General features: G+C 58.7%; 76 protein-coding genes and 28 pseudogenes (1 of these 104 running past the window's edge). 49 read left to right on the forward strand and 55 right to left on the reverse strand.

Going from position 1 to position 115343, the window contains the following annotated elements; all coding sequences use genetic code 11:
• Positions 1-43: 43 nt before the first annotated feature.
• Together EN824_RS18750 and EN824_RS18760 are read right to left on the reverse strand one after the other, a co-directional pair.
• Positions 44-295 (reverse strand): annotated as a pseudogene (locus EN824_RS18750) (IS66 family insertion sequence element accessory protein TnpB); the annotation flags it as partial.
• 234 nt (positions 296-529) lie between these two features.
• A pseudogene (locus tag EN824_RS18760) lies at positions 530-792 on the reverse strand (IS3 family transposase); the annotation flags it as partial.
• Between the two features lie 5 nt (positions 793-797).
• Here EN824_RS18760 and EN824_RS18765 point away from each other — a divergent pair.
• Positions 798-1072: pseudogene (locus EN824_RS18765) on the forward strand (IS630 family transposase); the annotation flags it as partial.
• Between the two features lie 459 nt (positions 1073-1531).
• Entirely contained in the window at positions 1532-3649 is a 2118-nt protein-coding gene (locus EN824_RS18770; RefSeq protein ID WP_189342123.1) for a S9 family peptidase, read from the forward strand.
• A gap of 718 nt (positions 3650-4367) precedes the next feature.
• Here the strand turns inward: EN824_RS18770 and EN824_RS18775 are convergent.
• Positions 4368-4602, reverse strand: a pseudogene (locus EN824_RS18775) (ATP-binding protein); the annotation flags it as partial.
• A 777-nt stretch (positions 4603-5379) separates the two neighbouring features.
• On the opposite strand from EN824_RS18775, the pseudogene EN824_RS36005 reads away from it, so the two are divergent.
• Positions 5380-5784: pseudogene (locus EN824_RS36005) on the forward strand (tyrosine-type recombinase/integrase); the annotation flags it as partial.
• A 398-nt stretch (positions 5785-6182) separates the two neighbouring features.
• On the opposite strand, the gene EN824_RS18785 reads toward EN824_RS36005, so the two are convergent.
• On the reverse strand, positions 6183-6359 hold the full coding sequence (locus tag EN824_RS18785) for a hypothetical protein (protein ID WP_245512013.1): 177 nt from the start codon (positions 6357-6359) through the stop codon (positions 6183-6185).
• A gap of 1447 nt (positions 6360-7806) precedes the next feature.
• On the opposite strand from EN824_RS18785, the gene EN824_RS18790 reads away from it, so the two are divergent.
• Complete coding sequence (locus tag EN824_RS18790) at positions 7807-8577, forward strand: hypothetical protein (RefSeq protein ID WP_128314537.1); 771 nt, start codon at positions 7807-7809, stop codon at positions 8575-8577.
• Positions 8578-9044: 467 nt separating this feature from the next.
• Positions 9045-9164: pseudogene (locus EN824_RS18795) on the forward strand (transposase domain-containing protein); the annotation flags it as partial.
• 738 nt (positions 9165-9902) lie between these two features.
• Here the strand turns inward: EN824_RS18795 and EN824_RS36670 are convergent.
• Together EN824_RS36670 and EN824_RS18810 are read right to left on the reverse strand one after the other, a co-directional pair.
• A complete protein-coding gene (locus tag EN824_RS36670; protein ID WP_189341898.1) occupies positions 9903-10151 on the reverse strand; it encodes a hypothetical protein in 249 nt (82 codons plus the stop codon).
• A 1315-nt stretch (positions 10152-11466) separates the two neighbouring features.
• Positions 11467-11658 carry a hypothetical protein gene (locus EN824_RS18810; protein WP_245501457.1) on the reverse strand — a complete coding sequence of 64 codons (192 nt, stop codon included), beginning with the start codon at positions 11656-11658 and terminating at the stop codon, positions 11467-11469.
• Between the two features lie 269 nt (positions 11659-11927).
• Here EN824_RS18810 and EN824_RS18815 point away from each other — a divergent pair, with 269 nt between their 5' ends.
• From EN824_RS18815 to EN824_RS18830, 4 genes are all read left to right on the forward strand, one after another.
• Positions 11928-13034, forward strand: a complete 1107-nt coding sequence (locus tag EN824_RS18815) for an ABC transporter substrate-binding protein (RefSeq protein WP_128314536.1) — start codon at positions 11928-11930, stop codon at positions 13032-13034.
• Between the two features lie 328 nt (positions 13035-13362).
• Entirely contained in the window at positions 13363-14361 is a 999-nt protein-coding gene (locus EN824_RS18820; RefSeq protein ID WP_128314548.1) for an ABC transporter ATP-binding protein, read from the forward strand.
• 16 nt (positions 14362-14377) lie between these two features.
• Complete coding sequence (locus EN824_RS18825; protein ID WP_128314535.1) at positions 14378-16159, forward strand: ABC transporter permease subunit; 1782 nt, start codon at positions 14378-14380, stop codon at positions 16157-16159.
• Positions 16160-16519: 360 nt separating this feature from the next.
• Complete coding sequence (locus tag EN824_RS18830; RefSeq protein ID WP_128314534.1) at positions 16520-17686, forward strand: Xaa-Pro peptidase family protein; 1167 nt, start codon at positions 16520-16522, stop codon at positions 17684-17686.
• A gap of 95 nt (positions 17687-17781) precedes the next feature.
• Here the strand turns inward: EN824_RS18830 and EN824_RS18835 are convergent.
• Positions 17782-17930, reverse strand: a pseudogene (locus tag EN824_RS18835) (IS630 family transposase); the annotation flags it as partial.
• A gap of 770 nt (positions 17931-18700) precedes the next feature.
• Here EN824_RS18835 and EN824_RS18840 point away from each other — a divergent pair.
• The 6 genes from EN824_RS18840 (at position 18701) to EN824_RS36015 (ending at position 24515) form a co-directional block, all read left to right on the forward strand.
• Positions 18701-20359 (forward strand): ABC transporter substrate-binding protein, encoded by a 1659-nt coding sequence (locus tag EN824_RS18840; protein WP_245512012.1) that lies wholly within the window; start codon positions 18701-18703, stop codon positions 20357-20359.
• Between the two features lie 64 nt (positions 20360-20423).
• Positions 20424-21359 (forward strand): ABC transporter permease, encoded by a 936-nt coding sequence (locus EN824_RS18845; RefSeq protein WP_135932613.1) that lies wholly within the window; start codon positions 20424-20426, stop codon positions 21357-21359.
• Positions 21356-22288, forward strand: a complete 933-nt coding sequence (locus tag EN824_RS18850) for an ABC transporter permease (protein ID WP_135932614.1) — start codon at positions 21356-21358, stop codon at positions 22286-22288. Before EN824_RS18845 ends, EN824_RS18850 begins: the two co-directional genes overlap by 4 nt.
• Entirely contained in the window at positions 22285-23292 is a 1008-nt protein-coding gene (locus EN824_RS18855; RefSeq protein WP_128314744.1) for an ABC transporter ATP-binding protein, read from the forward strand. Before EN824_RS18850 ends, EN824_RS18855 begins: the two co-directional genes overlap by 4 nt.
• On the forward strand, positions 23285-24289 hold the full coding sequence (locus EN824_RS18860) for an ABC transporter ATP-binding protein (RefSeq protein ID WP_128314743.1): 1005 nt from the start codon (positions 23285-23287) through the stop codon (positions 24287-24289). The genes EN824_RS18855 and EN824_RS18860 overlap by 8 nt, the downstream gene beginning before the upstream one ends.
• The gene (locus EN824_RS36015) at positions 24279-24515 is read left to right on the forward strand and encodes a hypothetical protein (protein ID WP_245501483.1); all 237 of its coding nucleotides are present in this window, start codon (positions 24279-24281) and stop codon (positions 24513-24515) included. Before EN824_RS18860 ends, EN824_RS36015 begins: the two co-directional genes overlap by 11 nt.
• A gap of 315 nt (positions 24516-24830) precedes the next feature.
• Here the strand turns inward: EN824_RS36015 and EN824_RS18870 are convergent.
• Together EN824_RS18870 and EN824_RS36560 are read right to left on the reverse strand one after the other, a co-directional pair.
• A pseudogene (locus EN824_RS18870) lies at positions 24831-26027 on the reverse strand (IS91 family transposase).
• 10 nt (positions 26028-26037) lie between these two features.
• Positions 26038-26918: pseudogene (locus tag EN824_RS36560) on the reverse strand (tyrosine-type recombinase/integrase).
• 169 nt (positions 26919-27087) lie between these two features.
• Here EN824_RS36560 and EN824_RS18880 point away from each other — a divergent pair.
• A pseudogene (locus EN824_RS18880) lies at positions 27088-27839 on the forward strand (IS66 family transposase); the annotation flags it as partial.
• A gap of 140 nt (positions 27840-27979) precedes the next feature.
• Here the strand turns inward: EN824_RS18880 and EN824_RS18885 are convergent.
• The 4 genes and pseudogenes from EN824_RS18885 to EN824_RS18895 all read right to left on the reverse strand — a co-directional run bounded on the left by EN824_RS18885 (position 27980) and on the right by EN824_RS18895 (position 31138).
• Positions 27980-28981, reverse strand: a pseudogene (locus EN824_RS18885) (tyrosine-type recombinase/integrase).
• Positions 28978-29899 (reverse strand): annotated as a pseudogene (locus tag EN824_RS18890) (tyrosine-type recombinase/integrase). The pseudogenes EN824_RS18885 and EN824_RS18890 overlap by 4 nt, the downstream one beginning before the upstream one ends.
• Positions 29896-30378 (reverse strand): tyrosine-type recombinase/integrase, encoded by a 483-nt coding sequence (locus EN824_RS36030; protein ID WP_245501510.1) that lies wholly within the window; start codon positions 30376-30378, stop codon positions 29896-29898. Before EN824_RS36030 ends, EN824_RS18890 begins: the two are co-directional and overlap by 4 nt.
• Positions 30323-31138, reverse strand: a complete 816-nt coding sequence (locus EN824_RS18895) for a hypothetical protein (RefSeq protein ID WP_245501511.1) — start codon at positions 31136-31138, stop codon at positions 30323-30325. Before EN824_RS18895 ends, EN824_RS36030 begins: the two co-directional genes overlap by 56 nt.
• A 124-nt stretch (positions 31139-31262) precedes the next feature.
• On the opposite strand from EN824_RS18895, the pseudogene EN824_RS18900 reads away from it, so the two are divergent.
• Positions 31263-31396: pseudogene (locus EN824_RS18900) on the forward strand (transposase domain-containing protein); the annotation flags it as partial.
• Between the two features lie 42 nt (positions 31397-31438).
• Here the strand turns inward: EN824_RS18900 and EN824_RS18905 are convergent.
• Positions 31439-32437 carry a succinylglutamate desuccinylase/aspartoacylase family protein gene (locus tag EN824_RS18905; protein WP_128314879.1) on the reverse strand — a complete coding sequence of 333 codons (999 nt, stop codon included), beginning with the start codon at positions 32435-32437 and terminating at the stop codon, positions 31439-31441.
• 631 nt (positions 32438-33068) lie between these two features.
• Here EN824_RS18905 and EN824_RS36035 point away from each other — a divergent pair.
• From EN824_RS36035 to alr, 4 genes and pseudogenes are all read left to right on the forward strand, one after another.
• Positions 33069-33456, forward strand: a pseudogene (locus EN824_RS36035) (IS110 family transposase); the annotation flags it as partial.
• 477 nt (positions 33457-33933) lie between these two features.
• Positions 33934-35215 (forward strand): annotated as a pseudogene (gene istA / locus EN824_RS18920) (IS21 family transposase).
• Positions 35215-36014, forward strand: a pseudogene (gene istB, locus EN824_RS18925) (IS21-like element helper ATPase IstB). Before istA ends, istB begins: the two co-directional pseudogenes overlap by 1 nt.
• A gap of 899 nt (positions 36015-36913) precedes the next feature.
• On the forward strand, positions 36914-38053 hold the full coding sequence (gene alr, locus EN824_RS18930; RefSeq protein ID WP_128314881.1) for an alanine racemase: 1140 nt from the start codon (positions 36914-36916) through the stop codon (positions 38051-38053).
• Positions 38054-38414: 361 nt separating this feature from the next.
• On the opposite strand, the pseudogene EN824_RS18940 reads toward alr, so the two are convergent.
• Together EN824_RS18940 and EN824_RS18945 are read right to left on the reverse strand one after the other, a co-directional pair.
• Positions 38415-39893: pseudogene (locus EN824_RS18940) on the reverse strand (recombinase family protein); the annotation flags it as partial.
• A complete protein-coding gene (locus EN824_RS18945; RefSeq protein ID WP_128314882.1) occupies positions 39883-40080 on the reverse strand; it encodes a hypothetical protein in 198 nt (65 codons plus the stop codon). The gene EN824_RS18945 and the pseudogene EN824_RS18940, both read right to left, overlap by 11 nt.
• 344 nt (positions 40081-40424) lie before the next feature.
• Here EN824_RS18945 and EN824_RS36040 point away from each other — a divergent pair.
• The 12 genes and pseudogenes from EN824_RS36040 to EN824_RS19000 all read left to right on the forward strand — a co-directional run.
• Positions 40425-40549: pseudogene (locus tag EN824_RS36040) on the forward strand (IS3 family transposase); the annotation flags it as partial.
• Positions 40550-41066: 517 nt separating this feature from the next.
• Positions 41067-41633 (forward strand): hypothetical protein, encoded by a 567-nt coding sequence (locus EN824_RS35280; protein ID WP_189343588.1) that lies wholly within the window; start codon positions 41067-41069, stop codon positions 41631-41633.
• A 476-nt stretch (positions 41634-42109) separates the two neighbouring features.
• Positions 42110-43120, forward strand: a complete 1011-nt coding sequence (locus EN824_RS18955; RefSeq protein ID WP_128314960.1) for a hypothetical protein — start codon at positions 42110-42112, stop codon at positions 43118-43120.
• 732 nt (positions 43121-43852) lie between these two features.
• Positions 43853-45100 carry a methylaspartate ammonia-lyase gene (locus EN824_RS18960; protein ID WP_128314958.1) on the forward strand — a complete coding sequence of 416 codons (1248 nt, stop codon included), beginning with the start codon at positions 43853-43855 and terminating at the stop codon, positions 45098-45100.
• A gap of 20 nt (positions 45101-45120) precedes the next feature.
• On the forward strand, positions 45121-46272 hold the full coding sequence (locus EN824_RS18965; protein WP_128314957.1) for a CaiB/BaiF CoA-transferase family protein: 1152 nt from the start codon (positions 45121-45123) through the stop codon (positions 46270-46272).
• A gap of 133 nt (positions 46273-46405) precedes the next feature.
• A complete protein-coding gene (locus EN824_RS18970; RefSeq protein WP_245501519.1) occupies positions 46406-47350 on the forward strand; it encodes a CoA ester lyase in 945 nt (314 codons plus the stop codon).
• A gap of 85 nt (positions 47351-47435) precedes the next feature.
• Positions 47436-48362: a LysR family transcriptional regulator gene (locus tag EN824_RS18975; protein WP_128314956.1), complete on the forward strand. Its 927-nt coding sequence runs from the start codon at positions 47436-47438 to the stop codon at positions 48360-48362.
• 195 nt (positions 48363-48557) lie between these two features.
• Entirely contained in the window at positions 48558-49991 is a 1434-nt protein-coding gene (locus EN824_RS18980) for an NAD-dependent succinate-semialdehyde dehydrogenase (RefSeq protein WP_126097356.1), read from the forward strand.
• A 27-nt stretch (positions 49992-50018) separates the two neighbouring features.
• Positions 50019-51542 (forward strand): fumarate hydratase, encoded by a 1524-nt coding sequence (locus EN824_RS18985; protein WP_135863273.1) that lies wholly within the window; start codon positions 50019-50021, stop codon positions 51540-51542.
• 489 nt (positions 51543-52031) lie between these two features.
• Complete coding sequence (locus EN824_RS18990) at positions 52032-52529, forward strand: Lrp/AsnC family transcriptional regulator (protein WP_095488146.1); 498 nt, start codon at positions 52032-52034, stop codon at positions 52527-52529.
• 1413 nt (positions 52530-53942) lie between these two features.
• On the forward strand, positions 53943-54803 hold the full coding sequence (locus tag EN824_RS18995; RefSeq protein WP_095488148.1) for a DUF4231 domain-containing protein: 861 nt from the start codon (positions 53943-53945) through the stop codon (positions 54801-54803).
• 9 nt (positions 54804-54812) lie between these two features.
• Positions 54813-55319 (forward strand): TIR domain-containing protein, encoded by a 507-nt coding sequence (locus tag EN824_RS19000; protein WP_126097358.1) that lies wholly within the window; start codon positions 54813-54815, stop codon positions 55317-55319.
• A 513-nt stretch (positions 55320-55832) separates the two neighbouring features.
• Here the strand turns inward: EN824_RS19000 and EN824_RS19005 are convergent.
• Positions 55833-56267: pseudogene (locus EN824_RS19005) on the reverse strand (transposase); the annotation flags it as partial.
• 352 nt (positions 56268-56619) lie between these two features.
• Between EN824_RS19005 and EN824_RS19010 the strand changes: the two are divergent.
• Both EN824_RS19010 and EN824_RS19015 read left to right on the forward strand, forming a co-directional pair.
• Complete coding sequence (locus EN824_RS19010; RefSeq protein WP_063169303.1) at positions 56620-58026, forward strand: aminotransferase; 1407 nt, start codon at positions 56620-56622, stop codon at positions 58024-58026.
• Positions 58027-58961: 935 nt separating this feature from the next.
• Positions 58962-59699: a LuxR family transcriptional regulator gene (locus EN824_RS19015; protein WP_126102498.1), complete on the forward strand. Its 738-nt coding sequence runs from the start codon at positions 58962-58964 to the stop codon at positions 59697-59699.
• A gap of 530 nt (positions 59700-60229) precedes the next feature.
• Here the strand turns inward: EN824_RS19015 and EN824_RS19020 are convergent.
• Positions 60230-60511, reverse strand: a complete 282-nt coding sequence (locus EN824_RS19020) for a DUF2285 domain-containing protein (protein ID WP_126097359.1) — start codon at positions 60509-60511, stop codon at positions 60230-60232.
• A gap of 116 nt (positions 60512-60627) precedes the next feature.
• On the opposite strand from EN824_RS19020, the gene EN824_RS19025 reads away from it, so the two are divergent.
• The gene (locus EN824_RS19025) at positions 60628-60861 is read left to right on the forward strand and encodes a helix-turn-helix transcriptional regulator (protein ID WP_126097360.1); all 234 of its coding nucleotides are present in this window, start codon (positions 60628-60630) and stop codon (positions 60859-60861) included.
• Between the two features lie 479 nt (positions 60862-61340).
• Here the strand turns inward: EN824_RS19025 and EN824_RS19030 are convergent, their stop codons facing one another.
• Positions 61341-61607 carry a DUF2285 domain-containing protein gene (locus tag EN824_RS19030; RefSeq protein ID WP_126097361.1) on the reverse strand — a complete coding sequence of 89 codons (267 nt, stop codon included), beginning with the start codon at positions 61605-61607 and terminating at the stop codon, positions 61341-61343.
• Positions 61608-61716: 109 nt separating this feature from the next.
• Between EN824_RS19030 and EN824_RS19035 the strand changes: the two genes are divergently transcribed.
• The gene (locus EN824_RS19035; protein ID WP_029354714.1) at positions 61717-61935 is read left to right on the forward strand and encodes a helix-turn-helix transcriptional regulator; all 219 of its coding nucleotides are present in this window, start codon (positions 61717-61719) and stop codon (positions 61933-61935) included.
• Between the two features lie 739 nt (positions 61936-62674).
• Here EN824_RS19035 and EN824_RS19040 read toward each other — a convergent pair.
• From EN824_RS19040 to EN824_RS19070, 7 genes are all read right to left on the reverse strand, one after another.
• Positions 62675-63373 carry an OmpW family protein gene (locus EN824_RS19040; protein ID WP_126097362.1) on the reverse strand — a complete coding sequence of 233 codons (699 nt, stop codon included), beginning with the start codon at positions 63371-63373 and terminating at the stop codon, positions 62675-62677.
• A 38-nt stretch (positions 63374-63411) separates the two neighbouring features.
• Entirely contained in the window at positions 63412-65574 is a 2163-nt protein-coding gene (locus EN824_RS19045; RefSeq protein WP_126097363.1) for a prolyl oligopeptidase family serine peptidase, read from the reverse strand.
• Positions 65575-65787: 213 nt separating this feature from the next.
• A complete protein-coding gene (locus EN824_RS19050; RefSeq protein WP_126097364.1) occupies positions 65788-66702 on the reverse strand; it encodes a hypothetical protein in 915 nt (304 codons plus the stop codon).
• Between the two features lie 365 nt (positions 66703-67067).
• Positions 67068-67742, reverse strand: a complete 675-nt coding sequence (locus EN824_RS19055) for a hypothetical protein (protein ID WP_127275150.1) — start codon at positions 67740-67742, stop codon at positions 67068-67070.
• A gap of 108 nt (positions 67743-67850) precedes the next feature.
• Positions 67851-68273 (reverse strand): hypothetical protein, encoded by a 423-nt coding sequence (locus EN824_RS19060; protein WP_126097366.1) that lies wholly within the window; start codon positions 68271-68273, stop codon positions 67851-67853.
• A gap of 334 nt (positions 68274-68607) precedes the next feature.
• The gene (locus EN824_RS19065; protein ID WP_126097367.1) at positions 68608-68925 is read right to left on the reverse strand and encodes a hypothetical protein; all 318 of its coding nucleotides are present in this window, start codon (positions 68923-68925) and stop codon (positions 68608-68610) included.
• 29 nt (positions 68926-68954) lie between these two features.
• Positions 68955-70064, reverse strand: coding sequence for an XRE family transcriptional regulator (locus tag EN824_RS19070; RefSeq protein WP_126097368.1), 1110 nt, complete (start codon positions 70062-70064; stop codon positions 68955-68957).
• Positions 70065-70204: 140 nt separating this feature from the next.
• On the opposite strand from EN824_RS19070, the gene EN824_RS19075 reads away from it, so the two are divergent.
• Together EN824_RS19075 and EN824_RS36045 are read left to right on the forward strand one after the other, a co-directional pair.
• Complete coding sequence (locus EN824_RS19075; protein ID WP_126097369.1) at positions 70205-70879, forward strand: hypothetical protein; 675 nt, start codon at positions 70205-70207, stop codon at positions 70877-70879.
• A gap of 453 nt (positions 70880-71332) precedes the next feature.
• Positions 71333-71650 carry a hypothetical protein gene (locus EN824_RS36045; RefSeq protein ID WP_245458613.1) on the forward strand — a complete coding sequence of 106 codons (318 nt, stop codon included), beginning with the start codon at positions 71333-71335 and terminating at the stop codon, positions 71648-71650.
• 719 nt (positions 71651-72369) lie between these two features.
• Here the strand turns inward: EN824_RS36045 and EN824_RS19085 are convergent.
• Together EN824_RS19085 and EN824_RS19090 are read right to left on the reverse strand one after the other, a co-directional pair.
• On the reverse strand, positions 72370-73563 hold the full coding sequence (locus tag EN824_RS19085; protein WP_245458614.1) for a TlpA disulfide reductase family protein: 1194 nt from the start codon (positions 73561-73563) through the stop codon (positions 72370-72372).
• A 110-nt stretch (positions 73564-73673) separates the two neighbouring features.
• On the reverse strand, positions 73674-73949 hold the full coding sequence (locus EN824_RS19090; RefSeq protein WP_126097371.1) for a hypothetical protein: 276 nt from the start codon (positions 73947-73949) through the stop codon (positions 73674-73676).
• Between the two features lie 331 nt (positions 73950-74280).
• Here EN824_RS19090 and EN824_RS19100 point away from each other — a divergent pair.
• Positions 74281-74602: pseudogene (locus EN824_RS19100) on the forward strand (hypothetical protein); the annotation flags it as partial.
• On the opposite strand, the pseudogene EN824_RS19105 reads toward EN824_RS19100, so the two are convergent.
• From EN824_RS19105 to EN824_RS36680, 4 genes and pseudogenes are all read right to left on the reverse strand, one after another.
• A pseudogene (locus EN824_RS19105) lies at positions 74599-75498 on the reverse strand (aldehyde dehydrogenase family protein); the annotation flags it as partial. The pseudogenes EN824_RS19100 and EN824_RS19105 sit on opposite strands and share 4 nt — an antisense overlap.
• Positions 75489-76114 (reverse strand): annotated as a pseudogene (locus EN824_RS19110) (type II toxin-antitoxin system HipA family toxin); the annotation flags it as partial. The pseudogenes EN824_RS19110 and EN824_RS19105, both read right to left, overlap by 10 nt.
• A 269-nt stretch (positions 76115-76383) precedes the next feature.
• Entirely contained in the window at positions 76384-76935 is a 552-nt protein-coding gene (locus EN824_RS36675; protein WP_335930839.1) for an insulinase family protein, read from the reverse strand.
• Between the two features lie 49 nt (positions 76936-76984).
• Positions 76985-77320 (reverse strand): annotated as a pseudogene (locus EN824_RS36680) (hypothetical protein); the annotation flags it as partial.
• 325 nt (positions 77321-77645) lie between these two features.
• Between EN824_RS36680 and EN824_RS19120 the strand changes: the two are divergent.
• From EN824_RS19120 to EN824_RS19140, 5 genes and pseudogenes are all read left to right on the forward strand, one after another.
• Positions 77646-77984 (forward strand): helix-turn-helix transcriptional regulator, encoded by a 339-nt coding sequence (locus EN824_RS19120; RefSeq protein WP_167498459.1) that lies wholly within the window; start codon positions 77646-77648, stop codon positions 77982-77984.
• Positions 77974-79290: a HipA domain-containing protein gene (locus EN824_RS19125; protein WP_126063913.1), complete on the forward strand. Its 1317-nt coding sequence runs from the start codon at positions 77974-77976 to the stop codon at positions 79288-79290. The genes EN824_RS19120 and EN824_RS19125 overlap by 11 nt, the downstream gene beginning before the upstream one ends.
• A 1442-nt stretch (positions 79291-80732) precedes the next feature.
• Positions 80733-81265 (forward strand): annotated as a pseudogene (locus EN824_RS36050) (IS21 family transposase); the annotation flags it as partial.
• 10 nt (positions 81266-81275) lie between these two features.
• Positions 81276-81589 (forward strand): annotated as a pseudogene (locus EN824_RS36055) (ATP-binding protein); the annotation flags it as partial.
• Between the two features lie 192 nt (positions 81590-81781).
• Entirely contained in the window at positions 81782-82411 is a 630-nt protein-coding gene (locus EN824_RS19140; protein WP_126080679.1) for a hypothetical protein, read from the forward strand.
• On the opposite strand, the gene EN824_RS19145 is transcribed toward EN824_RS19140, so the two are convergent.
• Both EN824_RS19145 and EN824_RS19150 read right to left on the reverse strand, forming a co-directional pair.
• On the reverse strand, positions 82377-82622 hold the full coding sequence (locus tag EN824_RS19145) for a tyrosine-type recombinase/integrase (protein WP_126080680.1): 246 nt from the start codon (positions 82620-82622) through the stop codon (positions 82377-82379). The genes EN824_RS19140 and EN824_RS19145 overlap by 35 nt on opposite strands.
• 763 nt (positions 82623-83385) lie before the next feature.
• Entirely contained in the window at positions 83386-83841 is a 456-nt protein-coding gene (locus EN824_RS19150; protein ID WP_256748481.1) for a transposase, read from the reverse strand.
• Between the two features lie 793 nt (positions 83842-84634).
• On the opposite strand from EN824_RS19150, the gene EN824_RS19155 reads away from it, so the two are divergent.
• A complete protein-coding gene (locus EN824_RS19155; RefSeq protein WP_224570032.1) occupies positions 84635-85150 on the forward strand; it encodes a DUF2285 domain-containing protein in 516 nt (171 codons plus the stop codon).
• Positions 85151-85936: 786 nt separating this feature from the next.
• Here the strand turns inward: EN824_RS19155 and EN824_RS19160 are convergent.
• The 7 genes and pseudogenes from EN824_RS19160 to EN824_RS19190 form a co-directional block, all read right to left on the reverse strand.
• On the reverse strand, positions 85937-87412 hold the full coding sequence (locus EN824_RS19160) for an NAD-dependent succinate-semialdehyde dehydrogenase (protein ID WP_135863523.1): 1476 nt from the start codon (positions 87410-87412) through the stop codon (positions 85937-85939).
• Between the two features lie 405 nt (positions 87413-87817).
• On the reverse strand, positions 87818-89083 hold the full coding sequence (locus tag EN824_RS19165; protein ID WP_335930842.1) for a pitrilysin family protein: 1266 nt from the start codon (positions 89081-89083) through the stop codon (positions 87818-87820).
• Between the two features lie 9 nt (positions 89084-89092).
• A pseudogene (locus EN824_RS19170) lies at positions 89093-90397 on the reverse strand (pitrilysin family protein); the annotation flags it as partial.
• Positions 90398-92347: 1950 nt separating this feature from the next.
• On the reverse strand, positions 92348-93676 hold the full coding sequence (locus EN824_RS19175) for a HAMP domain-containing sensor histidine kinase (protein ID WP_024505390.1): 1329 nt from the start codon (positions 93674-93676) through the stop codon (positions 92348-92350).
• On the reverse strand, positions 93673-94332 hold the full coding sequence (locus tag EN824_RS19180; protein ID WP_126097376.1) for a response regulator transcription factor: 660 nt from the start codon (positions 94330-94332) through the stop codon (positions 93673-93675). Before EN824_RS19180 ends, EN824_RS19175 begins: the two co-directional genes overlap by 4 nt.
• A 619-nt stretch (positions 94333-94951) precedes the next feature.
• Positions 94952-95384: pseudogene (locus tag EN824_RS19185) on the reverse strand (helix-turn-helix domain-containing protein); the annotation flags it as partial.
• A gap of 244 nt (positions 95385-95628) precedes the next feature.
• Complete coding sequence (locus tag EN824_RS19190) at positions 95629-96087, reverse strand: response regulator transcription factor (RefSeq protein ID WP_224570033.1); 459 nt, start codon at positions 96085-96087, stop codon at positions 95629-95631.
• A 754-nt stretch (positions 96088-96841) separates the two neighbouring features.
• On the opposite strand from EN824_RS19190, the gene EN824_RS19195 reads away from it, so the two are divergent.
• Entirely contained in the window at positions 96842-97963 is a 1122-nt protein-coding gene (locus EN824_RS19195) for a DUF418 domain-containing protein (RefSeq protein WP_024505387.1), read from the forward strand.
• Positions 97964-98756: 793 nt separating this feature from the next.
• Here the strand turns inward: EN824_RS19195 and EN824_RS36060 are convergent.
• Positions 98757-98973 (reverse strand): annotated as a pseudogene (locus tag EN824_RS36060) (transposase); the annotation flags it as partial.
• A 524-nt stretch (positions 98974-99497) separates the two neighbouring features.
• On the opposite strand from EN824_RS36060, the gene EN824_RS19200 reads away from it, so the two are divergent.
• Positions 99498-99710, forward strand: coding sequence for a cold-shock protein (locus tag EN824_RS19200; RefSeq protein ID WP_008874821.1), 213 nt, complete (start codon positions 99498-99500; stop codon positions 99708-99710).
• A 228-nt stretch (positions 99711-99938) separates the two neighbouring features.
• Here the strand turns inward: EN824_RS19200 and EN824_RS19205 are convergent, their stop codons facing one another.
• From EN824_RS19205 to EN824_RS19230, 6 genes are all read right to left on the reverse strand, one after another.
• Positions 99939-100409, reverse strand: coding sequence for a MucR family transcriptional regulator (locus EN824_RS19205; RefSeq protein ID WP_024505385.1), 471 nt, complete (start codon positions 100407-100409; stop codon positions 99939-99941).
• 894 nt (positions 100410-101303) lie between these two features.
• On the reverse strand, positions 101304-101846 hold the full coding sequence (locus EN824_RS19210) for a tetratricopeptide repeat protein (protein ID WP_081714429.1): 543 nt from the start codon (positions 101844-101846) through the stop codon (positions 101304-101306).
• Positions 101847-101899: 53 nt separating this feature from the next.
• Entirely contained in the window at positions 101900-103963 is a 2064-nt protein-coding gene (sctV, locus tag EN824_RS19215; RefSeq protein WP_024505383.1) for a type III secretion system export apparatus subunit SctV, read from the reverse strand.
• 232 nt (positions 103964-104195) lie between these two features.
• Positions 104196-105086, reverse strand: a complete 891-nt coding sequence (locus tag EN824_RS19220) for a hypothetical protein (RefSeq protein WP_024505382.1) — start codon at positions 105084-105086, stop codon at positions 104196-104198.
• Positions 105087-105203: 117 nt separating this feature from the next.
• Positions 105204-105446 (reverse strand): nodulation protein NopA, encoded by a 243-nt coding sequence (locus EN824_RS36065; RefSeq protein WP_224570034.1) that lies wholly within the window; start codon positions 105444-105446, stop codon positions 105204-105206.
• Positions 105447-105517: 71 nt separating this feature from the next.
• A complete protein-coding gene (locus tag EN824_RS19230) occupies positions 105518-105847 on the reverse strand; it encodes a hypothetical protein (RefSeq protein ID WP_081714433.1) in 330 nt (109 codons plus the stop codon).
• Between the two features lie 1348 nt (positions 105848-107195).
• Between EN824_RS19230 and EN824_RS19235 the strand changes: the two genes are divergently transcribed.
• Positions 107196-109310: a hypothetical protein gene (locus tag EN824_RS19235; RefSeq protein WP_245454733.1), complete on the forward strand. Its 2115-nt coding sequence runs from the start codon at positions 107196-107198 to the stop codon at positions 109308-109310.
• Positions 109311-109835: 525 nt separating this feature from the next.
• Here the strand turns inward: EN824_RS19235 and EN824_RS19240 are convergent.
• The 7 genes from EN824_RS19240 to EN824_RS19270 all read right to left on the reverse strand — a co-directional run.
• Complete coding sequence (locus tag EN824_RS19240) at positions 109836-110639, reverse strand: hypothetical protein (RefSeq protein WP_024505378.1); 804 nt, start codon at positions 110637-110639, stop codon at positions 109836-109838.
• A gap of 356 nt (positions 110640-110995) precedes the next feature.
• Entirely contained in the window at positions 110996-112033 is a 1038-nt protein-coding gene (locus tag EN824_RS19245; protein ID WP_029354843.1) for an EscU/YscU/HrcU family type III secretion system export apparatus switch protein, read from the reverse strand.
• Positions 112030-112848: a type III secretion system export apparatus subunit SctT gene (gene sctT / locus EN824_RS19250; RefSeq protein WP_126105038.1), complete on the reverse strand. Its 819-nt coding sequence runs from the start codon at positions 112846-112848 to the stop codon at positions 112030-112032. The genes EN824_RS19245 and sctT overlap by 4 nt, the downstream gene beginning before the upstream one ends.
• 8 nt (positions 112849-112856) lie before the next feature.
• A complete protein-coding gene (locus EN824_RS19255; protein ID WP_024505375.1) occupies positions 112857-113132 on the reverse strand; it encodes an EscS/YscS/HrcS family type III secretion system export apparatus protein in 276 nt (91 codons plus the stop codon).
• A 2-nt stretch (positions 113133-113134) separates the two neighbouring features.
• Positions 113135-113800 (reverse strand): type III secretion system export apparatus subunit SctR, encoded by a 666-nt coding sequence (sctR, locus tag EN824_RS19260; protein WP_095486053.1) that lies wholly within the window; start codon positions 113798-113800, stop codon positions 113135-113137.
• A complete protein-coding gene (sctQ, locus tag EN824_RS19265; RefSeq protein ID WP_095769044.1) occupies positions 113793-114821 on the reverse strand; it encodes a type III secretion system cytoplasmic ring protein SctQ in 1029 nt (342 codons plus the stop codon). The genes sctR and sctQ overlap by 8 nt, the downstream gene beginning before the upstream one ends.
• A gap of 89 nt (positions 114822-114910) precedes the next feature.
• Positions 114911-115343: the 3' portion of a hypothetical protein gene (locus tag EN824_RS19270; RefSeq protein WP_095486055.1), read on the reverse strand. The gene runs 80 nt beyond the window's last position; 433 of the gene's 513 nt are visible here — the last part of the coding sequence; its start codon lies off the right edge, out of view; its stop codon occupies positions 114911-114913.

Below are 115343 nucleotides of genomic sequence, written 5' to 3' on the forward strand. Positions count from 1 at the left end.
TCGACGGGATGACTGGCGACCAACACCTTCACGCCAGCCGGGATCATGCCTTGCGAACCGCCCGGATGATCCGCACCAGCTGCTCCTCATTGATATCGGCACCGGCGCGAATGACCACGCCACCCAGCTCGATCTCCACCGACGCAGACGCTGTCGGGGTGACCTCGACAAAGCCGAGCCGAGCCGTATCCCGCTGCGGCCTGACCGCACCGCTCTTGATCGCATTCCGCCGCCAGCCAAACAGCTGCGAACTCGCCAGTCCAGCCTGGCGCGCGATCGCCGACACGTTCGCACCGGCCTCAGAGACTCTTCAACCAGCCGTGCCGGCGCGCCACCGCCGACACCACCGCACCCGGCGTGAACGTCTCCTCCAGGATCCGCGCCCGCTGGCTCAAGTCTATGGTCAAGTCTGGAGACAAACGATCCTCCAAATCGGATCGTCAAGGGTGCCTCGTCACGCCGGCGCAAAGAAGGTGCGGTCAGGGCCCCGCTTAATGTAGTGCCACTCGACGCGATGGTCCTTCGATCAGGCCAGGATTGCGTTCGAGGTGAACTCCGTCCCGTGGTCAGACACGATCATGCCCGGCTGCGCGTCACGTCACCGACGATGTTCAGCACGCGGAAGCGCCGCCCGCAGGCGAACTGGTCATGGACGAAATCCAGCGACCAGCGTGCATTCGGCCGAGCCTCGACCAGGGTCGGGGCTCGTGTGCCGACCGCCCGGCGCGCACGACGCTTGCGCACGTTCAGCCCTTCCTTACGGTAGAGCCGATAGATACGGTTGATCCCCGACGGCTCTGGTATTCGACAATGCCTCACGCTACAAGACGCTGGTGCATGACTGGTTAACGAAGCGGCCGCGCTGGGATCTGCACTTCACCCCGACAAGCGCTTCTTGGCTAAACCTGGTGGAATGCTGGTTCTTGATCCGGACGCGGCGCTGTCTCCAACGGGGCACCTTTGCCAGCACCAACAGCCTGAAAGCTGCAATGCCTGGATCAAATCCGCCGACGAGATCCTCGTCAGCATTAAACGCCTCTGCCAACGCACTTTGACCTCGCACCACAGTTAGTCTTCCAGATATGTGCACCGGCCTGCCTTGCCACCGAGGTGAGCATTGATCATCTGGATTCTCGATAGCTGGGATCTTCATTCTATGCTTGTCAATTCAGAGATGACCTTGCAAGTCTAACCAGTGGCAAGGCAAGGGAGCTGCTGCGAGCTCCTAGGTATATGAGGCCATAGCCTGTGTTGCGGGCTAACCGGCGGTGAAATTGAGAGAGAATTGAAGAATAACTGAGAACCGTATGAATGCTTGCCATGCGCTTTGTCTCCGTCTGACAGCAGGCAATGTTGCGCGCCGCACGCGACACCGCCGAAAATCGGAAAGAGAAAGATGCTGGCGATCTCGCGCATGGATCGCTGAGCGGTTTGCCGCTAATTGTCTGGGAGGAAAGTTAATGCACAAACTAAGTTGTTCGCGGACTGCCGCAGGAAGCCTTGCTCTTGTTTTTCACGTGAGAGCCGTCTGATGGGAGATAAGCGCCTTCAGCCACCGCTTCTCCGTGCCGAGCCGCGGATCCGGGTCCTTCATGACGACGTCACGATTGACCGGTACAGATGGCTTTGCGACCGGGACAATCCCGATGTCCTCGCGTATCTGGCAGCCGAGAACAGCTACGCGGAGCAAGCGACAGCTCACCTGACAGGGCTCAAGGCGGAGCTCATCGCTGAGATCGAAGGGCGTCAGCTTTGCGAGGGCACGCCGCCACCATTCCAAGTTGGGCCTTTCGAGTACTTCCAAAGACACGAGCAGGACCTGTCTCACCCGGCGTGGTGGCGCCGGCCGGCGACCGGCGGCTCGGCCGAGCTTGTCTTCGACCCCAACGCGATTCCCGGGGCCGAGATCTTCTATTCGCTCGGTGTGTTCGAGCCGAGCGACGACGGGCGTTACGTAGCGTTTAGCTTCGATCTCATCGGTAACGAGCACTACGAGTTGAGAGTGCGGGACATGACCGACGGCCGCGAGGTCTGGCGCGGCTCGGGTCGCGCCAGGCAGGTTGTCTGGGCCGCCGATAATCACACGCTGCTTTTTACACGGGTGCGGGCTGACCGGCGGCAGTGCGATCAGATTGTCCGCTTGGACGTCGAGGCCTGCAGGTCTGAGGTGGTGTTCGAGGAGGCCAACGAGCGACTGGATTTGATGGTGCGGCGTTCTGATAGCGGCGCCTGGTTGTTCCTCGACTTACATGCTACCTTGGACGAGTCCTGTTGCGTTCAACGCGGCGCTGCAGAGGTGTGGTGTCTTCCCGCTGACGAGCCGGGAGGCAAGTGGCGCCGGATCGTGGGGCGTAAACTCGGGCACGAGGTCTTTGCCGAGCATTGGGGCGAGAGTTTTCTGTTTCGTGTGGACGACGCTGGACCGTACTGGCGGCTTGTCCGTGCGCCGATAGATGACCCGTCACCGGCGTGCTGGGAGGAGGTCATTCCACATCGAGCGGGCGTGATGCTCGATGAGATCCACGTGCTCGAAAACCACCTGGTTGTCCTGGAGCGAGAGGGCCTTCGTCCTCGCTTGGTCTCGCGGAACGGAAGCGGGCGGGTCGAAGCCACGATCGCTCCCGACGAGCCGAGTTGCAGCCTTACGGTCGGGCTATCGCCAGATGGTCACTATTCGGTCGCACGGCATCCGTTCCGAAGTTCGAAGTTGATCTACTCGGTTAGCTCATTCGGGACGCCCGATACCGTCGTCGAGCATGATCTCGCCAATGACCGATCGGCAGTCTTGTACCAGGCCCGTGTCGCGGGATATGACCCTACTCAATATATCGCGACAGTCGTCATGGCGGAGGCGGAAGACGGCGTTCAGGTCCCGATTTCGTTGGTCGCGCGGCGTGATCGAACGAGCCCGGGGCCGGTATTATTGAATGTATACGGCTGTTACGGAAAACCGAGATGGCCCTCGTTTTTCCCTTGGCCCTCATCCATGACCCAGCGTTTGAGCCTGCTCGATCGCGGAGTTGCTTTCGGCATCGCGCACGTACGAGGGGGCGGCGAGCTCGGACGTCCATGGCACGAGGCAGCTACCCGCGATCGAAAACGTATCACCCACACAGATCTGATTGCCGCTGCCGAGGGGCTCGTTGAGCAGGGGTTCGCCACCCGCGACGGTATTGTCATTGAGGGAAAGAGCGCTGGTGGGGGTACCGTGCTTGGCGCGGCCCTCTTACGTCCCGACTTGTTCCGCGCAGTGCTCGCTGAGGTTCCGCTTTCCGACATCATTGATACCGAAATGGATTTTACGATGCCGTGCGCACTAGTGGAAACGGTGGAGTACGGAGATCCCCACGTTGCCCACGAATATGAGTTCATGCGGAGCTACGACCCATACTACAACCTCAGCGCCGATCGCCCCTGCCCGCCGACGTATGTCGACGCCGCGCTCTACGACGGCGCGGTGCTCTATCACCAGCCCGCTCGCTATGTAGCGCAGCGTCGGTTTTGTGCAGCCGATCGCGACCCTGAGCTTGTCTTCCGCGTGCGGACTGTGGGCGGCCACAGCGGTGCCTCACATGGGGCTGGCATAGCCGACCAAGCGGCATTTCGCATGGCCTGGGCGCTCGACCAACTCCGACGGCCGAGCGGCTGAGCGGAGTAAGCAAGCGTCTGCCCCGGCTGATCAGATCGTCAGCTGCGCCGGCCAAGCCAAGCCCGGCGGCCGCACAATCCGCGTGTGATAACAAGGGTTCTCGCGGTCATTTCGCTGCACCCGGCGCGCGTTGCGGCGAGCGAAAGGCCGATCCTTATCCGAAGCCCAGCGCCGAGCTGCGCGTCAGCCGTCGGCGGAGGTCACGGCATCGGCCCGGCATGACGTTTGCCGCGGTCGGGCGATCAGATCGTAGCCTCCTGCCGCATACGGCGGCTTTTATCTCGCGCATGGGCGGACGCGGCAGGGGAGTGCCCGTCAGACGGTTTTTGGCCGGCAAATCGACCGACGCCCGCCAGTTCCGTCTCCTCCCATGCGCGCGATCGTTATTGCGAGCGGTTCGATGGACCGGACGATCTTCCGCGCGCCTAATCTTGACAGCGGACATCGAGCGCTGTTCTGCTCGTGGCTGCGGGCATGCAGACCACGCTTAACCATCAGCTCGAAGCGCAGCACCTTCAACCTATCCGCCATGCATTGTCGCCCGACGATAAGGCTCAAGCCGAATACCCCATCTCGGGCGGGTCGAGCCGATCCTCGTCACAGGAGCACGCTGATTCTGCCAATGACCGTGGAATCGGACCCCATGTTTTCGCGCAAAAGGGGGACCTCGGTGGGTGGTGAAGGGCACGGCGGTGAGCGCCCGATCAGGCGAAGCTGGTCAGGGTTGCACAGCCTGATCGGACGCGGGTGATTGGCTTTTCGGTTTTAGCTTTGAGAGCGGCTTTTTGAAGCGCCAGAATTCGTTTCCGGTCTCGATGATCTCGCAATGATGCGTAAGGCGATCGAGCAGCGCGGTGGTCATCTTCGCGTCGCCGGCGAAGACGCTCGGCCACTCGCCGAATGCCAGGTTAGTGGTGATGGTAATCGAGGTGCGTTCGTAGAGCGTCCTTCGCGGGACGATGAATGAGGTGAGTTCGCGAGGATTGCAGTACCGGTCGCATCACAACGATCAGGACCCATCCGATGTTGTTCCGCCTCATTCTTCTGATCCCATCAAGGCGACGGGCGACCGCCGATCCCGCAGAGAAGCAAGACCCTGCGAACGACCTCAGATGCCGGCGAAGCGGAAAGCTCGAAAAGCGCTTGGCTTCAACACGCCGAATAGAGAAGTAACCTTCGGACGGGCAGTGTAGGGCGAGCCACCTCACGAAAGAGGCGGACATACGGTCTTTACGCCTGACGGCCCATCCACGTTCAAGGCTCCTTTCGCGAAACTCCATCGCGGTAACCGGTATGGACTTCCCCGCAGCAATTGTTCACCTGGCGTCGGGCTGCTCGCCGGCCGATGGGGGAGGCAGCGATATCGGTATCCATGTTCGTGCCGGCGGTGGTGACGGCAGCGCCTCCGAAGCCTGCGGCGAAGCATCGGCCACAGCCAAGAAAGCGGGACCCGGCTCGAGACGCTGGTGTGATCGAGCTCGAGATCGACGGCGTCGTGATGCAATGGCCCGGTGCCCATGCCAAGACGGTCGAAGCAGTGATACGCGCTCTGAGGGCAATGTCGTGTCGGGGCCGACTGGTGCGGTCAAGGTCATGGTGGCGACACGGCGCTGGTGCGCAAGACGATCGAGGCCGATCCGTTCTTATGCCTCGGTGTGGCCCAACGCGCGCTGTCGATTCCCATTAAACGGTCGCACATCGGGGTAACGCACCACCTCACCAAGGCCGAAGTGGACACCCTCATCGCGGCGCCCGATCCGAAGACGCCCCGTGGTCGGCGCGACCGAGCCTTTCTGCTCTTCCTGGCACGGACCGGCGCCCGGGTCCCAGAAGCCAAAGGCGTCAACGCAAACGACCTTCAGTTGGAGGGCTCTCACCCGCAAGTGCTGCTGCGCGGCAAGGGGCGCAGAGACCGCGTCGTCCCCATTCCTAAGGACCTGGCGCGCGCGCTGACAACCTTGTTGAGTGAGCGCGGGATCGCCCATCACGAGCCGCGACCGATATTCGTCGGCGCCCGCAACGAGCGCCTGACTCGGTTCGGAGCCACCCATATCGTGCGACGTGCGGCCGCCGAGGCCGTGGCTATCAGGCCTGCCTTGGCCGACAAGCCCATATCGCCGCACATCTTCCGGCACTCCCTCGCCAGGAGGCTTCTCCAGTCCGGCGTGGACCTTTTAACGATCCAAGCCTGGCTGGCACGCACAGGTCGCCACAACCCACCGCTATGCCGCCGCGGATGTCGAGATGATGCGCAAAGGACTCGAGAAGGCGGGGGTCACCGACGATCCCGGCGTGCGTTTCCGACCGAACGACGCCGTTCTGCAACTGCTGAACTTCATTTGAATATTATGTGGCGGAGGCAAGCTGGGTTTGGCCGGCCGCGAAAGCGGTCAGGGCGGCTCCGCCACATAATCTCGCCCGACCCATAAGAACGGATCCGAGCCGGGATCGCGCTCCAGGGCCAGAAGGCCGTCGGGACCTTTTCTAAAATCGACGGGATGACTGGCGACCAACACCTTCACGCCAGCCGGGATCATGCCTTGCGAACCGCCCGGATGATCCGCACCAGCTGCTCCTCATTGATATCGGCACCGGCGCGAATGACCACGCCACCCAGCTCGATCTCCACCGACGCAGATGCTGTCGGGGTGACCTCGACAAAGCCGAGCCGTATCCCGCTGCGGCCTGACCGCACCGCTCTTGATCGCATTGCGCCGCCAGCCAAACAGCTGCGAACTCGCCAGTCCAGCCTGGCGCGCAATCGCCGACACGTTCGCACCCGGCTTCAGAGACTCCTCAACCAGCCGTGCCGGCGCGCCACCGCCGACCAGCGCCGCCGCGGACGCTGCGGGCTTGCGTCCAGCCGGTTCGCAACCGCCTCAAGGACATGAAAAGTTCTATCATTAGGCATAGGCGCAGACATAGAAATTGACACTGCAAGCTCCTCGGCTTCTTCAGTGTCATCATTTCTCGCCCATCATCTCATGTCGCGCCAGATGGGGTCCGCTTCACGCTTACGTATTAGGTGCCAGCCCAGGACTATAATCTGGTTGCAGATTCGATGCGCTTGTATTCATCACCGCCATGCGGGCCATCTCAGGTGAGGCGTCGAGCTTTCCAGTGGAGCGCGACGAATTAGGCGATCCACCCGACGGAAGGCTCAAGCTATCATCAATTAGGGGCGCTCATCTGAGTGATCCGCTAGGATATAGTTAGGCAAACTCGCATGCCTGGTATCAAATATGCTCAAGAGGCAGCAGGTACGCTCATACCTGCACCGCGCGCAGTTCCGGATTAACAATACATGGCGAGGTCCCTAACGGTCTGTCGCAGAAACGCGACCACGCTGATTGCGCGCATATACAACTCGCAAGCAAGCCTTGCATAGCGTACGCCTCCAGCGAAAACCGCCTTGCAGGAGCATGGCACGGAGCCAGGCTGCGCTCTTAAGGTCGCCCTTACGAGCCAATAGTTAGCAGCACAGCATGAGCCATGTGACGAGTCGGATTTGCCGATACTGAACTCAAGCCGCGCTGGATCTGCAATCGAGATGGCATCAATACAAAAACTGAATTTGACACAGATCGCTACGCGACCATTAGTAAATAGCGATGAATTCCCGTGGAATTCATTAGCTGCAGGCGGAGGAATTCGTTCGGACTGAAACCGCGATTGAGAACAATGGTAAGATCATCGATGATCATAGCATTCCCTGCACTGAGTTGCACGCAGAAATAGCTCCGCAATTCAGAATAGAAGCCGAGCGATGGGCCAAGTACCACGCTATATATCCTAATGCACTCATAAGGGAACGAACATTTCGTGCCCCAAAAGCCGCCGATCGTGAAGCTGTTTCGCTCCCACGCCACTGACTAAACGCCATTTAATCCGAGCGCATGCCGCTGTAAAAAGAAGGAATGGTGCCCTTTGGGCGACGCGTAAATCGCTAAAGATACGTGCGCCGTCACCGCGTTAGCGCGTGAACGCGCATGGTTTGCCAGGCGCCTTGGCGGATATGAGCAGCGAACGAAATCCAAGTAGCGGCCTAGAGGTTTTTCGGGTCTTAAGTGTCGAGTGCAGTATCATGGCTTGTGAGGGAAAAAAATAGATGGGACTCATCCCTATCCGCTGCAGCAAACTTTAAAAAGGCAAGTGAAATGCAAAAACAGAATCCCACTAGAAAGATCGGCGCTATTGTTCCTTCTGATGGTACGATCCCCTATGAAATAATTGACGACAGATTTATGAACAAATGGCTCGCTGACCGCAACTTCGAGAACACGGAGTACATTTCTGTTCGCTCACTTGGTGGTAAGGATATATCTGCTGCCACGGAATTTGAATCCTGCGAGCGCGCTACTGCGGAAGATGTGCTGTCGCCGGCTGCACGCAAGTTAGGGAACATGGGATGCGGTTCGGTCATCTGGGCCTGCACAAGCGCCAGTTTCTTTAAAGGACTGCAGCATGCAAAGCGCCAGATTCAGTTCCTTTCTGAAAGTGCCCAAGCGCCCGCTTCAAGCACGGCGATGGCTTTTTTGGCTGCACTGGCGGCCCTTGGTGCGAAGCGTGTGGATATTCTATCGTTGTATGATTCTCAAACCACGAAGCTGTTGGTCACGTTTCTCTCTGAGGCAGGTGTAAGCGTTGGAAAAATCCGGAATATGTATACGCAGAGTGGACAAGGCAATGATGTCGACTGTGGAGCAGAACTGGCAGAGTTCGCCTCCTTAATGCCGATTTCCGATGACCCGATTCTCATTCCGTGTACCGGAATCAACTCCTTGGAACATTTGGAATCTTTTGAGAAAATTTCGGGTCGGCTAGTTATGACAGCCAATCAAGTCACATTATGGCATGCGCTTGTACTTGCCGGGCTTATATCCAGCACCGCAGATCCGCGCTCAACGTTAAGGCTATACGCTCAATGAATGGCGGCGGCGCACTGGGCCGACCGCGACTGGCTCGTGAGCCGACTTGCGCCTTGTTGCGCTGCTTGCATTTGAACGGGGACACCGTTGCTGCGTCGCCGGCAGGGCTGAGCAGGATGACGCCGACTGCCAAAGCCTTGACGAGCTTTGGGAGGCCGAGCACTGCTGTGCGACAACGTCGCCAACAACTCGTCGCACTTCTCGCCGGGGAATGAGCTTGTTCTCAGGCCACGGCGTTGAGCTCGGGAGCCGGGATGTACGCCAAGGCAGCAGGCCCTCGGTCAGGGTGGCCGTTGACGATCCTGGCGAGGAATGGAGCGGTTCGACACCGTTGAGTTTGAAGGTTTATGCCGACCGGCGAACTATGCCGAGCGCCTCGTCCGATCATGGCGGTATGATGCGCTTTGCCCGCCGTTTCGACCAAGAACCCATGGTTGACACTCGGCATAGTTCGCCGGTCGGCATGAACCGCCAAGATGAACCAGGTCGATCCGCACGCCTGGCTCACCGAGTCCCTCGAGCGCATCGCCCATGGCTGGCCAAACAGCGGCATCGATGCCCTCATGCCCTGGAACTACCAGCGCTGAACGGCCTCAGCTTCGCGCTTACCCTAATACCCTGACGCCTAGTACTGATCGCCAGGAAAGCCGGGTCCGCGCCTTCCATGACAGCGCCATGTGTTGGTGACATCGCTGCGTGTTCGACGCCCCCGCTTTGACTGCTTTGACTACGGCCCACGTAGTCCATAAGCGGTGTTCCGGTGGCGCCATCCGGTCCATCTCGCATTTAGATGATGGCTATACACATGCTGTATTTGCCGCTTGGCGTGGAGGAGGCTAACCGTGCCTTAAGGCACAGATCGGCGGCAGATTCGACCTTAGGTCAGCCCCTCACGATTGGCGACCGAAATTCCGGATGCGGGATGTCGGTACGCATACTCAGTTGATCGACGAGATCTTCGGAAGTTGAGTTTGAACAGAGCTTTAGGAGCATCATCTATGGCCTCGCAAAGCGCACGATCTATTGGATTAATCAGTCTAGAAGAGGGGCTACCGCAAGGTGCTATTCCGCCGGCGCCTCCGCGCGGGTCGATACTCGACCCGGCTATATACAATTTTCCGATTATCACGGAGATAGTAGCTGGTGGTTGGGCTGACGTTGTTATTCGCGGCGATGCGTCACTTGAGCCAGCCTGCGTAGCAGCTGCCAGGCGCTTAGTGGAACGAGGCGCGATCGCAATAAGCGCAGACTGCGGCTTCTTTATCCGGCACCAGGCAGCGGTGGCCGCGGCGGTAAATGTCCCCGTGGCGATGTCGAGCCTCCTCTTACTTCCGACGTTGCTCCGGCAGTTGCCGTATACTGCCAAGCTCGCCGTCATAACCGCCGACTCGAGGCATTGCGGCGAAGATCTGCTCGGGATTGCGGATCCGGTCGATCGGGCGAGGGTGATTATCGGCGGCATCGAAGGCGGCAAGCATCTGCAAAACGCGTTGATGCGTCCACCAATCCCGACGGACGTTGCCGACACTGAGAAAGAGGTCAGTGCCTGCATCGCGCAACTCCGCGCTGTCCACCCAGCAATCGCGGGAGTGTTGTTCGAATGTACCGGGTTCCCGGTGGTTACACCCGCGATCCGCCGTAGCATAGGACTGCCCATCTACGATATCACGGACCTATGTAGGCTGACGCTCGCGTCCGTCGTCTGAATATGTTCCATGTTGCGTTTTTTGGGGCGAAGTAACAGCGGCTATCGCGGCGCGCGGGGCGCCAATAGCAATGGCGTTCGGTGGATAAGCGGAACGTTGCAATTCACTTTTCGGACCGTTCCGAACCGGCATTGTTTACTTGTGAGATCGGTGTCGCAAAGACGGGGAAGAAGTCCAAGTTTGTCGGGGCGCAGAAGCGTCGTTGCGCGGCTGGCGGAGGAAGGCCATCCGTGGCGGAAAGGTGTCATCTCGGACGCGAAGTTTCCACAGCTGGAAGGATCCGGTTGCGCGTCATCTCATGAGCAAGCTCGCATGGCTCGATCATGAGCTTCCGAATTTAGGTTTGCGGACGAGCGTTTGAGCAAGCGGCTGCAACTGATGAAATGCAGGAGCGCGCCATGGCAGCCAGCATTCGCCTGATGTACGAGGCTGGCGCGCTGATCGTTTTGGAGAGTCAGGAATCCGAAAGGAAATCAGGGTGGTCAAACGCTCTTTTCCAACGCGACGACGCTAAAGCCTATGTTCATTTTCCTTCCCGCCTCACCGTTTTCCGGCCAGGCCGGGGAGGGCGGAGGCGCGTAAGTGTCACATCTCAGCTTTGCTTCTACCCTTGCAGAGCTCGGCGGTCCTAGTTCCGTCCGGCAGGCTCGCCTTGCTGAAGCCGTTTTTGCCGAGCGATGCCACCATCTCCTCGGAGCCGAGACAGTCCTTCAGCGCGACGTTGAAGGCGTTGACCGAAGCCTGCTCGTTTGGGGATGAGGATGGCGGCGTAGTCGGACTTGGAAGGTGGCGCGTATGAATCGGCCGGCTCGATACTGTCATCCTTATCGGCAAGCGTTTTTATTATATAGAAGTAGTTGCCGCTGATAGTGTCGGCGTGTCCGACCGTCATGGCCTGGAGATCTCCGCCTGCCGGCCACCTGGATGATCTTGTCGTTAGGGATGCCGATTTTTTCGCCTTCGCCATCACAATCAGCCGGCGCCAGGTGACGAAGGTGAGACCTTTGCCCCCCCACATCTTCGCAGGAATGCAGTCCTTCCGGACTGCCATTCCGCACGATCAGCACTGCCGCGACCTTGGCTAGCGGATTACAGCCCGTTGCGGCAGCGTTCGGGCACGATGAACATGCCGCCGGTGATAGATTCCAAGCGACCGGCCTCCAGGCTAGCACGATGGAGCCAGTCACATGGTGCCTATCTTCTTTAGAATGTCCAGCATCGCATTGACCAAGCCAAGCGGCTCGTTGTTCTCACCCGGATAGGCCCAAGGAACCTCGTTGGAGAAGCCGATCCGGATCGTCTCTCCGTTTTGACCTTGCTGAGCGATGAGGCCCGAGCTCAGTGAACGGTCAAATCTGGAGCCCGCTTCCCGCATTAATAGGCCGCGCGAGACCAGCGCGTCAGGGGTAGCGCAGTGTGCCGATGGCGCGCTGCCTGTGCGGAACCATCTCGCTGCTAGATGGTATCATAATAACACTGTATTTGACCCCGAGCCGGCCCGCAGTTGATCATCCAACACAGCCTTTTCTTGGACAGGTTGCGCTGTATGCTGACTTCGGCGCCGCGCCGTCAATAGCTGCCTGCGGTCCAGGATTGGTTTGAAACTGCGCCTACTACTATGCAAGAAAAAGAAGGGGAACAACAATGAACTACTGGATCAACCGCAGACGTTTCCTGCAGGCGACGTCATCCGCTCTCACGGTCGGCGCACTGTCTTCCGTGGCTAGCCAGGCGTCGGCTCAATCATCGGGCGAGTTAACGGTGATGGTAGGCGGCGGCGACTACGGCAAGGCCAATATAAAGGCATATGTGGAACCGTTCGAGGCCGAAACCGGGATTCGAGTAAACCCGATCACCGACGATATGTCTCTCGCGCAACTTGAGCTGATGGTGACCACGAATAACGTTTCAGTCGATGTGGTTACCATGGGCAACGGCACGGCGTCTCCTGCACACAAAAAAGGTCTCTTAGAGCAGATCGATTATTCGATATACAAAAAAGAGGAACTCGATGGTATCGTGGACTTTGGAAAGGAACCGTTCGGCGTTGCCTTCGTGATGTACTCAGTCAATATGGTATATAATACGGATAAGTTTCCTTCAGGCAAACCGCGCCCCAACACCTGGGCTGAGTTCTGGGATGTGAACCGGTTTCCGGGTGTTCGCGCGCTACAGTCGGGCATATACGGGAATGAAGGCCCCTGGGAAGAAGCCCTGCTTGCAGATGGAGTTTCTGCAGATGCGCTCTATCCGATGGATATCGACCGCATTTTTGTCAGTTTGGACAAGATAAAGCCGCATGTCCGCAAGTGGTGGACGAGTGGCTCCGAGATTCAGCAGATGATGCATGATAAGGCTGCCGACCTTCTGCAATCGTATGATGGACGAGCAGTCCTATTGGTAGATCAGGGTGCGCCCATCGAGATCAGTCGCAGTCAGCCCAAGGTAACTTGGGACTATCGAGTAATTCCCAAGGGTGCTCCGAATGCACAAAACGCGCAAAAGTTCATTGAATTTTCCACCCGCGCGGACCGCCAAGCGACGTTTGTGCAAATCTTTCCCATCGGCCCGACAAATCTAAATGCCCATAATCTAATTCCCGAGGAGGTTGGACGCAAGCTTGCCAGTCATCCTGACTACTTGAGAAATAGTATTCGGGTCAACGGGAATTGGTACTCCGATGTTGGAGCGGATGGCTTGTCGAATGCAGAGCGGCTCACTCAGCGCTGGAACGAGTGGATTCTGCTCTAGCCAGCTTTAGAATCGGCAAGGCGGCTACGATCCAGTCGTCAGCTTGCCGACCTGAATGTCTTGATGAGCCACGAGTGTCGGACTCCTTCATTTCGTGAAGCTGGTTGCCCCTTGCTAGCGATTTAGTCATTTTGCAACTTCGCTGCAGCCGACACCGCTATTTTGCGACGCTGATGCGCCCCCAATCAGTCGATGGTGTACGCAGTTGGGTCTTTCTGGAGTATCAACAGTGACTGTGTATATCAGAAATCCGGTCTCACTTACTGAGGTTAACGCATTGGAGCAAAGCGCGGTCCCCGCACAGATTGAATTTCGCAAGGTTACCAAGATGTACGGGCGGGTCGCCGCGGTCAAAGACCTGTCACTGACTGTCCGTCGCGGCGAGTTCCTGACAATTCTCGGCCCGAGCGGTTCGGGCAAGACCACAGCGTTGATGCTGCTTGCCGGGTTCGTAGCGCCCAATGAGGGCGACATCTTGATCGCTGGAAACTCCGTCGCTGCAGTGCCGTCCTACCGGCGCGACCAGGGCATTGTCTTTCAAAGCTATGCTCTTTTTCCCCACCTTACGGTGCGTCGGAACCTTGAATTTCCCCTCGAAATGCGCGGCATGAAGGCTGCCGAGAGGGCAGCTCGGGTCGACCGCATGCTTGAGCGCGTGCATCTTGAGGACTTTGGAGGCCGCATGCCGTCGCAATTGAGCGGGGGCCAGCAGCAGCGCGTGGCGCTTGCCCGAGCGCTGATTGCCGATCCGCCGTTTCTCTTGCTCGACGAGCCGCTCGGCGCACTCGACCGCAACCTTCGCGAGCAGATGCAGGTCGAGATGAAGAGCCTGCACAAAGAGTTTGGCATCACCACCATCTGTGTCACGCACGACCAGGAGGAGGCGCTCACCCTGTCGGACCGCATCGTCGTCATGCGCGCCGGTCGGATCGAGCAGACCGACGCGCCCGAGGCCCTCTACGACCGGCCAGCGACGTGCTTCGTGGCAAAGTTTCTGGGCGAGGCAAACATCCTCGAAAATCCTGGTTTCACTGTCGAATCCGATGCCGCGCAGCCGTTCGGTACCGTGGCTATGATCCGGCCGGAGCGTATTTGTATTAGCCTCCCCAATGCACCAAAGCGGGCCAATGCGGATCAGTGGCAGTCCGTCAGCGGCATCGTCGATGAAATGATCTATTGTGGCCCGTTGCGCAAATACCATGTGCGCGTCGGGAGCACTGTCCTGATCGTGCGCGAGCATGTCGCCTCGGAACAGCAAACGTTCCGGCTGGGCTCGGAGGTGCGCATCCACTGGCTGCGGTGCGACGTTCGTTTCGTCTCATTATAGGCGCTAGGAAATCCGGATGAAGATGTTTCAGACAGTGGGCCGTATGCCCATCGGCCTTACCGTTCCGGCCTTCACGATCCTTTTCGTCGTCTTCGGCATACCAATCATTCTGCTCTTTTTTACAAGCGTCAATGCACCAGCTTTTTCGCTAGCCAACTATCAGGCGTTTTTCAGTCACCCAGCGAATGTTCGCGTGCTCTTGCAGACGATCGAGATAAGCATCGTCGCCACGGGCATCTGCGTCATCATCGGCTATCCCACGGCCTATCTCATCGTCGCCGCCCCGAAGCACCTGCGCGTGGCGCTCGTCGTGCTCGTCATCATCCCCTACCTGACCAGCGCCTTGGCGCGCACTTATGCATGGATCGTCATTCTAGGCGACCGCGGCTTGATCAACCATATGTTGCTCGACCTCGGGTTAATCTCCAGTCCGCTCCCGCTCATCTACAACCGAACGGCAGTCTATATTGGCATGGTGCACATTATGCTGCCAATGATGATCCTGCCACTTGTCAGCGTCATGATGGGCATCGATAAGTCACTGATGGCGGCGGCACGCAGCATGGGCGCGCGGCCACTCACCGCTTTCTGGCGGGTATTTTTCCAGCTCAGCATGCCGGGCGTGCGCAGCGGCGCGGTGCTGGTCTTTGTGCTCTGCCTCGGCTTCTACATCACTCCGGCGGCTCTCGGGGGGCTGCCGGATGCCATGCTGTCGACCTTCATTGCGTCGCAGGTTTCGACCTCCTTCAATATAGCGCGCATCGCCGCATCGGCCTTCGTCCTCTTGGCGGTGGCGGTGATCATGCTATCCATGTTCGGGCTTGATCTCTCCCATAGGCAGGGCAGCGCGGGGCAGCCGGCGCGTAAGCCTTGGCTGAGCCGACGGTCGCCTTTCGGTGCGCTGAAGCGCTGGGTCAATGAGCTTCTCACTCCCATTAGGGCGAAGCGCTGGATAGATCAGCTCTACCGGGCCGGCGGCGACAGCCACTGGCCGAAGATCGTCGGCACGGTATTCGTCCTACTCGTCATGTTCTACCTGCTGTTTCCCGGGCTCGTGGTCGTCATTATGTCATTTAGCGCCGGGACGTTTCTGGAATTTCCTCCCTCGGGCCTTTCCCTGCAGTGGTACCGCTCCTTCTTCGGCGATCCATCCTGGAGAGACGCTGCCTGGACCAGCATCCAGATCGCCGTTGCCGTGGCCATCCTGTCGACCATTGTGGGCACGCTTGCGGCCTATGGGCTCACCCGCACGACCTTTCCGCGGCTGCGCGGCTTCCTGACCATGCTGATCCTGACGCCGATAACTTTTCCGGTCATCGTCGTCGGTATCGCAACCTATCTCGGGCTGGTCAAACTCGGACTGCTAGGCTCGAACACCGGAATCGTCCTGGGTCATAGCATCGGCGCGATCGGCTATGTCGTCGTGATCGTCTCCGCCACCCTGGCGAATTTTGACAGACGGCTTGAGGACGCGGCCAAGAGCATGCGTGCGGGGCCTTTCCAGACGTTTAGGCGGGTGACGCTGCCGCTGGTTCGGCCGGGCATCATCGGCGGCGCCGTGTTCGCGTTCCTCCACTCCTTCGACGAGGTCGTCATCACGTCCCTCATCGGGGGCCTCTCGATTCGTACCCTGCCGCTGAAGATGTGGGAGAACATACGCCACCAGATCGACCCGACGATTGCCGCAGTGGCAACGCTGCTGATGCTATTGCCTGTGCTCTGGCTAATGGTCCTCTATGTCACGTGGTGGCGATCGAAGCTAAGAGAGCAGCCCGCACTTCTGAACTCCGCGATTTAAACGGTCTCCCCACGGTCGGCGGAGACTCGGCCAGATGGAAGCGCGCAAGCCTGTGGCCTTAATATGCCCGAACAGGCTGACAAGGAGGCTGGCACTAACGCGCGCATGATCGAATGTCATCCGGCCACAGTTGTTGCCGGCGGTCATAGCTTTGGAGACCGATGCTTGAGCCGTTGAGCAGGAGCTGAATGCGATTCGAGATTCAGCCTCTATGTTGGAGGTGCGGAAACGACTTGGTAAACCTGAGACTACGGTGGTTTGGCTGATGCTGCCGGGGCTTTTCGCTTGGCGCAGGTGCCGCACGCCGCATCGCGAGCACCACTCCAACTGAACAACGACAATTGATGCGCGGAGAAGATCATGAATGTGAAGCAGATAGCAATCCCCGGCACCGGAACAATATATCCGAGATCCGAATATGAGAAGCGGCAAGAGCGCGTACTCGAAGCTGTGGAACGCGCTGGCCTTGATGGCCTCATGGTAACCGCCAGAAGCCACCTTCGCTATCTGACTGGCTATTCCGGCCAGGGATCTTATTTCAGGCCGTTCCCGCTCATACTATCAACGGGGCGGGCGCCGACCTTTATCGTCCGGGAGTTCGATGAGGGGAATGTCAGGGCAAATAGCTGTATCGACAAGATAGTGCCCTTCACCGAGGGATATGAGTGGCGCACGGTTTGCGCTGATGTTCTGCGGCGACATGGCCTTGACCATAAGCGAGTCGGGATGGAACTCGATTGCTGGGGCCTAGCCCCGGCGGACGTGACCGCGCTACAAGCGGCCTTGCCCAATGTGAAGATCGTTGATGCGGGCAGGCTGGTCGCGTCAATCGCGGCCGTGAAGGACGAAATCGAAATTACGGCTGTGCGCGAAGCGGCCGCCATGACGGATCTCGCTATCATCACATTCCAGGAATCGCTTCTGGAGGGGGTCACCGAAAGCGAGGTTGCCGCAAAGATCCGCAATCGGGTTTCAACCGCCGGTGGGGAGGACATACAACCCGAACATTTGCATATGGTCTTCGGCGAACGCCTGCGGGTGCCGCATCAGGAGCCGGACAAGTATCCGATCGGGATAAACGAGGGGGCCTTTATCGAAGTCAGCGGGACAAAAAATGACTATGTCGCCCCATTGTGCCGGTCCGCTGTCGTGGGGCGCCATCCCGGGCTCGAAGCGCTGTACGAAATTTCGTCGGAGGCTTTGGACGCGGGTATCGCCATCATGAAACCGGGTGCCACGACCGGCGCCGTGAATGCGGCTATCCGCAGCGTGGTTCAACGATCCACGCACCCGCACGCTCTTCGCAGCAGGACCGGCTACCAAATTGGAGTGTATTGGAACGAACGCGGCAACATCAGCATAGAACCAAGGACTGAAGATATCCTGGACGTCAATATGACGTTCCACCTGCCGATTATTCTCTTCGACGAGAATGGCTATCAGATCGGTTGCAGCGAAAGCGTTTTGATAACGGAGCAGGGGGCTGAAATACTTGGCAAAGTCCCACGAACCATCGATAGAGCCTAGTACTCGAAAACATCACGTGAGGCTAGTCCACAGACCGGCCGCACAGCCCGAACGCTTTAAGCTTAATCCGCTCCGGCAAATGCCGGGACTAAACACGCGCCGAGGAAGGTAAGCGGGCGCCAGTGGCCGTGCGGAGCCAAGACGCGTAGCCGCTTACCCTTGGTCTCAATCTCGGACCGGAGCGTTGGTCATGATCCAGGTTTCGTTTGACGAAGACCAGGCGCTGCGGATCGAGGCCGCTCTGCCAGGAGCAGCCGCATCGTGCCTTTATCGTTGAGCAGATCAATCGGCCAATCAGAGTTCTGAACTGACGCGCTGCATCGACTGAAGGACGAGTTGGCAGCGCGCGGGGTCAAAGCCTCGCACGAGCGGTGTGGCTGTTCCTGCGGCGCGAGGGCCCGAGCTTGGAAAAGCTCTGTTCGCCCTTGAGCAGGCGCGCGCTGATATTGCCCGCAGGTGCTAGCGATGCGAACGGCAACGCGCGGGTGATTGCGGTCGGCTGGTTTTTGGCTTTTACCCTGTCAAAGACACCTGAACTCCCGACGACATGGCCACGCGGCATCTGGAGTATTGGGTCCGGCGCGCTCGACTACGACGAGCCAGATGAGCTGGTCGGACGTGGAGCGGCAGGATCGGACTTGCGGAGATGGAGAGGTCCTCAATGGTGTCATCAGGCACCAAAACGATCGCGCCAAGAACTCTGAACTCGCGACAGAATCGGCATCAGCTCCAACGGGCGCCAATGCTTTTGGCAGGCAATGCCAAAGCATAGAGATTGGCGGCACGCCCATTCGCGATTTCAAGCGGATTCAACATAATCCGGCCCTAGACCATTCTACCGGCTTGCCTCGGCCGTCATCGAACACGGATGCCAACTATCATCTAGATTCTAGATGGTTGCGATATCGTTTCTATGTTTGCCAATTCCGAGGCCGCAACCCAGTAATAGGACAAAGGCTACGACATCAACAGTGTAGGCTGGGATGCCCGTGTCATGGGGTGGTGGAGGTAAGAATGAACACGTACATATCTAGTCGTCGAGTAGTCATGAAGGCAATGCTAGCGATGTCGGCGGCGCCTTGGATGTTGAGCACTAAGGTCTTCGCTTCGTCTTCATGCGACGATCATGTCGTCCGGTTTGGCGGAATCTTGTCCCCCGACACGATGAACCCATTTGCGTCATGGGCCTCCTGGCAGCCATTGGTCTGCACATATGATTTTCTGGTCTGCGTGGATGCCCAGCGCCACCCCGACCGACGAGGATTTGCCAAAGAGTGGTCGGTTGCTGACGACAACCTCACGTGGACCTTTAAGATTTGGCCAGGTATGAAGTGGTCGGACGGCCAGCCTGCCACGGCTAGGGACGCTGCATTTACCTACAACTACCTGCTCGGGTCCATCGGCAAGCCCGACGAACTCAATGTCGGCGAAAACAGCACTGCTGACATGCAGAAAGTCGAGTCCATCACGGCCATCGACGACGAGACGCTTCGAATCGTGACTAAGACCCCCACTCGATGGCCGATTGATAATTTTACTATGATCGTCCCTCAACACATTTGGAAGGACGTCAGCTATGCGGATGCACGCAGCACCTTCCGCAATGATCCGCCGCTGGTGGGAACGGGGCCGTTGATTGTTCAGGAATTTCAGCAGGGCCAGTTCGTCCGCTTCACGCCAAACCCGCACTTCCGTTCGGGCAGGCCATCTACGGCCGGCATGATCATGAGCTTCTTCAATACAGCCGATCCTATTGCTCAAGGTCTGAAGAGCGGCAGCCTCGATTTTGGTATCAGTCTGACGGCGGCGCAGTCGGCTGACCTTTCCAAGAATCCTGCAATCAAAGTCGTGGAAACGCGGTGTGAGCAGGTAAATTATCTTGCCTTTAACACCGCGTCCGGTAAGGGAGCCGGCAGTAGCAAGGCCCTTCAGGACCCGGCGTTTCGTGATGCGATTGGCTACGCAATTGACCAGAAGGCTATTGTCGATCGAGCCTTCCGCGGGCTCGCCGAGCCCGGTGTTGGACTGGTGCCGCCATCCGCAGCTGACTACTACTCTGATCTGAACGACGTTAGGCGCCATTTCGATTTGGCCGAAGCCGGTCGCCGGCTTGATGATGCAGGATATCTAGACTCGAATGGCGACGGAATTCGAGAGGACAAGGACGGAAAAAGATTCCAGCTTGAGCTCATTACTGGCACCGTCTCGGGCAAGCTTGAGATTCCAATGGCGGCCGTGCAGCTTATTGCTGGCTGGCTCGGGCAAATCGGAATTCCCGTATCAGTAACCCAACTCGAAGCCGGCGCGTTGAGCGCCCGTACTGAAACGTCAGCGGATAGCGGCGGCTGGGATCTACTCGTCGCCGCAGCTTGGCCGTCACCTACCCCCGATGATCTGCTGCGTGGATTTAGCAGCGGGGCTCACGCAAACAGAGCGTTCTGGAGTAATGAAAAGTTCGACGCGATCTTGTCGGAGGTCGAGGTCACCTTGGACCTAAAGAAGGGCCAGGAGCTGGTAGATCAGGCCGCACGGCTGGTTTACACCGAAGCGCCTTATATAACGTTGTGTTACCCCTTCTTGCTCGAAGCCTATCGCAAGGATTGCTTTGAGGGATGGGGGGAGGACATATCACTGTGGAGTTATTATCCTTTTGATCGCTTGAGGTCGGCCTAAAGTGGGTCGTGGACAAGGAGGCCGGGCAAGCCGGCATCTCGGGCTTATCCTGATAAGGGCGGCCATGACACTTCTGATGGTGGCGATTCTGAATTTTATCCTATTCAGAGTCATCCCGGGCGATCCTTCGTCGCTTCTGCTTGGTGGGGCACGCATCAGCGTGACCCCTGAGCAGATTGAGGCACAGCGCCAAAGCTGGGGCCTTGACCGGCCGATGTTCCCTGATCAGGTGGTCGACTACTTGTCGGCAACTATGCAAGGTGATCTGGGCTACAGCTTTAAGTTCAGGGGTAGGCGTGTCGCTGACCTGATTTTGGAGCGCTTGCCAGCCACCGTCGCCCTAGTCGGTCTAGCCCAGGTCATCGCCATCCTATGCGGTGTCATGCTTGGCCTTTATGCGGGTTGGCGCAGAGGAGGAGCCATCGACCATATCACCACCGGCACTTCACTGGCGCTCTATTCTACGCCGGCGTTCTGGCTGGGCATGCTCCTGGTTGTGATCTTCAGCACGGCATTGGGTTGGTTGCCGGGCTATGGTGCACATTCGCCTGGCGCTGTCAGCGGTTCCCTTGATTGGTTGCTCGATTACTTGCGGCATCTCGCGCTGCCGGTCGCTGCGGTGGCGCTTGGGCTGATCGGCCAGTACGTTGTAGTCGCACGTGCCGCGATGAGTGACGTTGTCACCGAGGACTACATGGTAACCGCGCGGGCCAAGGGGCTGACCAACGGTCAGATGCTAATGCGTCATGCATTTCGCAATGCAATGCTGCCGGCCGTAACCCTGATTGCCCTTAATCTTGGCTACGTGGTCGCCGGTGCCATCACCGTCGAAGCCGTATTCGCCTGGCCGGGCATCGGAGGGCTGACCGTGGAAGCGCTGAATGCACGCGACTACCCTGTCCTTCAAGGCATATTCCTGTTGCTTGGTGCGTCGATCGTTGTTGCAAACCTCGTAGCCGATCTCGCCTATGGCCTTCTTGACCCGCGAGTCCGCCAATGAGCGAAAGTACAGTTCGATATTCCCCGCGAGGCCGGACGCGAGCGATAAAAAGCTTTCTGTGTCAATTTCTTGGCCACGGCGGTGCTCAGGCGGGCCTCGTATGTCTGGTCTTCTTTCTTGTGCTGGCTGCCGCCCCAAATACCCTTGTGGGACCGCTCCAAACTGCAATCAACGCAACGGGCGATTTCCTCGTTCCCCCATCAGGCGAGCATCTGCTGGGGACGGACGAGGTGGGGCGGGACGTGCTCAATCTGGTCGTCCATGGTGCCCGGATCTCGCTCACGATCGCGCTGCTGGCGACCGTCATCAGCCTCGTCGTCGGCACTTCGGTTGGTATCACCGCTGGCTACTACGGTGGCAGGGTTGACGTATGGCTGATGCGCCTGACGGATTTCTTTTTGGTCATGCCGTCCTTCGTGCTGGCACTGGTCATCACACCCGTGGTGCTCGAGGTGATGGGGCGCGGGGGAGACATCCTAGGCTTTCGTCCTTCTCTTTTCGTGATCATTGTCGTTATCGGAATGACGAGCTGGGCTTTTGTTGCACGGATCGTTCGCAGCCAAACGCTGTCGCTTAAGGAGCGAACATTCGTTGATCGCGCGCGGGTTGTGGGCAGCAGCAATATCGTCATCATGGTAAAGCACATCCTGCCCAACCTGCTGCCGCAAATCGCGGCCAACGGCGCGCTGGTCGTCGCCGGCGCAATCTATGTCGAGACATCGCTCTCGTTCCTCGGGCTAGGCGATCCGTTGCAGCCTTCATGGGGCACTTTGCTTGCGCTCGCTCAACGCGCTGGAGCCGCTAGCGCCGGAGCCTGGTGGGACCTTGGTGCCCCAGGAGTATGCGTCCTTACGGTTTCGCTTAGCTTCGTCCTGATCGGCAATGCCCTCGACGACACCTTTAACCCACGGCGCAGGGTGATCCCATGACAAACTCGTCCCAGGACAACGTACCGCTTCTGGAGGTCGACAGGCTCTCTGTCGATTATGGGCTCAAGGGCGTTTCATCGCGTGCGATCGACCGCGTGAGCTTCGCGCTGCGGGCCGGAGAGGCGGTTGGCCTCGTCGGTGAATCGGGCAGCGGGAAGACTACGACTGCAATGGCGATCGCGAGTCTGCTTTCACCCAACGCGCGGGTCAACGAGGGCGAGGTACGATATCGCGGGAAGCGACTGCCGATCGATGACGATGCGGCGATGCGGCCACATCGTTGGAGTGAAACGTCCGTTGTCTTCCAGGGCGCGATGAATGCGCTTAATCCTGTTCACCGCATCCTCAAACAAATAGCCGAGCCATGCATGCTGAAGCTCGGCATGTCGCGTGGCGAGGCGACCGCGCGGGCAAGAGAACTGCTCGAGCTTGTCGGCATTCCGGCGGATCGCGGAAGCGCCTATCCGCACGAATTGTCGGGGGGTATGCGTCAAAGGGTGATGATTGCCATGGCGCTGGCATGTCGCCCCTCGATCGTCATTGGCGATGAGCCGACCACGGCGCTCGACGTCATCACTCAAGCTCAGATCCTGAAGCTGCTGGGTGAGTTGCGATCGCGACTTAACCTTGCCCTCATTTTGATCACCCACGATCTTTCCGTGGTGGCTGAGGCTTGTGACCGCGTGATGATCATGTACGCGGGTCGCATCGTCGAGGACGGCACTGTCGCCGATATCTTCGCCCAGCCCAAGCACCCCTACACCAGACTGCTGATCGACTCGATCCCGAACCCGGCGAGCGGCAAACGGATTATTCGGCCAATACCCGGCGATCCCCCCAACTTGATGAATCGGCCATCGGGCTGCGCCTTCCATCCGCGTTGCCCGTCGGCCATGGCGGTTTGCGTGACCGAAGTCCCTAGTTTCGATGAGTGCGGACAGGGACGTGTGGCCTGTCACCTTCACCGGTCCTCGCAAGAAGACAAGGTTGCAGTCCATGCCTGACACCGCCGATATACTGCGTCTTGAGAGCATGCAGGTCCATTTTCCTATCCAGGGCGGGCTGTTCGACCGTGTCCTGGGCCGACCTGCGGGCGCCGTACGCGCGGTGGATGGGATTGACCTCAACATCGGACGGGGTGAGATCGTCGCCTTAGTCGGAGAATCGGGAAGCGGTAAGACGACGGTAGGCCGCGTCATTACCAAGCTTGCCCAGCCAACAGGCGGCAGGTTGTTGTTCGAGGGCGAGGATATGACCTCGGTGCGTGGCTCTTCAGCCCTGCGTCCTTACCGGCATCGCGTGCAGATGATCTTCCAGGACGCTTATCAGGCGCTTAACCCGCGGCACACCGTGTTCGATGTCGTGGCGGAGCCATTGCGGTCACTGCGACTGGTCGACAACGCCAGTCAACTCGCCGACCGGGTGAGTGAAGCGCTTGCAGCGGCCGGCCTCAACCCTCCCGGTGATTTCTTCGCCCGCTTCCCGCACGAACTGTCTGGCGGGCAGCGCCAGCGGGTCGTGATTGCTGGAGCGCTTGCCGTCAGGCCGGAGCTCATCGTTGCTGATGAACCTGTCTCGATGCTTGATGTCTCGATACGCGCGCAGATTCTTCAGGTCCTGGTTGACCTGCGCGACAAGCACAATATGGCGCTGCTATTCATCACCCACGATCTTCCGCTCGCCTGGTCGATCGCCGACCGGATAGCAGTCTTGTATCTTGGAAAATTGGTCGAGATCGGCAGCGCCGACGAGATCACATTCAACCCCCGCCATCCGTATACCGTCGCCTTGCGCAACGCGACGCCGCAGATTGGCGGCAACGCAGATCGCGGCAAGCTGCCGGCCCTGCAAGGGGAGGTTCCAAGCGCCGCCCGCGTGCCGAGGGGCTGCAGGTTCCATCCTCGCTGCCCGCTGGCATTCGACCGCTGCCGGGAAGAGGAGCCGCCGGCTATCGAAGTCGGGCCGCAGCACTTGTCAGCGTGCTGGCGAAGTGAATGCTGACGGCTTTGTTGCAACGGCTGAATTAGGATTCAAGGTGATTGGCGACCTGCTGGACAGCCAGCAGGCACACGCCGGTGCCGTCGAAGTAGACGAGCTTGATCCGGTCGGCGCGCTTCGCCCGGAAGACGTAGACCGCGCCGGAGAACGGTTATGTGGCGCGCCACATAATGCAGAGCGTTTTTTAGCTTGGCGTCGCGCAGAAAGGCGGGTGGCGAAAGCGCGCTGAGGTGGATCGCGACGGTGAGCTAAAAACGTGTTGGACTAAGCCGCCGGCACGGGTGGCGGCTATGGGCGTTCAATTGAGGCCATGCCTATGAACAGGCGTGGCGTGCGCGCGGATGCGGTCGTGGCGCGGCTATCGCAAGGGGTCGCGTTGTGCGCCGAAAGCGGCACGGATATGGGTTCGGCAAAGTGAGGACCGGCGTCGCGCCTTGCCCGGCAAAGGCAGCCGGGGGTGACGGCGCGCAGCTTCGCGGGACCGACTCGGTTTCCGGCCGAACGGCTCGTGCGATGCGGTGATTGCGAAAGCGGAGCGGTTCTTTCATGAGGTGTCCCAGTATGGCGGGGGTCCAGTGGCGCCGTCGAAGATACCGACGATGATCATCTGGCCTTGACGATAGGCGGGGCATTGCCTGAGGGAATGACCGGTGAGATCCTCATAGCGCTCGCGGTAATCCCTTTCGGATGAGCCATCCGACGGCTCTGGAACCGGCATGCCGAGCAGGTCGCGGCAGTGGGCGAGCTTTTGCGCGCGGTAGCGATTGCCGAGAAAGCCGTAGTAGCGGATGCGATGGAAGCCCTCGGGCAGGACGTGCACCAAGAAGCGGCGAATGAACTCGTCGGACGCGACGGTCATGACCTTTTGCCGATTGCCGTGCCGATAGTCCTTCCAGCGGAAACGAACAGCGTTGTCCTCGATGTCGACGAGACGGTTGTTGGAGGTGGCGACGCGGTGCGTATAGCGGCCGACATAGTCGAGCACCTGGGCAGGTCCGGCGAAGGGCGGTTTGGCAAAGACGACCCACTCAGCCTTTCGTAGCGGCGCCAAATAGCGCCGGAAGGCGTCGCGCTCGCTCAGGTGCTGCAGGCCAGAGAAAAACTGCAACTGCCCGGCGTCGAAGGCTTTCTCCAGGTGCTCCAGAAACAATCGTCGGAACAGGCGTGAGAGCACCCGGACCGGCAAGAAGAAGCCGGGCTTGCAGGCGATCCACCGACGACCGTCGGCAGACAGGCCGCCGCCGGCGACGACGCAGTGCAGATGCGGATGATGAAGCAGGTTCTGGCCCCAGCTGTGCAGCACGGCGAAGAAGCCGATCTCGGCGCCCAGGTGCTTGGAATCGGCGGCGATGGTGCGCAGGGTCTCGGCGGCGGCACGGAAGAGCAGGCCGTAGACGAGCGCCTTGTTGTGATAGGCGATGGCGGCAATGTCGCCGGGCAGCGTGAAGACGACGTAAAAGTATTGCGTGTCGAGGAGCTCGGCGCGACGGTCCTCCAGCCATTTGCGCGAGCCAGCGATTGGCAGCGGGGCAATGCCTGTCGCGGCAGCTGTTGAAGGCGATGCGCCGGTGGCCGCATTGATCGCATGCTTCGACATGCCCGCCGAGCGCGGCGGTCCGGCACAGTTCGATCGCCGTCATGACGCGGCGCTGGGCGGTCGACAGCGACGCGTCATGCTGCTCGCGATAGGCTTCGCTTAGCGGCGGAAGATATCCGCCACTTCCGGCCCCGAGCGGTCCATCGGCGCGAGCTCAGAAGTACTGAGGCTGGGCGGCCGGCGGCACGGTGGGCGCCGGACGCGGTAAGAGCTCGAAGGGGCTCGATGTGGCGCAGACCTTGTTGGTGGCAATCCGCAGGTAATGGGCGGTGGTCGCGAGGCTGCGGTGACCGAGCAGCAGTTGAATGGTGCGCACGTCGGCGCCGGCCTCCAACAGATGGACGGCGAAGGCGTGCCGCAAACTGTGCGGCGTGACCGGTTTGGACAAGCCGGAGAGGTCGCACGCTTTCGCGCAGGCCTGTCCCACCGCACCCCTGGTGATCGGCTGGCCGGCACGATCGCCGGGGAAGAGCCACGCCTTTGGCCGCCGCAGCTTCCAATAGTCACGCAGGATCTCCAGCAGCTTGGGCGACAGCATCACGTAGCGGTCCTTCTGGCCTTTGCCCTGCTCGACGCGGATGACCATTCTCTGGCTGTCGATGCCCGTGGGCTTTAGCTGAACCGCTTCCGAGATGCGCAAGCCGGCGGCATAGCAAGTGGTCAGGATGCGTGGTGTTTGACGTCGAGGACGCAGCCGAGGAACCGCTGAACTTCCTCGGCACTGAGGATGATCGGCAGCTTCTGCGGCTTCTTGGGAAGCGGCAGGACCTCTTCAGGCGCCCAGTCCCTCTCGAGCGTCACACTGTATAGAAAGCGCAGCGCCGCAATTGCTGGGTGGATCGAACCGGGCGACAGCTTCTTCTCGTTGGTCAGATAAACCTGATAGGTCCGAATGTCCTCGCGCCCGAGCAAGTCCGGCGACTTGCCGAAATGGCGGGCGAACAGCGACACCTGTTGGAGATACGACAGCTGGGTGTTGAGCGCGAAGTTGCGCACCTGCATGTCCTCGCTCATGCGCTGGCGAAGTTGGGTCATCACAAGCTCCTTTGTCCGATGGAGGGGGCTGCAAGCAGCTACCCCCATGCTGACGCAGTCGGAGCTTGTTGTGGACACATCACCAGCGCCACAGACGCGATCAAGTCACGCTGTCGGCACACACTCTCCTTGTCGCTCCGCGACTGCGGAGCGGGTACGGCTTCTTACGCCGGCACGTCTTGTCGAAGGCGGCATTCCTACAGAGGCCACGGTGGCTCATGTTCTGGTGTCGAAGTATGCCGACCACCTTCCCCGGGCAAGGCAGCTTCCTGCTTCGCCCTGTGCATGAGCGGCTGTTCGAGCGGCTGAAGGCTTCAGACAAGCTCTTGGCGGACGAGACCACTGCGACCGAGCTTGGGGCGGAATGGACCTACCCGGCGTCGCCTATCTCTACGCTCCGGACCGCAAGGCCGAACAGCCGATCCGGCATCTTCAGAGCTTTGTCGGAACCCTGCAGGTCGACGGATCGCGGGTTACAAGGCATTGGCCGAACGCAACGCCGTGAGCTTGGCCTTTTGCTGGTCGCATGTGCGTCGCCGCTTCTATGAGCTCGCGCAGTCCGGCCCCGCGCCGATCGCGACGGAGGCGCTCGCCCGCATCGCCCAACTCTACCACGTTGAGAGCGATATCCGCGGTCGTTCCGCCGACGAACGCCGCGCGGTCCGGCAGGAGAGAAGCCGTCCCGTCATCAATGCCCTTGAGCCGTGGCTTAGGCAGCAACTCACTCTTATCAGCCAGAGGACCAAGGCTGGCGGAAGCTATCCGCTATGCGCTCTCGCGCTGGCAAGATCTGACACGATTCCTCGACAACGGTACGATCGAGATCGACTCCAACGTCGTCGAGCGCGCCATGCGCTCTTCGCCGGCTCGGACGGCGGCGCCGAGCACTGGGCAACGATCGCTTCGCTGATCGAAACCTGCTTATGCCGCGCGCGGCATAAGCAGGTTTATGCCGACCGGCGAACTATGCCGAGCGCCTCGTCCGATCATGGCGGTATGATGCGCTTTGCCCGCCGTTTCGACCAAGAACCCGTCGTTGACACTCGGCATAGTTCTCATGCTCAAAGGGCGTTCAGGAGCTCAAGAAGCTGGTCGTTTGGCCGAAATCGTTCCGCCTTTGCGCGTTCGTATGGCTTCAGCTTGGCAAGTGCGGATTCCTTCAGCTCAAGATATGCGTGAATATAGGTCAGCGTCGTTTCCATCGCCTCATGGCCCAGCCATAAGGCGATGACCGAACAATCGATGCCCGCCTGCAGCAGCTGCATGGCAGCGCTGTGCCTCAAAACATGGGGCGACACCCGCTTCGAGCGGAGGGTGACGCAGTGTTCGCGAGCCTTGGCGACATATTTGTTCAGCAGCGCCTGCACGCCGTCGGCGCTCAGTTTTGCCGCCGTGCGTGTTCGGAAAGAGAGCCGTTGCGCCCCGCTTCCTGGGCTCGTTGAGCCAGCCCCGAAGGGCTTGCTGTGCAACCTTGGTGAGCGGCGTACTTCGCTCCTTGCGGCCCTTGCCAAGGCGTCGCACGTGGGCACCGTGCCCCAGCATCACCGAGTCCCGGTCGAGATCGATGATCTCCGAGACCCGCAACCCCGTTTGCGCGGCCAGCAACAGCAGAGTGTAATCACGCCGTCCCAGCCATGTGCTGCGATCCGGACAGGCCAGGATCGCTTCAATCTCGGGCTGGTGAGAAACTGAAGCTGTCGCTTGTCGCATCGCTTGCTCGTGATCGCGAGCACGCGTTGAATCTGGGCGCTATGGGCCGGCTCCTCGAACGATGCATATCTGAAGAAAGACCGAATGGCCGTGAGGCGGAGATTACTGGTCCTTACTGAGGCGGATCGCAGTGTCTCGAGGTCTTCCAGGAATGCGCCGATGAAAGGCGCGTCCAAATCCCGCAGTGTCAACTGTGACGGAGACCTGCCAAGGCGTGTCTGCGCGAATGCAAACAGGAGCCGGAAGGTGTCGCGATAGGAGGCGATGGTGTTGGAGCTTACGCCTTGATGTCGCATGAGCCGATCGGTGAACCACCGCTCGATCAGCACGGCCAGATCATTCGGGGCACTCATGAGCGAGCCTCCCACCGCTTATCCAGCAGTCGCGCGGCATGGGTCATTAGCTCCGGCGCGGCGGATAGATACCAGTAGGTGTCGCGAACATTGGCGTGGCCGAGAAAGGTCGAGAGGACCGGCAGTTCCCGCTCGACATCTTCGCCCGCGCGATACCAGTTGGTCAGGGCCTGGACGGCGAAATGGTGACGAAGATCGTGAACCCGCGGACCATTGCGCTGCCCCCGCTGCCGCAGGCCGATCTACGCGACAGCTGCCAGAACACCCGGTGCACGTATTGGTGCAGCAATCTGCCGTCCTGCTCGGCGACAAAGAAATAGGGGCTACAAGGCGCGACGAGATGCGCGTCGCGTCGCGCGGCATAGTCCGACAGCACGGCGACCGTCGTGGCATGGAGCGGGACCAGCCGCGACTTGCCGAACTTCGTCTCTCGAATGGTGAGGATACCTTGGTCCAGATCGACGTCGTCCCGGCGCAGGTCGAGCGCTTCGAAATGGCGTAGCCCGGCGACCGCTATCAATCCGAACAGACAATGATATGTCCAGCGACGCAGGGCGTTGGCCGGCGGCAGCGACAGTGCCGCCGCCAAAAGCGCCGTGATCTCAGCATCGGTATAGATGTAGGGCTTGGCCCGCCGCGCCGGCGACACAGCGTCTTGAGGTGGCACTTCCGTCAGGGGATCGAAATGAGCGAGGTGCTGAGCGAAGCAGCGCACATCGGTCAGGCGGATGGACCAACTCGGTTGTCGGCCGATCAACGTCACCCACTTCATTGCCAGCCCGTGGTGATGGTCTCGGCGCCGCGAGCCTCCATGAAGGTGACGAAATCCGACAACCGTCGAGCGGGGCCATGATACTTGTATCCCAATCCCTGGCGCATGCCCACATAGCGCTCGAGCGCTGTTCGAAGCCGGCTCATTGGATACCTCCCGGCCAGGGCAGGCTCAGTTCGCGCAGCTTCTCGATGTCGAGCTTGGCATAGATTCCTGTGCTGTCGATGCTCCGGTGACGAAGCAACTGGCCGATCTCGGCAAAGCTGGCCCCCGACCGCAGCAGGTCGGTCGCAAGGCTGTGGCGGAAGAGGTGCGCGCCGTGGTGCGCATAGCCGTGAATACCCGCCCGCTCGAGGGCCTCCTTCGCGATCATCATGATGGCACAGCCTGAGGCAAAGCCGACGTGCGGAGCAAGCATTCGTAGAAATAACCGGCGACACGGTGAAGCCGGTCGCCCATGCCGGATGTAGGCGACGATAGCCGCACCGACGTCGTGGCGTAGCGGCATCATCGCTTGCCGCCGTCCCTTGCCATGGACGAGGACACTGCCCGACTGCCAATCGATATCATCAAGACTGAGCGCGGCAACCTCGCTGGCGCGCAAGCCCAGCTTGGCCAGCGCCATCAAAACCGCATAGTCGCGAAGCCCCATTGCCGTGGTCCGATCGCAGGCGATCGAGAACCACCTGAACCTTCTGTGGTGACAGGAAGGTTGGTAGGCCAGCAAGCCGCCAGCGACGGATCGACGGCACACAATCGGCCAAGGCCACCGAAATGAAGCCCTTCAGATGCAAATAGCGCAGGAAGGCGCGCACCACCCCGCACATCGCCTTGCCGCTGTCGGCGGAGCCATCGAGAGCATGTCGCTCGACATAACCGATGACGATCTCCGGGGTGAGCGCCGCAAACCCATCTGCGCCAGCCGGACAGACCTCCTGCAGAAATCGGCGTGAGAGCAGCTTGTGGCCTTCCACCGTCGAGTCGGCGAGCCCTTTCTCATTCGTGAGGTAAGCCGCGAACACATCAACAATCTGCTCGTACTCCGTGCGCTCAATCGGAAGGGCGGTTGGTATCAAACCGTCTTGCCGTAACGCGGCAAGCAAGCGCCGAAGCGCCGATCGGTCGCCCGAATCGATGCTCCAGTGTTTGGAACGGTGCTCCAGAAACCGCTCGACATGAACTTCGCTCAAATCCCGGAGATCGTGCCCGTTACCGACATGCCAGTCTCTCAGCTCACGAAATCGGCTTAGCGATCGCCAGGTGCATTGCCGACCGAAGCCTTCGTCCGACAATCTGCCCGCATAAACGCGTGCAAACTCGCCATATGGCCCGTGGATCAGCTTCCGATAGAGCGTGCTGCGTTGCAGATAGTCACTTGCGTTCATGTGTCCTCTCCTTCGCGTCAATTGCGACGGAGAGAGCCTAAGCTATGCCGATCCAGCTACCGCTATGTTGAGGAAAGTGTTGGTAAAAACTTGCTCACTCGGCATAGTTCGCCGGTCGGCATAAACATGCAAGCTAAACGGCGTCGAGCCTCACACCTACCTCGCTGACGTGATCGCCCGGATCGTCGCCGGCCATCCACTAAGCCAGATCTGCTGCCTTGGGCCTACAGACCCATGCCGCTCAAAGCCGTGGCCTGAGAACAGCGGTTACCAGAAGGCACGATTTCGGCGAACTTGATTTCAACGATTCAGCGGTCGCGCCAAGAGCGCTAACCATTCGCCGACTTCGACATAGCCCCCGGATCGAACACCGCAGACGATGGAAGGGCCAGGCGACCGGATATCACTGGAATTTGCCGACGAAGAGTCCATCGGATGCAGGATGCCAATGAGATCTCCCTGCTTCACTTCGCCCAACATCGAGCAACGAGGTTCGAAGATACCCGGCAGAGGCGATTTCAGTTCATCGGCTGGGCGCCGCGTATGAAGTGTCTGGCCGGACCTCCGTCGACGGAAGGTCGGATACTCGGCTTTTCCCTCGACGACTCCCAGCGAGATGAGTGCGTTGCGTACTCCAGCGTCGTAGATCGCGAGAGCTTCATCGCCGATAATGCCGCCGCCCAGTTCAACACAGACGAATACCTTACCTTGGTTGTGGGCCGAGATATCAAACATTCCGGGCGTATCTGGATGATCCCAGACCAACGTCATAGGTAATTTGAACGCCTCTGCCATTCTGATTGTCTTGATCATGAGAGCGGGATCTGCAATGGGATGCGTCGTCGTCGATGGTGGAAAGTCCCAGATTGGTCCGAAGCTGTGCAGATCAAATACGGTGTCGGCCATCGGCAACAACAGGCGGGAAACGGCATCCGCGATTCGTTCGGTTAGCGACCCCTCGGCACGGCCCGGAAACACTCGGTTGAGGTTCAATCCATCGATCGGCGTATTGCGACTGAAAGCCTGCACGGCCGGCGGATTGAGAACGGGAACGATGATAATCCTCCCACAGATTTGCGCTTCGGGCAGCCATGCAATAAGCCGTTGCGCAACAAGTGGCCCCTCCAATTCATTGCCGTGACATCCACCAGTGATAAGGAGACGAGGTCCATCACCTTTGTTCAGGCTGAAAACCGGAAGCGAAAGAGCTTCGCAGTCGGCGCCTTTTGGAACAACAAGATGCCCTTTGCTCGTGCCGGGCTTGTCGGGGTCAAACGTAAGATGTGGCGGGTTGCTCATTGTTCAGCCTAGTGTGAGTATTCAGCGACTTGGCGCCGAGTTTACGTTTCTTCGCTCTGCAGTATGCACCAACCTGTCTTCGATTCGCCAATATAATGTCTCGACCCGTGCCGTCGCGTCTTCAGATGGCTGGCCTCGGCGGGTCACGGGAGACTGTGCGCTTACTGCGAAAGAAGGCCACGTCGCTCGATGAAGAGTATGCGGCCCAATTCTCGTAACGCGTCCCGAGTCGTACAACCCCGTCCGGTAGATGGTCGGGATCCGTGAACTCTCCTCCCTTCCGTTTCCCTGCATAGCGTTCTGACCGCCAAGAACTCTGAACGCCTTCGTTTAATAAGAAGGCAGGCATGCAATATCGGTTGCCGATGACCAGGTTCGAACGGCGTGTCCGCTTCGGGGTCTAGCAGGTGTTTGCTCAGCAGCCTGCGGCGAATTCGGCGGCCGGCGCAACGCCGTTTCTAGAATCAAGAATGATCCAGGCTTGCAGATGACGTCGACATGGCCAACGCGTGCTGACCGTCCGCGGCAGATAGTGATGGGCTTGACGCCCCTCGACGGCATCGATGTGCCAGAATGGTGGTGTTTGACAGCCCTTAAGAGAGGGAGCGTCCACAATGAAGTTAACACCGGGTTGGACCTAGTGAAGAATGTGATTCAGGCGCATGGAGCGGATGCGGCGGGCGCCATAGTTATCCGTAAGCAACTGCGACGCGACAAGGTGCTTGCGTTTCTCGCTGGGCAGCCGGCCTGCTTGGTCGCCATGGAGGCCTGTGCTGGGCGCATCACTGGGCGCGCGAGATCGACAAGCTCGGGCACTCCGTTCGTCTGATGCCGCCATCCTATTTGAAGCCTTTCGTAGGCCGCCGATGCCGAGGCTATCTGCGAGGCCGCGCAGCGGCCGACCATGCGCTTTGTCGCCGTGAACAGTGAGGATAAGCAGGCGAGTGCGGGTCCGGGCTCTGCTGGTGCGGCAGCGCACCCAGACGATCAACGCCTTGCGCGGCCATCTCGCAGAATATTGACTGGTCATTGCCCAGCCCCTTCTCACCACCGCCAAGCTGATGGAAACCTGAGTGCGACCTGCCCGAAGCCCGCCTGGCCCTCACCATCTGGTCTATACGCTGAGCTGGAGGAAAGGATCAAGCAGCTCGATGCCGAGATTGCACGCGTGCCGAGAGGATGAAGACGTGGGGCGGGGCAACAATCCCCGGCGTTGGTCCGATAACCGCCCGAGCGATCCGACAGGGTCTCGCCAATATAAATATCCAAACCGAGCTCACTGCAGCGGCGGTGAACCTGAAGCGGACTGCCGCTTTGTTTGACCGATTCCTGGGATTGCTGCTGTTGATGCACGCTCTGAACCTCGTTGACGAGACCCGACGAGGGCATCCGGTAGTTCCGACACCAAGACCACCGCTGTCTCGTGTCGGGCGACATGCACAATTGACCCCCTAACGCACAAAGAACTGACCCCTCTCTTTTGAGAGGACCCATAGATGGCGATCGAGATTTCGGTGACACCTGCATTGTCGAGAACGATGCAGGGAGAGACGATGCTGCAGGCGGAGGAAGTGATGTCGATGGTGCGCCTGCATCAATGTGGCTGGGGCGCGAAGCGGATCGCCAAGGAATTCGGCTGCGCGCGCAATACGGTACGTCGCTACCTTCGCGAGGGTGGTGTCATTACGTATCGAGGCCGGCCGCGCGTGTCGGCGCTCGACGGGCTCGATAACTGGTTGCGGGAACGCTTCTTCCGGCATGAGGGCAACGCGGACGTCATTCGCCAGGAACTGGCGGGTGAACATGGGATCATTATAAGCCTGCGGTCGGTAGAACGCCGGGTGCAGCATTGGCGTCGGGAACTGAAGGCGCAGAAGCGAGCGACGGTGCGCTTCGAGACAGCGCCGGGTCATCAGATGCAGATCGACTTCGGCGACACGCGGGTATGGATCGGCGGCGAGCGGGTGCGGATCCATGTGTTTGTCGGAACGCTTGGCTATTCGCGTCGGATGTATCCGGGCCTCGCAGCGTCAGCGCCAGGCAGACTGGTTCGAAGGAATGGAAGGCGCTTTCCTGCGGTTCGGGGGCGTTCCAGGGGAAGTCCTGATCGACAATGCGAAGGCGCTGGTCGAACACCATGACGCGGTGACGCGCGAGGTGAGATTCAACGCGCGGCTACATGCCTTCGCCCGGTATTGGAGCTTCACGCCGCGGGCCTGTGCTCCCTATCGAGCACGCACGAAAGGAAAGGACGAACGCGGGCTCGGCTACGTCAAGAAGAACGCGATCGCCGGACGCCGGTTCGAGAGCTGGGCAGCGTTCGAGGCGCATCTGGACCGGTGGACGCGCGAGGTTGCCGATCAACGTGAACACGGCACGACCGGTGTCGCGCCGGTGGAACGCTTTGCCGCTGAAGCTCGTGCGCTACGCCCGCTGGCCGGCCGTGCCCCGTTCGGACAGTTGCGGGATCTGGTCCGCAAGGTCCAGGCCGACTGCGCAATCGATCTCGACACGAACAGCTACTCGGTCCCCTGGCGCCTGATTGGCGAGAGCGTCCAGGTCGTCGTTCTGGCCGGCCGCGTGATCATCCGTCATGCGGGCCAGGTCGTCGCAGACCACGCCCTTTGCCGGGGGAGAGGACAACGGATCGTGGATCGGGCGCATTTTGTTGGCGTTGCCGGCTTTGACGGGCCGGTCCGCGCAGATCCCATTGAGATCGCGCCGGCCTTGCTGCGGCCGCTCGCGGAATACGAGGCGGTTGTCGGAGGGGCCTGGTGATGACGACCGTGGATCATGACATGCTCATCGCAACGCTCGATCGACTGAAGCTGACGGCGATCCGCGATCAGCTCGACACGTTGCTGGACGAAGCTGCTCGCTCAAAGATGACGTTACGGGAAGCCCTGAGCTTCCTTGTGTCACGCGAGATCGCCGGCGCGACGAGCGGCGCATCTCCATGTCGAGCAAGATCGCCCAGTTCCCTTTCGTGCGCGAACTGGACGGCTTCGACTACGAGGCGCAGCCTTCACTGGATCAGGAGCAGATCAGGGAACTGGCGACCTGTCGCTGGATCGCGCACGGCGACACGCTTTTGTTCCTCGGCCCACCCGGCACGGGCAAGACGCATCTGGCCGTGGCCCTCGGCCGCGAGGCGATCTGCCAGAATTACAACGTGCAGTTCATCACGGCGGCCACACTGGTGGCGATGTTGGCCAAGGCTCATGCCGACGGCTCGCTCGACAAGCAGTTGACGACCTTGTCACGGCCGAAATTATTGATCATCGACGAACTGGGCTATTTGCCCTTCGAGGCCAACGCCGCCCACCTGTTCTTCCAGCTTGTGTCGCGGCGTTACGAGAAGGGATCGATCCTGATCACCTCCAATCGCTCCGTGGGCGAATGGGGGAGCGTTTTTGGCGATCCCGTTGTGGCCACGGCGATCCTGGACCGCCTGCTACACCACTCCACGGTGATTACCATCCGCGGCGACAGCTACCGTCTCCGCGAAAAGCGCCGGTCCGGCCTTCTGCAGAAAACCCGACCGGCATCCGAAAGCAACGAAACCGCAAACCAATGAAGGGGTCAGTTCCTCGTGTCGGTAAAGGGGTCAATTCCTCGTGTCGCTTGACATCTCGTACCAGGGCACTTGTTTCGGAGACAGAGAGGCTTCGATTGGGCACAAATCATGACGCGCGTATTGCCCAAGTTTGCAGAGCGCGCCCAGATGAGGCGTGCAGCAAAGCAGCGGCTTGACCAATGAATCGGACAGGCCGCGATGAAAGGATAGCGATCGCTGGTAATCCAAATTCTGCGGTTGGACGATCTCAGCCGGGGTTGGCGACAGCGGGACAACAAACGCTCGGCGAGAAAACGTGACGAATCGGCCCGCGCACCTCGCGTACTCGTCGACGCTCTGTTCACTGGCTCTAGCGCCGGCCGTTGCTCCGAAGCTGCTTGCGCCAGTCATAGACATGCCAGCGCGAGACCTAGTGTTTACGCGTAACTTCCGCAACGCGCACCGTGGCTCGGCCTATCCGACGTGTTGTTCTCTTCACGGGATTCAGCAAGTCTCAGGACCGTGCTATCTCGCAAGTCCGTGTTGTCTCGCAAGACCGGCCCCAAAACGCCTCCTACACATCTCTGCAAATGGGTCGTTTTGAACAGCGAGAACATCTCGATCAGCAATAACTCCCAATCACGAGAACATTTCAGCAAGAATGCATCTAGTCATCTACAATACATGGCCATAATAATCGCAAGTAACAATCCACAGTCATTTAACATTTACCGAAAATAAAAGAACAACGTAAATGTTAACTTTTTAAGAAGTTTTCTTAAAGGCGATTTTACGTTAGCCGTATTGACTTAGTGCGCAATTACCGCAATTTTGCTCTGATGTATCTGTGCGCGGTTCTGATTTTGTGGCGTGACCGCTAAGGCCGCATCGCAGTCTACGAGTTAGCTGGAGAGCAGAAGATGTTTCCACTAGTACGGCCTGCAAATGTTATATTTGAGATCAATCTTGAGGCGATCCAAGCAAATTTCCGTACCATCGGGGGTCTCGTTGGGCCGTACGTAAAGGTGGCCGCAGTCGTCAAAAGCGACGCTTACGGGCTTGGCGCTGTAGAGGTTGCAGGGGCGCTAATCGATGCCGGCTGCGAGCTGCTCTTCGTCGCTAATTTAGACGAAGCTTTGCTTCTGAGGTCAAACCAGGTAGATAGGGCTATTGCGGTTTTTTGTGATGAATTTGCGAAATTTCACCAGTACTATCGATCCGAAGGCCTCATACCCGTTGTAAACAATTGCGCTGAATTGGAGGTTATTCGTGCAACGCGGACACAAACATACTTTCTGAACGTGGAAACCGGATTCTCCCGTCTCGGGCTAGCTTTTCCCGACGTGCGTCGCGCGCATGCTGCAGGCATCTTCGACCAGTGTCCGCCCTCGGTCGTACTCAGCCACCTCGCGTGCAGCGAATGCTCTACGGACCCGACTAATGCGTTTCAAAGGAATCGCTTTGAGGCGATCTACGATATGCTTGGGCCCACAATAGGAAGCCTCGCTGCCTCGGCCGGTGTTTGGTTAGGTAAATGCTATCATTTCGACATGGTACGAGTGGGCGCAGCATTGTACGGACTTAACGACGCTGGCATTCAACCCAATCCGCTGATGGCCGTTGCAAGCCTCCGAGCCAAAATACTCGATGTGCGCTATTTGGCCAGCCGGGAGGCTGTTGGCTACGGCGCGACGTTCCGGACAGTTCGACCTAGCCGCATAGCAATCGTCGGGATCGGCTTCAAGCATGGCCTTCCATGGGCCTGCGCAAACAAGATATCCGTTAGACTTGCTGGATATTCGGTCCCTGTAATAGGAACAATATCCATGGAATACACGACGATAGATGTAACAGACGTTCCGGAGGCGCTTTGCGCGCCGGGTGGATTTGTAGAACTGTTAGGTAAAGATTTTACGCCAGACGACTTTGCGGCCGCCGCTGGTCTTAACGCAGCAGAGCTGCTGACTCGCCTCGGTGGCGGCTGCTCAAGACGTTATCTGCCCTCTAAACTTCATCAGCCGAGTTCTAGAACAAGAAGGTCGAATGGGTATCTCGCGTGATGATTTCAACGGCTGTCTCCTCACGCCAGGCTTTCACGGCTATTTGCACCGTCCGCAGGCTTTTGGTCGTGAACCCTGTTTGATCGACGTTCATCAGCCTCTGCAGCACGAGGGCTGCCGGCGGAATTCGCTGCCGTCGATCCCGATTCGGTGCATGATCACAGCCAATTTGCGGGCGACCGCCACTCGGGCTTTCTTGCTGCCTCTCCGGCGCGCCAGGCGCGCGCGCCTTGCGAATCGCTTCAGTCAAAGCTTCCGGTGTTGAGGCAATCTTGCCACGCCACACCACGGCGCCGGCTTCGTCAAGAACGCATACCGATGTAGGGTCGAGGGAAACATCCAGACCAACAAAGTGCTTTATTGTTGTTGGCGCCGACCAGACAGCCCGAAGGTCTGTGGCCAGCGCCGTGATGCCCGTTGCCAACACAGGTGATGGCCTCGGCGTCGCGGCATCATGCGCGGTGATCTTGTTCTCGATCTCACCAACACGGATGAGTGCCTGGTTCCAACCCGCTTCCAGTTCCGCCGCGACCAGCCGGTTCTCGGGATCGCCCGCGTCATATTGCCGGAAGGCCCGGTCGGCAGCGTAGCGGGCAGCCTCAAGATCCCGACTGACGGCGTCCCGGACCTGGTCACGACGATTGGCAGCTTGCGCCTCAGCTTCGGCAGCGGCAGCAATCGCTACCGGCTCCACGACTCGCAGGAGCGCCTCCTCAATCGCATCATCGACGCGCAGTCCGCCAAAGGCGATGCATCGCGGCTCGCCATTGTCGAGCAGACCCCGCCAGCAAGAATAGCGCGCAATGTTGTGCTTGGTGCCCGTGTACCGCACCGTGAGCTTGCGGCCGCAGCGCCGGCAGCGGACAAGCCCGGCGAGCAGAGCGTCCATGCTTGGCGCCCCGTGATGCCGGCTCGTGGGCACGTTGTCGCTCACCATCTTGCGGATCGCTTCCGCCCTTTCCCAGCCGACGTAGCCTTCGTGTGCACCGGGGATCAGCGCCAGCCATTCATCTCGCGCCTTATGGCGGCTGCGCGAGCGAATGGCTGTTGCATCATACCCCGACGCAGCACGAGTCTTACCATAGGCATAGGCGCCGCCGTAGATCGGGTTCTCGATCATTCGGTGGATGGTCGCGTAGCTTGGTCTGCGCCAGACCACATCGCCATTGTTGCGCTTGGCAGGCAAATCCAGCCCATGTTCAAGGAACCAGAGCAGGGCCTGGCGGGCACTACCGAGTTCCGCCACCTTATCAAACACAAGGGTGATGGCCTCCTGCACACGCCGATCAGGTTCCTTCTCAAGTCGATCGCCGACCTTCACGAAGCCGACAGGGGCTGCGACGACGAGTTCGCCGCGGCGGGCCTTCTCGTCGCGAGCCGACAGCGAACGCTGGCGCAGAAGATCGAGTTCATACTCGTTGAGACTGCCCTTCAATCCCAGCAGCAGCCGATCATTGCCCTGACGCGGCGCATAGACTGTCTCCTGGTCGATCAGCACGGTATCGACGACACGACACATCTCGATAAGCTGCTGCCAGTCGCGGCTGTTGCGGGCAAACCGCGACACCTCCCGTGCCGCAACCGCCCCGACCTTGCCGAGACAGACCTCGGCGATCATCCGATCGAAGCCGGCGCGTACCACGCCGCCGGCGGCGGAACGGCCGAGATCGTCATCGATCGTCTCTACGCGAGACCAGCCAAGGACCGTCAGGTGGTCGCGCATCGCATATTGAAGCATACTGCTCTCACGATTGTGCAGGACCTGATGGGCTGACGACTGCCGCACATACAGGATCGCTTTGCGCTCCAGATGATGCGGCCCAATCTTCTCATGCATCATGATCCGCGCCCTCCCGTTTTGCGGCACCCTCGCCGTCGACATGTCCGAGCATCAGGCTGACCATCAGCTTCGTCACTGATCGGCGCGCCTCGGCCGGCAGCGCCTGCCATTGCGGCGTCTGCACTGCGTCGGCGTCGTTCGGCTTCGAGAACAGATCGAACTGGTATGTCGTGGGCTGGCGCGGCATGGACATCTCCCCGATTTGCGTGACATCCCAATGCTGCGCCCATCTCCGGCGATTGCGATGGGGTCCCCGTGTCGTGGAGCAGTTTCGCCAGGGTGCCCAGCGCGGCAAGGTAGACGTGCGGAGCAGTCGTGATGCGCCAGCTCGCGCTGAGGCTCCGATCGAACATCCACCCGGGAACCTCCAGCCAGCGATCCGATACCCGGCCAGAAAGACTACAGCGGAAAACCTCTGCTTCGTTCTTGTCGATCACTTCATGAATATGGACCTGGCGACCCGCCCAAGGATGCCATGGATAGAGAAGCTCGCGCTCCGGCCGGTTCCGTGGGTGTTCCGTCGCCGAGTTGTATAACAGCGTGCGGCCTCATTCGCAGATCGGATGGCGACGCCGAACGAGTTCGCACAGACCTTCAATCCGCGACGGTCGCTCGCGCTGCGCAATGCGAAAAGCTCCGCGCCAGCCCCCGTCGCTCCACCGCCCATCAAGGCAATCAAATGCCGGAAACGAACTCAAAACTGGATAGAAACTGGAGGCAACGTCACGACCTCCGCCACCTCGGGATGGGCCAATACACGCTCGACCGCGGCGCTGGCGGATGATAGATGATCACACGCGCGCCGATACGGGTCTTCTCTCGCAGCTTGAATGAGGGCTGGATGAGATTGCCGTGCAGCCGCACTGCGTCATAGTGACGAACAATCGTCACCGTGGCTTCCGCGCCCACGAACCTACCATAGCCGACCAGGACGAACGATGGCACCGTTCTTCTGCTCGACCCATGCCTGATCATTCTTCCGATAGCACGGGAACGCGTCACTTCCAATCCTCGACTTCTGCACCAGGAGACCACGAGTTCATTCATGAAGGCAAATCATTGTCAAAGTCCACGCCTTGAAGCGGAAAGGGGAACAACGACCTGGCCCGCACGACGGCAGCGATGACAAGACCACTTTCTCGCGTCCGGACCGGCACGCACTCGGTCCAGCCTGTGGCGATATCGGTCAAGACCATCATTTGCACACAGCTGCCGGGAGCAACGAAGCCGCCCTCGACATATCCGGGCGGCGGATCGTTCCAGTCGCCGAAGCTGCGCACCGGAAGCGACCGACGCACCCCAGAACTCAGTCCGGCGCGAGGGCGCTGTCCCCGGCGATACCGCACGAACTTCCGGAAGCAGGCGATCGATCGTCGCAGCACTGATCGTCAGCAGCTTGTCGCCAAATTCGCCATCCAGATCGAGCCGGCCATGCCGCTCAAGAGCCGGCAGCAAAATGGCAATCGAGCAAAGGCGATCGGACGCCTCCACAATGCCACCCGCGCCTCCCAACTTCGGGGCGATAAAGCAGATATTGTCCGGTGGGCGTGGGACCGACGGCGCGAGGTCGCAGCACCCGGATCGCATGTTGCGATTGTGGCCGGTAACTGCGACGAGCTCGTCCAAATCCGTCGTTTGTCGGCCCGGCAGCTCGATCGATATCGCTCGACAATCGCTTCAACCAATTCCAACCTTGTCGCCGCTAACCCGCCCCGCCACCCAGCCTCCGAACCAGGATGACAACAGGGCTTCATCCCGTCGGGACGGCGACCCTCGGTAACAATCAACGTGAGGCAATGCGGGGGGCAGTTTCTCAATTCGCCCGACAGTTAACCAAGAAGTGTCTTCGCTACTGCATTAGACGAACGCATGAAAACGATCACACAGGCAAGCGACGGGCCTCGCGGCGTGCGCTAATAAGCCGACCATACCCAACAGCACGGACGCATCCCATCAGCTACCCCAGGCCCAGGGTTTGGTCGAATCTCGCGACATCCACGCATAGGTGTTCAGCTTGTCTCATTGAAGACCTCTATGTGCGATCTGATACATTGAGGTACAGTATTCCGGCCCGCGCGGCTTGAAACACGTGGCTTCCTTCCTTGGCACGCCAGTTGCTGGAGACTTCATGCAAGGTCCGCGGCTGGCCGTTCCTTCAAGCAAGGCAAGTCGGGCAAATGAACGTGATAGAAGCCAAGTCAGCAAAGGGGAAGCCCATGCGGATAGCAGTCGTCCGGAACCGTGATTTTACTGGCGTAATCAACCGGTTCGGTCAGCCTTATCCAGAGTCCCCGCACCCTTGGCCGCAAAGTGGTGCGACAGCCCATAGGGTGGTGGCGGCACTACAAGACAGTGGTCACGAGACGCTGTTATGTGAAGGCGACAAAGGACTCCTCGACAGGCTCGAACGATTCATGCCATCCGACCCGCAAGGCCGCCCTTCCGGAGCCGTCTTCAACTTGGCAGAGGGGATTCAGGGCGAGTACCGTTTCACCCACGTCCCAGCCATGCTTGAGATGGCGGGCGTTCCATACACTGGGTCGAGCCCACTCGGACACGGGCTGACGGACGACAAGGTCATCAGTAAGACACTCATGCGCAGCTGCGGCGTGCCCACGCCAAATTTTTGTGTCATGCGCGACAGCACCGAGAGTGCCGGCAATCTCCGATTCCCAGTGGTAGTCAAGCCGCGTCACGAGGACAACAGCTTTGGTTTGCAACTCGTACATGAGCCCGGTCAACTGAGGCAAGCAGTGGAATTGATTGTCACGGAATATGCGCAGGATGCGCTCGTGGAAGAATACATCGACGGGCGAGAAATCCATGTCGCGCTACTGGGAAACGGGCAACCCGAGGTGTTGCCCTTCGCTGAGATCGACTTCGGTGAACGCGAGATTGGCCTTTTGACCTGGGAAGCGAAACACCTCCCGGCCGAGCAGCCTACGACGATTTGCCCGACGCAAATTGAGAGCAGCCTCGCGATTTTGCTGCGGAACATTTCGGTTGCGACCTTCCGTGCCTGCCAATGCCGAGATTATGCCCGCCTCGACATCCGGATCGACCGCTCCGGCCGACCTTTCGTATTGGAGATCAACTCAATGCCAGGGCTCAGTATGAGCTCCGAATTTGTCCTAGCCGGGATCGCTGCTGGACACAGCTACTCGAGCTTGATCAATCGCATCCTCGACGTCGCCCACACGCGATATTTCGGAGTCGGCATTGCCTAAGCTGAGGGTTCAGCATCAGAGGCAAAAAAGACGGAGCTGACAGTTCAGCGGGCCTGCCAGTTTCCAGTCCGCAAGAACCCGAGAAACTGCGGCGACAGCATGACCGTGAGATCCTTTGGCGGCCTTGCAGTGGAGGCGTAGGTCACCATCCGATCGCTGTCGACATCCGCCGCCTTGAGACTCACCGCCTCCGAGCGCGCAACCCCGCGCCATAGGGCGGTGGTCAGCGCAGTGCGCGACTTCAATAAGGGCACCGTTGCCCACAAAGCGCACTACATTGTCGGTGCTCAGGATCGTCGGCAACTTGCGGAGGCTTGCGCGCATAGACCGGATCTCGCGTGGTCCAGCGTCAGCGCTACTGAATGTCTTCTCGACTCGGCGCAGAAGAAAGCCACGCACGGAACGTCTGGCTCAGCGCCGGCCAGGAAAGGCCCTGCGACGTTAGAAGCGCGAAAAATGTTTTGGCCACGGTGCTGAATGGCAAGAGCTTGGCGAGGGGCTGGGCATGCGAATCCGCCAAAGCCAATGGGCGCTTCGCATCGGCAAGAAAGATGACTGTTGAAGTTGGCCCCACATTGATTGCGTTAGGCGATGTCGGCCTCCTCGCTAGCGAGCTCCTTCATCTGGAAAACAGATGGTACCGCCTCCGACTTTATATTGGCGGCGGGGCTGGCAGGTGACGCATAGTGAGCCAGCCTACAATTGCGTCTTGAACAAACCGAGCGAAACGAAGTGCAGATCAAAGACGTCCTCCTTGCGTCTGGCAACGGCGCATTCTTCTATGACGATCAAGCTGCCATTAGGTCCGGCGCAACCCAGGACGGCTTCATCTATGTCGGCGAACCGATAACGCCTGGGTTCACGTCGCTTCGCATTCCGGCATCTTCGCTGAGCGTCGGGCTTGTTCTCACGGACGACACCGTTGTTTGGGGCGACATGATGGGCGTTCAGTACTCTGGTGCTGGCGGACGCGATCCTGTGTTTGAAACTAATCAAATCTCGGATTTGACGTCGCGCGTCGTGGCACCACGGCTTCTCGATGTCGATGCGTCTCTTTATCTTGATGCCTGCGCGAAGGTTTTCGAGCCATTCGAACAGCAGCGGCTATCACTCGCGATTGAGTACGGCGTCAGCCAGGCGCTGCTTCGAGCCGCGGCCTACCTCCAGCGCGCCACAATGGCAGAGGTTGTATGCGCTGAATTCAACTTACCGCTGCCGACGCGCCGGGTCCCGATTTACTGCCAGAGCGGCGATGCTCGCGAAGTCAATGTCGACAAGATGATTTTGAAGGCGGTGGATGTGCTTCCCCACGGTCTGATCAACTCACGGCAGAAATTCGGCGTAGACGGTCAGACCTTCATGGAGTTCGTGAAGTGGGTCGCGAAGCGTACGCGCGAGATCGGCCGTCCCGGGTATAATCCCGTGCTGCATTTCGATGTCTATGGCTGGATCGGTCAAGAAATCGGCCTGGAGCCGCAACGGATCGCCGATTTTATCTGCAGGGTTGTCGATACCGTTCCGGGTTTTACGATCAACATCGAGTCCCCGGCGGACTTTGGTTCGACGCAAGCTCAAATTGAGAACTACGCCGAGATCGTATCCATTTTGGACAGCCGAGGTTCCACTGCTCGAATTGTCGTCGATGAGAGGTGCAACACGCTTGAGGATATTCGGCTCTTTGCCGAAGCGAGAGCCGCGCATCTCATTCAAATCAAGACGCCCGATGTTGGCTCATTGGCTGACACGGCACATGCCGTGCTCCTGTGCAAGGAGAACAAGGTAGGCGCGTACGTTGGAGGAAGCTGTACCGAGACAGATCTCTCTGCCCAAGCTTCTGTCCACATATCGGTGGCGACCCAGGCAGACATGATGCTCGCAAAGCCCGGGATGGGTGTCGACGAGGCATTTTCCATCGTTGGGAACGAACAGAACCGGTTGCTCGCCATCCTGAACCGTCGAGCAAGTAAAAATGTTAGTTGAAAAGGGGCGGTGTGTCGGCAATGCAGAATAGCCTTGAGGGGATCACCGTCGTTGCGGTGGAGCAGGCCGTGGCAGCGCCTTATGCGTCATCTCGCCTTGCGGATGCCGGCGCCCGAGTGATCAAGATTGAACGGCCGGAAGGTGACTTTGCCCGAAGCTACGACAAGTTGGTTCGGGGGCAGAGCGCTTACTTCGTCTGGCTCAACCGGGGCAAGGAGTCGGTTTGTCTAGACCTGAGGTTGGAGGCGGACCGCGAGGTTCTCGACACACTCGTTGCTAGTGCAGACGTCTATATCCAAAATCTGAAACCGGGCAGCATCGAAAAACTGGGTTTCGCGTCTGGGGATCTCCGTCGACGTTTTCCGCGGCTGATCACCTGCGACATCTCTGGATTCGGGAACACAGGGCCGTATTCGCATTTGAAGGCTTATGACCTCATCGTCCAGGCCGAAACAGGTCTATGCGCGATCACCGGCAACCAACAAGGGCCTGCGCGTGTAGGGGTTTCGGTTTGCGACATTTCGGCGGGCATGACAGCACATAGCGCCATTCTTCAGGCCCTCTATCACCGCGAAGTCACCGGTGAAGGCACCAGCATCCAGGTGTCTCTGTTCGATGCCGTCGCCGACTGGATGAATGTTCCGGTTTTGCAAAACGACTACAGCGGCTACCACACGGCACGCGCCGGCGTGAAACACCCGTCGCTCGCGCCGTATGGCGCCTATCGGTGCGCCGACGGCAAAGACGTCATCTTTTCTGTTCAGAACGACCGTGAATGGGTAAATTTTTGCGAGAAATTTCTTAGGCAGCCGGAGCTCACACGCACTCCCGGTTTTGCTGACAACATGGAGCGCCTCGGTCACCGCGCGGAACTTGATGAGATCATTGAACGGCGGTTTTCCGAATTGTCCTGCCACGAAGCAATGCAGGAGCTTGAGGCGGCCGGTTTGGCGTATGGTCGCCTGAATGAAGTCGCGGATATTTCAAATCATCCTCACGTTCGGAGGGTTGGGGTTGGCACACCGAAAGGAATTGTAGATACAATAGCGCCAGCAGCGATCTTCAACTCTGAGCGCTCCTCGCTGCGTCCAGTTCCGGCTCTAGGCGCTCATACCCAGGCTGTCCGCGAGGAGGTTCGAGGGCTTTTGCGCGAAAGAGCCGCGTCAGCGTGAGCGCGCGTTTGAGTAAGGTGAGTCTGCTCGCGGTATATGAAGAGCCTGTCTATCTCGGATCATCTCAGCGCATCGGCCATCCAGCAAGCCCATCGCCGTCACGCTCGCTAACATTGATCACAGGGGCGACTCCATGATCAAGGACACCTTTCCGGCCGTTGAAGGCGCGATGTCTGTACCACGCTGGAGATCCCTGCTCTTTGTACCCGCTCACGTCCCGCTCTTTGTGGAGGCTGCCCATGAGCGCGGGGCAGATGGCGTCATACTCGACCTCGAGGACTCCGTTCCCCAGGATCAGAAGGGAACGGCACGGCGGCAGCTTCCTGAATGCGTTGCAAAGGTAGGCCGGAAGAACGCATCTGTTTTGGTCCGCGTGAATCATGGTTTGCGCGCTTTGGCGGCCGATCTCGATGCAGCGGTGATGGCAGGTGTTAACGCACTGGTTCTCCCGAAGACGGAATCGGCGGAGTGGGTATTAGAGGTCGCGAATGCGGTTTCGGAACTTGAACGGGAAAGAAATCTTCCGCCGGGAGGCATCCGGTTCCTTGCCCAGATCGAGACCCCAGGCGCCTTGCAAAGACTCGCGGCCATTGCGTCGGCGCATCCAAGGATGGTCGCAATGGCGCTTGGTCCTGAAGACTTCAGTGCCGCTGTCGGCGGTGCCCCGGAATTTGATCTGCTCCTGGCCCCGAACCTTGCCGTGCTGTTCGCTGCCCGCGCGGCCGGATTGCTCCCTTTGGGCTTTATTGGAAGCGTTGGCGAGTTCTCGGACACCCATAGACTTCGTGAAACCGCGGCGCATGCGCGGCGGCTTGGCTTTGCCGGAGCTTTGGCGATCCACCCGGCACAAGTGGCCATCTTCAATGAGGCCTTCTCGCCGAGCGCACAGGAGATCGAGTGGGCCCGTCGTGTTCTCGCGGCGGAAAAAGATGCGGCAGGGCAGGGCCGAGGCGCTTTCGCCTTGGATGGAAAGATGATCGATCCACCGGTGATCCGAAGGGCCCAAGAAATTACCGCCTGGGGTCCGGAACCGACTTGGGTGTTTGAGCCTTCTGCGGCTGGTTTAGAGCAGACTTAGTGCGCCCTGGCACAATTATTGCTGTCGCGCCATCGCATTTCGAGATAGATTACATAAATTGGAGTTCGCCCTCGGAAGAGTACCCGTGGAAATCAGGCAGTTAAGATACTTCGTTGGCGTGGTCGAAGCAGGCAGTTTCACCAAGGCCGCTGGCTTTCTGAATGTCGCCCAGAGTGCGCTGAGTCTGCATGTGCGCCAATTGGAGGAAGGCTTCGGCACTCAGCTGCTGATACGCGACAGGACCGGCGTGAGCGTGACGGCGTCAGGAGCCAAACTGCTCGAGCGGGCGCGGGCAATTCTCAAAGAAATTCGACTTACCGAGGTGGAATTGACCAACACAGCCGCTTCCCCTGCCGGGGAGGTGACTATTGGCATTCCGTCTGGAGCTGCTCGCGTCCTGAGCGGTCCGCTGCTTGAGGCGGTGAGACACGAACTGCCCAAGGTGTCCCTCAAGATGGTCGAGGGTATGACGGGACCGCTAGAGGAATGGATGGCGGCTGGACGCTTCAATCTGGCGGTTCTGTACCGCACAGCAGACAGTGTGGGGCGAATGACGGTGCTAGCGCGCGAAGACCTTTGTCTGGTGGTTCCGTCCGGCGAGCCACCGTTTGAAGATGCGATATCTCTGGCCGACCTGCATGCATTCCCCCTGGCGGTTCCCATGCGCAACAACAATGTCAGGCGTTCGGTGGCTGATGTCGTCGCACAACACGGTTGCGCGCTGGACGTCAGGTTTGAAGTGGACTCCCTCTCAACGATCATCAACATGGTCGTAGAGGGAAAAGCGCATTCTATTCTCGCCCCGTCTGCGGTTCAGAAAGAAGCCTCCCAAGGGCTGGTCCGGACTGTCAAGATCGTCGATCCGGTGATTACTCGGTCCGTGGTGCTCGCTGTAAATCCCAAAGATGAGCGTTCTGCGGCCGTTTCTGCGGTCCGCAAGCTCATTCCGAAGGTCGCCAGAAAATTGATTGAAATCGGGGACTGGGCGGCGGTGGCGCCTGAGGCGACCTGACAAACTAACCTGTAAAGCTGGGCATGATCTTTTGCGGCCATTGGGACCAGCCCGATCTGGATTCCAGATGGATTTCGGCAATATTCGATATTTGACCCGCCGCGACCATCGCGATGAAACTGGCTCAAGCGAGTTCAGCAGTTTCGATATCGAAACTGCGCTCGTATGCAAGAATTCAGTCAAGTGGAGCCCGCGATGTCCGACGCCAAGAGTTACGAGCTCTTCATTAATGGCAAATGGCGAGCCGGTGGTAGCCGAGCCACTTTGCCGGTGATCAACCCGGCGACGGAGAAGGTATTTGCCTCAGTGGCCTCGGCTACGGTTTCAGACTTGGATGAAGCTCTTGCTTCGGCAGAACGCAGCCGCAAGGCGTGGTCCTCACGACCCGCCAAAGAGCGTGGCGAGATACTCGTCTCTGCCGCCAGCATTCTGGCAGAGAAAGCTGGCGCCGCAGCCAGGGACCTGTCGTCCGAACAGGGAAAGACGATTGCCGAAGCAACAGGAGAGTACGCGCGCGCAGTCGAAACGCTGGAATGGAATGGCCGGCATGCCGATGAGTTGTCGACCCCGATTCCGTTGGGTCCGAACAGGATGATCGTCCCGGAGGCCCTCGGTGTCGTCGCTGCCTTTACGCCGTGGAACTATCCAGCCGTTCTCATCGCCCGCAAGCTCGCCCCCGCGCTGGCGGCAGGCTGCCCGGTGATCCTCAAAGGGGCCGAAGAGACGCCAAGCGTGGCTGTCCATATCGTGGAATCTTTGCGTCAAGCAGGGATACCGGAAGGCGTGGTCAACCTGGTGTTCGGTGTTCCTGTGCATATATCACGGCATCTGCTCAGTTCGCCAATTGTCAAAGTCTTGACGTTCACGGGGTCGACCGCTGTTGGGAAACAGCTGGCCACACTGGCCGCGAATAATCTGCAGCGCTGCATCCTTGAGCTCGGTGGACATTCCCCGGTTATTGTGTGCGAAGATGCCGACCTGGCAACGGCGATACCGGCTATTTCGGAATACAAATTCGAGTGCGCGGGCCAGAGTTGTAATGCGCCCAGCAGGATTCTTGTCGCCCGATCCCGCTATGAGGAATTCCTGTTCCGGATGACGGAGGCGGTCCGAAAAATCAGGATCGGTCCACCGGATGACCCTGCAACGCAGATGGGTCCCATGGCAAACGCGCGGCGAATCGAGGCCATGCAACGCCTGACCAAAGATGCGGTAGAGGGCGGCGCCCAAATCGAGACCGGTGGCACCCCCCTTGACCGACCGGGGTTTTACTGGCCGCCAACCATCCTGACTGGCGTACCGAAGGAAGCGAGAGTACTTCATGAAGAGCCGTTCGGACCAATTCTCAGCGTGGCTCCTTTCGATACGATCGAAGAGGCGATCGATGAAGCCAACGCCACGGAGTACGGTCTGGCCGCCTACTTGTTTACTGGCGCGGCCGATACGCAACAGAGGCTTGTGGGCGGTCTTTCTGCGGGCGCTGTTAGTGTGAATTACCTGAAAGGGGTTTCCGCTGATGCCCCTTATGGAGGAGTCAAGCAAAGCGGCTATGGATATGAAGGCGGCGAGCAGGGGGTGCGAAGCTTCCAGATTCTGAAAATGGTCAATGGCCTCGGTTCATTTGGATAAAATCCGGTGGGAAACAGAACACGGACCATGGCCGGTAGCGACATCACAAGGAGCGTCGCCGACGCCCTTCAGTACATCTCGTACTATCATCCTCCAGATTATATCCGGTCTCTTTCTCACGCATACACGCGAGAACAGAGCCCGTCGGCGAAGAATGCCATAGGTCAGATTCTGCTGAACTCCCGCATGGCGGCCTTTGGGCGGCGCCCGATTTGTCAGGACACCGGACTTGTGGTTGTCTTCGCAAAGGTCGGCATGGATGCCCGCATTAAGTCAACGGCCAGTTTCGCTGATCTTGTGAATGAGGGCGTACGTCAAGCCTATCTCGATCCGGACAATCCCCTTCGGGCATCGATCGTTGCGGATCCCCTCGCTAGACGGGTCAACACCCGAGACAACACGCCGGCAGTTGTCCATGTCGACCTGGTGCAAGGTAACCAGATTGAGATCACCATCGCCGCGAAAGGCGGCGGGTCGGAGAACAAGGCACGTTTTACCACCCTCAATCCCACCGCCTCCGTTTCCGACTGGGTGGTCAATACCGTTTCGACCCTTGGCAGCGGGTGGTGTCCACCTGGACTGATCTCTGTCGGCATCGGTGGTAGCGCTGAAAAGGCGATGCTGCTGGCCAAGGAGGCCATGAACGAGCCCATCGATATGGCGGAACTGATCGCAAGGGGGGCGTCAAGCGCAGAGGAGGGGCTGCGGATTGAGCTTTATGAGCGGATCAACGCGCTTGGTATCGGCGCCCAAGGCCTTGGTGGTCTGACGACAGTCGTTGACGTCAAGGTTGCGACCTATCCTACTCATGCAGCGTCCAAGCCCGTGGCGCTCATCCCGCAATGCGCCGCCAACCGGCACCTGAAGTTTACTTTGGACGGGTCTGGACCCATCAGCCTCCAGCCGCCCGATTTGCGCGAATGGCCCGACATCGAAGCCGACGAATTGAACCCAGCCGGCGTCCGGCGGGTCAATTTAGATACGCTGACGAAGGAAGAGACGGCATCGTGGCGCTGCGGTGAAACGCTCCTGCTGTCTGGAAAGATGCTGACGGGCCGTGACGCTGCCCACAAACGAATGGTCGAACTGATCGATGCCGGCAAGCCGCTTCCAGTCGATCTGCGGGGACGCGTGATCTACTACGTCGGTCCCGTCCGGGCAGCGAGAAATGAGATCGTTGGACCCGCCGGTCCAACAACCTCCAGCCGCTTGGACGATTTTACGGACAAGGTGCTCGCCGAAACCGGCCTTTTCGCGATGGTGGGCAAAGCGGAGAGGGGACCGGCGGCCATCGCCTCGATTGTAAGACACAAAACGCCATACCTTGCTGCAGTGGGTGGCGCTGCGTACCTGATCTCAAAATCGATTAAGGCGGCGCGGATCGTTGCCTTTGAAGACCTGGGCATGGAAGCCATCTATGAATTCGATGTGCAGGACATGCCTGTTATCATGGCCGTCGATGTTGAGGGAAACTCCATTCACAATTCCGGGCCTCTTGAGTGGCGTAAGCGTATGGCGGCCGACAGCATCGCACGCAACATCGGCGTTTGAGTCTTTCCGTTGGGCGATTTCGGCCAGACTCCAGCGTCAAATTGCCGTGAGACGAGCGGCATTTGCGGTGCCTTGCGCCTCGGCGAGCCGGACGAGCAAGGCCTTCAATTCACCCCAATAGCTGAATGTGCCACTGAATACTGCATTGAGTATGCCGTCCACGCGATCGAGGCTCGAATGCCGTCGCACGTCTATCAAGTACGGCAGCGGAGATTCAAGAAAATGGGGTATCTATTTATTAGGAGGTCTTCGCCGCCGCCGACTAATCTCTCCAGCGGCATCATTGCCCCGTTAGGCGTCGGGGCGATAGCCAAAGTACTTCTGCAGCTTTTCTCAGCGGATCGCTCTCCCTCAGCTGATTGTCGTACCCCATTCTGGCACATCTCGGACCGAGAACGGATGCGTTCCACTACTACATTCGGTCATTCAAGATGGATAGAATTGATCGGCGCACAAGGCGCTGTCATCGCTGCTTGAGAGCAACAGGTTATGAAGTCGAAACCCGACCCCGTGCAACTCGACAGTTGGGACGTCCGGATTCTCTCCGAGATTCAGGCAGACGGTCGGATTTCAAAAAGTGAGCTTGCAAAACGAGTTCATCTTTCGGCGTCGGCCTGTTCGGAGCGGCTCCGAGCACTCAAGGCCGCAGGGATTATTGAGGGATTCTATGCGCGACTGAGTCCTGCCCTCATTGGCGGCATGATCTTTGTGATGGTAGAAGTCGTGCTGGATCGCCATCGTCTTGAGGACCAACGACACTTCGAAACTGCAATCCAAGAGATCCCGGAAATCCTGGACTGCTGGGCAATTGGGGGGCGCGTCGATTATCTGATGCGGGTCGCATCTCCTTCTATGGCCGCCTATCAGGATTTCATGGAGGGACTGCTGCAGGCAGGCTTGGGCATTGATCAATACTATAGCCTTGTCGTCACGAAACCAGTGAAGTCCAATTCACCGATACCTTTGTCCGCACTGAGGCAACGGTGAAACCGAAAGTTTAAGTTTCAACGGCGTTTGGCGCGGATCCCGTAGATTCGTCGGCAAAAGGCGCCCATTCCGACGAAACTCAAGGGACATTTGCGGTATACTAATTGCTGGAAAAAGGTGGCCGAGCGCTATCCGCCAGTTGATGGCGAGGAAGGACGATGCGCTTGAGCAATCTGGAACCGATCATTCCAGGAGACGGATCGAAGCAGCCATCGGACGCACTTGCCCAGCACGGTTACGGCGAGAAGTCAAACCGGATCGTGCCTGGTTGAGGAGGCGTCCATATCTAAGATGCGAAGTGCCGAAAAATGCCTCTACCGCTACTTCAAGGGGGGAACTTTCGCCCTGGATTGGCGATCAGTGGCGATTGAGCTTAGTCGCGGTCAGCGCATCCGTGTAGGGGGCGAAATCTACAGCGAGGGTTTGGCAAGCCGACGGATAGCGGGAGTGCAAGCTGGCCCGCTCGGCCTTGACGACCAACCGGGCCCTCGACGCCTGCGGACATTCGGAGATCGCTCCATCGCGTTTTTACGTCCTAAGTTCGTTGCTGATCGAGATTAGGAGATCGTCTGTCCTGTTTGACATTGCTGGTCTCCGCAGCCTTCTAAGTGAGGAGCATGGCTGTGCCGGGGGCGCGTAGGTGGGTGACAAGGCCGGTCACTCCTGCCAGCCGACGTGGTCTTTGAGAAGGTGGAGGTTGCGCTACCCGGCTGGAGAGCATGGTGCCAGTTTTCACAAGACAAGGGTCGCTTAATCGAATGGGCGTCAAGTTCATAGATTGCGAACAGATCATGGGGGGATTTGAATAGTGCTACTGACCGAGGCAGAGCTGAAAAGAGTTGCGAATGCCAGTCGAGGACATAGAGCCGCATCGATCGTTCTAAAGGAAGAGACGGCCGCAGCTACAGCCAGATCGTCATTCGACGTTTTTCTGTCACATTCTTTCAAGGACGCAGAGATCATTCTCGGTGTGAAGCGAATTTTCGAGGAGCTTGGGTTCACTGCTTACGTAGATTGGGTCGAAGATTCACAACTGGACCGCACAAAGGTCTCCTCGGCCACCGCCGAGTTGCTGCGAACCCGTATGAGGCAGTCAAAGACGCTTATCTATGTGCATTCAAACAATTCTCCAGGATCCAGATGGATGCCTTGGGAGCTTGGCTTTTTCGATGGGTTTCGGACCGCGGTAGCGGTTCTGCCCGTGGCAAAAAATTCTTCGGAAACATTCTCCGGGCAAGAATTTTTGGGCCTATACCCTTACATTGATGGGACAGGACCTGCATTCCTGTTTATGAACAGAGGGACCGCGCCTCGCTCAAGAATAGGCTCTGTAAGCTCGACTGCTAACCTCACGTTTGCCAAATCCTGGCTTAAAGAATTTACCGCCACAAAATAGACTGGTGTGCTTCAAAAATGAAATATCCTGGACTCTATAATAGCGCCGACGTGGCATCCAACGAGCAGCAGGCGACGTTTCTGCGCCTGATCCGGGCAGAGTACGTTCTTCTTTTTTTAGCGTCGGTGCTCTCTTTGGACTTGTCGTCATCAAAAGCCTATTTCGGTGTCTATGCTGCGGTATTTCTTTGCTCAATGGGAGTCCTCATTTTCCGGTCGGTCACAAAGCCCGAGCAGGTCTGGTATCAGGCTCGAGCTCTGGCAGAGTCGGTGAAGACATTGACTTGGCGCTTCGCGATGCGAGCACAGCCGTTCGATGACGCGCGCGCGGCTGACGCCAGAGCTGATTTTCGAAAGCTCATGGAAGATATCCTTGATAGCAATCGTCACCTTGGTAGCGCGTTGAGCGGCACCGATTCAGCATCGCCCCAAACAACGGACGAGATGATGTCGATAAGGGACTCCCCGCGAAAAGAACGAAAAGACCTATATCTGCAGAGACGAATCTGCGACCAACGGAAGTGGTACGAGAAGAAGGCGCGCTCGAACAAGAGGTCCGCGAAAGTCTGGATGGGCCTTGGTATTTTTGCATACGCTCTGGGATTCTCGTTCATCGTAGTACGCATCGCTGACCCCGCGATGCCAGGCTGGCCGACCGAGCCGCTAATTGTCATCGCCGCCTCCCTTATCGGGTGGACCCAGATCAAGAAATTTAACGAATTGGCATCGGCTTACACGTTGACAGCTCACGAGATCGGCTTGACTGCCGACCTTATTACGGACGCCAACTCGGATGAGGCATTCTCCGCCGCGGTGAACGAAGCCGAACTGGCTTTCTCACGGGAGCACACCCAGTGGGTTGCTCGTCAAAACAACTAAGAGACAACAATGGCATACAGCGATCCGACCTATGTAATATTTGACGGCGATGAAGACGCTTGGGCATACCGCTTTATGAAAGGGTGGAACGCCAGCGAGAATGTGAGTTTTGAATTCGCGAACGCTCACGATCTGGACAATATGACGGGCCGAGCACAGGACGAAGATTATGTTAAACGCAATCTTCGCAACAGAATGAATGGATCGAGCCAGGTACTTGTCCTGATCGGTGAGAAGACGAAAAACCTTTTTCGCTTCGTGCGCTGGGAAATGGAATTGGCTCTTGATCTAGGTCTGCCGATAATCGCAGCAAACCTTAACGGCTCGCGGCAACAAGATGTGAGCTGTCCGCCTATCATCAGGGACAAATGTGTTGTGCACGTGCCGTTCAAGATGAAGGCCATCAAGCACGCGCTAGCCAATTGGCCGAGCGAATTTCATCGGCTTTCAAACGCTCAGCGTGGCGATGGCGCCAGGAGCTATGGCGAAAGCACCTATCGCGATCTCGGCTTATAATCGCCCACCTAAAAGCACTTAGCCGCCAAAACATCCTCGCCATCCGCTGGCGGCGACTAGCCTTAGCAACGACCGCCAGCCTGTTCCGAGCTTGCCGAGCGATGATAAGAAGACGTCCGATTTGCTGAGTTTGGCAGAAAGCTGCAGGTCATGTGCAACCTATTTGAGGAGCCCCGCTCGAAGCGTCGGATCGTCAGGCACGATCACGTCGCGCGAGGGCGCTGGTTTCGCGAGGAAAAGGAGCGGCTGTTCGACGTTGAGGCTTGATCCAGCGTTTCGAGACTGCACGAGCGGCGAGCATTGATGGAGGCAGCTTTTCAGGCCGCGCAATTCTGTCGGCTGCCCCCTCCTGCGAGCCGCAGCTCGGCTCGCCCTGCGCTGCAACCACGAATCTGCGATCGCAAGAAAGGCAACACGCTGACCGATAGAACTTGGCGGCGCTGGTCGGCTGCGAATCAAGATGTCGATGGCAAGGAGCTCTCGCCGCGCGTCTTTGCCGGGCCGAACCTTCTGGCTCTCGTCCAGCCGCTTGTTGATGGCCGAGATCGACGAGGCCGAGAACTCATGGCCGCACAGCTCTTCGGTGATCGCCTTGACCTTCCGGGTCGACACGCCCTGCACATACATCTCCGCAAGCGTCGCCACCAAGGCCCGCTCGGAACGCTGGTAACGCTCGAAAAGTTCGGTCGAGAAGCGGCCCGCCCGGTCCTGCGGAACCCGCAGCTCAAGCTTGCCGACCCGGGTGACAAGCGTGCGGCCATAGTAACCCGAGCGATAGCCGAGACGCTCCGGCGTGCGCTCGCTCTTCGAAGCACCCAGCGCCTCGTCCATCTCGGCCTCGAGCACCTCCTGCATCACCGCGCGGATCACCTCGTGCAATCCATCCGGATTCGAAAGCAGAATGTCTTTGACGGCAGCGCTGGCGGTCTTACTTTCTGTCTTGGTCATGGTGGCGTTCCTTCCAGGGAATCGGTGACGTTGAACATCACCAGCCTGCCATGACCGCCCTCTCTCAGCGAATTTGCAGAACCCTCAGCACACTACCCAATATCGCCCGCTAATCGGGCACTATGGTGGGCGCATGCGCGTCGTAAGCTGTTCGTGTTTGCAGGACGCGCCCCCGACCCTCGGCTAAGGCGAAGGTGACGCCTTAGTTTTCACGGCAATTCGGGCCGATCCCGCGAATTCCACGGCCAATAACCTGCATTCCCGAGAAACTCGAGGGACGTTTCCGGTATGCTATTTGCTAAACAGGTGGCTGGCCGAGTGCCCTCCGCCAATTTATCGCGAGGAGAGGGACATGCGCTTGAGCAATCTGGGAACCGAGCAACTCCGGGAGAAGGATAGAAGCTTCGTCTTCCATCCTTCTACGCATTTGGCCAAGCACAGCCGAGGCGAAACGCCAAATAGGATTATGGCCGGTGCGGAAGGCGTCTATATCTGGGACACCGAAGGCCGAAGGAGCCTCGACGGTTTCGGAGGACTCTACTGCGTCAACATGGGATATGGATGCACGGAGATCGCCGAGGCCATTGCCAGGCAAGCACACGAATTGCCGTTCGCGCACGTCTATGCCAGCCAAGGTACGGAGCCGGTCGCCCTGTTGGCAGAGGCCGTGGTCGAGTATTTCGGTCAGAACATGCGAAGGGTCTATTTCGGCCTCTCCGGTTCCGATGCCAACGAAACCAACATCAAGCTGGTCTGGTACTATAATAACATTCTTGGCCGGCCCGAAAAGAAAAAGATCATCTCGCGAAATCGCGGCTATCACGGGTCTGGATTGGTCACGGGTAGCCTAACTGGCCTTCCCTTCTTTCACAATTTCTTCGACCTGCCTCTGGATTTGGTGCGCCATACAACCACGCCGCACTATTACCGCCAGGCGCGTGTCGAGGAGAGCGAGGAAGCGTTCTCCCGGCGCTGTGCCGATGAGCTTGAAGCCTTGATCCTGGCCGAAGGACCGGAAACGGTTGCAGCTTTTATCGGAGAGCCGGTACTTGGGACAGGAGGTATTGTGCCGCCCCCCAAAGGGTACTGGACGTCCATTCAAGCGGTGCTCGACAAATACGATATCCTTCTAATCGCGGATGAAGTGGTCTGTGGCTTCGCGCGAACCGGCGAGAAGTTCGGTTCCCACCTGTATAACATGCGTCCGGATTTCGTGACCATCGCAAAGGGTTTGAGTTCCGCCTACCTCCCCATCTCCGGGTCAATCATTGGCGACCGTGTCTGGTCGGTTTTGGAACAAGGAACTGAGAAGCACGGCGCACTCGGCCACGGCTGGACATATTCGGGGCACACGCTTTGTGCCGCAGCCGCGCTCGCCAATATTCGACTGCTTAAAGAAAAAAATATTCTGGAGCATGTCCGCGATGTTGGACCGTATTGGCAAGACCGGATGAAGGCCGAGCTGGCGGGACATCCCATCGTTGGTGAAGTTCGCGGAGTGGGTATCCTGTCGGCCGTAGAGATGATGCGGGACCCAAAACAAAGGATACCATTCGAACCCGACCTTCAGGTCGGGGTGCGCACTGCAGCTGCTCTGTTTGAGAATGGTGTCATCGGACGGGCCATGCCGCATGGCGACATCCTCGGTTATGCCCCCCCCCTGATCATTACCCGAAAAGAGATCGACATCATTGTCGACGCGACGGTAAAGTCGGTCGATACCACCTATCGCGCGCTGAAGGCCGAGGGTGCCGTATGATTTTGCGATCGCGAAGGAGCAAGTCCGGAGGCAGGCATGTCCCTGCGCGCTACTGCGCCGAGCAGACCCAAAACTGTTGAATTCCAGATATCTGATCTTGAGCATGCTCCGGGCTATTTCAGTCACGATTTGTAACCGAATCAGATCTGCCGCCGCTGTCCTGTTGCCCAACGACCAGGACCTCTGTGCGGCGCGCCCTGCGGGTGTACCTCCCCGCCGGCAGGGCGCCCTTTTTGACCCACGTAATCAGTATCATTATGGCCCGTGCGGAATCGAGGGTCTGGTAAAGGTCATCTGCACGTTCCGATGCAGATTGAGCTTAGACGTGCCCTTTACATCATTGCAGCGGGCCACGGTCGCCGGTTCCAAAGTGCGGCAATGCCGATGATTATCTTCCTTCACATCACAAAGAGCAGAATAATCATTGCGGTGAATTTTATCACGTCAGGTATATAAAAGGACGATACTCACACGCCACCCCGTTCACAAGGAAAGGCATTTTAATATTGTTGAGACGATTTGCCTATCAAAGAAAAGAAAGCATCGCAACACTTCTTTGCGGATCACGGCGCCCCGGGTGGGGGATGAGCGGCTATCCGAATTGTTATGCTAATGCCGACCCAAATTCCTGCAAAAGCTGGGGTCAATGATGGCTTTTGGTCAGCGCAGGATGATTTCTCCTGGTTTGGTCGGTGCAGGGGCGGTCATGATTTAATGCATGGAGATTCTCTGATTGAGCTGTTGAGATCATGAGGCGTCTGCCAGACGCCCATCGGGTGAGCCCAGCATGATTGGGATGACCGACGAAGATCGAAAGTGTGGCAGCATTCTGGAGCCCGGTCAGCCCAGCGACGCCCGCGGATTCAATCACGTTTGTCGGGACATACACGACGCAGCCGGAAGGCGTGCAGAAAGAGGAAGAATCGAGCGCGACGATGACGAGGGACATGCCACTTGTTTTCGAGACATTCCTAGAAAGACTGTCACAGAGTGTCGATGAGGCAGATTTCCGGGATGCCATGGCTGAGGCGGCCGGACGACTTGACCTAATCTTCTTTGCCTACCTCTCCTTGCCAGCACGGCCTTCCGGCAAACCGAGGCTAATTTCAAACTATCCACCCCGCTGGACCAGACAGTATCTGGAAAATCAGTATGAGAAACTCGATCCTGTGGTCTTGCGTGCTCGAAATGGCGGCTGCCCGTTTCACTGGGGATCGAATTTCGGAGGCGATAAAATGTCGCCGGCTCAACAGCAGCTATTCGATGAGGCGGCTCAATTCAGCATCTGCTGCGGTTTGACGATCCCAATTGTCGATCTCCGCGGCCGCATCGCTGCGGTTACTTTTGCCGCCGATGAGCCTCGTCCAGTATTTCTTCGGGTCGCTGAGCGGTACGAACAAGCTCTTCAACTGATGGCGGCCTGCTTTCATCGTTGCGTTCGCCGCAAATTGCCGAGCGATCGAACAGTGGATGGGATTTCGCTGACATCCCGCGAATATGAGTGCCTGAGGTGGGCAGCGCGGGGTAATTCAGCCTGGGTGACCGGCCGCATCTTGGGTATCAAGCCACGCACGATCGCTTTTCATTTGGACAATGCCAAGAAGAAGCTAGGCGTGCGAACCCAAAATCAGGCTATAGCCCTTTTGGGGTCCGAAGGGTCCTCAATTCTCTGAGAAGCTTTCTGATCCCCTTGTGCTCGGGCCATTCGATCGCACGCCTTGTATCGAGCGTTGACTGGATGCCAAGATCTTCTGTTCCGCCGGCTCGGGCGATGCAGCCGTATTCTTCCAGTCCGCGCCGGTGCTCATAGTCTATGGGTGCTCGAGCGGGTGTTTCGTCGCTGACGAGCTAGTCGTGCGGTTATATAGTTTCCGAGGATGGCCCGCTTGCATACCTGCCTGCCGGTAATCTCTAAACCCTTAACTTAGGGCGATGGCTGTCGGTTATGCGGCTTGAAAGCGAAGAGGTGGACCCTTCGTCGAGCGCCGGCACGATATGGAGTGCTGCTCCGGGCTAATACCCATCCAGACAGAGCGGAACCTTCTATCACGTCAGACGCTCGGTTGCCAAACCCGATTTCCTGGGAACTTAATTGTGCTCGCCACTGGGGCCATTTTGCCGGGGCTGTAGTGCAGGTCCCGATCAGCCTGACCGTGGCTGCCACAGGAACTGCCTGCTTCTATGACCGAGCACTGCGAATTTGTCAGCTGGCGAACAATTCCTTGTAGCCGCTCGTCACCATCCAGTTCGCACGGTCGAGATGACTACGAAGCGCCTTCCTGGCGCGCTCCGGTTCAAGTGCCGGATCAATGCCGAGGATCAGTTGGGCCATTTCCTCTTCGGGCGCCTCATCGGCTGAGGCGTCCAGGAGCCTCATATAGATGGTAAAGTGCGCCCTGTCGTAGGAGGTAAGACGGTCAGACCAAGGGACTTCGTCGAGCAGTGTTGAGCTTTGAGTCCTATCTGTTCCCGGTGATCGATTCATGTCTGCCGCGAACCTCGCATGTTGATCGCTGGATGCAAGGCAGAATATCCCAAAATGGGATAATCCGAAACGGGGATTAGTCGCTGAGCCGGTCTCTACCTGACCGGTTCACCTAAATGCCCAAATCTCTTCGATCTCCCCGCCACCAGCGGTTTCTGGCCCAGTTGATCTCACTGCGCAATGTCAAAGGGCTGACGCAGGCGCAGGTGGCTGAGAAGCTTGGTCGTCCGCAATCTTTCGTGGCGAAATATGAGGGTGGCGAGCGGCGTCTCGATATCATTGAGTTTCTCGACGTAACTGCGGCCCTCGATGCTGATCCGTGTGAGATTCTGTTGAGCCTGCGCACGTAGTGGGCGCCCGCGCCCTCACCGCGCGTGCCGTGTGCCGGTGGATTGATCCCCGCTTTTCTTGGCTCTGGCGTCTCGACCATTCCGCTGCGCCTCCTAGCGCGTCGTTAGACTCTCGCAATTCTCTCTGTTTGTGCCTTTCCCAGCAGGTGGCGCCGTATCCTTCTAGGCCCGCCGCGGCGTCCCGCAACCCTTAGCCAGCTGTGAGCTTTCAGTAGGTCGTCCATCCGGTCCTCCGGATGCGGTGCGGCTCAGACGGCGCGCCCCTTCCTGTCATGACTCGCCGCCGCACCGCTTCCTGGGAAGCAGCCATTGGCGAGCGGAGGACAAAACGATGAGACCAGCGAAGCGCAGGGCCATCCGCGCCGACTGGAAGTCCTCGCGATCATCTTGGAGCGGCATTCGCGCTGTGGTGATGCGTCGATGCATGGTGGTTGCGCTACTTCGTTGCTTGAAGCGAAGCGACCGCACCGCCCATTTCGTCAATTGGCGAACAAATCCTTGTAGCCGCTCGTCACCACCCAGTTTGCACGGTCGAGATGACTGCGAAGAACGTTCCGTGCGCGCTCCGGTTCGCGTGCCGGATCAATGCCGAGGATCACATGGGCCATTTCCTCTTCAGTGGCGTTGTCGGCTGAGGCGTCCAGGAGCCTCATATAGGTTGTAAAGTGGTCCTTGTCGTAGGGCGTGATGCGGTCCGACCAGGGGACCTCGTCGGCGAACGGCGTGTTCGATCTGGGCTGCAACATCGCTAATTCTATCTCCGGCCGATGGACCCGCGAAGCCCTGTGCCTGCTAAATGTGGATTACATATTATAGTTGATAAACTCAAGCCGCCTGATCCGCTGGCTTGCGTGCATGGATATGCGCAAGTTGGTCGGACGGAATGTGCAGAGGATCAGGCAAAGGAAGCGCCTGACGCAGGAGCAGCTTGCGGAGATTTCCGGGTTCAGTCAGCAGTACATCAGCGGCTTGGAGAAAGGCCGAAGAAATCCGACAATTATCACGATCTATGAACTGGCATTGGCCCTCGGCGTCAGCCACATGGATCTGGTTCGGCCCGACAAACAGGCCTGATGCCCCCGCCCTCCAAGTAGCTGGCGGCCTGATGGCGCGCGCCGGGTGCTTGTGAGCCCACGCTTTTCTTAGGTCCCCCGGCAGCCCCTGCCATTTAGCTCGCCCTCGCGCGGGCGCACCCTATTGGACAGTCGGCCGCTGCGTTTTTGTCAGCTTTTCCTGGGACGTGGGGTGGTCGGCATTCCCTTTTAGGCCCGCCGCGGCCTGCCGCAACCTTCGCTCTCGCTTCAGGTCCTTCTCTTGGTTACGGTCCTTCGGATGCGGTCTGCCTCTTTCAGCGGGCCTAATCGCTTTCTGTCGCCCGCCCCACGGGGACAGGCACGCGAGACTAGTATGGAGCGTTGCGGTTAGCGCGCGAACAGCAAAGGAACCGAAAAAACAGGCAACTGTCGCAGCATGGCTGAACCAGCCATCGTGTCGGCATCTAGGAGTCGCGTGTTCGCCTTGCGCTGACACGAAGCTCAGACATAACGTCCGGGAGACGATGCTGGCAAATAGTCTGGCTGAAGCATTCCACCCACAATACCAAAGCCCGTCCCGATCCAAAGCGCTTCTAAGCCCTCCATCTCAGGCGCGAGGCCTGCTGGCCAGTGCACCTTCTTGGTCCGCCGGAAGAGAGCCCCGCCCTCTCGACAATCGGCTTCATGAGGTCTCGCCCTGCAGTGTCGACCGTAAAAAAGGGCGCGCGAGGCGCCCTTCATTTAAACCGGCAGTCGGGAAGCAGACTTCACTCTGATATTCAAAAGCGGTAGGTGACACCTGCGCCTATCAGCCAGGGATCGAGCTCCGCCTTCCCCGTCAGCTTCGCGCCGGCCACCGTGACGTCGAAGTCCGGCTTCAGGAAAAGCTTCTTCACGTCGAAGTTGAGGCCCCAGTGCTGGTCCACCATGTAGTCGAATCCGACCTGCAGCGCCGTGCCGAACGTGTTCTTCACCTTGAGAGCATCAGCGCTGCCAGTGTCCTGGTTGTAGAAGATCGTGTAGTTCACGCCTGCGCCGACATAAGGTTTGAACGCGCCGAGATCGGTAAAATGGTACTGCAACGTGAGCGTCGGCGGCAGCAGCCAAACTTTGCCGATGTTGCCCAACCCTCCGATCGTCCCTTGGCCCGCGATGTTGGCATAGGTGGTACCGAGTATGAGTTCGGCGGCGATGTTGTCGGTGAAGAAATACGAGATATCGAGTTCCGGCGTCACCGTGTCCGAATACGAAAGACCGGAGCCGGGAAGCGTATCAACGTAGCCCAGATCTTTCGTAACGACGCCCAACGCCCGCAGGCGGATCTGCCAAGGGATTGGCGCTTCGGTGACCGAGGCTCCCGTCTCCGCCAGGACGGTCTCTGCTTGCGCAGGCTCCGCGGCGACGGCCTGCTGTCCCACCATGATCAGGGCCACCGCCGCTGCTGTTGCCCGCGCTACGCCCATTCGCGTTCTCGCCATGAGATTCACTCCTTGATGTTCAGAAAGGATGCACTGCACTATTTCGTCTCCTGCTCGAATGAATTGTTGATGGACCTCAAATGCCCCACTTGCGTTGCAACGCGTTCCGCCGTCTCCGGAAGGTGATCGTTGAAGCCGATTGCGCTGCGGAGAAAATTGGTGCCTAGACTGATGAATGCGGCTTGCTCCCGATTGTCCTCGCCGCAGCCGTGCCCGCCTGCGCTGGCCTCGTAGAAGTAAGCGGGATAGCCAAGAGCCTGCAGTTTTGCGGCCATCTTGCGCGCATGGCCCGGATGGACGCGGTCGTCGCGTTTCGTGGTGGCGATCAGGATAGGCGGATAGGGCTGTCCCGGCGCTGCGGCGTGATAGGCGGAGATTTCCTTCAGGAAAGCCCAATCGTGAACCTTGTCCGGATCGCCATATTCGTCGATCCAGCTCGCGCCCGCCAAGAGCTTGGTGTAGCGACGCATGTCGATAAGCGGTGCTGTGCAGAACAGAGCCCCGAAATGCTCAGGATAGCGGGTCAGCATGTTTGCGATCAGCAGGCCGCCATTTGAGCCACCCTCGGCGGCAATCCGCCTCGGCAGGGTGATGCCCCTTCGCACGAGGTCGGCGGCAACGGCGGCGAAATCGTCATGGGCGAGACGCTTGCCCTCCCTGCGCCCGGCTTCGTGCCAGCGGGTGCCGAACTCGCCGCCGCCGCGGATGTTCGCCTCGACACACGTGCCGCCGCGCTCGAGCCACAGCTTGCCCAGCGGGGAGTTGTAGTAGGGCAGGAGTGATACGCCGAACCCGCCATAAGCGGAAAGGTGAATCGGAGCATCTCCGTTCCCGTTCGCCGGACCAACCTGCGTATAGGGGATCAGCTCATGATCGATAGAGACTGCCTCGTGGCGCGTGACCACCAGTCCGGATGCATCGAAATTCTCCGGGCTGCGCTTCAGGATTGCTGAAGCGCTGAGAGACGGCGCGGCATTGAGATCGAATAGCAAGAGCTGCGGCGGCGTGATCGGATCCTGAGCACAGACCAGGACCTCTCCATTGGCCTCGTGAACTGCCGCATCGAATGACCAGACGTGGACAGTCCCTTCGGCGGGCAGAGTGTCCAGGACTCGGCGCGTCCATTCCTGGTGGCCGGGAGTGAACATCTCGAAACGCGGTACGAGATTGATGAGGTAAGAGATAATGAGCTTCCCGTCATTCCAGAAGAATGACTGCAGGGAGCGCCTTTCCCCTGGTTGAAACAGGGTCTCAAATCGGCGTCCGCCGGCGAGGAAAGAGCAAAGCGAGATGACGATCAGCGCGTCGGCGGGATGGGTGGTGCCTCCCACCGTCCACGGCTTGCGCGGCCTTACCGCCAGCCAGTCGCCGAAGACCCGCCACGACGCGTCACGAGGAAGATCGATCTGCCTCCTCGGCCCGCTCCTGTCGCCGATCCAGCTGATTTCCTCGAAGAAGGCCGGCTTCTCGATGAACCAAAGGCGCTCGCTGCGGCCGGTGCGGTCCGAATGACCAGACACCTTGAGGCTCTCGAACCCGGCCTCGAAGATTACCGGTGTGGTGAGGGGATCCGCGTCACGCTTCCACAGTCGCACGGTGCGCGCATAGCCGGAGCGGGTGGCCATGCCATTACCAAGCGCACTGGAAAGCAGAAGCGTGTCAGGGTCCAGCCAACTAACGTAGCCTTTGGCCTCGGGGAGATTGAAACCGTCGGCGACAAAGCTCAGAGAGATCAGGTCGAATTCGCGATGCACGACCGCGTCGCTGCCGCCGCGCGACAGGCGCAGAACGGCTCTTTCCCGTCTCTCCGGCTCGATGGACGCGCCGTCCCAGATCCAATCCTCTCCGTCGCTAGCCGCGAGAGCATCCAGATCGAGCAGTAGCTCCCATTGGGGATCCGCCTTCATGTAGGCGGCAAGGGTGGTCCGGCGCCACAGTCCGCGTGGATTTCCGGCATCTCGCCAGTAATTGTGGAGGTACTGACCATGGCGCGCGATCAGGGGAAGGTTGTCGCGATTGTCGAAAATGGCTGTCAGAGCCGCGCGGTCGCGCTCGAACTGCGTTCCACCGAAGTGCTTTAGGGTCTTTGCCGACTGGCCGGCGGCCCAGGCAAGTGCCCGCTCGCCCTCTACATTTTCAAGCCAGAGATAGGGATCGTCGTCGGGAGCATCCAGCGTTGGACGGACATCAAATGCGTTCATGTCCGAACGACCTGAGGAATGAAAGTGGAATGGCTTCCGTTTGATCGGGAACGCTCAGTGTTGGTAGCGGCGCCCACATGTTCGAAAAGCGTGATCATTGATGAGTTCTTCCAGTCGGTGCGGCATCGCAGTGCTTTTGCGCATAGGACCGCAACCGACGTGCCAACTGGGAAAATCGTTTCGGAACAATGCGATCGCTCTGGAAGCGTTGTGTCACATGTCCGACATCGTCGAGAATCCGACAACGAGTGCTCCTCCTAATCCCGGGTCAACTCCGGCGCCAGTCGGTGACACCGTGCAGAATTCGAGCAGACGAGCGCCCCCAAGCTCGCGAAGCGCATTGAAATACGTGAGCACTGTCAGATACGGATCGGCGGCATCTTCCCCTTCTTGCGTCGGGCTGGAAGTCAATGCCTGCGCGCCTGCCAGCAGGGTCTGCATGCTCCGAAGAAAGAGGAGTTTAAGCCCGCGACCCTGACTCGCCACACCGACGTAGAGGCGGGCTGGCTCTCGTGCCGATGGCACAGTGCTGGCGAAGAAGCTGTCGGTACGGTGGATGCCGGGTGGCGGAAATACGGCCGTCTCCGAACGATCGAACAAGGCTGCGATCTGTTTCTCCGCCCTTCGGACGGTCGCGGTCGAGGCGACGATTTTTGGACGAATGAGTCCATGAAGACCCGGCCGCGACGACAGCAGGTCGATCGCTGTTTCGTAGAGTGCGGCCGCCGTTCCAAGCGGGCCAGAGATCAGGTGCAGTTCGTCCTGGATGACAAGATCCGGCGGATCGAGCCGATGCCCGTTTCCGAAGGGGCGACCTTCGCCTGGCTCAGACGCGCCGAAGAACCCCTTGTCCGGATCATGCCGATCTACGTGTCCAAAGAATGCGCCGCTCTTGCCAATCCATGGAAGGGAGGCAAATTTGTCCACCGTGGCGATGAGAAATGCGGGAAGACGGCGGTAAATTGGCTCGTCCACCACGAGCACCGGCAGGTGTCGATCCCGCGTGAAGTCGCATTCGGCGTTCTCGCATTTGAGCACTAGATTCTGCGGAGCTGTCCTGTTGGGCGTGAAGTGGAAGCTCTCTGGCTTGAAGGGCTCACCACACCAGGGACATGCCTTCAGTGGCACCGGGGTTTCGTCTTAGGTCTGCTCTGGTACCGCTTCAGCCAGGTCGTCGCGGCGTCCTTGCCGGAAGAATTTCGCGGCTGGATTGTTCGGTGAGGCTGCGCCGCCCACCCAGAGTCCAATCTCGATCGGCCATTCGCCAAGCGTCTTCCGGCCATTGTCATCATGGGTCCGCAGGAGTTCGAGCGCGCAGACGAGACCAGCGGCGTGAGCAGGCGTAACGTGTAGCGCATGATGACGCTGATGCCCGCACCCAGCACGCCAGATCCGCGGAGCCGCCTCGGCACAATCGCATAGGCGGCAAGTCCAAGATATGCTTCCGTCTTGCCGCCGCCGGTCGGAAAAAAAGCAGGTCGACGATCTCGCGCTCACCACTGTTTCGGTCGGTCACGCCAACGAGATTGAGGAGGACGAAGGCTAGCTGGAACGGCCGCCATGTTGGCGGGTCTACATCGCCCGGCAGCTTCTTCTGCCTCGCGCCGGCGGTTGGCCATCGCCATCGCCGTATTCATCAGGCCGAATGCTTCACGCGCCATCGTATCACGCTTAAGGAGATCTATCCCATCGCGAATCCTGCTGCCGGCGGTGTCAACATTTTCCAGAAGCGCCTGGCCCGTCTTTAGCCGTCTCGGCGCAAGCCCTGTCATCAGTCCTTCCTGACTCCGCCGCCACTCGGCGTAAAGTTCAGGCAGTGAATCCAAGGCTGCACTGACCGCTTCGGCTCCGGAAACGGCAGCCCGAGCGAGAGCCTCCATGCCGAACTCGACGCCATCGCTCCTTGCCGGGACGACACGTTCCACCTCCTGCTGCGGAAGGAAATCGGTCCAAACACGCGTCACGGGGAGCGGATCGTTCGTCGCGTCAAGCCGTTCTTGCCAGCCTGCAGATGTGTTGCGACCAACGGCATATTCGCGGACATCGCGATAATGGAGATCGCCCAGCCTAAGGTCGAAATCATCGGACTGGTAGGTGGACAGGTCGCTGCGCGGATAAAATCCATCCGCACATTCGAGCTCGATCCGGGTCTGGAACGCGTAGGCCACGTCCTTGTACGGAGCCTTTGTGCTCCGTCGACGGTTTACCAAGAAGACGGTGATGACGCGCAGACGCTCTTCAGCCCCCTCCGGAGTCTTTTGACGGAGCACACGGTGTCAACGGCGACTTCGATGCCGCCGCCCGGCCTCTGAGTCAGCGCTTTCCGGCAGCAGGATTCCGGACTGGTTCCGAGTGACGTCGAGGACGATCGCGGCTTCGCCGGGAACCCGAACCCAACGGAGGTTCTCGGGCTTTTCTGGCTTTGGCTTGCCCTTTCCCGACAGTTCGGGAATGAGGAGCGCATCGGGCAATGGGGGCTCCGTCTTATAGTTCCCCCATGTTGCGCGCAGCGTGACTTGACTCACCGTTTGCGGAAGAACCACCGTCAACCCTATCGACGACGGAAGAAACCTGTCCCGCGGTGGTTGGTCAGTCGAATCCTTCTCCTCGACCTCCCCCTCGACAGCGGAGTCCAGCATCTCACTGGCGAGAAGGTCGTCGGCGGTTTCTTCGATGGTTTCCTCGCCGTCAGGTATCACAGGCGCAACACCGTCGTAGGCGGGAACGATAAAGCCCCCGGCGTCCCAGCGATTGCTTCTCGGTCAAACTTCGCGTGCGAGATTCTGATCAAGGTCAGGATTCGGGCCGACTAGGTCGCGGCGGAGGATGTCGATCAGCTTGTTTCGTACCTCGAGCGAATTCGTCATGGTGTCGGTCTCTCAAGGTAAAGCTGCGCAGCGTCTGGTCGAGCCATTTTTGGGTATAGGCATCTTTAACAGGACCTTCGGACGATGGCCGATATCGGCGAGGAGCCGCTCCAACGAGACCAGTCTGTCGCGCAAGCCGAGGCGCAGCCCAACGCGAAGACTCGCCTTATCCGGACCGCAAAGGAGCCAAGCGTCGCTGCGCGTGATGGTGTGTCCAGAGCATCTGCTCTCCGGCGTCCAGAAAGCGCATATGGTCGTCACGCAATAGCGCGCTCGCGCGTTCAATGTCGCTGACCGGATGTACGGCTTTAAGTGTCTCTCTCAGAACATTAGCTTCGATCTGCTGTTCGGGCCGCCGCCTCTGGAGCCCTGTCTGGGTTTCGATCTCACACATCTCGACCGTCTCCACCGGGTACCCGCTCGTCAGCGCCTTCCATGCCGACACACGCCAGCACTCGATGATGACGTTGGTATCGACCAGCAACGAACTTCGGTGCCGCGGCATTCACCCGCCTACAACTCGTATGGCGCTTCCACGCTGTGAACTGCAAAGAGGTCCGCAAGATCGTCGATCGAGATGCCGAGCAGGTGCAATACGCGCCTCATCGCCACACGACCCTCATTGACAGCCTTGCCGATCACCTCGACGAACGTCGGGGAGAACAGCGGAAGCAGCGGCTCTTCGGCGGGCTTGCTACGGCCGTTGTTGCGAAGGCGATCTTCGGCGATACCCCTGCCAATATCCTTGTCGATCCAGTCAAGGCCGACCAGCCGCCAGCGCAATGCGGAAGCCGTGACCCTCAATTCATCTGCGACCGCGTTCAGCCGTACGATGAGTTCGTCGCCTGCCAATTCGGACCAATCGCCAACCTTGCCAAGCACAGTTGAAGGCATGAGGAGAGCCGAGGCGAAATTGTCGGCGAGTTGCTCGACCCGGCTACGTTTCTTGGGCACGACATCTTCGACATGATCCGGCGGCATCGCGTCCCAGGTGAGGATGTGGAAAAGCTCGTGAGCGAGGTCGAAATGGCGGCGACCCGCAACCTCGCGGCGATTGATCAACACGACATCCAGTTCCGGCAGGCGGCAGGCGGCGCCCGACACGCCTTCGATCGGATCAACCATCAGGACCAGCATTCCGAGATCCCGCTCCATGACCTCGGCGAGGCGAGCGGCAGGCACGTTTCCTAGCTTATATTCGCCGGCGAACCGGTCGCCCGCAGCCGATGCATCCTCGTAGCTGGATTCTTTTGAAAGACCGAGCGAGCACCTCAGCAGCGGAGCTTCCCTGCCCACTTGTGGCGCGAGCGTACGGAATGCCGCGATCACGCGGCCCGCGTCTTCTTCGTAACCCAGTAGGGCACGACCGATGACGCCGTTCTGACGCCAGGAGAACTTACCTTCGCCGACGAGCAGAAACGGATCGGTGAAAAAGTCCAGCGGAACGCGAAAGATTTCGACGGCGCGAACGAGTTCCTCGGCCGAAAGTCGCCGCTCGCCCGTCTCGATGGCGGAAATGGTCTGGCGGTCCTTGAAGCCGAACAGACGCGCGGCCTCCTCCTGCGAGAGGTTGCGCTGTCTGCGCAGCGCTTTCAAACGGATGCTGATGGTGGGAGTCGACATGTCGCACCTCCGCAATCGCTATAATCTTGCGAATTTTGAAATGCAAGGATATGTCGCGATTTGGACCAGCAAAGCCCCCGTGAGGATCGTGGCTGGCCGTTGATCGGAAACGAATCGGAGGCACCTTCAGGTAACGCACGATGAATTTCACCATTTCCCTTTCTGATGCAGCTCGTCACACTATTACGCTTGCCACACTGGAAGCCTATGTTCTCGGAGATGGTCGTCCGCGCCGAACAAAGCTGGAAACGCTGGGGTATCTTTGGGGCTTCAGTCGCGAGGACTCGAAAGGAACGACCCATTTCCATGTCGATCTTATGAGTCTCAGCATTTCAGCCGAGCGATCACGGAACAGCGTGAAGCCCAACAATCAGGCTGTCCGCCTGAAGAGCGAACTGATGGATCGATGGGCACCACACTTGACGCTCATCGGTGATTTCCACAGTCATCCCTATGAAAATCTTGCCGAGGTACGGGACAGTAGTGGATTCGAGTTTTCGGATGCTGACGAAGCAGCATTTCTAGACGACGACTTCCTGTGGGAGCGGGCTAACAGCCAGCCAATCATGCTGGCAATGACAATCTGCAAGCTGGCGCGGGTCCATGAAAAGCATGCCGCTGAGACCATACGCTCGAACATTGCGCATTTCGACGTGGGTGAATTTCGGTTCTGGTTGAATGCCGCTGTTGGATTCCTAGACGCCTCCGGGTCCAGACGCTGCACTGGGAATCGGCCTTCAAACGTGGAACTCAGAATTGATTCTCGCTTCTACAATTTCTCGAGAGACAGGCTCGTCGTTGCTACCGTGCATTGATTTCCTCGCCTTCTCCTATGGGACCTTAAGTTTCGTGCGGAAAAAACGATTATCAAGAACTCGCCGACGTAAGTCCGGAAATTGGCACGCTACAGGGAGGCCTTACGGTTGGAATGATAATGACACTAGAGCTCATCTTATGACTTGCGAGTCGGTTTCCGATGTAACTACGCGAAATATCAATTCGTCACAGCTATGTCCCTGTGGTTCATGACGGCGGTTTCGGGGGACTATTCTTTTGCAGAACGCTTCTTCGACGCGACACCGCCGAGTGGAAAAATCTCTGAGCGTGTTTCCGCTCCAGAAGAGACGTTGGTTGGAGCCGACGCAAGCATTCTAGACTTCATCCGAGACGCCGACCAAAGGCCGTGTCGGCTAGTTGTTTCCTGACGCCAGACCGAAGGTCTCGTCAGCATTTCAGACATGCAGAAATTGCCAGTGCGAGCAGCGTCCATGGCGGATGCGATAAGGAGACGCTTCGAAACGCCGGGCCGCTGGCTGGAGAAGCTTAGCGCCGAAAGAAGAAAGAAGATTTCTCAAGTGATCGCCGATGCGAAGAGTGATGATGGATTTGTGGACGAGATCCTATTCACTCAGTTCTGCGACAAATCTGATGTTGTTCGAAAAGGAATAGAGCTCCCCCGGAGCGCGACATCGGCCGCCGACGTGTTCCGGCGAGCTGAGAAACTTAGAAATGCTGTTGCGCATGGAAATGACTGTGCCTGGCTCCTTCCGCCGCGAAAAATATCGCAGTGTTGGTCACAGATATGATGATTTTCAAAAGGGAGATTGATGGATAGAAGGCTTGCTCTGCACAGTTGCCTTTTTGGTGCGTTGGGAGACTGTCGACAGCGCGGCCCTTGCGTGTTGGATAAAGCCGCAAACCGGTTGCAAGAAATTCCGTTCGGATCGACGAAAATGACGGTGGCCGCCATCCCATGCACCTGCATCATGCCATTCAAGGCCGAGGCTCTGGTCGAGGTCACCTCATTGAGGATGACGGCGGCCTGAATTGCCTGGATCAAGCAGCCAACCGTGGTACGCGACACCTCATTTATTGAATTGAGGGTGGGTCCGGTGTTCCGGCATTGAAGTCCTGATATCAATTGTGCGACAGGCTGCCTCATCGAACCGCTGGCGGAGGCAAGCGTGGGCTGCAGTACCAGATCACAGGCATGCCGCCAGCGAGGCCCTCCCATGTGCTTAATGGCCATGCCGCCAAGATCGAATTCGCTACCGGCATGAAACCTTGGTGTGGTGGAGGTGTTGAGAGGCACCTGCGCCAGGCTGGCGAACGGTTAGTAGCGGGCAAAACCCGTAGCTCAGCTCATAGCCCGCCTAAACAAAGGCGGGCATCGTACAAGGCCGCAGTCCTTCGGACTTAGGTCCAAAAGAGCGGCCCAGGTGATTTCGCAAGCCGGGCGGGGTTTGCGCCGTTCGCATCAAGAGCTGTCCGCCCGGCCAGTTCTGTCCCTCACATAAGCTGGCGGTCAGCCGCAAACGGTATACCAGCTGTCGAATCGGCCATTGTTTGGAACCGCACACAGAGCGCCGTAACAAACCTTCTCACCCTTGAAGTAGGCCAGGAACTGCAGCAAATGGGATATTTCGCGCTGTTCATCTTCGTCCCGGATAAGCTCCGGACCGCCCTGCGACTTCAGTGCCAGTTCGATCAACTCGATCGCCCGATCTTTGTTGCCGCTCTCGTGATAGTAGAGGGCTGCCAAACGATAGGGCAGGAGCTTACGTTTGTCGCTTTCCGGGGGATTCAGTGCCAGGATGTGTTCGGACAGCTGTTTTCCCATCGCCAAGCGCTCAGCAGACGGAAAGTGCGAATGGTCATAGTTCGGAAAGAAGAGCTCGTCTAACGCCGCAACCATCCAATTCTCGGAGTTTCTGTTGATCGCGTCGCGAACGAATTGGCGCATGACGGGCAAGCCGACCTGCATGTCCTTCATTTTGTGAAGCAACAGATTCACATGAGAACGGCGGAAACCGAGGTTGTCCGGCATCAAGGCGATGCCTTCTTCGATCGCCGAGAGCGCCGTCCTCCAATTCTTTTTCTCCACCGCCGCCCGATATCTGTCATTGATCGGCTTCTTCAGCGCTTGTTCGCGCGCTATGGGTTCGCCTTCCGCGATCCGCTCCGCATCGGCGGATTTTGCTTTATCGCTGGTGCGCCAGCTGCCGTTAAGCACCTTCGGCAAGACCTCATCGAGTTCCGTCGGTGCACCAATAAAGGCGATGCAGCCGTCTCGGTCGACCACGAAACTGGTGGGAATCCAGAAAGAAAAGCTGGGCTCCATCCAAAGCTTGTCCATTTCGCCTGTCGAGTCGAATGCGATCCGATAGTTCAGATTCGGGAACTTTTCCGTCAACCAAGCGTCCAACGTGCTTCGGGCCTCATCGGCCGTTGGAGCGCGTTCACTAGCCGCGACTCCTACGATCTCAACGCCGCTTTCCCTGTATTTCTCCTGCAGCTGCATCAGATGGGGCATCCCGTCCACACACGAACCGCACCAAGTTGCCCAAAATTCGACGATGTACACTTTGCCAGGCTCGAAGCTGGTGAGGGGCTCGCCACGCAGCCAGGTTTCCGCTTGAATCGAAGGAGCCGGGGACTCGATCTGCAACACCACGTTGTTCTCCAAAGCCGTTGTCAAAGGTTGTGAGATTTTCTGCACGAGCTTATTTCCCTCTCAGAGACGGCACACGGTTCAGGGGAGAGAACATCCTCGTCTGCTCCATTGCATACCGTCCTGCTGCAAGCGTTGCAAGGTCCATGCCAGCGGGCTCAGCGCGCAAGTGCATGAATATGCTTTGAAAAACCTCCGTAGTGCCCGGATGGCGGTTGGATTGAACCTGACAAATTTCTGCCTTTGTCAGGTTTTGAACGCGCATTGCCCGTGTTTCGCGCCGCCAGAAAAGCGTGGCCCATCCGCACGATCCTGAAGCCCAAACCGTCGAACCCGTGCGACACCGCCGCAATCATGTCGCGCCATGCATCGATGCCAAGCGCCTCGGCGTTGAGCTCGCAGCACGCCAGAGACATCATCGACGAGACGTTCAAGCTCTACCCGGGAACGGGAAAACGGCCCGAGGTTTGGCCTTGGTCGGGACGGCCGAACGGCAATATCGCCGAGAGGGAAAGACGCAGAAGAAGATCATCACACCCGGCGAGCCGAAAGTGTCGGCAAGCCATCGCAGAAGGCAGCAAACATGCAGGCCCAGACGTATCGCTGGGCGATCTGAGGGAGTGGCATACGTCGCGCGCCTGGTGCAGAAATTGCTCGCATCATGCCGAAGTAAGGTCGGCCGCGCTAATCCGCCGGTATGGCAAAGGCGCGCTATTCAGCACGGTCGAGGGCACTTGGTTGCCCGGGAATTGAACCGGCTCATCACTGGTCAGTGACAATGCCAGCGAGTTCATCTCGAACGCCATCCTCTCCTGCGCGGATCAGAACCGGTCGAATGGCATTCCATGCGCATGGCAAGCATCGCTATCGCCTGTGGCGCGCCGACTGCAACACCGCGCGGCCGCACTCCCAAATCGCCTGGCAGACATCGGCCGAGTTCGCCACCACCTTCAACCCGCGACGGTCGCTCGCGCTGCGCTATGCGAAAGGTTCCGCGCCAGCGCCCGTCGCTTCACCCGCCCAGCAGCGCACAACCCACGCCGGAAACGAACCCAAAACTGGAGAAACTCGGGGCGACGTCATTTAGATTCCACCCATGCAGAGGTACTTCATTCCGAGGTAGTCTTCGAGCCCGTGGCGGGAACCCTCCCGCCCGATGCCGGACTGCTTCAAGCCGCCAAAGGGCGCCGCTTCCGAAGACATACGCCCGTATTGATGCCAATCATGCCATCCAATGCCTCGGCCACGCGCCAGACACGCCTCAGGTTCGAGGCATGGAAATAGGCGGCGAGCCCGTAATCGTGTCGTTTGCCTCACAGATGACCTGATCCGCATCGTGGAAGCGGATGATCGGCGCCAACGGCCCGAAAGTCTCCTCTTGCGCAACCGCCATGATGCTGGAGATCTCGGTGAAGACTGTGGGTTTGAAAAAGGTGCCATCCTTGCCGATATGTTCGGCCGCGCATCGAATTATCCCACCTTTGGCAACGGCATCTGCGATGTGGGACTCGATCTTGGCCAAAGCATGCATGTCGATGAGTGGTCCGACGTCCACTCCCGGAGCGAAGCCGTCGCCAACCGATAAGTGCCGGACTTTCTCCACGAACTTCTCGACGAACTCATCGTGAACGCTCGATTGGACGTAAAGCCGGTTCGATGAAACGCGCAAGTCTGGCCGGCATTGCGGAACTTCGCCTGGATCGCGCCGTCAACCGCAGCGTCAATATCCGCGTCATCGAAGACGATGAAGGGCGCATTGCCGCCGAGCTCGAGGCTGACCTTCTTGATCTGGTCCGAGCGCTGGCGCATGAGCAGTCGGCCAACCGCGGTGGAGCCTGTAAAGCTGATCTTTCGGACCTTGGCATTGGAGCAGAGTTCGCGGCCCCACGCGACCACCTTCGGTCGCATAGACCCAGGTTGACGACGACGTCAGGAAAAGCCGGCTTGCTGCGCGAGGGCAAACATTGCACCTAGCCGTGCCACGCCACGATCAGATCGAGCGCGGCTTCGTTGCGTGCGGGTTCTGTGGTCAGTGGAGGGCGGAGGAAAAAGCGCTCGGCGTGCTCGCCCTCGCGATACCGCTGGTTCGCGCCGGCAAGCGCCCATGTCGCGTCGGCAGCGCCCTGGGCGCTGCCGTATTGTTCTATGAGGCGGTTCGCGATTGCCTCGCGCATCGTCTCGCCGATGGATGCCGCGTGTTCGCTGCGCAGGCGGAAAGCTTCGAGGAAGCGCTGGCGCATCGAGGAGACGTCGATCCGGAATTCTCCCATTCCATCATCGACAACCGCTTGAGCGACTGATGGGTGGTCGGGAGCTGCGTTCTGAATGATTTCCAGCAAGCGCAAGCGCGTGCGCTGTATTCGTCGCCCGCTCAGGAACAGGCGGCCATCCCGGGTCGGGCCGAGAAGCACAGCGCTCGCCGCCGAGAGGTAAGCGTTGGGATACAGGTATTTGGCGATGGCGTGCTTGAGTATCATGGCCTCGATATCCTCCCCGGCATCGAGATAGATGCCGCGCATTAACTGGACGAGCTTGCCCGTTTCAGCCTGATAGTGGCTGCGGGTTTTATCGATGTTTTCACAACGAGGTGAAGGGCCATTTCTAAAGTTCCCTGAGATACGGGAAAGCTAGCATAATCATCATATTCAAGAGTTTCTAACTTTCCCGTATTTGGTATACGCAAAAGTTAGAATACTTTCTCGGAACGACGGCATTCTTCGGGGCGGGAAATCGAATCACGGGAGAGAACCTGGTCTGCGAGGGCGCGCAGGCAGTCTCAAGGCGTTCATTCTGCCACACCATAATCGGATCAGCCACACGTAGTTCGGCGAGTCCTTCAGCTATTGTAGAGCGTGGGATTATTCGCTGTCACGGGCCAACGCCCGGCCGAAAGCAGCTTCTTCGCCGCCGCCCTGCCTGGTCGAGGATCACCTGCTCGATGAGGGCCGGGCGGCGCTGGATGTAGTCCATGCCGAGTTTGTCGAGCTGCAACCCGACAAGCGTGGCGGAAATCGACCTGGAGGAACCCAGATTGTCGATAGCATAGGCGCCGATCAGATACTTCTTGCTCGCTTCGAGTTCGGCCGCTGTTGGGCCTGTGTCCACCAGCTCGTTGATTGGTTGTGTTATCAGGTCGAGCGTCTCGGCCGCCCTGTCGGCGCGCGTCGACGTCGTCACGACAAGCATGTTGGAATGCTGGTAGCCTTCCAAGCTGGACGAGACACCGTAGGCAAGGCCGCGCTTTTCGCGCACTTCCTGGAACAGACGTGAGGTAAATCGTGAGCCTCCGACTATATCGTTCATCAGCTGTCCCGCGTAGAATTCCGGGTCGTTGCGTCCAATGGCGGGAAAGGCCAGCTGGAGCGAAGTCTGGTGGAGGGCGTATGCGACCTGCGTCCGCTCGGCGCTTCGGGGTGACATCAGGTACGGGGGCGAGCGCCTGTTTCTGAGGCAAATCGCCGAACAGCTGGTCGAGCCTTGCTCTCAGGGCTTTGGCATCTATGTCGCCTACGACCGCCACATGCAGCCCGTCGCGGGCGAAAGCGGCTTTGTGGAAGGCGCTTAGATCGGAGGGCGTTACGCTGGTCAGGCTCCCTTGGGCGGTCTCGAATACGCCGTAGATTCCGCGCCGCCAGGCCAGCTCGGCGATCGCGTGAGGTTCGCGCTCATTGGCAATGATTTCGGAGAGAAGCTGGGCGCGTATGCGGTCGAAAAGTGCTGGTATAGCCGGCTGCGAGTCCCGCCGCCGAGGATGTCGGCCAGTAGTCGAGCGCCTCGGCCTCGCACCAGGGACCGCCCATCGAATGACTCATGCGAGGCGTCTCAAGGCTGTCCGCGATCCAGCGCCAGATCTCCGCCTCGCCCGAGGCGCGCAGAGCTGGCCGGTTGTGCAGGAGCCGTAGGCAATATTCGCCTTCCTTGTTCGGACGTGTAACGCTTGCGTCTCCCGTCGCATTCTACCTGGCTTTCCGAACGTAGCCGTGATGCGAACTCTTGCTGCATATAAAGTCGAATCAGGGGGATTGAGTCATACGATACGGAGTCTTGACTTTGGCAGTCGCTCTGCGACATTACCTATATAAAGGTCGAAAGATGGTGATATGGATCATGCATAGGTCACGGAGACCCGAATGACGGCAGCGCATAAACGCACCTATTCGCGCTACGCGATGGAAGCGCTTGGCCTTTTCGGTAAGACCATCCGGCTGGGCCGGATGCAGCACCGATTAACCGCACAGGAGTTAGCCGAGAGAATCGGTGTTTCACGCAGCACCCTGCAGCGCATCGAGAAGGGCGATCCCAAAGTCGAAATCGGACTGATGTTCGAAGCTGCTGCCATTGTCGGTGTGAAGCTGTTCGATGCCGACGGCAATGGCATCACAGCCCTCACAGGCCGCATTGACGATCGCATCGCGCTGCTGCCGAAGCACGTCTACAAGGCCGGCAAGCAGATCGTCGATGAGTTCTAAGGTCCCCAAGTACGACGAAGCCTATGTCTGGGTCTGGCTGCCGGGCGAGACCGCGCCGGTTGTCGCCGGGCGGCTATATGCCCATGACGGACTCGTCAGCTTCAACTATGGCAGGAGCTTTCGTGAACTGGGCAGCGCGATCCCGCTTTATCTCCCGGAACTGCCCCTGAAGGCAGGCGAATTGCCTTTGCTTCCTGGCCTAACCATGCCGGGATGCATCCGCGATGCTGCCCCCGATGCCTGGGGACGACGGGTTATCCTAAACCGCAAATTCGGTGTGAAGGGCGATGAAATCGCGCGGCTCGATATTTCAGAACTGACGTTCCTGCTGGAATCAGGCTCGGACCGCATCGGCGCGCTCGATTTTCAGTTTTCGCCCACGAATTACGAGCCGCGCGCACTGGCCAATGCCACTCTCGAAGAGCTTGTCCAATCGGCGGAGCGGGTAGAGAAAGGTATTCCGCTCACCCCCGAATTAGATCAGGCGCTGCATCACGGCAGCTCGATCGGCGGCGCAAGGCCAAAGGCGCTGATCGAGGATGACGCCGTCAAGCATGTCGCGAAATTTTCCTCGTCTGCCGACCTTTACAGCGTCGTCAAAGGAGAATTCATAGCCATGCGGCTTGCCGCCTTGTGCGGCATCAGAGCGGCATCCGTCTCGCTCGTTCGCGCCGCAGGCAACGACGTGTTGCTCGTCGAGCGATTCGACCGGATCAAGGTCACGGGCGGCTGGCAACGCAAATCCATGGTCTCAGCGCTGACGATGCTCGCGCTCGATGAGATGATGGCGCGTTACGCCAGCTACCAGGATTTGGCGGAGATCATTCGCCACCGATTCACCGCGCCGTCGGAAACTCTGCGCGAGTTATTCAGCCGCATTGTCTTCAACATACTTTGCGGCAACACCGACGATCATGCCCGCAACCATGCGGCATTCTGGGATGGGGCTAAGCTCACCCTCACGCCTGCGTACGATATTTGTCCGCAGGCCCGCAGTGGCCAGGAGGCCAGCCAGGCCATGCTCATCAGCGGCAATAACCGCATGAGCCGGATAGCGTCCTGCCTTGAAGCCGCGCATCACTTCCTGCTCAGCGCGCCGGAAGCTCTTGCGATTGTTGAAGGCCAGCTCCGATGCATTGCGGAGAATTGGCCGCGTGTTAGCGAGGAAGCTACGCTATCCGGCACAGATCGCAATCTGTTCTGGGGCCGACAGTTCCTCAATCCCTACGCTTTTACGGCGCTGGAAGGAAGCGCCGACGTTCTCCGCGCTCTGGCTGACGAACTACGCAACAGTGTTCACGCCTGATCCGGCGCTGGATTTCGGACAAGCTCGGCAAGCGTAAGACGCCCACAATATGGACAACCCTTGCCGTGCCAGGACGAAGATTGAACAAACGGCTCTTCAACAGTGACAACGTGCACTGCGGAGAGATGTGGAGCTGACATCGCAAAAGCCCAAGACGCGCGACTTCCCGCGATACAACTCCACATAACTGAGCGTCTACAAGCGGTGCAGCCAGCCAAACATCCAGCCATCAAAGCGATGATCGTCTGATCTTTTGCCGATGACATCACGTCGGGGAAGACTTGTTCGAGCGCTTGCCGCTTCATATCGATACCGGCCTGGGCGTAGCGCATCGTTAGTTCAGCCCGAGTGGCCTGGCCATCGACTGATGGTGGCGATGTCAACACCCGCCTTGACGAGGTGGATGGCCGTCGTGTCCCGCAAAGGGCGATGATGGATGCTTTTTTCCGCCAGGGTGGTTCCTTCGCCCGCAGCCATGTGTGCGCAGCAAGTATCGAACACCGAACCGGGTGAGCAGTGTGGGGCGGTCGTTGCTTTGCTCGGCGGGACAGGGCGATACCAGACGAAGGTCACAATCGAAGAGTCAGGATCCCTGAACTCGTGCATCCGTATTGAACATCAGCGAAAACAGAGCGTAATCCCGCTGTCCAGAAGGCGTGCGGCGGTCGATACGCGCCAGGACGCTCTTGATTTCCGGGCTCATCGAGATATTCGACAGGTGCCACCCACGCGCTCTCTTGAAGGGAAGTGTCACCACCAGTTGCAGCGTATCCTAATATTCGGGGTGCTCCGAAATCAGGAACCGCGCAAAGGCATCCATCGCCGCCAGCCTTGCATTGCGGGTCGCAACTGCCACGCTCGACCTCAAGTGATGTGAGAAAGCTGCCCATCCTGTCGGTATTGATGTCGGAGACCGCTTCTTTCAAGAATATCTTCCCGCTCTCCCGCGGCATGAGCCCGTGGCATGCTTCGGCCCAATGCTGTGGATTGATGTTTCTTCATGCCACAACCTCGCTGACGAGACCGCCGAAAGCCCCTTCAAAGCGGTCGGTGGCGATCTCTCGCAGCTTTGGAAGGTAGTGCATTGATTTTTCGTGGAATGGGGACCCTGTTTAAAGGGTGATTTTCGTCCAAACGGGACCCTTTAACGATGGGGTCATCAAGATGCCTCCGGCTTGATCGGAGGCATTTGTGTTTTGGATGTTGGTTTTAGAGACGATTGCAAAGATACGTCGGCTGTCGCTGGTCCAGGGGAAGTCGATCAAGGCGATCTGCCGTGAGCTGAAGATCTCGCGCAAGGTGGTGCGCAAGGTCCTGCGTTCTGAGCAGACGGAGTTCCGCTACGAGCGCAAGCACCAGCCCTATCCCCGCATGGGAGCTCGGCGTGAGACGCGGGACCGGCTGCTGTCGGCGAATGCGGCCAAGCCGCAGCGGGAGCGGCTGCCGGTCGCTTCGACGGCTTCCACTGCATTCCCCCGTCGGTGTCGAAGACCTGCACGGTGCGCTTCGACAACAACAAATACTCGGTGCTGTCGAGTGCCGTCGGTCGGCCCGTCGAGATCCATGCTTATGTCGATCGGATCGCATCCGCCAGAGGATGGCGTGGTCGTGGGAGAACACGTTCGCTCCTTTGGCCGCAACGAGGTCGTCTACGATCCCTGGCACACGGCGCGCGCCGTTCCTTAGCTGGGTCGTGCGGTCGGCAATGGAGAAGGTGCGGCGCAGCTCAAGGCGGTTGATGACGTCGACCGGCAGATGGTGTTGATCCTCACCTGGGTGCTGACCGACGGATTGAGCGCGGTCGAGGCCGCCTGTCAGGAAGCCATCGAGCACGGTGCATCGTCGGCGCCGGTGATCCTCAACATCCTGGCCCGCAGCCGCGATCCGGCGCCGGGCACGATCCTTTCCATTCCCCAAGCGCTGAAGCTAGCTCACGAGTGTCGCCGACTGCACCCGCTATGACAGTCTCAGGAGGACAAACAGCCATGGAACGCACCGAGGTACTGGAACTGATGGGAGCGCTGAAGCTCTACGGAATGCGCAGAGCCTATGACGAGATCATGGGCGCGTCGCCATCAAGCGACGGCACGAGCCGCCCAGGATTGTCGGTGATCTCTTGCAGGCCGAGATATCGGAGAAGCAGGCCCGCTCCATCAAATACCAGTTCGCTGTCGCCAAGTTGCCGCTGGCCAAGGACATCGACGACTTCGACTTCGCCGACACGCCGGTCACCCCCTGATGCGCGATCTCGCCCGGCCGCGCCTTCGTCGCCGATCAGCGCAACATCGTCCTGGTCGGCCGCCTTCACGGGTCACCCAACTCGCGCGGAAGGTCGACCGCATTGCGACGGGCGCGTGTCGACTTCCCAACAATGTCAGACAGGAGACGCAACGCTATCGGAGCGATCGCATTGCCCGAAACGATTTTCCCAGTTGGCACGACAATTGCGGTCCTATGCGCAAAAGCAAACTAGACCTGAGAGCCGCACCGCATGAATGTAGCCTCCCAATATCTGCCGCTTGTGGCGCATCACGAAGCCGGGCACGCGGTGGCCGCCATCGTTTTGCACCGTCAGACGTTCGACGACGACCGTGAACTCCCTGCTTTCTCAAGTGTTAGTATTTACCCCGACGCCGGTGACGGAGAGTGCGGTGGTGTTGTCGAAGGCGCGGGTTTTTATTCAGCGCAAGGATTCACCTCGAAGCGAAAGCCGATTTTCGAGGACGATATGGATCGATGTTTGGAACGCGATGATGCGATCCGGGAGATAGTTGCGTGTCTGGCAGGTCCTTTTGCAGACTCCGCATTCGAAGGCTATCTGGACCCGCGCGATATGGCGATGAATGCGTCCGATGGGAATGAGGGGAGCTGCGACTACGCGGATGCCAAGCGAATCTATGGTGAGTTGCGGTTCCTGATGCCGCGCCGCCCCGATTGGGGGCGGATCGAAGATTGCACGGCCCGGCTAGTACTCGATCACTGGTCGGCCATCGAAGCATTGGCCGCGCATTTGCTGGTCAAGCATGATCTCCAATTCGATGAGGCTCTGACGATTGTTGCGCCGCATCTTCCGCCCATGCCAGCAGCTACGCCGCCAGAGCGTCATCCGCAGCCTGCTTGATCAGCCATTCGATGTGATTTGACCACATCTGCAACACCTCGCGCTTCTCCTTGACTTTGCTATAGAGATTGTAGATTTCGCCAATGTCTGTCAAGGACGCCGCCTTGTGATTCAGTATGTGCTCGATGACGTGTGGCAATACCTGCCGCCTGCCGAGATTTGTCGCGAGCGTCCTGCGCAGATCGTGAAGGGTCCAGTTCTCCAAAGCCACCCCGTCAGTATTGACCTTGCCGTCTAGAGCCTTCTTGCCCTTCGCGTAGCCTGAGAAGTGGCTTCTTTCGTTGCCCCTCGCAGGGAAAAAAACGTGTCATTGGTCTTCGGTACCGTCTGGGGGACCGACACCGCCAGTGTGGGCAGCGGAATAAGCGTAGGCTCTTCGTTCTTCGTGCGGTCACCCGATAGTTCCATGTTCCGGCTTCAAGGTTGAGGACCAACGCATCGCGGCAACTTCCGTACGCCTCTGTCCGGTCAGAATGAGCAGCTTGACGATGGAGCCGAACGAATAGCCGATATCGCCCGGTTCGGGCTCACAGCCCGTTCATATAGCCGCCAGTTCGGCATCGTTCACCACTCGCTTGCGCTTGACGATCGGGGCCGGATCCGGATTTTCCAATCCCTCGCGGGGAAACCGCGGATGAGCCGTTGCGGCGGTTTGCGACACCAGTTGAAAAATGCCCGCATACACCAGAAGGCCGTGTTAGCCGCTTGCGGGTGACCCCCGGCGACGATCTTCTTGGTGACGTTAGCAATGTCGGTGTCGATCACATGGTGGATAGAGCGACTCCCGAGGGCAGGCACAAGATACCGGTTCAGGCTGGCCTCGACCAGTGCGGTGTTTTGAGGGTCGTTACTCGGCGGCCTGGAGGTGACCGCCATCGCCGTCCTCGGTATCGTCAGCGCTGATATGCGCCTGATCGGCAAGGAAGGCTGGCAGTTCCGATGGAGCTATGCTGGAATTTGGGTGACGAGGCTGATCAAGCGGCGCTCTGCGGCTTCGTTTCGATGACCTGGATTCCGTCCAGGAACCTGGCACCTGCGATGAGTTTCGGCAACTGATTTTGTCCTTTCAATCGTCGCCACTTCCTGGCCGCGGCCAACAGCTTGAAGACCATCAGCTGGGCGGTTTTCGAGGATAGCGAGCCCTTGGTACGCACCGTGCGATAGCGAACGGTTGCAAAGACGCTTTCGATGGGATTGGACGTTCGCAGATGATCCCAGTGTTGGGCGGGGAAATCGTAGAGCGCCAGCGACGCAATATGATCTTTCGTCAGGCAGTCGACCGCCTTGGCATACGCCTCGGCCTCCATCTCGATCGCATGCGCAAGCAATTTGCGCGCGCCGCTGCGAAGTACATCCGTCAGGGTATCATCGATTTCGTCGGGCTGACGAAGGCGAACAATGTGTTGATAGTCTCGTTCATGGCGTATCACTCTCCTTGAGAGGTACTGGCAGGCTTCATCACCCGCCTCGATACGCCGCTCTCCTCAAGCCGCCATCATCCAGTTTCCGCCATGGCTCCCCCTGATTGATCCGCTTCACCTGTGCAACTGCACAGGCTGCCCTAGCGGGGAGATTGGCCTCCAATGGCGAAAGCTTGCCGCAGGAGACCCTCCGATGACCGTGCCTATGGCGCCGCCGCTACGACAACTTGCCGACAAGCAGCGTGCGATCCACTGCCGCGCTACTGCGCCTTCAAGGGACGTCTGGATCGCGACGCAGGAGCCGATGACTGTTACGGGATCAATTCCAGGTCGCGCTGGCCGTCGCTGTGCCAGTTCGACGGTCTGGTGGCAATTTGGGCACATCTTCTGTCGCCGACAGTGGCGATGGCTGACGCTTCAACGAAACGGGGTCTTCGACGTCTGCTGCCTACGCCGATGCTTTGCGAAGTGGCATAATGTTTCGACGCACGCAGGCGCGGGCAGGGGATGTCAGTCATGAATCTCCTGACTGGCGCGGATCAGGCCGATTGGCGGGATGAAAGATCATACGACTACACCGCTGGCCTGACGCTGCGGGAGTGGGCTTGGGAGTTCTTACGCCGCAATCCAGCGTTCCAGCGCGATCTGACCGCTGCGCGCCAGCATTGCAAGACTTGGTCTCTCCAATCCTTTCTCGATATGGTCGCGTCGGCCGGCGACCTGTCACGCTGGGGTGTTCTGTTTCGCGGAGTCTTGTGGCCGCGCTTCGGTCGTATTCTGGTGTCCGCTCTGGTGCGTCCATGTGCTGCCGGTCATTGCGGAACGGTTGCCTGCCTCGTCGCCGACACCGCCGTTCGAACTCTCGGCATTGCCCTGTCGTGCAATCGTCCTGCTGGCGCCCGACAAGAGCCAGCATGTTCTTCTTCGCAATGCGGACCACGCGCTGCAGCTCGCCGTCTCGGGCGCGAATATCCTCCACCCTGTTTGCCTGCATACGCAAGCCATCTGGCCCGCGGTGCTTTTAAAGCATCGACTGAGGGGACTGGAGTGCCTCAATGCTCTCAGTCTAGGGCAACAGTTGCCCCCCCGCTTGTTTGCGCCGGAAAAGCGCGGCGTTCGTTTGTCCTTCGTTCTTCGTGCGCTCGACGGTTCGCTCGCCGGAGCACCTCATCGCGAGCTCGCCGAAGTTCTCATCGGTCAACGGCGCGTCCATGCCGACTGGGCGGATCCTCGCGATCATCTGCGCGACCGCATCCGTCGGGCCGTCTCGCGTGGCCGCGCGCTCATGAATGGTGGCTACAGAGATTTCCTAATTTGAAAAGCGACAGTCCGCGCTGTGCGTCGGTGGATGAACGTTCGCTCGCAGCTGTACCCGTCACCAACAGTTCGCCCGCCGACAGGACTGCATGGCGCCTTGCAAGTGCGCTCTGGTCTAGCTTGTCGATGCCGAAAATGAGATGGGCGAGGGTGCCAAGGCGGTGGTTCATTAGGGCCGGCCTCGACCTGGACGCACATCATTGGTCGGAAAGCGGCGTGCACCGCAATGTCGCCATAGCAGCCAAGATCCTTTGAGTCCGGACCTGCAGTCCTGTTGGACCGGCGGGTGCAACAATATGGAGGGATTTGAGGCCTCACACCGTTCCCTGGTCGACAGCTCGGTCAGACATAGCACCCACCGCTTGATTATGGAAATGGTGTGCCTGGAGTGCAGCGAGTAGCGGCTTGCTGCGCACTGTCCTAAGAATAGCAGTCATGACCCGTCTGGGGTTCTGCAACACGACGATTCAACCGCTTGGGCATTGTCGCATATCCCACAATGTAGAATGCGCAACAGGGCAAAAGCTGATCCATCGGCGGTTTATCAATGCTTTTTGGCTTGGCACGGCACATGCAACGCAATCGGCAAAAGGCGCACGAACTGAGTGGCCCATCGGCCCTAGGAGCGCTGATTTATGCCCTCCCAAGGCATGTCCGGCCCGGCAGCGAGCTCAGTCTCCTGCCGGGCATCCGTGTTTCAGGTCAACGGCGTTTGGAACTTCCAATTAGGTGGCGGCATTGACCGCAGGCCGCCCCCCGGTGGGGCGGAGAGACAGTGCAGCAGGTTTCAAATCCCGCCCATGCAAAGATATTTCATTTCCAGATAGTCCTCGAGGCCATGACGGGAACCCTCCCGCCCGATGCCGGATTGTTTGATCCCGCCAAACGGTGCCGCCTCCGAGGACATGCGTCCCGTGTTGATGCCAACCATGCCATATTCCAGAGCCTCTGCCACACGCCAGACCCGCTTCAGGTTTGAGGCATAGAAGTATGCGGCGAGGCCGTAGATCGTGTCATTGGCCTCGCGCACGACCTGATCCGCATCGTTGAAGCGAATGATCGGCGCGAGCGGCCCGAATGTCTCCTCTTGCGCGACTGCCATGACGCTGGAAATCTCGGTGAGGACCGTGGGTTCGAAAAACGTGCCATTCTTGCCGATACGCTGGCCCCCGCATCGTATTGTGCCGCCTTTCGCAATGGCATCTGCGATGTGAGACTCGATCTTGGCCAGAGCATGCTTGTCGATGAGCGGTCCGATGTCCACTCCGGCATCGAATCCGTCGCCAACCGACAAGTGCCGGATTCTTTCCACGAATTTCTTGACGAACTCATCGTGAACGCTCGATTGGACGTAAATGCGGTTCGCGGAAACGCAGGTCTGGCCGGCATTGCGGAACTTCGCCTGGACCGCACCGTCAACAGCACCGTCAATGTCGGCATCATCGAAGATGATGAAAGGTGCGTTGCCGCCGAGCTCAAGGCTAACCTTCTTGATCTGGTCAGAGCACTGACGCATCAGCAGCCGCCCGACCTCGGTCGAACCGGTGAAGCTGATCTTGCGGATCTTGGAATTGGTGCAGAGTTCACGGCCGACGCGATCACCTTCGGACGCATAGATCAGGTTGACCACGCCATCGGGAAAGCCGGCCTGATGGGCAAGGGCGAACATTGCGCCAGCCACGAGCGGCGTCTGTTCAGCGGGCTTGAGCACGATCGTGCAGCCCGCAGCCAAGGCCGGCGAGATCTTGCGCGCCACCATGGAGGCCGGGAAATTCCATGGCGTGATCGTGCCAACAACGCCGATGGGCTGCTTGATCACTAGCATTCGGCGGTCTGTCGAGGGTGCCGAGATCGTCTCGCCATAGACGCGATTGGCCTCCTCGGCATACCATTGCAGATACGCCGCCGCATGCGATACCTCTGACACGGCTTCGGCAAGCGGCTTGCCCATTTCCGCGGTCAGAATCGCGGCGAGATCGCCTGCATGGTCGATGATCAGCTGATGCCATCGCCAAAGAACGTCGCTACGCTCTCGGGCAGTCAACGCGGCCCATCCCGACTGCGCAACATAGGCCTTGTCTACCGCAGCACGTGTCTCCTCCACGCCCATATCGGGAAGCTCTGCCAAAACTTCGCCGGTCGACGGATTGACGACCTCGAACGTCTTATTGCCAACCGGTCTGCCGAGTGCCGGCAGGCGGTCGATGGCTCCAAACAGGTGCGGGGATTTCAGACGGCGGATCATCGGCAGGCACAGGGGCAATACCGGATTCCTCCTCAACGCAGCGAACATCCAGGTCGACAGGCCGTCGGTGTGTATTCTGCACCAGCGGGTTCGTCCTAGGGCCTCGGCAAAGCAGTTGGTAGACCAAACATACGACAACAGTTCCGTTAGTTTGAGTGCCCGCGGTTCATCAGTTGATGGATTGAGCAGCCGGATGTTTGCTTCATCCACCCGCTGCCTGCTGGTGGCGTGCGAGTGTATTCTGCAAAAGGCGGCATGCATGCTGAGGAGCGCCTTTTCGGCGAGAGGCCCCTGGACCGCCAATGCCGCGCAAGGCCCGCGAAACGACTCCGCGGGTCTGCATGATCTGCTTGGCCCACCGGCCTCCATATTCGCTCTTCCCACGAGAAGCCCCAAGGAAGAAGGAAGGCGAGATGAGTTTCTTTACTCATCCTTGCCGCCCAGCGGCGGGCCGACCACCAAAATGGCGGGCTCGGCCGAAAGCAGCTTCTTGGCCGCCGCCTTGACCTGTTTGAGCGTCACCCGACCGATGCTGCGGGCGCGACGCTGGTTGTAGTCGACGTCGGCATTTTGAATCTGCAAATCCAGGAGCCGGTCTGCAATCGAGCTGGTCGAGCCCAGACGGTCAATGGCATAGGTGCCGATCAGGTGCTTCTTCGCCGCCTTGAGCTCGGCCCCGGTCGGTCCTTGCTGCGCCATCTGCTTTACCACCTCTCGCACGATGCTCAGCGTTTGGGCGGCGCAATCCGAGCGTGTCTCTGTCGTAACCAGAAGCTTGTCAAGGGTCAGTTCAGAGCTGACGTGATAGGCAAGGCCGCGTTTTTGGCGTACCTCCTCGTAAAGGCGGGAAGTCAAGTATGAGCCGCCAAGGATGTCGTTCATCAGCACGGCGGCGTAGAAATTCGGCGCGCTACGCTTCACGCCAGGCCAGGCCAACGTTAGCGAAGTCTGCGGCAGGTCGTAGTTCTCCTCCACCAGTTGACCGAGTTTCGGCGCGACATCGTAGACGGGGACGAGGGTTTGTTGCTCAGGCAAATCACCAAACAGCTGGTCAAGCCTTTCCCTCAACGTGTTCGCGTCAATGTCACCCACCACGGCAATATGGAGCCCGTCGCGAGCGAAAATGGCCTGGTGGAAGGCGAGGAGGTCGGACGGCGTGATGCCGGCGAGGCTCTCTTTTGTGCCTTCTCCCGGCCTTGAACAAGGATGCGCGCCGTAGATCGCGCGCAGCCATTTGCGCTGAGCGATTGCGCCAGGGTCTCGCTCGCTGCCGACGATGCCGGAGACAATCTCGGCGCGGACGCGATCGATCGGCCCCTGGTCGAAGCGCGGCGCGTTCAGCGCGAGCCGAAGCAGGCCGAACGCGGCGTCCTGCTTTTTGGAAAGCATGCACACCGATCCGTAGATGTCGTCGCTTTGCGCGTCCAAACTCATTTCGGCGCCGGCATCGTCGAGCTTCACCTGGAAGGCATCGCTGTCGTAATGGCCAGCGCCTTCGATGAACAGGCCGGCCATCAGTTTGGCCATCCCCTCCTTCCCGACCGGGTCCTGCGTGGTGCCGCCGTTGAAGGCAAAGCCGATGTTGACGATTTCCACTGTGTGGTCCTCCACCAGCCAGGCGATGATGCCCTTTTCGGACTTCACCTCCTGGATGTTCATCGCAGCATGGGGCTGAGCGCCGAGCGTCATCTCTTGATTCTCCGTCTTGGGCAAGAGATAGCCCGTGGTCGAACGGTCGAACGCGAGATAGCGGGCGGCAACTGCTTTGATTTGCGCGGCGGTAACCCTGCGGATGCGAGACGGCCGTTCCTCGACATCTTTCACGGTGCCGCCGGTGGCCAGCGTCGAGCCGTAGATGCAGGCGAGGTCGTCCTGGTCGTCTTCGGCAAAGATCATATCGCGCACAAAGCGCTCCTTGGCCTTGCCCAGTTCCTCGCTGCTGACACCATCCTTGGCAATGCGAGCGACTTCGGCAGCGGCCGCCGCTTCGAGATCGGCCAGCTTGGCATCGCCGCGCGGCGCGCCATAGATGGCGAACCTGGTGTCGTCGAGCATGGTGCCCTGGAAATAGGCGCAGGCGCTGGAAGCGATACCTTGCTGGACAGCGAGCGCCTGGTAAAGCCGGCTGCGGTTACCGCCGCCGAGGATTTCGGACAGCAGGTCGAGCGCTTCGGCCTCGCCCGGCTTGGCGGTATGGTAAGACGGCACCACCCACTGCGTCGAAAAACTGGGCACGCTGACGCGGGCGTCGGAGAGCGTGACGGTGCGCCTGGTGTTCTGCTCGGGCTCAACCGGCCGGATGCGCGGCGGCAGGTCGGGCCCGCGCGCCACCTTGCCATAGGTCTTCTCGGCCAGCACCTTCACCGTTTCCGGCTCGACATCGCCGGCCACGATCAGCACGGAGTTGTTGGGCCAGTAGTATTTTTCATAGAAGGCGGTGGCGTCGACGCGGTTCAGCTGCTCGATCTCCTGCATCCAGCCGATGATCGGGATGCGATAGGGCTGGTTCTGCCACAGCGTCGCGTCGATCTCCTCATGGAGCACGTCCTGCGGGTTGGTGTCGGTGCTTGAGCGGCGCTCCTCGATGACCACGTCGCGCTCGGTCTTGACGACATCGTCGGTGAGGATGAGGTTTCGCATTCGGTCGGCCTCGAAGCTCATCATCAGCTCGAGCGCCGACGGCGCCACTGTCTGATAGAAGGCGGTGTAGTCGGAGGAGGTGAAGGCGTTGTTGGAGCCGCCGATCTCGAACACTGCGCGGTCGAATTCGCCGCCCGCATGGTTGGTCGTCGCCTTGAACATCAGATGCTCGAAGAAATGGGCGATGCCGGATTTGCCCGGCGGCTCGTCGGCGCTGCCGATCTTGTACCACACCATGTGGGTGACGATCGGCGCCCGGTGGTTGGGAATGACGACCACCTCCATGCCGTTGTCGAGCACGAAATCCCTCGCCTTGCCGTCCTCCCATGCGACGGGGATCGGAGCCGGCCCCGCGCCGACCAACTCGGACGCAACGGACGTCCTGCGAAGCCCATGAGTGCGGGGCTTGCTTGGTAGTTCTGGTAGGGAGAGTGGGGTTATGGGCTGCGTTCCTGGCAAAGTGATCTGTTCCTCATTTTGAAGGATCTATGTCTCCCGAACGCCTATTGGGAGAAAGTGGATCGGCACGCGACGCCGAGCCACATGAGCCGTCAGCGTGTTGCTGGGCCTGACGCGAGCCTCATCTTTGGATGCGTCCGGGAAACTTTCGGCATGGTGAGGCCATGGGAAGTCTGCTCGTTATCCATTGGGTGTTTGCGGATACCTGAGCATGCCCCGTGCCAAGTAAGAAAGCCCCGATTCGCAAGGTTTGATCCAACCTTGATACTTGCGATATCCGACATTGTCGGGCATCCGACAGAAAGCGCCTTTCGCCGGCGCGCCGGCTATGACGCTCGCCTCCTCCGGCGTGACGACGATCCTTTGGCGGGCGCCGCGCACACCGATCTGCCCGCCTATCAGCACCGCGACATCGAAGGACAGCGCGATCGTGACTGGATGGGTCTTACGCAAACATGCAGCAGTGCCACCGCGATCAGGACTTCATCCGCCCCACAAAGACCCGAGCGCGAGGGACGACGTGTAAGGCAACATGTCATCCTCGATAATGATGCCGCGCATAAAGAGGTAAGGTCCCTCGTCGTACCGGCGAGCCCCTTCGCTGGGTCTCGCGAGGGTCTGGTTTGCGAACGTCGACCGACAGCATCACGGCATGGGCGGCCCCATCGGTAGGCAAGCATTGACCGTGCCATCAGCGTTGAGGCAGCGCAGAGCCCAATTTCCCGGTGCCAGCCGGTACGTTGGAGCTTCAACTGTGGCCAGCCAAGCGGGCCGAGGCCGTGAAACTCCTGATACCCTGGACCGTCCGGATTGCAACGCACGACGCCTTGGTCTCGCGCCAACGTCCATTGACGCTCAGCGAAGCATCATGCGGACGAGCTGGGAAAGCTTGGCCGGGCCGGCGCCTTCCCAGGCGCACGGGACGCGCGACGACCCATGTGGACCTTGGATTTCACTACGCACTTACGCTGCTTTGGCCTTGTCAGCAGCCTGAGCATAAAGCGTGCTCAGCTTTCAGGGCGAGCCTCTTTCATGTTGATAGCATCTGTCGTCATTCAGGATCGCCCCATTTTCGCATGCCGCTTGCAGCTTTCAGACTGTTGTCAGCCAGGGCCGCCATAAAGGGTCTCGTTTAACGCATTCGGGAGGCTTCATGACTCGACCACATTAATTTCGGGCGGTTCGCCGGCGCTCCGAATGGCACTTAACACCAGATCCTCTCCAAACCCGTGATGATCCAAGAGGAAAACGAAAAATCCCTAAATCAGAAAAAAGCACCGATACGGTCGGCTCCAGGCTGATGAAATTGCGGTCTCACTGGCCACGCACGATACTTGCGATGGCGATGGCCATTGCAAAGGCCGGTCAAGCACCCAAGACGCTGACAAGCACGCCTCCGACCAAAGCTCGATCGTTGGCAGCCTTTCTAGCCGTATACTTGGGGCATTTTGGGCCGGCGATCCGGACGCCGATTAAAACCTGCCGGTCGTCTAAATGGAATGGTTGGTCCGGGTCCTTACTGGACCTGCGCCAACCCGATCGGGCCGGCGCACAGGGGCACCCAGACAATTGGACACGTCGCCTTTGCGCGGCGGCTTGCACTTTCTCGGATGGCCTCTTTTCTCCCCGGGCGAAATCGAGCGAGCGGTGAGGCGGAGCCTTCGATTTTGCCGATCATGTCGTGTCGCTTCGATCGAACTGCTCAGACGATGATAGCGGCATTGATTGCCGCGGCCGAAATGCGTTGTGTGAAGTACGATTTCTACGCCGTATACATACTGCCGTACAGTTCGCCATGTCAGCAGCCTTGCCAGCAATCCGCCCTGTGTCCAAATGTCGTCGAATTCACCGGTGTCATTGAGGAATTCGTATGATCGCCTCGAAACCATCATTGCGACCGCGGGCGGGCGACGCAAGCTCTAGACTGCCACCGATCCGCTGGATAACCATGTTAGCGATATGTAGACCAAGGCCTGAGCCCGCAGCAGGAGTAGCACCACGACTAAATCGCTTTGTAAGCCCTTCGAGGTCGGGGAGGGGCACCACCGGTCCGGCGTTTGCAATAGCGATGGTTCCATCAGTTTGGACGGAAACTGTTGTCGGAACAGTGGGCAGTCCATGTATCAGCGCATTCTCGATCAGGTTACGAAGGAGGATCCCAAACGCATCGACATCCACTTTGCGCATCAAAGTGGGGCAGCCGTCGACGTTAAGATGCAGGCGTCCGGCATATTGCGGCTTTTTCCTCAGGTCGTCGATTTCCAGCCGAACCGATCGGACAAGATCGATCGCGTGATCCGCCATGCCAACCCCCGATTCGGCTTGAGCGAGCTGAAGCACTTTTTCGACAAGGCGGCCAAGGCTCGACAGCGCTTGCTCGATGCCGCGCGCACGCATTTTGGCCGACCCATTGGGAAGCTCGGCCACTAATCTCTGCATCTGAGCGATTGAACCTGCGATCGGCGTGCGCAGTTCATGCGCACTGTTTGCGGCGAACTCGCGTTCGGCCTCGAGAGCCGCCCGCAGACGATCGAGAAGCCGATTGACGGATGCCGCGATTGGAGCCAACTCTGCCGGGAAATCGCCCAAGTCCATTGGTGACAGATTGCCGCCGTCGCGCGATCCGATCTGCTGTCGCAGTACCTCGATTGGCCGCAGCGAGCGCCGGATCACGATCCACCAAACAGCTAAGCTAAAGGGCAGGAGCACGAGTGTCGGAAGGAAGACAAAAAGTGCGCCCTTCGCGATTGTGGTACGGCGGCCATGAAGCGGTTCGGCCAACTGATGATACACGCCGTCTTGGATCTCCTCTGTGTAGACGCGGTAATCAGCGTTTCCCCAAAAGCCGTTACTCAGGGGAGCATCAGGGAAGGGCTGCTGACCCTCTTCCGGTTCAGAAATAAGCACTATCCCGTACTTATTAATAACCTGCTCACGATAGGTAAAGTACTTTTCGTAAGTGGGAAAGTTGTTATTGTATTGATCAACGTGTTTTCCATTCAAGACCTTGATCAGCTCTGGTTGTCTGTACTTTGCGCTCCCCTGGAGCAAGTCATCCGAACTTTCGTTTACATTATTGCAAAAAATGAACGCAGCCATGGTTGGGGCGGCGATCCAAACCAGGAGCGTTGCCCCGCCTAACCACGATAGCAGCTTTCTCGTCATGCTGTTCGAGTTCGTCATGTGACCACGAGCCTGTATCCGGAGCCACGCACGGTTGCTATTCTATCCCCGCCGATCTTCTTGCGGAGCCGGCTGACATAAACCTCCACTGTGTTGCTCTCGAACTCCGAATTGAATGAATAAAGCGCGTGCTCGATCCTCCCCTTTGAAACGACCGAACCGGGCTGGCGTAGAAGGCAGTCGAGCACCGCCCATTCGCGTCCAGACAGGTGGACCTCCTGCCCGTCGCGGAAGAGGCGTCGCTCGGCTGCCTGTATGGAAAGCGTCCCAACCGAAAATTGCGGCTCCGGAAAATGCCCTTGGCGACGTGCCACTGCACGGATGCGTGCCGAGAGTTCCCCCAGATCGAACGGCTTGACCAAATAGTCGTCGGCGCCAGCGTTGAGCCCCTCGATGCGGTGCGAAATCCGATCGCGGGCTGTCAGAATGATGACCGGCGTTGTATCAAGCCCCTTGATCAGCTCCCGCAGATAGTCGATGCCATTGCCGTCCGGCAGGTGAACGTCGAGCAAAATAACGTCGTAGCCGGCCACAGCTGCATGACCGCGCGCTCCGGACAGGCCCTCGGCCCAGTCGACCGCGTGGCCACCAGCCACCAAATGATCGTGCACAGCACTTCTAAGGTCGTCGTCGTCTTCAATGAGCAGTATTCGCATCAGGCTGCCGAGCTCCGGTATGAGGGCAAGGCTCCTGCCTTATTGATCGAAGCTGACAGTAGGCTGAACCGGCGCCAGCGAATATCTGGGGGCTTTCAGGCTGCTGTCAGCTACAATTGCAAGAAAGGGGTCGTTAACAAAGCCAAACGAAGAGGCCTTATGAAACCCCTCCTGATCTCGGCACTTTTGCTCAATGTGACCACCGGCGGCTGTACACTGGTTGGCGGGCAATTCGACGTGGCGGTCAACGAATGGCAGCCGCGCCACGCGTCAATGTCCAGGCTTGAAACTGACAGGTGTCTTAAATACGAGGGCACCGTAGCGGGTGCCTCCAGTTATCGAACAGTGCCTAGCAGGTCAGAAGTGCACTTTGACCATAGGGGTCGTCCGTATTTTCGGCGCTCGCGAACAGAGTCGACGGTCAATCGATGCGCCACTGCCAGAGTCTGGAACGGTCAAGTGTTTGTTATCCCCCGTCCGGGCCATATTCTCTGCCGAGGACCAAGAAGGCCCTATTTTCGGTGCCCACGAACAGAGCCAACGGTCAATCGATGCGCCACTGCCAGGGTCTGGAACGGTCAAGTGTTTGTGATCCCCTGTCCCGGCCGTGTTCTCTGCCGAACTCGCCCTTGTAGTCGGCACACCAAAGATCGTTAGGGCGACAGCCGTTTGAAAGTGGTGTCCCCGTCGCCCTGTTGCGCCTGCGCTTGCGGCGCTCGACCATGCCGGCGGTCGAGCACGGCATGCACGGTCGAGATCGCGGGCCGGTGCACATCCGGATACAGCCGGGCCAGCCGCTCGCGTATCTTCGGCGCACCCCATGTCGGCTTGTCTTGCTTGAGGCGCACAATCAGCTTCTCGATTTGAAACGGAAGCTGATTGGCGTGGCGATAGGGCCGCCGCGATCGGTCCGTCAGCCCCTCCAGGCCGCTGTCGTTGTAGCGCGTGAGGATCTTGTAGCCGGTCTTGCGCGAGATATCGAACTCCCGGCAAAGCACCGCCATCTTCTCGCCGTCCAGCAGCCGGGCGACGAACTTCAGCCGCTCTTCCATGACGTTACACTCCTTCCAAGGCACCTTGCTCTCCTTGCAAAGGGCCGAAAGTGTAACCCATCTATCCGGAATGAACTGTCACCCATCTTTCGGGAAGGGCAGTCATGGCCAAGGCAACTGGAAGCCGAATTTTCTTTTAGAGTATGAATCAGCGCCGTCTGCCGAAAAGCGCGTCCACGATCTTCCCTTTTGAAACGACCGTGCAGGGCTGGGGCAGACGGTAGTCGAGCACCGCCCATCCGCGTCAAGTCAGGTAGACCTCCTGCCCGTCGCGGAAGAGGCGTCGCTCGGCTGCCTGTATGGAAAGCGTCCCAACCGAAAATTGCGGCTCCGGAAAATGCCCATGGCGACGTGCCACTGCATGGATACGCGCTGAGAGTTCCCCCAGATCGAACGGCTTGACCAAATAGTCGTCGGCTCCAGCGTTGAAGCCCTCGATGCGATGCGAAATCCGATCGCAGGCTGTCAGAATGATGACCGGTGCCGATTCAAGTTCCTTGATCAGCTCCCGCAGATAGTCGATCCCATTGCCGTCCGGCAGGTGAACGTCGAGCAAAATAAGGTCGTAGCCGACCACAGCTGCATAATCGCGCGCTTCGGACAGGTTCTTGGCCCAGTCGACCGCGTGGCCACCAGCCACCAAATGATCGTGCATAGCACTTCCAAGGTCCTTATCGTCTTCAGTGAGCAGTATTCGCATCATGCTGCCGAGCTCCGGTATGAGGGCAAGGCTCCCATCTTATTGGTCGAAGCTGACAATAGGCTGAACCGGCGGCAGCGAATTATTTGGGGAGCTTTCAGGCTGCTGTCAGCTACAACTTGCAAGAAAGGGGTCGTTAACAAAGCCAAACGAAGAGCCCCTATGAAACCCGTCCTGACCTCGGCACTTTTGCTCAATGTGACCCCCGGCGGCTGCATCAGCAAATTGATTTGGGAAACAGGCGCGCCGGTTCTAATGACCGACGCAGGCCGAGGTCTGGAACAGCTGGACCAGCGAACGGCGTCTTCGGTTTTTCAGGCAACAGCCACATGGAAGAATATGATTGGCTCGACCATGCGCCGAGCTTTGTCGAACGGATTGGTCGCGGGCGCACTACCACAGATTATGGCAGGTTTACGCCCTGGCCTTGACACCCGGGGTGATCGTCACCGGCGGAGCCGCGGCGTACTGATCGGATATCTAACGTCGCTGAGTCTCTCGTCGGTGCAGTGGATCTCTCGGCTTAGCCATCATGCAAAAAACGACGGTTCCGCGACACCACTTTTCAGGTCCGTGACACAGGCTTTGTGAGCCGATCTGTTGTTCTTACCCCAGGCTAATGGCTGAACAGCTCTGTCGCCGGCTCGATGCGCCAGATGGCGCGATGTTTTGAACCCTTTCACGAGGCGACGGCAGCAGCCGACCGGCTCTCCTATCGCGGCTCCCGCGATCCACACACCCAGCAAGGGAATCTACCATGGTAATGAAGGCACCGGTTGCCGACGCTAGGAATGGGTCGGTAGTAGATCGGCTGGTCGGCATCGACCTCGCTCGGGGCCTGGCTGTCTTCGGGATGTATGCCGCCCATCTCGGTCCCGACCCCGGCGAAGGAGGACTAGTCGGGTTTCTGATGGAACTAACCCATGGGCGGCCGTCGGCCCTGTTTGCCGTATTGGCCGGTTTTTCAATCCTCCTGATTACAGGTCGCAAGGCGCCGAAGTCGGGGATAGCCGGTAGACAGGCCATCGCCAGAGTCGCAATTCGTGCCCTTGTTTTGCTCGCGCTTGGCTCAATCCTGGGCTGCCTCGGTACCCAGGTCGAAGTCATCCTAGAATACTACGGAATTTGCTTCTTGTTGGTATTGCCGCTCCATCGGCTCAGCGCATATCAGCTGGGCTTGATCGCTGCCGCTACGGCATTAGTTCTCCCGCAAGTCCGTTCCTCCCTTCTGTCGGTTGCCCCCAACCTCCTCGACCCGGTCTTCAACCTCATGGTCAACGGCTACTATCCCGCGGTGACCTGGGTTCCTTTCCTCATCGCTGGCATGGCCATCGCGCGCCTTAATCTTAATACGCTAGCAGCGCATTGGCGCCTTGGTCTGGCGGGGGTCGCGCTGGCCGTGTTGGGCCATGGGGGATCCTTGCTCGCGCTGAGTTCCCGCGCTTTGACTGAAACCTCCTTGTGGTGGTCTGACGTTGACGGCGCTTTTGAGCCTTCCAAGTCGTCATTTATAGTCAAGTCGTCATGGATAGCCGCACCTCATAGCGAAACGACGCTTTCGATCGTGGGCAGCACCGGTTGCGCAATGATCATCTTGGCGGCTTGCATGCTCGCTGTGGATGCGCTCCCGCGTCTGCGAAAGCTGGTCTGGCCAATAATCGCAGTCGGCTCGATGTCTTTGACGGCCTATGTGCTGCACATTGCGGGAATAGCCTATCTTATGAAGATAAACATTTTCAAAGACGAGAGCCTGTCCACGCTCTTTGGCTTCGTTGTGGTTATCAGCACTTTTGCGGTGCTTTGGCTGCGCGTCTTCCAGCGAGGACCGATGGAAGTGCTGATGGGTAGGGTCGCAGATCTCGCGCGTCACATCCGCTGAGCACCGCCGCGCCCCGGCCTCCCGATCACATTACGGACAAGGTGGGGCTTTGTCCAAAGCTTGTTCGCGGCAGGGGAGGGTACTTCCTCCCACCCTGCCGCCTTGTTGATGGAAGCTAAAACGGTCGCGCAGGCGCTAGAGTTGCATCGGCATAATCAGCTTAAACTCGCGAAGTTAAACCCGCGGTTGGTCTATCTCGGCCCGCCTCACCTGAAAGGCTAGGTATCCGTTTCGGTCAAGGGTTTTAGGGGCCATTTTCGCTGCGCCTTGAGGAGAGCGTTTGCTAGGATGAGGAGCTTTCGCAACAAGATGATGACCTTTGCGGGTTTGCCTGCCGCCTTTAGCGCCTGGTATTTTGCCTTGAGGTCGGGGTTGAAGCGCAGGGCGAAGGGCCGGGCATGTAGAGGGCCTGGCGAACATTGGCCCGGCCGCCCAGGCGCGGCCGCTCCATTTTGCCGAGGCCGGCGAGGCTTGCGGCCTTTGGTTCCGAGTTCCGGCATGTCGATGGTGAGTGTGCAGGCGGTGGCATCCGATGCGCCATATGCTGGTCAGGATTTCGCGGCGCTGGACAGCGTCGGGATCGGCTTTCATGAGGGTAAGCATCGTCTGATCGATATCGCTGAGTTCACGTGGATCTGCTTCCAGCCACTCGTTGTTGTGGCGCCTGAGCAAGGCAAGCGGTCAAGGTCTGGCTCTGGTGCTGGCTGCGGTGCGATCCCCGCACGGGCCAGGTGCCGATCGTGTCGACGATCCACCTCGCCGCGACCAGAGAGCTGCTACTCTCTTCCGCTGTTCATTCTGGCCTCTTCGCAATGAATGTCATAAAATCACCTGTCGCAATTAATGGTTTTTGATTTGGCTCCAGCAGCTGGCAGATATCGCCGAGAGTTCCGCAGAGAGCGTCGAAAGTTTTGGCCGCCTTCTTCCGCAGCCGCGCCTTGAGTTTTGAGCAGACCTGTCTTGATCGGGTTGAGATCGGGCGAGCATGGCGGCAGGATCAGGAGCCAGTGCCCTTTGGCCAACCAGTGGGCGGCGCGTACCTTGCCGACAATCTGGGGTTCCGAACCCGACAGTTGGTTTTCAACCCGACAGTGGCCCGCCTCAGAGCAGGCTACCGCCCTTCGGAGCAGGCAGAAGCTAATCGAGGTTCGCGGGTTCCGGTTTGAATGTGCAGGTCGCTGCGCGCCTGATCTTTCGGTCTGGCGGCACATGACAAAAACCCTCATTTTGGCCGACGATACCCGGTCAGGAGCGGGTATCGCAGTCGAGAAGCGACCCGAGCACGTCCACAAGATGTGCCGAGTTTGCAAGGTGTGTCATTGTTTCTGTCAACGTTCGAGCGACAGCGCACGACGAAACGTCTGGCATACGCCTCGTCTGGCACGCGCCTCGCATATGTTGCAGTTGCTGCTGGAGATCAGGCGATCGAGTGGGCCTTGCAATTTTCCGATTTTGATGCGCCTAAAGTCTCGTGTACAAATCAGGCTGGCGTGAATGGCCTGCCTAAGTTGCGACTTATTACAAAGGAATGGATATGGCGACTGGAACGGTGAAGTGGTTCAACAGCACGAAGGGTTTTGGTTTTATTCAGCCTGACAACGGCGGTCAGGATGTCTTTGTCCACATTTCCGCTGTTGAACGAGCGGGCCTGTCGACCCTTAATGAGGGCCAGAAGATCAACTACGAGGTGGAACAGGATCGCCGCACGGGAAAGTCCTCTGCAGGCAGCCTCAGCAAGGCTGGCTAACGGTCCGGGAAAGCCTTGGCAAGGTTCGTCATCGCCGGAACGCATTGACGGCTCGAAACCCGGGCCGGAGCATGCAAGTTAATGCCGCGGCAGGGATTGCTGGAGCCATCATGAATTACTCTGGAAATGAGGCTCTTGGACGGGAAAGGCGGGGCTCATCCCCGCCCTTTGATTCCGCGCAGATTGGGCCAACGGCTGCTGCGCGTCCGAACGACTGTTGATACGGATTTAGGCTGCGACCTTCTTGCGGGTCCGTTTCGCCGGCGCCGTGGCTGGGGCTTCCGGCTCTTTCGGTTTGCGGCCGAGTCCCATGGTCTTGGCCAAGGCGGAGCGCGCAGCGGCGTAATTCGGCGCCACCATGGGATAATCCGACGGCAGACCCCATTTGGCGCGATATTCGTCTGGGGTCAGACCATAGTGCGTCGCCAGATGGCGCTTTAGCGATTTGAATTTCTTGCCGTCTTCAAGGCTAATGATGTAGTCCGGTTCGATCGACTTTTTGATCGGGACAGCAGGTTTTTTTACAGGCACAGGCTCTTCTGCCGGTATGAGTCCAGCCGTGCCGTTTAGAGCCCCGTGCACTTGGGCGATCAGGGCAGGAAGCTCCCCCGCCGGGACGGGGTTGTTGGAGACGTAGGCTGATACAACATCGGCAGTGAGCTCGATGAGGATGTCGGTCTTGTGGGGTTCTTCTGTCATAAACTTCTCCGGGCAGCTTGAAACACAGTTGGGCGAAGTGTCGCTTCATAGTGGCGGTTGCCGCTGAAAGCAAATGGATCGACGGGTGCGCTGCTCCTCCACCATTGAAGTCTCGGCGACGCATCCCGTCATCGTCCATCGCTAAAGGCAGCGTATTGAATTATGGGAGCGGTCGCGCCCGCCCCACCATAGCGATACAGCAAGACAATCAAAAAAGCCGGTCTTTGCTTGGCCCCAAATCTTTTCTCCTTTCGTGAACGCTGAGCTGCCAAGCTGCTACAGTTCACCTCGCGGGGCAACCGTGCACAACACAGGAGTCGCCCGAGCGATACATTCTTCACTTGCCGCTTATCAGCGCTGGTGATTGCACTTTGCAGCCTGCCTCCGGACCCGCAGCGCTCACGCTGTTGGTTTTGCGCCTGCAGGCGTCGGAAGTCGGATCGCCGCAGCTAATTTCCTCAGGCGGACGAATTCAACAAATCGATTGTTTGGATCGAAGGCATCCACACCATCGATGCCTCTAGAATAGGATCCAGCTACAATCACCGTGCTGTAATGGCAGGGACGGCCAGCACAAGCGCGACACGATCCGGCGGGTCCATCGCTGCGTTACGTATTCATGGCTACTGCATCGGGCGCTCGGTCGACCGCCTTAAGCCAGGTCGCCGCATTGCGAGACGGTGACCGGCGAGGGAGAGGGCGCTCTGGCAACGAAGCGAGGCGGGTGGCCTTGCGGGTGGCCGCGTGATGTCATCCGGCTCTCCTGCCGATCTCTGCCGGCCAGATCTGGAGCAACTGTTTTGCATAGATATGGCTCTCTTCAGGGGGCCATCTATGATGGGAGCCGAGCGCGTGTTCGAGCCGGGGAACAGGCTGCGCATGCACTGTGCCCACCTATTGCGATCGTGCTAACCTTGGTTGTTTGGACTTGCCGTTAAAGGCAAGCGACAGATTGAAGTTATGCTGCACCATCTGATTGCCTGGCTCGTTTTCGAGAGCTCGCCGATACAGGGCCTGTGCCGCGTCATGCCGCCCCTCAATGTCCAAAATCACGCCCTTCGCATTCAATGCACGTACGTTTCCTGGGGCTGCAACCAAGACGCTGTCGAGCACCTCAACCGCTTCGTGCGGGCGCTTCTGGCCCACCAAGGCATTTGTAAGTCGTATCGCCGCATCAACATTGTCCGGGTGCTGCTTCACCTCATCCCGCAAAGCCCGCTCTTGAACATCCTGACCAACTTCGCGCAAAATGCGTTCGCGCATAGCCGGATCGATTTGATCGGCGCTGAGCAACTCGGGGGAAGATGTCTCCTGCACGGAAAGAGCCGGCTTTTGCCAGCTGGCGCAACCGCCCAAAGGCAGAATGGCGAGTACGGCAAAAAGAAGTGAGTTCCGGCGCAGAAACATAGGCGATGGAGAAACTGTATTACTATTCATGTTATCTCTCAGTTATCGGGGAGGCGCGTGGCGTTCAGTTAGGAAAGGTGGGACTACTCTAACAATCCGCTGTTCGATCCGTGCGGGAGTGTGACGGATCCTGCGGGGCGAATTGTAAAGTCGGAGGCGAGGTCTTGATAAGACAGCACGGCGAGATCAACCCCGTTTCGCGTCAGAAAGCCGCGGACGAAACGTCGGACATCCATCGACGTCAACAGAATAGGGCGGGTTTGACCCGGTTCTGCGTTCGAAAGGACCTGACGTATCTGTGATAGCATCGCTTCGCTTTGCCGATCCTCCAGTGCGAGATAGGGGCCTGCATCCGAATCTCGAACCGCGCCACGCATCACATCCTCGCTCTCGCGCTCGACGACCAGGGCGGACACGATGCCCTCCGTGTTGGCATGGCGGTGGCAGATCTGTCGCTTCAAACCAGAACGGACATATTCCGTCAGCAGGGCAACGTTCTGCTCACGCTCGCTCCATTCGGCCAATGCCTCCAACACGAGACGGGTGTGGCGGATTGGGATACCTTCCTCCAGGAGGCGGCGCAGAACATCGGCAATCCGAGGAATCGGCGTCGTGCGTAGCACCTCTTTCACAAGCTCAGAATATTCCTGCTCCATTCGGCCCAGGAAATGTCGGGTCTCTTGGATGCCCACCAATCGCGGTGCGTAGCGGGTCAACGCTGCATGGACGCGCAAGGCGAGGAGTTCGCCGGGAGCCCTATGCTCCGTGCCGGCGCCCGTAAGGGCCTTTGCAGGGGTATGTTCAACCGGGAGTGTGTCCGTTTTCGGCTCACGTCTAAGGGGGACACCGCTCGAGTCGACGTGCGCTACATCGGCTCGGAGCGCCATCTGGTTTGGATCTAAGGCGTCCTGTTCGACTGGCACGCCCTCGACATCAATTCGGAATTGCGATTCAGGCAGCTGCTCGTCAACCAAGACAGGGATGCGAGGAACGATAATGCCCAGATCGGCTGTGACCAGGAGCGAAACGCGCCCAATATGTTTTTGCAATTCGGCTTGATCGACCGCCTGCATAAGATCTGGCGCTAGAAAAAATGCGATCGGGAATTCCTTCGCAGGCGCGGCTTGCTTAGGCTCCGCTGCAGTTCCACCTTTCGCATCGGCAGTGCCGGCGCCCAGCACATCAGCCTTGACAATGCTTACCGCAGCGAACACTGCGGCCAGCATCAGAAAGACGGGGAGGGGAAACCCAGGAACGAACCCCATTACAACCAGGACGCCGGCCGCCAGTCGCAAGGCTCGAGTGCTGGCCGTGAGCTGACTGACCATTTCTGTACCGAGGTTGATCCTCGCCGTCCCAGTCACACGGGTGACGATGGTCGCCGCAGTAATGGAGAGCAGAAGGGCCGGAATCTGCGATATCAATGCATCGCCTATCGTCAGCAGAGTGTAGTGATGCAGTACCTCGCCGAAGGACATGCCCTTGGAGAGCAGGCCGATCGAAATTCCACCCAGCATGTTGATGCAGATAACCACCAGCCCGGCGATGGAATCGCCCTTCACAAATTTCATCGCGCCGTCCATCGCGCCATAGAGTTGGCTTTCCTTCTCCAATTCGGCGCGCCGCCGGCGGGATTCGTTGGCATCGATGTGGCCGTTGCGTAGCTCTGCGTCGACCGCCATTTGCTTGCCCGGCAGAGCATCCAGCGTGAAACGCGCCGCCACTTCTGCCACCCGTTCGGCACCCTTCGCGAGGACCATGAATTGCACCATGGTGACGACCAGAAATATGACGAAACCCACCACGATATTGCCTGAAATGACGAAATCGCCAAAAGTATGAATAATGCTGCCGGCCTCCCCCTCGGCCAGGATCAGTCGCGTCGTTGCGACCGTGAGCGCGAGACGGAATACAGTGGAAATCAAAATAACGCCGGGCAAAGAGGAAAAATCAAGTGGAGTACTGACATACAGGGCAACCATCATCAGCAGTATGGCCAACCCCATATTGAATCCTATCAGGGCGTCGACCACCACGACCGGGATAGGCATGACCATCATCGCGACAGCCAGAAGCAGCATCAACGCAACCATTAAATCCGGGCTGGCCGGCGCACGCTTGATGAAGTCACGCAGGACGTTGGCCATCGAGACACCTTTGCAATCGGTTGAGACTTACTCTGCTGTTACGCCATGAAACGTGGCTTTCGAACTCCGAAGGCGCCTCAGCCTTGGCCAGCGCGTGACCCTGCATGAGAGCCACAAGCAGGCGCGAAATGGCTGGGCAGCAAATGTTTCCAACGCAGCCAGCTTGTCAGCACCGAGCGCGACAGGATGTTTGGCTGGCCATAGAGTGCTGCTTGATGGGGCCTGCGAGCTTTCAATATTGGAGAGCAGCAATGCGGCCATTCCTGCTCAGCAGCACACGGCTGTCCTCAATACGTTCGACCACCCATCCATCAGCCAAAATGGCGCCGACAAAATACTTCTCGCTGTCGATGACAATATATGGTTGGACCCCATGCCACACAGCTTCGACCGCGATTGCGGATGGCGCCTTCTCCTCTTTGATGAGCACTCCGTTCACCAGTGTTAGAGTACCCTTGGTGCGACGATCGAACGATTGCTGAAGCTTCTGCCAGCTGATGACCGATTCAGACGTGACGGTGCCTTCGGCGGTCACAACACCCTTTGCCGACCCAATCTTGACGTCGAGAAGACCCGCTCGATCGACTTCCTCCTGCAGCTCTTGGGCCGCTGCCTCCGTAAGTTCATTGTCAGCGCGGTGACTGATCGTTCTGGACGCGACTTCAGCCCGAAGTGAATTGGGGCTCGATCCACTTGCATTGCCAAGATAGGAGATCGTGCCTGAAAGCGCGCCGATCCCGAGTGAGCTGATTATGACCATGGCGAGCACACCGATCGGTAGGCGCGGTATGCCGGTCGAACCAGGCGGCTCTGCATCCTGCACGGACAAAGCAATGGACATCTCGCCTACGAGCAGGACGACAGGAAGGGGCACAACAACGGACTGGCCTGCGGCGATATTCCGGTTGCCCTCGATACTGAGTCCGGGTGCAAGCGCCTCCAGTTCGATCGACTTGCCAAGAAGAGTTACACGAAGGTGATGCGGTGCCAGTCCCTGCTCGACAAAGACCAAATCGGCATCGAAGCCGCTGCCGATTAAACACTTTTGAAGATCCGTCTTGCCGGTCAGACCGCAATAGTGCCCCGAACGCACTTCGAAACGGAGGGAAACGGCGTCATCCACAGAGCATCTCTCAAACAGGATAGAAGCCGCATGGCAATTGCCATGCGGCTCATTTCGGGACTACGTCGCGTCAATAAGGAGACGCGCTAGGGGGCAGTCTAAAACCCGCTTCCGACATTACGAAACGCGTTCGTCGGCGGCCTTCTTGATGGTCTGGAGATTGGTCGTTAGAGTGCGCAACTGGACACTCCTTTTCGTCGCCTCCAAGCTAACATTGGTTAGTTCCTGCACTTGCGCCTGAAAAGCAGTAGCATCAGCTCCGCTTGTATTGCCGGGAGTGCCACTGTTAGTTTTATCGGTATTGCCGGCGCTACTGGTATTGGTATTGCCTGATTTTTTATTATTATCAACTGCAGCCATGATCATTCCTTTTTCTGTTGGAGTTGTGCCGTCAATAACGGCCTGTATGACCTCACGCCGGATTTCCCGCGTCAGGCATCTTCTGTGTCATCCAAAGCTTCATCGGCCTCAGCCATCGCATCGTTCGCGAATTGGAACGCGAACGATCGCAGGATACTTTGGAAGGCTTCACTTTGTGCTGCAGACTGTGAGTTGTCTTGAAGTTGATCATTTGAAACGGTCCGGTTATCCGCCCGATCGTTCCCGCCAGCTGCCTTGCCATCATTCCCACCAGCTGGCTTGCCATCATTGCCATCAGCCGGCTTGCCATCACCAGAATGCTCGGATTTCGAATCCCCATGGCCCTTTCGGATCAAGGAAGTCCCGAGGTTGCCAACTCCACTCCCAATTGCTGCTATCATCAGGTACTCCGGCATTTGCCATTGGCGGCGACGTGTTAAAGGTTAGCCTCGATCAAGCTAAGGGCGGGAGCTTTCGAGAACCTGACGGCTTTTGACAAAAACCGGCCAGCGCAAAAACGTATGCTCTGCAGGATGTTGCTCTCGCATCGAACAGTCGACCACGATCTCGGCTGTTCGGCCAATCCCGCCGTCCACGCATGCCGCGACCGAATGGCAGCCGCAGCAGCTCGTTTGCATCCTCGATGCTGTGGTGTCGAACAGGAGACACGGTCCACGTGCTGCATGACCGCAATGACCGTATTCTTGCTGGCTCCACGGGCGCACGCAACGAGCAGGAACTCGGTCTTTGCATCACCATTCTCTCGCCTGCACATCACGGCCCGGCGCGGTGAGCTCATTGGCTTCGAGAAGGTCGGCGACCGTACGAACATGGGATGGTCTGCCGGCTTTGGGAGGCCGGTGCGGATCCTCTTCTCACCATATCGAAAGCTTGAAGCGGTCGGATTTTCTTGCCCTGTTCGTGAGAACTCCCATCGTCAGCTAATCGTCAGCCAAGCGGTCTATCTAGGCCGGCCGTGCCTGACCTTCGGATCCAAAGGTCCCGTCTCGACACTTTTTGTAACTATAGATCGAAATGGTCCGCGTGATACGCAACGCACACGCTTCTCTGAAGCAAATGTGTGACTTTGTCGGTGGCGAACGAGAGGAGTGACGCATCAATAAAATCGTCAGGCACGTGTCTAGGAAGGGGAGCTAGCCGAGTTGGTCTGATTTCATTCGCTGTTCCTGGAAATCGGCGGACTGAAGCGCTGATAATCTCAGGACATCGATGGCAACGTTGCGAAAGTCCTGTGAGCTCGGGCCAATCTTGGCCTGCTACTGAGAAGCACTTTGGCGGGAACATTACGCCGTCGCGGGTCTGGCTGACCGTGACGTTAACCGAAAGATGCCGCTGGTCTCGTCAGCCGCCAGCACAATAGCAGCACATTCTCGCCTACTACGGAGACGCAATATGAAGGGCATTGGCCGACCACGGAAATCGCAGGCTGAAACTGGAGCCAGCCGCGCGGGGCGGGCGAGCAGTTCCCTTTCGCAATCAAGTCTTGCTGCGGGAGAAGGTGGACAGTCATTCGATTCCGTTGTGGAGCAGATGCGCTCTGGGGACGCCGATAGGAGGCCCTCCTCCCTTCCAGTTGCGCGCGGTCCAGGCGATGCCCGCGAAAGTCTGCCAGGCGCCTCGATTGGCGAAGATCAAATCCTGAACACACCGCGACGTGGAGCCGCTGCGCCACCACGCGGAACCGTAGCGCCACGTGGCGCAGCCGCAAGGCGGCGCGGTTCTCCCTCCATGTCTGAGGGCGAAGCCATGGCGCCGGTCGGTAGCCAACTATCAACCGCGCAGGTGGAAGGCACCAGCTCATCGTCAAATGAAGATATCAGTCCGACACAGCTCAGAATGAACAGTCTTGTTCAACAACTGACTGATTGCGAGGCTGCGGCCAGGAAAACCGACGTCCCCGAGGAGGCGGTGGAGCTGATCAGTCGGGTCGTCGATGCAGCCTCAGCAATTCTGGAGTACCGCGCTAGCCTGCCTGCGGCTGAGGCGCAGACAATTATGCCAGACGACAAGGTGCGTAGATGTTGCCAGATCGTGTGCGACGCCGCGAATGAAGTAGACAAACTTGGCCTGTCGACGATCACGAAATTGGACAAAAAGACCAAGAAAGCGGCAGGTATGGTCGATAAACTCTACTCCTACTCCCAGGCGGACCGGCAGGAGCTGTTGATTTTAAATGTGGAGAACCACCATACGGCGGCAATTAAGTGGTGGGAAAAAAAGGCATGGCGCTCCGAACGGCAGCGATCCGCCTGCGCTGCCACCGCTAGCCTATCCAGTGGAACGCCCGTGATGCGGGAAGCCGAGCGGTGCGCACTGCGGCTGCGTGCCGGCTCGGTACTGAGTGTCAGGATCTGGCTGGTCCGTGAGCGGATCGGTCTTGCGCGGGCCAAGATTGAACTGCGGGCGAGCAGGTTCGAGCCAGATTTGAAGGAACTCCTCGTCGGTCGAAATGGAGTGGTGCAGCTGATGGCAAGCGCCGCTCAAGAAGCTCTTCGCGCCCTCTCTTTGGCGAAGGGCATAATGGATGATGGCAAAACACTCAACGCTCATGATTGCGCGGTTGTAGAAAAAATCATGGAGCGGCTTTCGGATTTTGGATTGGCGTTGCACGAGGTGCATACCAAGCTAAGCCATACCTACCCAGATGCCGGCCTCCCATTGAAACTGTTCGAACGGATCGTGGACGATGCATGGATCACTGCGCACGATGCCATGCACTTGTTGAACCTGCAGTCTCCGCCGTCAGCCATCATGGCGCCACAGGCCCAGGCGGGCGCTGCGATGCCGGCCAGGGCAGGCGCTGCGATACCGGCTGGCACTGCTGGTACGGCTGCAGTGTCAGAAGGCACTACAGCGCGAAGGAAAGGGAAGTCAAAGCATAAGTCGGCAGCTCGCGCCGGGACTTCTGCCGCCGGGCAGCCATCAACACCAGTCGCTGCGAACGCCGGCACAGTGCCAGCAGCCAAGGTTCTCGCGCGCTCGGATCAAGTTGCGAGTACACAGGTGAGAGCGCAAGAGGTGGCTGCGAGTTCGTCGGGGGCAGGCTCGACAATCGGGGGCGCCGCGTTGTCAATGGAGGTATTGACGGAGCGGCTCAAACGATTGGACGAACTTTTGCAGTTCGATCTGGCCGGTCAGCAAAGCGTCGTCTCCCAAGTGCGCCAGATGAAGCCTGAGGAGGCCGGTAAGGTCGTGGACGATGTGGCCCAGTACCTGCGAGCCCAGGCCATTGAGATGCAAACCTGTCTCGCCGGGTTGCAGGGGCGTAATGTACGCCTGCTACTCACCTCCACCCAGCTACCCAAAGTGCACGAACGCACAGACCAGCTCAAAGGGTTGCTGAACATGGTGCTGGGACAGGCCAACGCATTGAATGAAGGAAAAGCCGGCATTACGACTGATTGCATGAAGACCTACGCATTTCCGGCGCAAAAATACCTGGAACATTTGTGCAATGCCGACGAATTGATGCCGCCGGAGGCACCGGTCGCGCTGCGTGGCGAGCCAGGAAAGCTGTTTGAGATGAAGCTGCAGCCCAAGATGCTGGTCAATGGTGCGATGCCGAGCCCGATGTGGGTGCACATCCACACGAGTCGCCCCGTCATGGCCAGAAACTTGGAAGGGCTGGCTGATTCCGAATTCACCGCTTGCCACGTTAAATCCAACGAACAGCGCGGCTACAATCGAGAGCGAGAGGAAGCCGATGCTAGGTCCGGTCGCGAGAAGGTCATAATTCATCGCGGCAAACTCACCCCCGCTTTCTGTAAGTCCTTGTTGACCTCAGGGCTTGGCCGCCAACCACGCCATTCGCGTGCCGAGCTCCCGTCGGCGCAGGCTGCATGACAGGGCACTCAGAATGCGGCCGGCCACGCTGTGAGTCAGCGAGCATTTCTCCTGGCCAAACCGCGAATGCCGCTGCGCGAGTTGCGGTCCGGCGATTGGAGTCGATCGGCTACCGTCAGGGCCGATTTGCGATGTCGCGTTACCGGCTGTTGACGTGGCGGCGTATCTTGCCTCCCATCCAACTTATCGCCGAGATCGCGCCGCCAAGATCGAGGCGGAAGGTCTTCCTGCGAGCGCGGAGCAGGCATAGCCGATCCGATCGGGATCGGCGCATCGCAACGACCCAACGGTGTGGTGGAGAAAATTGGATTCGGGAGAGCTCGGTTCCAAGAGGCGGAGTTCCGGCCCGAATACAATCCGCTCGCAAGCACCCACGATGCGCATCCGCAGTTTATTGTCTGGGAGATGGGCTGGATTGCTCGGCGGCGCTGGCGCTAAGGCGGGGCTGTCGCCGGACAATTAGCATTCACTGCCAACAGCCTTGCAACCGTCACCAGTTGCAAGGCTCGGCGGCGGGTCGACAAATCACATGAAATCGTCGTCGGACCCGCTATCGCTGCTGTCGCTATCCTCGGTTTTGTGGAGATAGAGTGGAGGTTTGCCTGCACGCTGCCACTCACCGGCACTGTTCTTCGTCCATTTGTCGGGATGCTGCGTAGGGTCAAGCACCAGGTCGCCATGATCCACTTCAACAAACCCCATCGTCTGCGCGCGCGCTTGTGCTTCCGGATTAGCCGCACGCCAATTCAGCAACGGTCGGTCGCCGTCTATCCGAAGTTGATGCTCCAGCAGAATATCGCCCGCATTTTCGACGAGCGGATGGGCGACTTGAAGATCCACTATGGAAGTGACCTCAGTTCGACCAGGAAATTGTTCCCGCCAACTTTCCGATTCGAACTCGTTCATGCTGAATCCGCCTTCCATTCTCAGCAGTCCGGCACTCCGGTCTCCCAATTGGTAACTGAAATATCGCGCGTGCTCCGTATCTCGACGGATGCCATATTGCTGAGCAACGTCCGCGGTGCGCCTGGCTCGTGACGATACGAACTCCGAATACTCTTGAGGATTGTCGGCGATGTGCGTGATTTCATCACCATGAAATTGCCTCACCTGTCTCCTGAAGGAAGTCCTGTTGATCTCCACCACAGGAGGTCGGGAATTGAGGGAGTATGCTTGGGGAGCCGCCGATGATGAGGCGCCGCTACCTTCCGATCCGGATAAGTGCATTCGGGCAAATGTGTCCGCGAACCCTTCGCTTCCTGCATCCGATTGCTCGCCGGCATTATGCGCGCGGTAACTATCGGATGAGCCACCAATTCGACCATACATGACGATTCGTACTCCTATGTTTCGCAACCGAGCTCAAGTTAGCACGGCTGTTCAACATAGGGCGCTTAGTTGACGACTAGCTGACGAGGGCATTCCAACGGCTGCACCAATCAAATCCGCACTGCCGGCCTCAAAACCTCGGACTGCGCCACGCACCGGCCAGCAGAGGCTGCAAGGTCATGCCCGGAGGACTTGCCGTAGTTGCTGGGTGGCAGATCCGAGGGGAGTGATTGCCCCAGGCCCGCGGTTGCGCGGTTGGCCTGGCAGAGACACTGGGGCACGGATGGCCAGCCGACATTTGCCACTAGCATGGAGCCAGGTCAGTTTTGAACTGGGCAGTCGTGGACTTCCAATGACTAGGCCAAGCCTGCGGCAAAGAATGCTTTCGCGACAGGCTGGAAATATTGCATAGGAACCGCGTGGCCGAGTTTTGTAGTGCTTATCAGCTGACGCGCTAAGACATGGTCATGGACGATCGTCAGGCGTAGTGCCCGCGCCTCACTCAACACATGTGAAACGCGCTCACCTTCGGCACGGCAAACTAAGAACGGCACCCCGGTTTCACCGCGAACGTAACGCAGACCGATCAGGACCGCCCTTCCTGTTAAGACCAGCGTGGCGCGATGCACGCCAAGCGCAGGCTCGTCGGCCGCCTCCTCGCGGATGCGACGCTGTTCACCTTTCAACTCTGGCGCTCCTTGCTGATCCTTCGACTCGCGCGTCACTTCGGTATTGGTCATGCGCATTTCGCGCAGATACAACGCGCGCTGGAGCAGGAGATCGATCAGTCCGCCGACCAGCAGTGCGCCGGCGCCAATTCCCATCAGCAATTTTGTCTCCATAAAGATGAGGCCAACACAGCCCATGCCGCAGATCGGCAGAGGGACCATTGTCTTCCACATCCCGAGAAGGACAATGGAAAAGGTTGCGCTGAGAACCAATACCTTGAACATGGTCTTGCAGACTTCGACCATGGAACGAGCAGACCCCAAGCGCTTCAGCCCTTCAAAGGGGTCAATTTTCTTAAAGCTGAGCTTCATCGGCTCCAGAGAGAAGACAAATCCACCATTGGCTAGCAGGCTGGCCAAAATCACCGCGGCGACGAGGGTTCCAAGCAGCGGGCCAACAGCCGCGACGGTGAGTTGGACGAGCACAACCAATGCCTGCGGCACCGCGGTATCGAAAGGTAGGCTCTGCAACTTGGTGGCTAATAGGAGCGCTTCCCGGCATTTGTCCTCGATCACGCTGCCTCTTAGCCAAAGGTAGCCGAGCCCAGCGCAAGTCCCGACCGCGCGGACGAAATCGGAGCTACGTGGCAGCTGTCCTTTTTTGCGCGCTTCACTTAACTTCTTCGGGCTGGCGGCGTGTGTCTTCTCTTCACTTGTGTCGCTCATGGCAGCAATTTGTCGAACCACTCCAGCACGCCGTTGGCACGTGTGACCTCCAGTTTCATGCTCTCCACCAGATAGGCAGCGTAGGTGACCATGAGAACTGGAAAGACAATGTTCTTGATTGCCGGAGACAGTTGGCTCGCCTTAAATTGCGGGGCAAAGCGACGCAGCAGCATCATCGATATATCAATCAGTATCAGGAAGAACACGACAGGCCCCGATACCAATAATGCCGTGCGCATTATGCTGTCGAGAAGCCCCAACAACTCCATTGCTCCTGGCCCGCTCAGTGTCGGGTGAAACTGATACACCGGCCAAATCAAGTAGCTGCGGTACAGGACACTGATCAAAGTTTCCAGGCCTCCTGATCCGACGAATATGGCAATCGCAGTGATCCCCAGAAAAACGCCCATCGCGGAAGCCTGACTGTTCGTCGCGGGATCGGCCGAAGCGGTCGGGCTGCTGATGCCGCGTTGGTTGTCGATAAGCTCCCCGGCAGCCTGAAGGCCCCAAAGCGGAATGCCAAGAAAAGTGCCAAGGAGTACACCGACAAAAACTTCCTTGAATCCGAGCAGGGTTAGCTGGATCAGGCGTGTATCAGAATCCAGCGCCGGCAATCCGCCGCTGACGTGTGCCAGGCATGGTAGTGCGAAGCCAACAGCCAAACAGCCCCGGATCAGCCCACTGATCTGCGAGCGTGTGAATACGGGAAAGATCAGCATGATGCCCATCGCGCGGGCTGCCCCAAGACCTGCCGCAACGACGAGTTCGAGAGCCGTCTGGATCAGAATTTGAATATCGGCCGATAGCGCGTCCATGGGGAGGACTAGTAGCTAAGTGTCATTGCGGGAAACTCGGTGAAGATCTGATCGGCTAGCTCTATGAGCGGGGCGCTTAGCACAGGAGCAAACAGCCCAATCACCGCGACAACGACCAGAAGCTTCACGGTGAGCGGCAAGCTTTCATCCTGGATCTGCGTCGCCGCCTGGAGGATGCCGATAACGAGGCCGACAACCACTGATGCAATGAGCGGCGGTAGAATCCAGATCATGAAAACCACCAGTGATTGGCTCATAAGAGTAATGATGCTGGATTCAGTGATGATCAGCCTCCCGGTAACGTATAACTCAGCACAAGCCCATGCATCAATTTTGACCAACCATCAATGGCAACAAACAAAAAGATCTTGAACGGGACAGATATAACAGTTGGTGAGACCATCGACATACCCATTGCCATCAAGATAGTTGTCACTATCAGATCTATAACAATAAAAGGCAGATAAAGTAGAAATCCCATCTCAAATCCGCGCTTCAATTCTGATAGCAAGAAAGATGGTACAAGTATTGCAAAGTCATCAGGCGTGGCTGCAGCGTGCATTTCCTCTGGCCAGACCTTTTCTGTCGAAGATAGGAAAAATCGCCGCTGCTCTTCATTTGTGAATTTCTTGAGATGCTCGCGCAAGGGCTCACTTCCGGCTTTAGCGGCGCTTACCCAGTCGTCGAATGTCTGATAGTGGAGCTTGGGATCCGACATGCGGTCATAGGTCTGCTCAGCAACGGGCGCACTAACGAACATAGTGAGGATCATCGCCGCGGCGTACAGCACCACATTGGGTGGTATGGTCTGGGTCCCGAGCGCATTGCGGACGAGGAAAAGAACAATTGATACCTTTACAAAGGCCGTTGTCGTGGCAACTGCTAAAACCAGCAGACCGAGTCCGGCGGTAACCGCAAGAAGCGCCAGGATTGTCGGCTGAGCTTCACTCATTGCATGCAAACCCGCCACGGAGCCTGATGCCCAGCTCTTCTCCGATGCGGACAATGTCGCCACGCCCGATACGCTGACCATTGGCCACTATGTCGACCGGGCCGTCGATCGGCCATCCAAGTTCAAAAATATGCCCTTCGCCGGCACTTCTTAATTCCCCAAGAGAAATAGGCCAGCGGCCGCATTCAAAGACAAGCACGATCTCGACATCGTCGAGATCCTTAGTAAGCTCCAGTTGCGATCCGGGTTGTGTCATATGCGCACTCTCCAAAGGACACGGTCGCGGGCGGAAAGGCCCCCGCAAGATTAATTCATCGCCGTCAAGATCCGCCTCGGCGCACAACTGGCCGACAGCTAGGGTGATCTGGCCGCGGCCGAACGGCGCAATATCGGGCAACAATGCATCACCGACACATGCGCTTCGAAGAAGCGCCGCAGGAAGGCGAAGCGTGCCGACCTCTCCTGCAACAATGAGCGGGAGCTCTGGAGGCAGCCCGCCCAGCTGCCGCGGCAACTGGGCAAGCAGTTCGCCTAGCGCGCGAAACGCAGGCGGTACTAAGCCGTCAAGTGGCGTGAACAGGAATAGACGGCCCTTGCCCTTGACCGCGCCGAAAATGATGTCGAGTTCAAGATGAGGAGCCAGCATCGTGGCTTCGCATACCCGCACGAGTTGCACGTTCAGACGCGTCGTCTCCTCCAGTCGAGTGACAAGCGGCTCCAGAGCGAGTTCGAGAATTAGCGAAGCAGTTGGCTCGGAAGGGAAGGCCAAGCCGTTCTGCACTGTCGTGATGAACTCCTCTACGAGCGGGCGCGACAGTGACAAGATGACCGTTTCGGCTCCCACTCTCCAGACGCAGTCAAGCATCGGAATGGCAGCAGGTTCCTGCTGCCAGACAAGCCCTGCCGTTCGCACCGATAGCGGCACCTCGTTGATCCGGCTTTGAAACGGCGTGCGCGGCGCTGCTGTATCATTGAGCCACGAGACAACCGTGTGGGACAGTTTCAGAACTGGTTCGAACATGGCGGGTGTGACCGCAGCGCCTATCAAAGACTGCACGGTCGTGTCATTCGGACGACCTCTTGCGACCGTCGGATCCGGTTGCGCGGCATTTAGGCAAGCGACCCCCTCGCATATTTCAGCAGTATCTCATCGTCGGCCTCGATCTCGGCTGCGGCCTCCGAATGAGTCTCGACGGCGCGCCGCACGTCGTCCTCGATTTGTTGCCATTTGTCCCTTGCCGCCGAACATATGACCCATAGCTCCCTCGTCCTGGACGCCGCCATCTCAGCCTCCTCTTGAGCGATTTGGGTATCATCAAGCATCTGCCGTCTGGAATTGATCTCAGCGGCAAGTTGTTCAGTGTGAAGGCGGTGACGGTCGAGCGCTGCGCTAGACAAGTTGTCGAGTGACATCAGATGCTGATAGAGCGCTGCTTCTTTTCTTGAACAATGTTGCTGTATCATTGCAAGCTCCCTAGAGGCATTTTGTACGGCTGAGGCGGCCACATCGCGCTGGGCTTCCTTCTTGGACAGCTCGCCAAGG

This window comes from Mesorhizobium sp. M8A.F.Ca.ET.181.01.1.1 (assembly GCF_004792025.1).
GTDB lineage: Bacteria > Pseudomonadota > Alphaproteobacteria > Rhizobiales > Rhizobiaceae > Mesorhizobium.

What these genes read in the sequence shown, in the direction of transcription:
- EN824_RS18770 (WP_189342123.1), top strand. Translation starts at nt 1,532, where the DNA reads ATGGGAGATAAGCGCCTTCAGCCACCGCTTCTCCGTGCCGAGCCGCGG.
- EN824_RS18785 (WP_245512013.1), bottom strand. Translation starts at nt 6,359, where the DNA reads ATGCGATCAAGAGCGGTGCGGTCAGGCCGCAGCGGGATACGGCTCGGC.
- EN824_RS18790 (WP_128314537.1), top strand. Translation starts at nt 7,807, where the DNA reads ATGCAAAAACAGAATCCCACTAGAAAGATCGGCGCTATTGTTCCTTCT.
- EN824_RS18810 (WP_245501457.1), bottom strand. Translation starts at nt 11,658, where the DNA reads ATGCGGGAAGCGGGCTCCAGATTTGACCGTTCACTGAGCTCGGGCCTC.
- EN824_RS18815 (WP_128314536.1), top strand. Translation starts at nt 11,928, where the DNA reads ATGAACTACTGGATCAACCGCAGACGTTTCCTGCAGGCGACGTCATCC.
- EN824_RS18820 (WP_128314548.1), top strand. Translation starts at nt 13,363, where the DNA reads ATGTACGGGCGGGTCGCCGCGGTCAAAGACCTGTCACTGACTGTCCGT.
- EN824_RS18825 (WP_128314535.1), top strand. Translation starts at nt 14,378, where the DNA reads ATGAAGATGTTTCAGACAGTGGGCCGTATGCCCATCGGCCTTACCGTT.
- EN824_RS18830 (WP_128314534.1), top strand. Translation starts at nt 16,520, where the DNA reads ATGAATGTGAAGCAGATAGCAATCCCCGGCACCGGAACAATATATCCG.
- EN824_RS18840 (WP_245512012.1), top strand. Translation starts at nt 18,701, where the DNA reads ATGAACACGTACATATCTAGTCGTCGAGTAGTCATGAAGGCAATGCTA.
- EN824_RS18845 (WP_135932613.1), top strand. Translation starts at nt 20,424, where the DNA reads ATGACACTTCTGATGGTGGCGATTCTGAATTTTATCCTATTCAGAGTC.
- EN824_RS18850 (WP_135932614.1), top strand. Translation starts at nt 21,356, where the DNA reads ATGAGCGAAAGTACAGTTCGATATTCCCCGCGAGGCCGGACGCGAGCG.
- EN824_RS18855 (WP_128314744.1), top strand. Translation starts at nt 22,285, where the DNA reads ATGACAAACTCGTCCCAGGACAACGTACCGCTTCTGGAGGTCGACAGG.
- EN824_RS18860 (WP_128314743.1), top strand. Translation starts at nt 23,285, where the DNA reads ATGCCTGACACCGCCGATATACTGCGTCTTGAGAGCATGCAGGTCCAT.
- EN824_RS36030 (WP_245501510.1), bottom strand. Translation starts at nt 30,378, where the DNA reads ATGGCGCTGGCCAAGCTGGGCTTGCGCGCCAGCGAGGTTGCCGCGCTC.
- EN824_RS18895 (WP_245501511.1), bottom strand. Translation starts at nt 31,138, where the DNA reads ATGAACGCAAGTGACTATCTGCAACGCAGCACGCTCTATCGGAAGCTG.
- EN824_RS18905 (WP_128314879.1), bottom strand. Translation starts at nt 32,437, where the DNA reads ATGAGCAACCCGCCACATCTTACGTTTGACCCCGACAAGCCCGGCACG.
- alr (WP_128314881.1), top strand. Translation starts at nt 36,914, where the DNA reads ATGTTTCCACTAGTACGGCCTGCAAATGTTATATTTGAGATCAATCTT.
- EN824_RS18945 (WP_128314882.1), bottom strand. Translation starts at nt 40,080, where the DNA reads ATGCCGCGCCAGCCCACGACATACCAGTTCGATCTGTTCTCGAAGCCG.
- EN824_RS18955 (WP_128314960.1), top strand. Translation starts at nt 42,110, where the DNA reads ATGCGGATAGCAGTCGTCCGGAACCGTGATTTTACTGGCGTAATCAAC.
- EN824_RS18965 (WP_128314957.1), top strand. Translation starts at nt 45,121, where the DNA reads ATGCAGAATAGCCTTGAGGGGATCACCGTCGTTGCGGTGGAGCAGGCC.
- EN824_RS18970 (WP_245501519.1), top strand. Translation starts at nt 46,406, where the DNA reads ATGATCAAGGACACCTTTCCGGCCGTTGAAGGCGCGATGTCTGTACCA.
- EN824_RS18980 (WP_126097356.1), top strand. Translation starts at nt 48,558, where the DNA reads ATGTCCGACGCCAAGAGTTACGAGCTCTTCATTAATGGCAAATGGCGA.
- EN824_RS18985 (WP_135863273.1), top strand. Translation starts at nt 50,019, where the DNA reads ATGGCCGGTAGCGACATCACAAGGAGCGTCGCCGACGCCCTTCAGTAC.
- EN824_RS18990 (WP_095488146.1), top strand. Translation starts at nt 52,032, where the DNA reads ATGAAGTCGAAACCCGACCCCGTGCAACTCGACAGTTGGGACGTCCGG.
- EN824_RS18995 (WP_095488148.1), top strand. Translation starts at nt 53,943, where the DNA reads ATGAAATATCCTGGACTCTATAATAGCGCCGACGTGGCATCCAACGAG.
- EN824_RS19000 (WP_126097358.1), top strand. Translation starts at nt 54,813, where the DNA reads ATGGCATACAGCGATCCGACCTATGTAATATTTGACGGCGATGAAGAC.
- EN824_RS19010 (WP_063169303.1), top strand. Translation starts at nt 56,620, where the DNA reads ATGCGCTTGAGCAATCTGGGAACCGAGCAACTCCGGGAGAAGGATAGA.
- EN824_RS19015 (WP_126102498.1), top strand. Translation starts at nt 58,962, where the DNA reads ATGACGAGGGACATGCCACTTGTTTTCGAGACATTCCTAGAAAGACTG.
- EN824_RS19020 (WP_126097359.1), bottom strand. Translation starts at nt 60,511, where the DNA reads ATGAATCGATCACCGGGAACAGATAGGACTCAAAGCTCAACACTGCTC.
- EN824_RS19025 (WP_126097360.1), top strand. Translation starts at nt 60,628, where the DNA reads ATGCCCAAATCTCTTCGATCTCCCCGCCACCAGCGGTTTCTGGCCCAG.
- EN824_RS19030 (WP_126097361.1), bottom strand. Translation starts at nt 61,607, where the DNA reads ATGTTGCAGCCCAGATCGAACACGCCGTTCGCCGACGAGGTCCCCTGG.
- EN824_RS19035 (WP_029354714.1), top strand. Translation starts at nt 61,717, where the DNA reads ATGGATATGCGCAAGTTGGTCGGACGGAATGTGCAGAGGATCAGGCAA.
- EN824_RS19040 (WP_126097362.1), bottom strand. Translation starts at nt 63,373, where the DNA reads ATGGCGAGAACGCGAATGGGCGTAGCGCGGGCAACAGCAGCGGCGGTG.
- EN824_RS19045 (WP_126097363.1), bottom strand. Translation starts at nt 65,574, where the DNA reads ATGAACGCATTTGATGTCCGTCCAACGCTGGATGCTCCCGACGACGAT.
- EN824_RS19070 (WP_126097368.1), bottom strand. Translation starts at nt 70,064, where the DNA reads ATGTCGACTCCCACCATCAGCATCCGTTTGAAAGCGCTGCGCAGACAG.
- EN824_RS19075 (WP_126097369.1), top strand. Translation starts at nt 70,205, where the DNA reads ATGAATTTCACCATTTCCCTTTCTGATGCAGCTCGTCACACTATTACG.
- EN824_RS36045 (WP_245458613.1), top strand. Translation starts at nt 71,333, where the DNA reads ATGGCGGATGCGATAAGGAGACGCTTCGAAACGCCGGGCCGCTGGCTG.
- EN824_RS36675 (WP_335930839.1), bottom strand. Translation starts at nt 76,935, where the DNA reads ATGTCACCCCGAAGCGCCGAGCGGACGCAGGTCGCATACGCCCTCCAC.
- EN824_RS19120 (WP_167498459.1), top strand. Translation starts at nt 77,646, where the DNA reads ATGACGGCAGCGCATAAACGCACCTATTCGCGCTACGCGATGGAAGCG.
- EN824_RS19125 (WP_126063913.1), top strand. Translation starts at nt 77,974, where the DNA reads ATGAGTTCTAAGGTCCCCAAGTACGACGAAGCCTATGTCTGGGTCTGG.
- EN824_RS19140 (WP_126080679.1), top strand. Translation starts at nt 81,782, where the DNA reads ATGAATGTAGCCTCCCAATATCTGCCGCTTGTGGCGCATCACGAAGCC.
- EN824_RS19165 (WP_335930842.1), bottom strand. Translation starts at nt 89,083, where the DNA reads ATGACGCTCGGCGCTCAGCCCCATGCTGCGATGAACATCCAGGAGGTG.
- EN824_RS19175 (WP_024505390.1), bottom strand. Translation starts at nt 93,676, where the DNA reads ATGACGAACTCGAACAGCATGACGAGAAAGCTGCTATCGTGGTTAGGC.
- EN824_RS19180 (WP_126097376.1), bottom strand. Translation starts at nt 94,332, where the DNA reads ATGCGAATACTGCTCATTGAAGACGACGACGACCTTAGAAGTGCTGTG.
- EN824_RS19190 (WP_224570033.1), bottom strand. Translation starts at nt 96,087, where the DNA reads ATGATGCGAATACTGCTCACTGAAGACGATAAGGACCTTGGAAGTGCT.
- EN824_RS19195 (WP_024505387.1), top strand. Translation starts at nt 96,842, where the DNA reads ATGGTAATGAAGGCACCGGTTGCCGACGCTAGGAATGGGTCGGTAGTA.
- EN824_RS19200 (WP_008874821.1), top strand. Translation starts at nt 99,498, where the DNA reads ATGGCGACTGGAACGGTGAAGTGGTTCAACAGCACGAAGGGTTTTGGT.
- EN824_RS19205 (WP_024505385.1), bottom strand. Translation starts at nt 100,409, where the DNA reads ATGACAGAAGAACCCCACAAGACCGACATCCTCATCGAGCTCACTGCC.
- EN824_RS19210 (WP_081714429.1), bottom strand. Translation starts at nt 101,846, where the DNA reads ATGAATAGTAATACAGTTTCTCCATCGCCTATGTTTCTGCGCCGGAAC.
- sctV (WP_024505383.1), bottom strand. Translation starts at nt 103,963, where the DNA reads ATGGCCAACGTCCTGCGTGACTTCATCAAGCGTGCGCCGGCCAGCCCG.
- EN824_RS36065 (WP_224570034.1), bottom strand. Translation starts at nt 105,446, where the DNA reads ATGGCTGCAGTTGATAATAATAAAAAATCAGGCAATACCAATACCAGT.
- EN824_RS19230 (WP_081714433.1), bottom strand. Translation starts at nt 105,847, where the DNA reads ATGATAGCAGCAATTGGGAGTGGAGTTGGCAACCTCGGGACTTCCTTG.
- EN824_RS19235 (WP_245454733.1), top strand. Translation starts at nt 107,196, where the DNA reads ATGTCTGAGGGCGAAGCCATGGCGCCGGTCGGTAGCCAACTATCAACC.
- EN824_RS19240 (WP_024505378.1), bottom strand. Translation starts at nt 110,639, where the DNA reads ATGTATGGTCGAATTGGTGGCTCATCCGATAGTTACCGCGCGCATAAT.
- EN824_RS19245 (WP_029354843.1), bottom strand. Translation starts at nt 112,033, where the DNA reads ATGAGCGACACAAGTGAAGAGAAGACACACGCCGCCAGCCCGAAGAAG.
- sctT (WP_126105038.1), bottom strand. Translation starts at nt 112,848, where the DNA reads ATGGACGCGCTATCGGCCGATATTCAAATTCTGATCCAGACGGCTCTC.
- sctR (WP_095486053.1), bottom strand. Translation starts at nt 113,800, where the DNA reads ATGAGTGAAGCTCAGCCGACAATCCTGGCGCTTCTTGCGGTTACCGCC.
- sctQ (WP_095769044.1), bottom strand. Translation starts at nt 114,821, where the DNA reads ATGTTCGAACCAGTTCTGAAACTGTCCCACACGGTTGTCTCGTGGCTC.